14 protein-coding genes and 3 pseudogenes (2 of these 17 only partly in view) are annotated in these 115,343 nt (G+C 62.1%); 12 read left to right on the forward strand and 5 right to left on the reverse strand.

The genetic code is table 11. The annotated features are described in order from the left end of the window. The 4 genes from syrE to syrB1 all read right to left on the reverse strand — a co-directional run. Positions 1 to 27,085, reverse strand: partial view of a non-ribosomal peptide synthetase gene (syrE, locus tag KUIN1_RS13570; protein WP_172980055.1) — the 5' portion only. The gene continues 1,289 nt to the left of window position 1, outside the view; 27,085 of the gene's 28,374 nt are visible here — the first part of the coding sequence; it begins with the start codon at positions 27,083 to 27,085; its stop codon lies beyond the left edge, outside the window. A gap of 400 nt (positions 27,086 to 27,485) precedes the next feature. Then, positions 27,486 to 28,697, reverse strand: coding sequence for a syringomycin E biosynthesis aminoacyltransferase SyrC (syrC, locus tag KUIN1_RS13575; RefSeq protein ID WP_011267818.1), 1,212 nt, complete (start codon positions 28,695 to 28,697; stop codon positions 27,486 to 27,488). Between the two features lie 71 nt (positions 28,698 to 28,768). After that, positions 28,769 to 29,701 (reverse strand): syringomycin E biosynthesis L-threonyl-[L-threonyl-carrier protein] 4-chlorinase SyrB2, encoded by a 933-nt coding sequence (gene syrB2, locus KUIN1_RS13580; RefSeq protein WP_011267819.1) that lies wholly within the window; start codon positions 29,699 to 29,701, stop codon positions 28,769 to 28,771. Between the two features lie 17 nt (positions 29,702 to 29,718). After that, a complete protein-coding gene (gene syrB1, locus KUIN1_RS13585) occupies positions 29,719 to 31,563 on the reverse strand; it encodes a syringomycin E biosynthesis L-threonine--[L-threonyl-carrier protein] ligase SyrB1 (RefSeq protein ID WP_011267820.1) in 1,845 nt (614 codons plus the stop codon). 331 nt (positions 31,564 to 31,894) lie between these two features. On the opposite strand from syrB1, the gene KUIN1_RS13590 reads away from it, so the two are divergent. The 10 genes and pseudogenes from KUIN1_RS13590 to KUIN1_RS13620 all read left to right on the forward strand — a co-directional run bounded on the left by KUIN1_RS13590 (position 31,895) and on the right by KUIN1_RS13620 (position 111,541). Beyond that, positions 31,895 to 32,956, forward strand: a complete 1,062-nt coding sequence (locus KUIN1_RS13590) for a TauD/TfdA family dioxygenase (RefSeq protein WP_116831048.1) — start codon at positions 31,895 to 31,897, stop codon at positions 32,954 to 32,956. 80 nt (positions 32,957 to 33,036) lie between these two features. Beyond that, positions 33,037 to 34,737 (forward strand): cyclic peptide syringomycin export ABC transporter SyrD, encoded by a 1,701-nt coding sequence (gene syrD / locus KUIN1_RS13595; RefSeq protein WP_011267822.1) that lies wholly within the window; start codon positions 33,037 to 33,039, stop codon positions 34,735 to 34,737. A 138-nt stretch (positions 34,738 to 34,875) separates the two neighbouring features. Further along, a pseudogene (gene sypA, locus KUIN1_RS13600) lies at positions 34,876 to 50,912 on the forward strand (syringopeptin non-ribosomal peptide synthetase SypA). After that, entirely contained in the window at positions 50,909 to 67,318 is a 16,410-nt protein-coding gene (gene sypB, locus KUIN1_RS13605) for a syringopeptin non-ribosomal peptide synthetase SypB (protein WP_152092036.1), read from the forward strand. The pseudogene sypA and the gene sypB overlap by 4 nt, the downstream one beginning before the upstream one ends. A gap of 443 nt (positions 67,319 to 67,761) precedes the next feature. Next, positions 67,762 to 88,632, forward strand: coding sequence for an amino acid adenylation domain-containing protein (locus tag KUIN1_RS28350; protein ID WP_332107643.1), 20,871 nt, complete (start codon positions 67,762 to 67,764; stop codon positions 88,630 to 88,632). A gap of 308 nt (positions 88,633 to 88,940) precedes the next feature. Then, positions 88,941 to 93,325, forward strand: a pseudogene (locus tag KUIN1_RS28355) (amino acid adenylation domain-containing protein); the annotation flags it as partial. Positions 93,326 to 93,394: 69 nt separating this feature from the next. After that, a pseudogene (locus KUIN1_RS28360) lies at positions 93,395 to 94,570 on the forward strand (condensation domain-containing protein); the annotation flags it as partial. Next, positions 94,560 to 108,356 (forward strand): non-ribosomal peptide synthetase, encoded by a 13,797-nt coding sequence (locus tag KUIN1_RS28365; protein WP_332107644.1) that lies wholly within the window; start codon positions 94,560 to 94,562, stop codon positions 108,354 to 108,356. The pseudogene KUIN1_RS28360 and the gene KUIN1_RS28365, both read left to right, overlap by 11 nt. Positions 108,357 to 108,419: 63 nt before the next feature. Further along, the gene (gene macA / locus KUIN1_RS13615) at positions 108,420 to 109,577 is read left to right on the forward strand and encodes a macrolide transporter subunit MacA (protein WP_011267826.1); all 1,158 of its coding nucleotides are present in this window, start codon (positions 108,420 to 108,422) and stop codon (positions 109,575 to 109,577) included. Between the two features lie 2 nt (positions 109,578 to 109,579). Then, positions 109,580 to 111,541, forward strand: a complete 1,962-nt coding sequence (locus tag KUIN1_RS13620; protein ID WP_011267827.1) for a MacB family efflux pump subunit — start codon at positions 109,580 to 109,582, stop codon at positions 111,539 to 111,541. A gap of 214 nt (positions 111,542 to 111,755) precedes the next feature. Here KUIN1_RS13620 and KUIN1_RS13625 read toward each other — a convergent pair whose 3' ends face one another. Continuing rightward, the gene (locus KUIN1_RS13625; RefSeq protein WP_011267828.1) at positions 111,756 to 113,090 is read right to left on the reverse strand and encodes a diaminobutyrate--2-oxoglutarate transaminase family protein; all 1,335 of its coding nucleotides are present in this window, start codon (positions 113,088 to 113,090) and stop codon (positions 111,756 to 111,758) included. 276 nt (positions 113,091 to 113,366) lie between these two features. Between KUIN1_RS13625 and KUIN1_RS13630 the strand changes: the two genes are divergently transcribed. Then, on the forward strand, positions 113,367 to 114,797 hold the full coding sequence (locus tag KUIN1_RS13630) for an efflux transporter outer membrane subunit (RefSeq protein ID WP_011267829.1): 1,431 nt from the start codon (positions 113,367 to 113,369) through the stop codon (positions 114,795 to 114,797). Further along, positions 114,794 to 115,343, forward strand: the 5' portion of a protein-coding gene (locus KUIN1_RS13635) for an efflux RND transporter periplasmic adaptor subunit (RefSeq protein ID WP_011267830.1). The gene runs 554 nt beyond the window's last position; only the first 550 of its 1,104 coding nucleotides appear in the window; its start codon is at positions 114,794 to 114,796; its stop codon lies off the right edge, out of view. Before KUIN1_RS13630 ends, KUIN1_RS13635 begins: the two co-directional genes overlap by 4 nt.

Genomic DNA, 115,343 nt, shown 5'->3' on the forward strand with positions numbered 1-115,343 from the left:
CGCTGGAGTATTGCAGGCCGCCGCTCAGGCTTTCGCTGGAATCCACCAGTGACAACGACAGGTCGAACTGAGTGGTGTGATGCTCGCTGTCCAGCAACTCGACTTCCAGGTCAGGTAATTGCAACAGCGAAGGCGGCGTATTATCCAGGCTCAACATCACCTGGAACAACGGGCTGTGGCTCATGTTGCGGGTTGGCTGCAAGGCGCTCACCACTTGCTCGAACGGCAAGTCCTGATGATTGTAGGCAGCCAGCGTAAGGCTCTTGATCCGGTCGAGCATGTCGTTCAAACGCGTCTCTCGGTCGGTTGCCACACGCAATGCCAGCGTATTGGCAAAGAAGCCGATCATTGGCTCCAGCTCGGGATGCTGGCGGTTAGCGACAGGCGTACCTACCACCACATCGGTCTGCCCGCTCAGGTGGCTCATGAGCATCGACCATCCTGCCAGCAGAACCATGAACGGCGTGCTGCCTTGAGCCTGGCTGAAGGCACGCAAGTCGGCACTCAATGCTGGCGAAAACACATGCTCGACCATCCCGCCGGTATAGCTCTGGATGGCCGGGCGCGGACGGTCCAGTGGCAGATTCAACACACTTGGCGCACCTTCCAGATGCTTGCGCCAGAAGTCGATCTGGGCCTGCAGGGCGGGGCCGTCGAGGGATTGCCGTTGCCAGGCGGCGTAGTCCACGTATTGCAGTGGCAGCGCGGGCAGCGGGTCTTTCTGGCCTTGACTGAAGGCGGCGTAAAGCGCGCTCACTTCCTGAGCAAGGACGCTGTTGGACCAGCCGTCGGAGACGATGTGATGCAACGTGATCAACAGCACATGCTCAGCATCCGCAACCCGCAGCAAACGCCCGCGCAGCATCGGCCCCTTGGTCAGATCGAACAGTTGCGTGGCATTTTCCTGACCCAGACGGGCCAGGGTCGAAGTGCGCTCGTCACCGGACAGGTCGCGCAGATCCTGTTTCAACAACGGAAAGCGGCTATCGGCCGGGGCGATCTTCTGCACCGGTTCACCGTCCACCAGTTCAAAACGCGTGCGCAGGGTTTCGTGGCGGGCAACCAGGCGATCCAGCGTTGCCTCCAGGGCAGCGGTGTCAAGTGCCCCTGTAAGGCGCAACGCCATCGGCAAGTGATAGGCCGCACCCGCGGCGTGATCCAGGTGATCGAGGAACCACAAGCGCTGCTGGGAAAAGGACAGCGGCAGACGGCCAGAGCGATTGGCCCTCGGAATCGATTGTGCTTCACCTGGCGCTGCGGCGTTGACCAGTGAAGCCAGGCCACGCACGGTCGGGGCGTCGAAGAGTTCACGCAAGGTGATTCGTGTACCAAGTTTGCGCCGCAGTCGCGACAGCAACTGCACGGCGAGCAACGAATGACCACCCAGTTCAAGGAAGCCGTCGTTGCGACCTACCTGGTCCAGATGCAACAAGGCTTTCCATATCTCGGCGATGGCCTCTTCGGTTTCGCCTTGCGGCGCCTCGTAAACCTTGCTGGCCAACGCATCCTGACCGGGGGCCGGCAGCGCACGGCGGTCGAGTTTGCCGTTGGCGGTCAGCGGCAGGGCGTCCAGCTGGACGAAAGCGCTGGGCACCATGTACTCCGGCAGATGCCTGAGCAATTCGCTGCGCAAGTGTTCGGCTGCCACCGATTCACCACAGACATAAGCGACCAGGCGCTGGCTGTCCGAATCACCCTGGCTGTCGTTGCGGGCAATCACCACCACCTCGCGGATGCCTGGTACGGCCAGCAGAACGTTTTCGATTTCACCCAGCTCGATACGGAAACCGCGAACCTTCACCTGGAAGTCGTTGCGGCCCATGTATTCCAGCGTGCCGTCTGCCAGCCAGCGACCCAGGTCGCCGGTTTTGTAAAGCCGGGCGTTGGCGACATCGGAGAACGGGTCAACGATGAAACGCTCGGCACTCAGCTCGTCACGGTTGAGGTAGCCACGGGCCACACCGCTACCGCCGATATGAATTTCCCCGGCGACGCCCAGTGGTGCCGGCTCGCCACGCGCATCCAGAACATGCACCTGGACGTTGGCAATAGGCCGGCCGATGCTTGGTTTTTCACCCAGGTCGCGGATCAGATCGATGGTCGCGTCCACTGTGCACTCGGTCGGGCCATACATGTTGTAGAAGCGGATGGTCGGGCAGTTACGCAGTTTCTCCCAGGTGCTGGCGTTGATCGCCTCACCACCCAGCAGCACGCTGACCGGCTGATAGCTGCTGCGTTCCAGCAGACCGGCCGAGAGCAGGGTGTCGAGCTGCGACGGGGTGGAGTCGAAGGCATGAACCTGATGCGCTTCGAGGAAGTCCAGCAGTTCGCTGCCGTTGGCACGCAGCAGTTGCGGGATGATCACCAGCTTGTGGCCAGAGAACAATTGCGAGATGCCTTTGATCGACATGTCGAAGAAGAAGCCGGCATTCAGCGCCACGGTGGCCGGTGTCGGGCAATGCTGATGGGTCGTGCGGGTCAGCACGTTCCAGAAGTTGAACACCGAGCGGTGCTCGACCATGACACCTTTCGACTGGCCGGTGGAGCCTGAGGTGTAGATCACGTAGGCCAGGTTTTCCGCCGTCAGGCCGTCGACCACGGGATTGGCGTCGAACGCCTGATCATCCGCCGCGAGCAGCGATTCAGCGCTGTCCAGCAGCATCAACGGCGTGTCGCCGACCGGCAGGCTGAGCGCGCCCTGCGTCAGCAGCGCGCGCGGCTGACTGTCCTGCAGCATGAAGGCCATACGGTCAGCAGGGTGGGCAGGGTCAATCGGCACGTAGGCGGCACCGGACTTGAGCACGCCCAGCAGGCCGACAATCATGTCCAGGCTGCGTTCGGCGCAGATGGCCACGCGCTCGTCCGGCTGCACACCGAGTTGCAGCAACTGCCGGGCCACGTGGTTGGCGCGGCGGTTGAGCTGGCGATAGCTCAGTTGGCGGTCTTCATAGACCAGCGCTACGGCATCAGGATTGCGGCGGACCTGGTCTTCGAACAAGGCATGGATCGGTACGGCCGGTGCGAAGTCGCTGGCGGTGTCGTTGAAGTCGTTGAGCAGCAGCTGCCGCTCGGCTTGCGGAATCACTTCAAGACTGCTCGCCAGGCGTGCCGGATCCTGCTCAAGGGCGTTGACCAGCTCGGCAACCGCCTGACCGAGGTAGGCGGCAATCCGGTGCGGATCAATGCCATCTATAGACTGCGCGGTCAGCGAAAAGCCATTGGCCTCATTGGCTACGGCAATTTCGATCGGGTAGTTGGTACGGGTTTCGGAGCCCAGGAAATGAACACCTTCCTGCTCCTCGCCCATGTCCTCGATGTTTTCCCCGGCAGTGTTCACCAGATCACCGTGACGGCAATTGAGGATCACGGTGAACATCGGCAGCGATGCATCCACTGCGCTGCAGCGCTGCGCCAGGGCCAGAGGCGCCTGCTCGTGGGTCAGCAGCCCGCTCAGCTGTTGGTAGGCATCCTGAACGATATCGCGCACGCTGTTTTGTTGCAGGCGAATACGCATCGGCAAGGTATTGATGAACATCCCCAGCGCATGGTTGGCGCCGGAGGTGCCCTGGGAACGTCCCGAAAGCACGGTACCGAAAATCCCGTCGTCACAGCCGCTGGTGGCGGCCACCACCAACCCCCATGCCGCGTGGAACAGCACCGAGGTTGGTACGCCCTGGGCCCGTGCGGTGCTGTGGATCCGCGCGCTGAGATCGTCGCTCAGATCCTGCACCGAACGCAGGATTGTTGCATCGCCGCCACGCACATCGAGCACGCCGTAGGGCGCAGTGGTGGTATCGACATCGCCCAGCAGTTGACGGAAGTAGGCTTCATGTTCGGCCTGGGAAACACACGCGGCCCGGGCGATGAAGTTGCGGTACGGCTGGGATGGCGGCAGGGCGTCGGCGCGTCCGTCCATCACTGCCTGGATCTCGCCCATGATCAGGCGCAGGGTAACGTTGTCACTGATCAGGTGATGGTCCAGCAGTGCCATCAGCCACTTTTCCTGCCGGGTATCGTAAGTGATATACGCGGCTATCAGCGGTGCCTGTTGCAGGTCCAGGCGCATATGGTAGGTATTGGTGCGTTCGCGCAGCATCTGCAAGGCGTCTTCACCCGGCGCGGTGTCGAGCTGAATGACTGGCAACTGTGCCTGACGATGCACCACCTGCACCGGCTGCGGCAGACCCTGCCAGCGCAGGGAGCTGCGCATGATGTCGTGGCGGTTGATCACCACTTGCAGCGCGCCGAGGAATTTGTCGAGCAACGCACGGCTGTCGAACGTCGCTAGGGTGCGCATCAGGTAGGCGTCGCCTTCTGACTGCAACAGATGGTGAAACAGGATGCCTTCCTGCAGCGATGACAGTGGATAGATATCCTGAACATTGGCGACGCCGCCTGGCACATCGGCAACGATATGCTCCAGTTCCTGCCGGGTCAGTTTCACCAACGGCAGCATGTCCGGGGTCAGCGCCGTGCAATCGACGGGAATCAGGTTCGCCGGGGCGACCCGTTCCGCCGCAGTACCGCCCGCCAGGACCGCGGCCATGGCTTGCAGGGTTGGTGCCGAGAACACCGTACTCACGTCCAGCAACAAGCCGATCTGACGCAAGCGCTCGATCAGGCTGATGACGAGGAAGGAGTGACCACCCAGTTCGAAGAAGTGATCCTGACGACCGACACGTTCAACCCCGAGCAATTCCTGCCAGGCAGCGGCCAGGGTCGTTTCGATAGCGCCTAGCGGTGCTTCGTAGTCACGACTCACCGTCGCGAACTGGTCCGGCGCGGGCAGGGCGGCACGGTCCAGCTTGCCGTTGGTGGTCAATGGCCAGGTTTCAAGGGTCACAAAGGCACTGGGCAGCATGTGTTCGGCCAGCACGCTGGCCAGTTGGCTGCGCAGCAGCGCTGACTCGGGAGCAGCGCCGTCCTCGGCAATCAGGTAGGCGACCAGGCGTTTGTCGCCGGGGCGATCCTCACGCACGATGACCATCGCTTCACGAACGTCGGGGCAGGCGAGCAATTGCGCCTCGATTTCGCCCAATTCGATACGAAAGCCGCGAATCTTGATTTGCGAGTCATTACGGCCGACGTAGACCACGCCGCCGTCGCTGCGGTAGTGCGCAACGTCGCCGGTGCGGTAGAGCCGTGCGCCGCTTTGCAACGCATAGGGGTCGGCAATAAAACGTTCGGCATTCAGTTCCGTGCGGTTCAGGTAATGCCGGGCAACGCCGGCGCCGCCGATATAAATCTCGCCATTGACGCCCACCGGTACCGGCTGCTGATAGTCATCGAGGATACGCAGGCACAGGTCGTCCAGTGCCGGGCCGATCAGGCTTGGCATGGCGGTGTCGATTTCCGACTGGCTGATCGGGTAGTAGGTGGCATGCACGGTGATTTCCGTGATCCCGTACATGTTCACCAGACGGGTACGCGACAGCGGTGTGCGTGCGGTCCAGGGCTGCAGGCTGCGGAAGTCCAAAGCCTCACCACCGAACACCACTTCACGCAGCGCATGCTCCTGCGGGCTGCGTTCGCGGGCCTGGATGAACTGGCGGAAAGCGCTTGGCGTCTGGTTCAGAACGGTGACCTGCTGCTCGCAGACCAGCGCATAGAAGTCATCCGGCGAACGCGCCACCTCACTCGGGACGATTACCAGTTTGCCGCCGTAGCACAGCGCGCCCCAGATTTCCCAGACCGAGAAGTCGAAGGCGAAGGAGTGGAACAGCGTCCAGACATCCTCATGCCCGAAGTTGAATTGCCCGGCGGTGGCGTCGAACAGGCGGGCCACGTTGCCGTGCTCGACCAGCACACCTTTGGGCAGGCCTGTCGACCCTGAGGTGTAAATGACATACGCCAAATGCTCGCGAGACAGTCCCAGCGCAGCAGGCTCAGGGTTGCGGTCCAGTGATTCATCTGCCAAATCGGCACTGTCGTTGTCCGCGCCGAGGGTCAGTACCGGCACGCTGTGTGCCGGCAGCACGTCAAGGCAGGCCGACTGGGCCAGCAACGCCACCGGCGCACTGTCTGTCAGCAGGTAGCCGAGACGCTCGGTGGGGTAAGTCGGGTCCAGCGGTACGTAGGCCGCACCGGACTTGAGCACGGCCAGCACTGCGCAGATCATCTGCGTACCACGCTCTGCGAGGATCGCCACCCGGTCATCGGGGCGCACGCCTTGGGCGAGTAGTTCATGGGCCAGGCGGTTGGCTCGGCGATTGAGCGCCTGGTAGCTCACCTCATGCCGGCCAAAGACCAGCGCGATGTTCTGCGGATGGGCGGCGGCGAACTGTTCAAAGCGCTGATGCACCATCAGCCCCGAGGCGAATACCGCCTTGGGCTGCAGTAGCGCTGGCGAGGCCAGGCGCTGCGCCGGGCTGAGCAACGGCAGGCCGAGCACAGGTTGCGCGACATCCTCGACCATCGCTTCCAGCAGCGTATGGAAATGCTGGGCAAAACGCTCGACGGTGGAGCGATCGAAGAGATCGCTGGCGTATTCGATGACCCCGTTCAGGGCGCCGTTTTCGCTAGCCAGGGTCAGCATCAGGTCGAACTGCGCGGTTTCATGGGCTTGTAGCACGGGGTGCAGGCTAAGGCCCGGCAGCTTCAACTCGCCGCCGATGCTGGTGTTATCCAGCGACAGGGCGACCTGACACAGCGGGCTATGACTCATCGAGCGTGGCGGCTGCAAGGCTTCGATCACTTGCTCGAATGGAATGTCCTGATGCTCATTGGCCGCCAGCGTGGTCTGGCGGACCTGTTCCAGCAGTTGCGCCACGCTCGGGTTCTGCGTCAGATCAACGCGCAGGGCCAGGGTGTTGACGAAGAAACCGATCAGGTTCTCGGTTTCGGTGCGGCCACGGTTGGCGCTCGGCACACCTATCACCACATCGCGTTCGTTGCCCAGACGGGCCATAAGCACCGACCAGGCACTGAGCAGGCCCATGAACAAGGTGACGTTATGGGCCTGGCAGAAGCGCTCCAGACGCTGATGAAGCGCTGCGTCGATCGTCACGGGTACAGCGCCGCCGCGGTAGCTTTGCACCGCCGGACGTGGCCGGTCGGTGGGCAGCGACAGCAGCGTCGGCGCGCCACCCAGGTGCTCACGCCAGAAATCGGCCTGCTCGGCAAGGCGCTCGCCTGTAAAGGTGCGGCGTTGCCAGGCGGCGTAGTCGGCGTATTGGATTGACAGGGCCGGCAGCGGGTCCGACCGCTGCTCAGTGAAGGCCTGGTAGAGGGCGGTGAACTCGTTGATCAGCACCCCCACCGACCAGCCGTCGGAGATGATGTGGTGCTGGGTGATCAGCAACATGTGCTCATCATCCGCCAGGCGCAGCAGACGCCCGCGAATCAGCGGGCCCTGGCGCAGGTCAAACGGCGCAGCGGCCTCGCTGTCGGCGATGCGTGAAGCGTTGAGGCTGGCCTGTTCATAAGGCTGCGAGCGCAAGTCGTCTTCTGCCAGGGCGAAACCGCTGTCCGCCGCAGCGATGACCTGCACCGGCTGTTCACCGTGCAGCTCGAAGGTGGTGCGCAGGCTTTCATGACGTGCAACCAGACGGTCGAGCGCAGCCTTGAGCGCGCGGTGATCCAGCTCGCCGCGCAGCAGCAGCGACATCGGCATGTGGTAAGCACTGCTGGCACCAGGGTCGAGCCTGTCGAGGAACCATAGACGCTGCTGGGAAAAGGACAGTGCCAGCGGCGCGTTACGCTCGATGGGTTCGATGCTGTCGGAATCGACCGTTTGCAGGCCGTCGACCACCTTCGCCAGCTCGGCCACGGTCGGGTGATTGAACAGCTGGCGCAGCGCCATGTCACCGTTCAGTTGCTGACGCACACGGGAAACCAGTTGCGCAGCCAGCAGCGAATGACCGCCAAGCTCGAAGAAGCCGTCATGACGACCCACGCGTTCAAGGCCCAGCAGTTCCTGGAATATTTCCGCCAGGGCCTGTTCGGTGGCACCTTCCGGCGCAACGTAGGTTCGCTCGAACATCGCATTCAGGTCGGGGACCGGTAACGCCTTCTGATCAACCTTGCCATTGAGCGTCAGCGGCAAGGCATCCAGGCGTACGAACACACTCGGAACCATGTACTCCGCCAGATCGGCACTCAATTGCGCACGCAGATCCTCCGGATCAGGTGCATCAACGCCCGCATGCACGGTGTAGTAAGCCACCAGACGGGTGTCACCCGGGCTGGCTTCATGCGCCACCACCACGGAGTTGCGAACGCCGTCGCACAAATGCAGGACGCTTTCGATTTCGCCAAGCTCGACGCGGAAGCCGCGGACCTTGACCTGCCCATCGTTACGCGCCAGGTATTCAAGGTTACCGTCCGGCAACCAGCGCGCCAGGTCGCCGGTGCGATAGAGTCGCGCGCCGGCCTGCTGGCTGAACGGGTCTTCGCTGAAACGTTCAGCGGTCAGCTCCGGGCGGTTCAGGTAGCCGAGTGCGACGCCTGTGCCACCGATATAGATCTCGCCGACCACGCCCATCGGCACCGGCTCGCGGCGGGCGTCAAGCACATAGACCCGCACGTTGGCGTTGGGCTTGCCAATCGGCAGGCTGAGGGTGTCAGGCAGTACATCGAAGATTTCGTAGCTGGTGGCACAGGTGGTGCCCTCGGTCGGGCCATAGCCGTTGAACAGGCGTACCTGAGCGGAGTGCTCCCGGACCCGACGGAACGAGGCCGGATCAGCGCGCTCGCCGCCACACATGATCATACGCAGGCCTGCCAGGGCCTCGGGAATCAACCCGGCATACAGGTTGAACAGGGCGGTCGAGCTGATCATGGCTGTTACACCATGGCGCTTGAGCAGGGCGGCGAAGGCCACCGGCTCAAGCAGCACCTGCGGCTCGATAATCACCGACTGGCCGCCATTGAGCAATGCACCCCAGATTTCCGGAGTGCTGGCGTCGAACGCCGGGTTGGACGAAAACGCCACACGGTCCTCGGCGGAGAAGTCGTAGTAGCCGTTGTCCTGAACCAGCCGCACAATGCCGTTGTGGGTCACGATCACGCCCTTGGGCACACCGGTGGAGCCAGAGGTGTAGATGATGCACGCGGGGGTCTCGCCTGCGACTTCAGTTGCAGGCACGACTGGCTCTTGGTTCAGCGCTGACAGCTCCAGTGTGTCCAGATCCAGCCTTGGCGTCATGTCAGGTGCCGTCAGGTCGCTACGGCTCAGCAGCATGATGGCTTCGCTGTCCTCGAGCATGAAGCGCAGGCGCTCTTCAGGGGCCAGACGATCCAGCGCCAGATAAGCCGCGCCGCATTTGAGGGTGGCCAGCATGCTGGCCAGCAATTCCACCGAACGATCCAGCAGAATCGCCACCCGGGTTCCCGGTCCCACACCGTGTTTGCGCAGGTGCTGAGCCAGGGCATTGGCGCGGCTGTCGAGTTCAGCGTAGGTCAGTGTCTGCTCACCCTGGCGGACGGCAATTGCCTGCGGTGCAGCTTCGGCATGGGCCTCGAACAAGCGATGCATCAACTGACCGACAGGGTAGGTGCGCTCTGTGGCATTGATATCCTTCAGCAGGTACTCGCGCTCGGCAGTGTCGAGCAACGGTACCTGTTCCAGCACTTGCTGATCATCGGCCGCCATAGCCTCCAACAAGCGCAGGAAGTAGCCTCGATACCGACGCATGGTGCTTTCGTCGAACAGTGCCGTGGCGTACTCCAGCGTGCCGATCAGTTGCCCGTCCACCTCGCCGATGTCCAGCGCCAAGTCGAACTTTGCCGTATCACCGGCCACTGCGACGCCTTGCAGGGTCAGGTCGCCGAGCACCAGCGCGGTGTCCTCGTTGTTTTGCCATGACAGCATGGCCTGAAAAATCGGGCTGTGGGACAGGCTGCGTTGCGGTTGAACCACTTCAACCACTTGTTCGAACGGCAGGTCCTGATTTGCCTGGGCAGCCAGAGTTCGCTGTTTGACTTGTCGTACCAGCGCTTCGACGCTCGGCGTGCCTGAGAGGTCGACCCGTATAGCGAGGGTGTTGACGAAGAAGCCAATCAGGTTCTCCACCTCGGCGCTCATACGGTTGGCCACCGGTGTACCGATCACCACGTCATCCTGACCGGACAGCCGTCCCAACAGCGCGGCCCAGGCGCCCATGACGGTCATGAACAGACTGCTGCCGTGGCGTTGGCTCAAGGTCTTGAGGCCACGGGTCAATTGTGTATCGAGCACCAGTTCCAGCGTCTGCCCGCTGTAGTCCTGTTGCGCCGGACGTGGTCGGTCGGTCGGCAGGGTCAGCAAGGCCGGCGCACCAGCCAGGGCCTGCTGCCAGTACTGACGCTGTTGTTGCAGCACGTCGCCACTCAACCAGTCACGCTGCCACAGTGCGTAGTCGACGTATTGCACTGGCAAGGCCGGCAGTGGATCATCCGCACCCTGGCGGAAGGCGTCGTAAAGGGCACCCAGCTCGCGATTCAACACCCCGGTTGACCAGCCATCGGAGACGATGTGGTGCATGGTCACCAGCAACACGTGGTCGTCATCGGCCATGCGCACCAGACGCCCGCGCACCAGTGGTCCATTGACGAGGTCGAAGTGCTCGCTGGCCTCTTGTGCCGCGATGGCGAGCAGCTTGTCTTCGGCATCGGTCTGCCCGGCCAGTACCTGCAGTTGCAGTCTGAAACCTGTTTCTGCGGCAGAGATACGCTGCTCCGCAGGCTGTCCCTGCTCTTGGACAAAGGTCGTGCGCAGCGCCTCATGGCGGGCCACGATACGGTCCAGTGCGCGTTGCAGCGAAGCCTGATCAAGGTTGCCACGCAGACGCAGTCCCGCCGGAATATGGTAAGCGGCGCTGCCACCTTCCAGTTGCGCGAGGAACCATAGGCGCTGTTGGGCAAACGACAGCGGTAGCGCACCCGAACGTTGCACAGGCTTGATCGCCACGCGAGCGTTGTCCTGCGTGTTGCCCAGCCGCTCGGCGAACTGCCGCAGCACCGGTGCCGCGAAAAACACTGACGGTGAAACCTCCAGATTCAATTGCTGACGAACCTGAGCCAGTACGCGCATGACCAGCAATGAATGACCGCCGAGCGCGAAAAAGTCATCATGACGGCCGACTTGTGCGACGCCCAGCACATCGGCCCAGATTGCGGCGATTGCCGTCTCCAGCGGGCCATCGGCTGCTTCGAAATCATGCTGATCGAAGGCGTCGGCATCCGGCTCGGGCAACGCTCTTCGATCCAGTTTGCCGTTGGCGCTCAGCGGCAATGCGGCCATGCGCACGAACGCTGCCGGGATCATGTATTCCGGCAGGTTGAGTTGCAGTTGCTGGCGCAGCGCGCGCGGGGTCAGGGCAGGGCCAGACTCGTCGCGAGTGGCATATTCCACAAAATACGCGATCAGTTTCGGCGTGCCGCCGCTGTCCTCGCGAATCACGACCAGGCTTTCGCGCACACCTGCAACCTCGGCCAGGCGTGCTTCGATTTCGCCCAGCTCCAGACGCAGCCCGCGCAGCTTGGCCTGGGAGTCGTTGCGGCCGAGGAATTCGATATTGCCATCAGCCCGGTAGCGCGCCATGTCGCCGCTGCGGTACAGCCGTTCGCCCGCCACGAAGGGGTTGTCCATGAAGCGTTCGGCAGTCAGTTGCTGCAAATTCAGATAGCCGCGAGCAATACCCGCGCCGCCGATATACAGCTCGCCCGCGACACCCGGCGGAACCGCTTGGCCAAGCTCATCGAGCAGATAAATCCGCGTATTGGCCAATGCCCGACCAATCGGCAAGACCCCGTCGACCTGGCTGGTTGCCTCGAACTCGAAGCAGGTGCTGTCGATACTGGCTTCAGTGACACCGTAGGCCTGGACGATCTGCACGTGATCGCCACAAAGCTTGCGCAGTTGCCGGGCGCTGTGCGCGGTCCAGATATCCGAACCACAGACCACTGTGCGCATGAACGACAGGTCGTGCCCCGTCTCTTCCACCCAGCCCAGCAATGCGTTGAGTACGGCTGGCACGAAATCCGCAAATCCGATCGACTCCTCGCTCAACAGGCGGTAAAGCGCAGGCGGGTCCATCAATGTCTCGCGTGGGCACAGTACCAGTGTGCCGCCGAAAGCCAGAGAGCGGATCAGGTCGGCGCTGAACACATCGAAGGAAAACCCGGCCATCTGCAAGTGATTGAGTGGCGCGTGCAGTGCGTACAGTTGCTCCCACGCCGCGCTGACGGCGAACAATCCGCGATGCTCGACCATTACGCCTTTCGGCACGCCGGTGGAGCCCGAGGTGTAGATCACGTACGCCAGATTGTGCGCACCGAGTGTTTCCACCACCGGGTTGTCGCCACGCTCGGAGAGGGTGGTGCGCTGATCCTCATCGAGCAGCACCAGCGGCAAGTCCAGCGTCGGCAGATGCGCCTGCACATCACGCTGGGCCAACAGTGCCGACGGCGTACTGTCTTCAATCATGTAGGCCAGGCGCTCGGCGGGGTAAGCCGGATCCAGTGGCACATAAGCAGCACCGGCCTTGAGCACACCGAGCACGCCGATCAGCATTTCCACGCCACGCTCGACGCAGATCGCCACCCGATCATCCGGTTTGATTCCCAGGCTGATCAGATGGTGAGCCACACGGTTGGCCTGACGGTTCAATTCGGCATAGCTCAAGCGCTGCGCCCCGAAGGCCACGGCGATGGCGTCGGGCTGCGCCTGAACCCTTTCTTCGAACAACTGATGAATCGTGCGATCCTGAGGGAAGGGCGCCTCTGTTGCGTTGAGGCCTGCCAGCAAATGTTCACGTTCGTCGGCACCCAGCAAGGCTACGTGCTCCAGCACCTGCTGGTCGTCGGCGACCATGGCCTCCAGCACACGCTGGAAGTAGCCCAGATAGCGCCGCATGGTGCTCTCGTCGAACAACGCTGTGGCGTACTCCAGCGTGCCGACCAGTTGCTCATCCACCTCGGCCATGTCCAGCGTCAGGTCGAATTGGGCAGTATCAGCGGCCAATTCGATGCTTTTCAGAGTCATGTCGCCGAGCGTCAGATCAGACGCCTCGTTGTTTTCCCACGACAACATGGCCTGGAAAATCGGGCTGTGGGACAGGCTGCGTAGCGGATTGATGACTTCCACGACTTGTTCGAACGGCAAGTCCTGATGCGCCTGGGCATCGAGAGTCTGCTGCTTGACCCGCGCCAGCAGCGTCTCTGCCGTGGGCTTGTCACTGAGGTCGACGCGGATGGCCAGAGTGTTGACGAACAGGCCCACCAGCCCTTCGACTTCGCTGCGAGTACGGTTGGCTACTGGCGTACCGATGACCACATCATCCTGGCCAGCCAGGCGTCCCAGCAGGCCGGCCCACGCGGCCATGACCGTCATGAACAGGGTGCTGCCGCGGCGTTGGCTCAATGCCTTGAGACCTCGGGTAAGGTCTTTGTCGAACACGACGGGCAGTGCTGCACCGGCATAGTCCTGCAGCGCCGGACGCGCACGGTCGGTGGGCAACATCAACAACGCCGGAGCATCTGCCAGGGTTTGCTGCCAGAAATTGCTTTGCTGTTGCAGCACATCGCCACTCAGCCAGCGACGTTGCCACACGGCGTAGTCCAGGTATTGCAGCTCCAGCGGCGCCAGCGGGTCGTCCTGGTCCTGACTGAATGCGGCATAGAGCGCGGACAATTCGCGGGTCAGCACATCAACCGACCAGCCATCGGAAACGATATGGTGCAGGGTCAGCAACAATACGTGATGGTCCTCGGCCATACGAATCAGGCGGCCACGAATCAACGGGCCCTGTTGCAGATCGAAGCTTTGCAGCGACTCTTCGCTGGCCAGTGCCTGAAGTTTTTCCTCGGCATCCGCCAACCCTTGCAGATCGTGCATTTGCAGGTTGAAACCGGTGTCCGCCGGGCTGATGCGTTGCACCGGCTGTCCGTCATCGCCCTGCATGAACGTGGTGCGTAAACCTTCGTGGCGCGCCACGATACGCTCCAACGCCCGTTGCAATGCCTTGAGATTCAGGTTGCCATGCAGGCTCAGGCCGGCAGGTATGTGGTAGGCCGCGCTGGCGCCTTCCATCTGGGCGAGAAACCACAGACGTTGCTGGCCGAATGACAATGGCCACGCCTGATCGCGTGCCACCGGTACGATGTCCGGCAATTTGCTGCGTCCGGCCTGAGCGATGGCTACGGCCAGGGCACTCAGTTCGGGATGGGCGAACAGTGCAGCCAGACCAAGTTCGACGCCCAATTGATGACGCACCTGGGAAATCAGGCGCATCGCCAGCAAGGAGTGGCCGCCCAGTTCAAAGAACTGATCATGACGGCCCACCCGTTCCAGATCGAGCAGGTTTTGCCAGATCTGCGCCAGCGCAATCTCGGTAGCCCCTTGAGGCTCCACGTGCTCGCGGCTGGCAAAGGCATCGTCAGCCGGAGCCGGCAAGGCCTTGCGGTCGAGCTTGCGGTTCGGCGTCAACGGCAGTTCATCAAGCAGCACGAACGCGCTCGGCAGCATGTACTCGGCCAGTTGCGGTGCCAGTTCGGCGCGCAGTTCAGCGGCTGTGATCTGGGTTTGCGGCTGGGCAACCACATAGGCCACGAGACGTTTTTCACCGGGATTGTCCTCCCGAGCGATCACCACCGCTTCCTTGACCCCTTTGCAATTGCCGAGACGGGCTTCGATTTCGCCCAGTTCGATGCGGAAACCGCGCACCTTGACTTGGAAATCGTTACGGCCCAGGTACTCGATCCGGCCGTCAGCCATGTAGCGTGCCAGGTCACCGGTTTTGTACATCCTGGCATCAGGGCTTTCGCTGAACGGATCAGCGAGGAAGCGCTCGGCGTTGACCTCTTCAAGGTTCAGGTAACCGCGTGCCACGCCGTCGCCGCCAATGTAGATTTCACCGGCCACGCCATACGGCACTGGCTGCTGATGAGCGTCGAGCAGGTAAATGCGCGTGTTGGCCATCGGCTTGCCGATGGTCGCATTGCCGCTGCCTTCGCTGCCGGCCGCAGCGTCGTAGCTGACGTAGGCCGCAGTGCAGGACACCGTCGCTTCGGTCGGCCCATAGGTGTTGATCAGACGAGTGTGCGCCGGGCGCACCTCGTCCCAGAGCTTGAGCTTCTGCGCCGACAATGCGTCACCTGTGACGTTGATCAGACGCACATGCTGCAGACGTTGCTCAGCAGCCTGCGGCTGGTTGTGCCATTCGGCAACCAGCGTATGCCAGTGCGCAGTGGTCAGGTGCAGGACGGTGGGTTGAATGCCATGGGTTTCAGTCCCTTCGCTGCCGAAGATCTCGCGGCTTGGTGCCAGGGTCGCGCCGGCCAGGAGTGCCGGGAAGATCTCTTCCACCGACAGGTCGAAGTTCAGGGTGTTCTGCTGCAGCACCGTGTCGCTCTGAGACAGGTCGAACAGCCGCGCCGCATCGACGCTGTAGTTGACCAGGCCGCGATGCTCGATCATCACGCCCTTCGGATTACCGGTGGAGCCCGAGGTGTAGATCACATACGCCAGGTTGCGCACGCCGAGGGTCGGTACGACCGGGTTGTCATCACACTCGGCCAAGCCCTGGTATTGCTCGTCATCGAGCAATACCAGCGGCATGGACAATGCGGGCAAGCGCTCCTGCAAGCCGCGCTGAGTGAGCAACGCCGCTGGCTGGCTGTCGGTGATCATGTATGCCAGGCGCTCGGCCGGATAGGCCGGGTCAAGTGGTACATAAGCCGCCCCTGCCTTGAGCACACCGAGCAGGCCGATCATCATTTCCACGCCACGCTCGACACAGATCGCCACCCGATCATCCGGAACAATGCCCAGGCTGATCAGGTGATGAGCGAGACGGTTGGCCTGACGGTTCAAGTCGGCATAGCTCAGGCGCTGCCCCTGGACAGCCACGGCGATGGCATCAGGTTGTGTGCGGACCTGTGCTTCGAACAGGTGCTGAATGCACAGGTCCGTCGGGTAGTCCTGGCGCGTCTGGTTGAAGGTCTCCAGCAGCAGGTTGCGCTCGGCGGCAGGCAGCACATCCAGCTGCGTAACGGCCATCTGCGGTGTGTGCGCCAGCGCGTCGGTCAGTTGCTCCAGCGCGCACTGCATCATGGCGCACAGGCGTTGCGGATTTGCGGGCTGCATGCTGTGTATTATCAGGTCGAGCTCACTGCCGTAATCGTTGACCGACAAGCACAGCGGATAGTTGGTCCGCTCGGTGCCGTCGAGCAGGCGCATGCCCGGCCATTGCAACCGGCTGTCCTCGCCCTGGTGCCGGTAATTGAGCAGGCTGGAGAACAACGGCACCCCTGTGGCCACGCTACTGCAACGTTGGGCCAGGGCCAGTGACGCCTGCTCGTGGCTCAGTAATTCGCTGAGATCACGGTGTGTGGCCATGACCAGTTCCTGGGCGCCTTGTGTGGTCAGTTGCACGCGGACCGGCAGGGTGTTCATGAACATGCCCATGGCCCGCTCGGCGCCGGCCGTACCTTGCAGGCGGCCGGTGACCACGGTGCCGAACACCACGTCATCGCGACCGGTACAACGGGCCATCACCTGGGCCCAGGCGACATGGAACAGAACCGCCGGGGACATGCCGCGCTCCCGGGCCTGAGTCCGAATACGTATGCAAAGGTCACTGTTCAATGCCAGTTTGGCCTCTTCGACGTCATTGCCGTCGCCCTGAACTTCCAGCAGTTCGAAAGGAGCGGTGGGTGAATCAACATCAGCCAGGCGGCGTGTGAAGTAAGCTTCGTGGGCACTTGAAGGGCTGGCGAGGGTCTGTGCGACAAAATCCCGGTAAGGCTGCGGTGGCAGCAGGTCTGCGCTCTGGCCTCGCATCAACAGGCGAATTTCTTCGAGTATGAGTTCTACGGTGACGTGGTCGCTGATCATGTGATGATCAATCAGCGCCAGTAGCCAACGTTCCGAGTTTGGGTCGCGAGCAATGTAGGCCAGCAGCAGCGGGGCCTGTCGCAGATCCAGGCGCAGACGACCTGGATCACTTAGCCGGTCCAGCTGACTGAGTGCGTCTTCCTCCGGCGTCAGGGTGAGGGTATGGACAGGCAATTGCGCCTGGCGGTGCACCACTTGCACCGCTTGCGGCAGGCCGATCCAATGCACCGAGCTGCGCAGGATGTCATGGCGGTCGATAACCGTTTGCAGGCCCTCAAGAAAGGCGTCAAGGCGCGCACGGCTGTCGAACTCGATCATCGAGCGCATCAGGTAGGCGTCGCGCTCACGATTCAGCAGGTAATGGAACAGGATGCCGTCCTGAAGCGGTGCCAGCGGGTAGATGTCCTGGATATTGGCGGCTCCGCCGGCAACGGCGGAGGTGATCAATTCAATCTGAGCGACGCTCAGTTCCACCAGCGGCAACATGTCTGGCGTCAATTGCGTGCAATGGGCTGGAATGCGGTTGGCGGGTACCTGGAACAGAACGTGTTTGTCCTGACTGATAGCCAAGGCCATTTCACGCACGGTAGGCGCAGTGAATACAGTCTTTACGTTGAGATTCAGGCCCTGCTTGCGCAGACGCTCGATCAGAGAGACGGCCAGCAGTGAGTGGCCACCGAGCTCGAAAAAATGGTCGTGACGCCCGACCTGCTCAATGCCCAGCAGGTCTTGCCAGATAGCCACGATCTGCGTTTCGGTTTCGCCTTGTGGGGCTTCATAGCCACGGCTGATCAGCGCATCAGCATCCGGAGCCGGCAAGGCCTTGCGGTCGAGCTTGCGGTTCGGCGTCAGCGGCAGTTCATCAAGCAGCACGAACGCGCTTGGCAGCATGTACTCGGCCAGTTGCGGTGCCAGTTCGGCGCGCAGGTCAGCGGCTGTAAGCTGGCTTTGCGGCTGGGCAACCACATAGGCCACCAGGCGCTTGTCTCCCGGGTTATCTTCCCGAGCGATCACCACCGCTTCCTTGACCCCGGTGCAATTGCCCAGGCGGGCTTCGATTTCGCCCAGTTCGATGCGGAAACCGCGCACCTTGACCTGGAAATCGTTACGGCCCAGGTACTCGATCCGGCCGTCAGCCATGTAGCGCGCCAGATCGCCGGTTTTGTACATCCTGGCATCAGGGCTTTCGCTGAACGGATCAGCGAGGAAGCGCTCGGCGTTGACCTCTTCAAGGTTCAGGTAACCGCGTGCCACGCCGTCGCCGCCAATGTAGATTTCACCGGCCACGCCATACGGCACTGGCTGCTGATGAGCGTCGAGCAGGTAAATGCGCGTGTTGGCCATCGGCTTGCCGATGGTCGCATTGCCGCTGCCTTCGCTGCCGGCCGCAGCGTCGTGGCTGACGTAGGCCGCAGTGCAGGACACCGTCGCTTCGGTCGGCCCATAGGTGTTGATCAGACGAGTGTGCGCCGGGCGCACCTCGTCCCAGAGCTTGAGCTTCTGCGCCGACAATGCGTCACCTGTGACGTTGATCAGACGCACATGCTGCAGACGTTGCTCAGCGACCTGCGGTTGCTTGTGCCATTCGGCCACCAGCGTATGCCAGTGTGCGGCGGTCAAGTGCAGGACAGTCGGATCAATCCCGTGGTTTTCAGTCCCTTCGCTGCCGAAGATCTCGCGGCTCGGCGTCAGGGTGGCACCCGCCAGCAAGGCCGGGAAGATTTCTTCCACCGACAGGTCGAAGTTCAGGGTGTTCTGTTGCAGCACGGTGTCGCTCTGGGACAGGCCGAACAGGCGTGCAGCATCGACGCTGTAGTTGACCAGGCCGCGATGCTCGATCATCACGCCCTTCGGATTACCGGTGGAGCCCGAGGTGTAGATCACATACGCCAGGTTGCGCACGCCGAGGGCTTCCACCACAGGGTTATCGTCACGCTCGGTAAAGGTTTTGCGCTGATCATCGTCGAGCAACACCAGTGGCAAGGTCAGGGTCGGCAGATATTCCTGCAAGTGACGCTGGGTCAGTAACGCCGCTGGCTGGCTGTCTTCGATCATGTAGGCCAGGCGCTCGGCAGGGTAAGCCGGGTCCAGCGGCACATAAGCGGCACCGGCTTTGAGTACACCGAGCAGGCCGACCATCATTTCCACGCCGCGTTCGACGCAGATCGCCACCCGATCATCCGGGCCGATGCCCAGGCCGATCAGGTGATGAGCGAGACGGTTGGCCTGGCGGTTCAGTTCGGCATAGCTCAGGCGCTGCGCCTGGAAAGCCACGGCGATGGCATCCGGTTGCGTACGTACCTGTGCTTCGAACAGGTGTTGAATGCACAGGTCCGTCGGGTAGTCCTGGCGGGTCTGGTTGAAGGTCTCCAGCAGCAGGTTGCGCTCGGCGGCGGGCAGCACATCCAGCTGCGTAACTTCCTTCTGTGGTGTGTGCGCCAGCGCGTCGGTCAATTGCTCCAACGCACACTGCATCATGGCGCACAGGCGTTGCGGATCCGCAGGTTGCACACTGTGTATCAACAGGCCCAGGTCACTGCCGTAATCGTTGACCGACAAGCACAGCGGATAGTTGGTGCGCTCGGCGCTGTCGAGCAGGCGCAGGCCCGGCCATTGCAACTGGCTGTCCTCGTTCTGGTGCCGGTAGTTGAGCAGGCTGGAGAACAACGGCACACCCGTGGCCACGCTACTGCAACGTTGGGCCAGGGCCAATGATGCCTGCTCGTGGCTCAGTAACTCGCTGAGATCACGGTGGGTGGCCATGACCAGTTCCTGGACGCTTTGCGTGGCCAGTTGCACGCGAACCGGCAGGGTGTTCATGAACATGCCCATGGCCCGCTCGGCGCCTAACGTACCTTGCAGACGGCCGGTGACCGCGGTGCCGAACACCACATCATCGCGACCGGTACAACGTGCCAGCACCTGAGCCCAGGCGACATGGAACAGCACCGCCGGGGACATGCCGCGCTCCCGGGCCTGAGTCCGGATACGTGCGCAGAGGTCACTGCTCAATGCCAGTTCGGACTCTTCGACGTCATTGCCGTCGCCCTGAACTTCCAGCAGTTCGAACGGAGCGGTGGGTGAATCAACATCAGCCAGGCGGCGTGTGAAGTAAGCTTCGTGGGCACTTGAAGGGCTGGCGAGGGTCTGTGCGACAAACTCCCGATAAGGCTGCGGTGGCAGCAGGTCTGCGCTCTGGCCTCGCATCAACAGGCGAATTTCTTCGAGTATCAGTTCCAGGGTGACATGGTCGCTGATCATGTGGTGATCAATCAGCGCCAGTAGCCAGCGTTCCGAGTCTGGGTCGCGAGCAATGTAGGCCAGCAGCAGCGGGGCCTGTCGCAGATCAAGGCGCAGACGACCTGGATCACTTAGACGATCCAGTTGGCTGAGTGCGTCTTCATCCGGCCTCAGGGTGAGAGTATGGATCGGCAATTGCGCCTGGCGGTGCACCACTTGCACCGCTTGCGGCAGGCCGACCCAATGCACTGAACTGCGCAGGACATCATGGCGGTCGATAACCGTTTGCAGGCCCTCAAGAAAGGCGTCAAGGCGCGCACGGCTGTCGAACTCGATCGTCGAGCGCACCAGGTAGGCGTCGCGTTCAAGATTCAGCAGGTAATGGAACAGAATGCCTTCTTGCAGCGGTGCCAGCGGGTAGATGTCCTGGATATTGGCGGCTCCGCCGGGAACCGCGGAGGCGATCAGTTCAATCTGAGCGACGCTCAGTTCCACCAGCGGCAACATGTCTGGCGTCAACTGCGTGCAATGGGCCGGAATGCGGTTGGCCGGCGCCCGGAACAGGGCTTGTTTTTCCTGGCTGATGGCCAAGGCCATTTCACGCACGCTGGGCGCAGTGAATACGGTGTTTACGTTGAGATTCAGGTCCTGCTTGCGCAGACGGTCGATCAGAGAGACGGCCAGCAGTGAGTGGCCGCCGAGTTCGAAGAAGTGGTCATGACGCCCGACCTGCTCGACGCCCAGCAGGTCTTGCCAGATAATCGCGATCTGCTCCTCGATTTCGCCTTGTGGGGCTTCGTAGCCACGGCTGATCAGCGCGTCACCGTCCGGGGCTGGCAGCGCCTTGCGATCGAGCTTGCCGTTCGATGTCAGTGGCATGGCCTCGAGCAGCACATAAATGGCCGGAACCATGTACTCCGGCAACTGTTGCTGCAGGTGACTGCGCAGGATTTCAAGATCGACAGCAGTGTGCTCGGCAGACTGCGTGTAGTAAGCCACCAGACGTTTGTCGCCGGGTATGTCTTCGCGAGCAGTGACCACCGCTTCGTGGACCGCCGGGTGTTTGGCCAGCGCCGCCTCGATTTCGCCGATTTCGATACGCAAGCCGCGGATCTTCACCTGAAAGTCATTGCGGCCCAGGTATTCCAGTGCGCCATTGGCCAGCCAGCGACCGACGTCGCCGGTTTTGTACAGGCGTGCCTGCCGGTCTTCGGAAAACGGGTCGGCGATGAAACGCTCGGCACTCAGGTCCGGCTGATTCAGGTAACCCCGCGCCACGCCGATACCGCCAATGTGCAGCTCACCGGCCACACCCAATGGTTGCAGCTGGCCCAAGGCATCGAGTACGTGCATCTGAATGTTCGCAATCGGGCGGCCGATGGGCACGCTGTCGCCCGGATCCGTCGGACGGCATTCCCAGGCAGTAACGTCGATGGCCGCTTCGGTCGGGCCATACAGGTTGTGCAGTTCAACGCCCTTGAGCTGTTGCTCGAAACGGCGCTGCAACGCACGAGGCAAGGCCTCGCCACTGCACAGCACGCGGCGCAGTTGCGGGAAGTCGCGGGTTGAGCGATGTTCCAGAAACACATCGAGCATCGAGGGCACGAAGTGCAGCAGGGTAATGCCCGCGTCACTCATTACTTGCGCCAGATAGTCCGGATCCTGATGGCCACCGGGACGGGCCATGACCAGTTCGGCACCGGTCAGCAGTGGCAGGAAAAACTCCCACACCGACACGTCGAACCCGAACGGGGTCTTTTGCAGCACGCGATCCTGACTGTTCACCTGATAGGCGTCGCGCGCCCAGAGCAAGCGGTTGACCACGCCCAGGTGTTCGTTCATCACGCCTTTGGGCGTGCCGGTGGAACCGGAGGTGTAGAGCACGTAAGCCAGGTGATTCGGCTGCAGGCCCAGGGCCTTGGCATCCGGGTTGACGCTCTGCTGCCTGGCCAGTTGCGCACGGTCATCGTGGCCATCGAGCACCAGCACCGGAAGATCCGAGGCCGGCAGGTTGTCGCTCAGGTCCCGAGTAGTCAGCACTGCCTGCGGCGAGCTGTCCTCGAGCATATACGCCTGGCGGGCGCTGGGCAGGTCAGGGTCGATCGGTACATAGGCGCCACCGGCCTTGAGAATACCTAACAGCGCCACGACCATTTCCGGGCCGCGACGCAGGCTGACCGCGACCCGCGTATCAGGCTCCACGCCCAGCTCGATCAGGCGATGGGCGAGCTGGTTCGCCTGCTGGTTGAGTTCGGCGTAAGTGAGCAACGGCCCGCTGTCGCCACGTACGGCGCAGGCATCCGGACGCTGGGCGGCCTGTTGTTCGATCAGTTGGTGGATCAGTACATCACGCGGATAAGGGTGGGCTGTGTCGTTGAAGCCCGTCAGCAACAGCTCGCGCTCATCGTCCGGCAGTATCGACAGGCTGTTCAGCGCTGCCTGCGGCGTGTGTTCCAGTGCGTCCACCAGGCTGCGCAGTGCAACCTGCATGTACTCGCCGATGCGCGTGGCACTGATTTGCTGGACGGCCTGAATGGTGAGCGTAAAGGCATCGCCCAGATCATCGACATTCAGGGTCAACGGGTAGTTGGTATGGTCTTCGGTGCCGAAGGACTCGATCCCGCCCCAGGCGCTGGCAGCTTCTGCCGAAACATCGCTCACGACACTGTGTCGGTAGTTGAGCAATGCACTGAATAGCGGCGTCGGTGCGGCCACGCCGCTGCAACGCTGGGCGAGTACCAGCGGAGCATGCTCATGCCCCAGCAAAGCCGTCAGCCGCTCGTGGGTCGCCTTCAATCCCTCGGCCACTGTCGTTGCGCCGATATCGACGCGCAACGGCAAGGTGTTGATAAACATGCCCAACGCACGGTCGGCGCCATCACCGGCCTGCATACGGCCCAGCAGTACCGTGCCGAACACCACCTGTTCGCAGGCCGAGACATTGCCCAGCACCCGTGCCCAGGCCAAATGCATCAGGCTCGCGACGCTGACGCCTGCCTGTCGAGCCTGAGCCCGCAAACGCAGGTTCAGTTCGGCCGCCAGGGTCACGCTGGCCTCTTCGAGGTTGCGACCACGGTCCTGCACATCCTGCAAACCGAACGGCAGCGTCGGCTCGTCGATATCGCCGAGCATGTCGCGGAAGAACGCTTCGTGCTGTGCCTCGCTGACACCCAGGCGTGCCTGAGCGACATAGTTGCGATATGGCACTGCCTCACCCAACGCCTTGCCCTGACCGAGCAGGTGCGCCTGAATTTCCTGCAGTATCACGGACAGGGAAGTGGCGTCGCTGACCAGGTGGTGGCACAGCAGCATCGCCAGCCAGCGGTCGTTGACCGGGTCATGGCTAAAGACAATGCGCATCAATGGCGCAGTACGCACATCGAGGCGGTAATGCCGACGGTCGAAGCGTTGGTGTAATTGCTCGTCAACCGGGCCGTCTGCAGAGTCGAGGAACAACTCGGTGACGTGCAGTTCAGCTTGACGCAGCACGACTTGCACCGGCTCATCGAGATCTTCCCACAGCACCGCGGTGCGCAGGATATCGTGGCGGTTGATCACGCCTTGCAAAGCGCCACTGAAATCGTCCAGTCGCGCCCGGTCAGATAGCGCGAACAGTGCTTTCAGGGTGTAGGGGTCGCCCTGTTCGGCACTGATATGGTGGTAAAGAATCCCAGCCTGCAACGGTGCCAGCGGGTAGATGTCCTGCACGTTGGCCACGCCGCCCGGCATGTCCTTCACCACGTGGTCGATCTGCGCCTGAGAGAGGTTGATCAGCGCCAACATCTGCGGGGTGATACGGTCGCAATGCTCGGGAATAAGATTGGTCGGCACCACGACTTCCGAGCCTCCACCGGCAGCTGCCGCCAGTGCCGCCACGGTCGGTTGGCCGAACAGCACATGCACATCGGCACTCAGGCCAACCTGGCGCATGCGTTCGATCAATTTCACCGCCAGCAGTGAGTGGCCACCCAGTTCGAAGAAATGGTCATGGCGTCCCACCTGTTCAACCTTGAGCACATCGGCCCAGATCGATGCCAACAGGGTTTCCACTTCGCCTTGCGGCGCTTCGTAACCACGGCTGATCAGCGCATCACCGTCCGGGGCTGGCAGCGCCTTGCGATCGAGCTTGCCGTTCGATGTCAGTGGCATGGCCTCGAGCAGCACATAAATGGCCGGAACCATGTACTCCGGCAACTGTTGCTGCAGGTGACTGCGCAGGATTTCAAGATCGACAGCAGTGTGCTCGGCAGACTGCGTGTAGTAAGCCACCAGACGTTTGTCGCCGGGTATGTCTTCGCGAGCAGTGACCACCGCTTCGTGGACCGCCGGGTGTTTAGCCAGGGCGGCCTCGATTTCGCCGATTTCGATACGCAAGCCGCGGATCTTCACCTGAAAGTCATTACGGCCCAGGTATTCCAGCGCGCCATTGGCCAGCCAGCGACCGACGTCGCCGGTTTTGTACAGGCGTGCCTGCGGGTCGCTGGAGAACGGGTCAGCGATGAAACGCTCGGCACTCAGGTCCGGCTGATTCAGGTAACCCCGCGCCACGCCGATACCGCCAATGTGCAGCTCACCGGCCACACCCAATGGTTGCAACTGGCCCAAGGCATCGAGTACGTGCATCTGAATGTTGGCAATCGGGCGGCCGATGGGCACGCTGTCGCCCGGATCCGTCGGACGACATTCCCAGGCGGTAACGTCGATGGCCGCTTCGGTCGGGCCATACAGGTTGTGCAGTTCAACGCCCTTCAGGTGTTGCTCGAAGCGGCGCTGCAACGCACGAGGCAAGGCCTCGCCACTGCACAGCACGCGGCGCAGTTGCGGGAAGTCGCGGGTTGAGCGGTGTTCCAGAAACACATCGAGCATCGAGGGCACGAAGTGCAGCAGGGTAATGCCCGCGTCACTCATCACCTGCGCCAGGTAGTCCGGATCCTGATGGCCACCGGGACGGGCCATGACCAGTTCGGCACCGGTCAGCAGTGGCAGGAAAAACTCCCAGACCGAGACGTCGAAACCGAACGGGGTCTTTTGCAGTACGCGATCCTGACTGTTCACCTGATAGGCGTCGCGCGCCCAAAGCAGGCGGTTGACCACGCCCAGGTGCTCGTTCATCACGCCTTTGGGTGTACCGGTAGAGCCCGAGGTGTAAAGCACATAGGCCAGGTGATTCGGCTGCAGGCCCAGGGCCTTGGCATCCGGGTTGACGCTCGGCTGCCTGGCCAATTGCGCGCGGTCATCGCGGCCATCGAGCACCAGCACCGGAAGATCCGAGGCCGGCAGGTTGTCGCTCAGGTCCCGAGTGGTCAGCACTGCCTGCGGCGAGCTGTCCTCGAGCATATAGGCCTGGCGAGCGCTGGGCAGGTCAGGGTCGATCGGTACATAGGCGCCACCGGCCTTGAGAATACCCAACAGCGCCACGACCATTTCCGCGCCGCGACGCAGGCTGACCGCGACACGCGTATCCGGCTCCACGCCCAGTTCGATCAGGCGATGGGCGAGCTGGTTGGCCTGCTGGTTGAGTTCGGCGTAAGTGAGCAACGGCCCGCTGTCGCCACGTACGGCGCAGGCATCCGGACGCTGGGCGGCCTGTTGTTCGATCAGTTGGTGGATCAGGACATCGCGGGGATAGGCGAGGGCGGTTTCGTTGAAAGTTGCCAGTTGCTGATGCTCGCTTGTGCTCATCAACGGGAAGTGCGCCAAAGGCGTGTCGTGTTGATTCAGCACAGCTTCAAGCATGGCGAAAATGCGCTGTTGTACGCGCTGAGCTTCCTCGAAGGTGAAGTAAGCGGTGTTGAAGTTGAAATCCAGGTGGATGTCTTCAGAAGGATGGTAGTCGCGTACGAAGATCGCCATGGGCGTCTGCTCGTAACCGTTGTCCAGCATCAGCACCCGCGCCGGGTCCTCGCTGCCGAACGTGACGTCACCATCGAAGCTTTCGAATGACAGTGAAACATCGAACAACTGGTGGCGTCCGTTTTGCGCCAGCCGCAGGCTACGGTTGAGTTCGGCAATCGGGAAACGCTGGTGGCGATAAGTGCGACGTAGTTGCGTGCCGATGTTATTCATCAGATCGACCAGCGTTTCATGCGGATCGAAGCCCACGCGAATCGGGCTGACCGAGGAAAACATACCGATGGTGGCTTTCTGACGAGCATTGGTACGGTTATGCACCGGCATACCGACAACGATCTCATCGACGCCCACGGTGCGGCAGAAATAGGTGCTGATCACTCCGACCAGTACATGAGCAACGGACAGGTTGCATTCGCTGGCAAACTGCGTCAGCGCGTTGTAAAGCGCGCGAGGCAACATGGCTTGAACCTGGTCACTGGGGGCAGGGACGTTGGTAAGGCCTGCCTTGAAATCTGCCCTGCGTTGCAGCAGAACCGGCGGCAGTTGTGCGTAGGACTGCTCCCAGAACAGTCGATCACGCTCGTAGCGACAAGACGCCATGTAGGCCCTGTCTTCTTCAAGGAACGAGAGGTATGAAGGCCCCTCGGCAAGCGTTTCCTTGCCTTCCAGCAAGCCTGAGTAGGTATCGCCTACGGCGTGCGCGATCAGCACTGCACCGATGCCGTCGGCAACCAGGTGGTGCAAGCGATTGAACCAGTAATGAAGTTGCGGCCCGCAACGAACCAGACGCGATTCCCAGAGTTGTCCGGTCATTGACTCAAAGGGATGGCGGAACGACTCGCGCAGATGCGCAATGGCCTGCTCGGTGTCGCCGTCGACCTCAGGAAAATCGGTCACCTCAAGCTTGAACGGCGCCTTGGACAGAACCCGCTGGCCGCCCATCCCCCTTTCGTGGCTGAAACTCAGACGCAGCGCGTCATGGCTGTCGATGACCCTCTGGATGGCTTTTTCGAACAGTGCAATATCGATGTCGCCCTTGATCTCCAGAGTCATGCCGATGTTGTAATAAGGCAGGTGCGGATAGGCGAGCTGATCAAGCCAGATACCTTGCTGAACCGAAGCCAGCGGAAGGAGCTCTTGTCCTTGCGTGCACAGATTGTCGATCAACGAATTCATCTCAAAGCACCTGTTTGCGAAATCAATTGGCTCGTCTCCGGTCGATGGACGGCGCGGCATGGCGCTGGACGACTGCCAGTCGGCGGGAGGATTAAAAACATTGAAAAAAAAATAGAGCATCCACCTGGGGATGTCTGTCATGGGAAGCTGGGACAACTGAGCGTGGTGGTCTTCCGGGTAGGTTGATCAGTGATTCGGGACGGCGCCGCGCCTCGCCGGTATAGAGGCCTGGACCGATTCGATTGGCCTATGGAGCGGGGCGCTGAAGGGACGGTTGGTGATTGCTGCGCCAGTGTGCCGCTTTGAAGGTGAGTCGGTCGCCGCCGCGCTCAAGGTCGCAGAGCAGAGTAAAGCTGGGGGCCTAAGCCCCCTTTCCATTCGGCGAGGTATCGAATGCCTGTCAGGCGACAGCGGGCTGAAGAACTTCTTCGAGGAAGCTGAAGGCGGTTTGTTTCGATTGCTGGCTGGAGGCAAAGAACGCCAGGTGGCTGCCATTGCGCTCTACGTGCAGCGTGGCGTCCTTGATCGACGCGGCGATATGCCGTGAGCCGCCGATGTGCGTAGTCGAGTCGGCATCGCCAGCCACTACCAGGGTTGGCGCGGTGATGCGCGTCAGTCGTGGTGCCAGCTCGGTCTTGTTCAGCGCGTCATTCAAACGCGCATAGCGATAGAACAACTCGGGATTGACGTAGGGGTAAAGCACTACGTGGGCAATGGACTCAGGGGTGGTGGCCAGCGTTGCCTGATCGAGGAACATCGCTTGCAGGTCGGCAGCCTCGTCGCGATCCTGAGCAGCGCTTTCCATCAGCCACTCGAAGTTTTGCTGATGAGCGGTGCGCAAGTCACTGTCGCCCAGATTGTAATCCCCATGCCACAGGCTCAGGGAGTTGACCCGCTCGGCGTGGGCAGCAGCGGCGCTCAGGGCGATGACCGCGCCGCCGCAGATGCCCATTAGATGTGCGGTCGATAACCCGAAGTGATTCATCACGCTGATCATGTCGGCAACCTGGGCATCGGTGTCCACCGCGATCTGGTCGAACGCCTCGCAGGCACCGAACAGCCCTCGGGTTTCCCAGGTCACGACAAAAAAGCGCTCGCTCAAGGCGTCGAACCAGTTGCGGCAGAGATCGAACGGAATGCCGCAGGGCAGTGCCAAAACCACGGGAGGCAGCTCGCGGTTGGCACTGGCATGTACTAGCAACCGGGCATGGTCGTGGGTGGTCAGGAGCAGTGTCTCTATATGCGGCACTGCACCGTCGAATTCAAAATGCTTGAGCAGTCGATTGAATGCGGTCACGTCTCCGGCATCGTCGAAGTGCTCGTAGCTATAGTCGAGCGCTTCGCAGATTTTGCGGCTTATAAAATATTCGAACGACGACAGTTGTGCCTCGCCACCGTGCAAGTACTGCAGGGTGCGCACGCCGATGCGCGCAAACGCGGCATTGATCGCCCGCTCTGTGGCTCGCACGCTGGAGCACGCCGGCTCTGGCAGAGGGCCGTCGTCCCGGGCGAGAAAGCTCAGGCACACCGGATCGGGCAAATTGAGGGCAAGGTGCCTGAGCATCCTCACCGTCTCGCACAGACGCATCGCTGCATCGGAGGAAATAGTCATGGATCTTCACTCTTTGTCGGGCGCTTTTTCAGGCACATTGCGCGAGGCTATTGTCGTATGACGTGTGCGGGTCAGACCGCTTCGAATTTCTTGCCGCGGGTGGTGTGGGTCACAAGCCGGTTGTATTCCGGTGTTTCGTCACCGATCACTTGCACCGCGCCGTATTTCTCCAGACTGATGCGACCGCCGTATTCTTCGATATGATCCGAATCCGGGTAGACATGGACGAACGAGGGTACATAGCGTGACGCGAAGCCCATGCGCATTTCCTGTGATTCGCCACTGTGCGGATAGGACGCGTGCATCAGCGTCGACCAGAAAATAATGAACTGCCCGGCCTTCATCTGCATGGGCACAGCAGAGGCCTCATCGGGTTTCCAGTCCTTATCGATCTGCAACTGGCGATAGTCATAGCCGAAGAAACCGCGACGCACGCCATCCTTGACCACCGAGTTGTTGGCATCGGGCTCATAGGTCATGCGCTTGGTTTCGTCGTAATTCATGCTGTTCTGGGTGCCGGGAATGAACTGCAGGCAACCATTGGCAATGTTCGCGTCGGTAAATGCGGTCCAGACAGTAATGGTGCCGCCGAACTCTTCGTTTTCCGGCCAGATGATCTGTGGCTTGCCGGAGGCATTGGCGAAGGTGTCGGCCTGGTGCCAGTCGGTGCCTTCATCGCCCGGATATTTGGGAAAGAACTCGGTACGCCAGCAGAGCACGTTCGGGCCGAGGATGCTTTCGACGCGATCGCAGATTTCCGGGCGACAGATGTGGCTGGCCAGGAAATCATCGTCCAGATGGCGATCATAGTTGGCGATGTTGGTGCCACCGGAAATGGCGTCCAGATCCTGGTAGGCGGCAGCGCTACGGTCGAGCAGGCGCAGACGGGTGCGCTTCCAGGTTTCTTTCATTTCTTCTGGCGAGTAAGCGTCAAACGGCCCGATAAAACCGTTTTTCTCGAACGAGGCACGCTGTTCCGCAGTTAAGGCGAATTTTTTGCTCATGAGCTTTTCCTTTTCGGTCAATGGGCTTGAACAAGGCTACGGGTGATGTGGTCGGCCAGGACTTTGGCCGTTGCGCCATCCGCCAGGATCCCGGGGTCGAGGTTGATTTTGTAATGTGTCTTGAGCTTGCTCAGCGAGCGGATCAGTGCCAGTGAAGTGCCGCCGGAATCGAAGAAATCATCATTGACGCCGATGTTTTTCAGACCCAGGTCTTCGCTCCAGACCTTGAGCACGAAGTGCTCCTGTTCACTGAGGCCCTTGACGTCTGCCGCGCCTGAAAGCGCCGTGCCAGCGGCAGGCGAGGGCAGTTGTTGCTTGTCGATTTTGCCGTGATGAGTCACCGGCAGCTCTGCCAGCGGCACATACACCGAGGGACGCATGTACTCCGGCAAATTTTCGGCCATCAATGCGGCAACTTCGCTGCGAGCCTGTTCGGTCCAGGCGTCGACGCCCTGGCCTGGCACCACGTAAGCTACCAGGCGCAGGTCACCATCGCCGTAATCATGTACGCCGACATGGGCCGCGGCCACGCTCGGGCTGGTTTGCAGAGAGGCTTCGATCTCGCCGGGCTCGATGCGGAAACCGCTGATTTTCAATTGCTCGTCGCAGCGACCGGCATAACGGTATTCGCCATTACTCTCCAGGGTCATCAGGTCGCCAGTACGATAGGCGCGCACAGCACCGGGTAACTCGACGAAGCGCTCGACGTTGAGCGCCTCACGGTTCAGGTAGCCCTGAGCCACGCCCGCGCCTTCGATGTACAGCTCGCCGGTAGTGCCTGCCGCGACCGGCGCCTGGTTGGCGTCAAGCAGGTGCAGGCGCCAGCCGTGCAGCGGCTTGCCCAGCGACACCATGGCTGCTGTTTCCAGGTCCTGCGCCAACACTCGCTTGAAGGTGGTGTGAACGGTGGCCTCAGTGATGCCGTACATGTTGATCAGCGCGGGCTTCTGGTCACCGTGGCGCTCGACCCAGGGACGCAGCACGCTGGCGGGCAACGCTTCGCCACCGAGCACCACGTAGCGCAGCGCCAGCGGCGCGGTGTTGCCACGATCGGCCTCATCAAGACCACGGAAAGCCGATGGCGTCTGGCTGAGCACGGTGATGCGCTGATCGGCGAGCCATTGACGCAGGGCGGCAGGAGAGCGCGAGATGTCATACGGGACAACGGCCACCTGGCCGCCGTGGGCGAGGGCACCCCAGATTTCCCAGACCGAGAAGTCGAAACCGATGGAGTGGAACATCGACCAGACATCCTGGGCGTTGAAGCCATAGGCGCGTTGGGTACTTTCCAGCAGGCGACTGACGTTGCCATGGGAAACCTGTACGCCCTTGGGCTCACCGGTGGAGCCAGAGGTGTAGATGATGTAGGCAGTGGAATTATTCGGGTCGATACGGGTGTCTTGAGCGGCCGGTTGCAGCGCCGGCGCGGACAGTAACTCGTCGAGTGCCAATACGCGCAGAGACGATATTTTCGGCAGGTTGGCGGCATCGCCGATGATCAGGCTCAGCTCGCTGTCGCGCACGATGTGCTCGACGCGTTTGCCAGGGTATTGCGGGTCGACCGGCACATAGGTGCCGCCGGCTTTGAGAATACCCAGCAGGCTGGTGACCAGATCGACGCTGCGCGGCAGGTACATGCCCACACGCGTGCCGTAGGTCACGCCTTCATCGCGTAAACGTGCAGCCAGCTTTGTCGACAGCGCGTCGAGCTGTGCGTAGCTCAACGTCCGGGCTGCATCGCTCACCGCGGTGCGCTCAGGAAATTGACGCGCCCTGTCACTGAATATCTCGTGCAGGAAAGCACCGGGCTTGAGAGGGGCTGACGCGGCGCTAAGCGATTCGTCAGTGTTCGTAATCGGCATGACCAAAGCTCCTGTGTAATAACCAGATGCAGCGCTCAAATCCGCTGCAATCGAGACATCCCTGCGGCCTGACGAATCCGTCAATGGGCCGGCATGATCCGCAGTTGGCGCATTTCAGCACCGACTAACGGGCTGCGTCTGTCGAGGGAAATGGGGACAAAGCCTGCCGATTCAGATCAGTACGCATCGACACTCTTCGCGACCGATGTCCCGGATTGCGGTGACAGACGCCTTAGGCCATCAGTGTTTTGATTCTTGCGCGGTGCCGGAGCGTGCTGGTCTGGCGCCCTACAAAAGTGGATGTGAAGGGCTGAGGTCCAGGAGTTTGTTCATGAGTCTTCAAGCTAACACTGCGCCCGTTTTCGCTGATGAACAGCAAACGGATGCGCCAACCTGGCCCGACAGGGCCGCTGACCCGTCGGTACGGTTGTCCTTGCTGGCTACCGGTAACAGTTTGCCTGTGGTGATCGAGCCAACGGCTGACGGGCTGGACCCGGTGCAGTGGGGCAGCGCCCGGCGCGAAGCGATCGAGACGCTGCTGTGCCGTCACGGCGCGGTCTTGTTTCGGGGATTTGATCTGCCTTCGGTCGCGGCCTTCGAGGGCTTTGCCGAGGCGCTTTCGCCTGGCTTGCACGGCACGTACGGCGACCTTCCGAAGAAGGAAGGCGGGCGCAATGTCTATCGCTCAACGCCGTATCCCGAGCGCGAGATGATCCTCTATCACAACGAGAGTTCGCACCTGGAAAGCTGGCCACGCAAGCAATGGTTCTTCTGCGAGCAGCCATCGCGGGTGGGTGGGGCAACGCCGCTGGCGGATATCCGTCAAGTGCTCGCGTACCTGCCGAAAGAGGTGGTCGAGCGCTTCGAGAGCAAAGGTCTGCTTTACAGCCGCACCTTCACCGCCGGTGTCGAGCCGAGCTGGGAATCGTTCTTCGGTACGTCCGAACGCAGCGTTATTGAACAGCGTTGCCGCGAGCAAGGTACGGACTTCGAATGGCTTGACGGCGACACCCTGCAGCTGCGCACCCAGTGCCCGGCGGTGATCACCCATCCATTCACGGGCGAGCGTTGTTTCTTCAACCAGGTGCAATTGCATCACCCGTACTGCATGGGCGAGGAGCTGCGAGAGGACCTGCTCGACATGTTCGGCCCCGACCGCCTGCCACGGTTGGTCAGCTATGGCGACGGCTCAGCCATCGAGGACCCGGTAATGGCCTTGATCGGTGAAGCCTACGAGGCTTGCGCTGTGCGTTTCGAATGGCGCAAGGGCGATGTGGTGATGCTTGACAACATGCTTGCCGCCCACGCCCGTGATCCTTATGAAGAACCTCGGCTGATCGTTGTCGCCATGGGCGAAATGACCGCTCGGGGCGACGTTTGGCAACCGGCCTGAATGATCGACATCCCGTTATCAAGCCAGGACTTTTAACCACCGGCGCCCGCGCTGGCTAATGCATTCAAGGGCAGCAGCTAATGAAAACCAAGCAAGAGAAGAAGGCCAGACCAGGCTCGATCATGCGTCTGTTATGGAGCAGCCATCCCTGGCTGACGTTCTTTACGCTGCTGACAGGGCTCATCAGCGGCGTTGCGTCCATTGCCGTGGTCAATGTGATCAACCAGGCGATTCACGAGGAGACCTTTCAGCGTCAGTCGCTGTTCTGGTTTGTCGGCCTGAGCGTGGTGGCGCTCCTGTTCCGCAACGGTGCGTCGCTGTTTCCGGCTTACGCCAGCATGCGCATCATGACCCGTCTGCGCATTGCCCTGTGCCGCAAGATCCTCGGCACGCCGCTTGAGGAAGTCGACCGCCGCGGTGCGCCGAATGTGCTGACCCTGCTGACCAGCGATATTCCGCAACTCAACGCCACGCTGTTGATCATGCCGACGATCCTGGTGGAGTCGGCGGTGTTCCTGTTCGGTATTGCCTACCTGGCCTACCTGTCCTGGGTGGTGTTTGCGATAACCATCTCGCTGATGATCCTGGGCGTTGCAATGTACCTGCTGTTTTTCATGGGTGGCATGAAGTTCACCCACAAGGTGCGCGACGAATTCACGGCCTTCAACGAATACACACACGCGCTTGTGTTCGGCCTCAAGGAACTGAAACTCAACGGTATTCGCCGCCGCTGGTTCAGCCGCTCGGCGATCCAGGAGTCTTCGGTTCGGGTCGCGAAGTACAACTACATCGAACGGCTCTGGTTTACTGCCGCCGAAAACGTTGGCCAGTTGACCCTGTCGTTGCTGGTCGGCTGCCTGCTGTTCGCTGCGCCGATGTTCGCTGTTATCGACGCCAAGACCATGAGCGCCAGTGTGCTGGCGGTGCTGTACATCATGGGCCCGCTGGTGATGCTGGTCAGCGCCATGCCGATGCTGGCCCAGGGACGTATTGCCTGCACGCGACTGGCGGATTTCGGATTCTCCATCAACGAACCGCATCCGGAGCCGGAAACCAGCGATGCAGACAATGTGCTGCTTCTCGATCACAAGAAGTCCTGGGGCAGTATCCAGCTCAAGAACGTACACATGAACTACAAGGACCCGCAGATCAGTTCCGGTTTTGCCCTGGGACCTATCGACCTGACGATCCACTCTGGTGAGCTGGTCTACATCGTCGGCGGCAACGGTTGTGGCAAAAGCACCCTGGCCAAAGTGTTCTGCGGCCTGTACATCCCGCAAGAGGGTCAGCTACTGCTCGACGGTGCGGCGGTCACGGACGACTCGCGCGGCGACTATCGCGACCTGTTCTCGGCGGTGTTCTCTGACTTCCATCTGTTCAACCGATTGATAGGTCCTGACGAGAAAGAACATCCCAGCACCGATCAGGCGCAGACATACCTCTCGACTCTGGGCCTGGAAGACAAGGTCAAGATCGAGGGACTTGGTTACTCGACCACCACGGCCTTGTCATACGGCCAGCAGAAACGCCTGGCACTGGTGTGCGCCTACCTGGAGGACCGTCCGATTTACCTGCTGGACGAGTGGGCCGCCGACCAGGACCCGCCGTTCAAGCGCTTCTTTTACGAGGAACTGCTGCCGGACCTCAAGCGTCGCGGCAAGACGATCCTGATCATTACTCACGACGATCAGTACTTCCAGCTGGCCGACCGCATCATCAAGTTGGCGGACGGTTGCATCGTCTCCGACGTGAAGTGCGCGGTTGAGGGCAAACGCGCCTGATCTGAAGCGCTGTTCAACTTTCCAGGGACGATCCTTCATGAAGTTGCATGAAGCCGGTTGCTCCCTGGCCACGACCTGACTACCGGCTGCCGCCGCCTTTTGCGCGCGGCGAGGCCGCCCCTTTGCGAGAAGAAATGTATGGCACTTGCCCTGACCGCTGCCCAACGCAATATCTGGCTGGATCAGATGACCCAGGGCGACTCGCCGTTATACAACATCGGCGGCCATCTGGAGATCGACGGCGCCCTCGATTACGAACTGTTCCAGCGGGCCGTGGACCTGTTGATTGCAAAACACGACGCCCTGCGCATGGTCCTGCTCGACCAGCGTGACGAGGAGGGCGTGCCGCTGCAGACCTTCGCCACGAGCATGCCGATGCCGGTGACACCGATTGACCTGCAAAGGCAGGACGATCCGTTTCAGGCTGCCGAACACTGGATGCAGCGTCAGCTTGAGCGTGCGTTCCGGCTCGATGGCGAACCGCTGTTCCGTATACATTTGCTCAAGCTCGAAGCACAGCGCTTCTACTGCATGATTTACGCCCACCACATTGCACTCGACGGCTGGGGCATCGACGGGCTCTGCGCGTCGCTCAGTGAGCTTTACAACGCGCTGCACGATCAGCACACACCCGATCTGACGGCACCGTCCTATGTCGACTTCATCAAGGACGACAGCCAGTATCGCGGATCGCGACGTTTTGCCCTCGATCAAACCTATTGGCTGGACAAGTACCGCGACATTCCCGAGCCCTTGCTGGTGCCACGCCCGCGTCCGGCTCAGATTCAGAACGAAGCACCAAGCCGCAGCGGCCACCTCAGCTACGGTCTGGCCCGTGACCTGGAACAGCAGATCGACGACCTGGCCCTGAGCCTGAACGCCTCGTCGTTCCATGTTTTGCTGGCAGTGCTGTACGTGTACTTCACCCGCGCCTATCAGCGTGACGAACTGGTTATCGGCTTGCCGATCCTCAATCGCCCCAATGCCAGCTACAAAAAGACCCTCGGGCTCTTTACCCAGCTCAGCTCAGTGCGTCTGAAATTCAGTGTCGACCTGTCGTTCGCCGAGCTGGTCCAGGGCATCTGCCGCGCGGTCAAGCAGGATTACCGCAGCCAGCGCTTTCCGGTCAGCGACCTCAACCGCCTGCTTGAATTACGCCGTGCCGAGCGCACGCAACTGTTCGATCTGACGTTCTCCTATGAGCGCAACAATCACCTGCTGCGCTTCGGCCAGGCAACCGCCCACGCCGTCAAATCTTCGAACAATCACGAACAGACGCCGCTGGCCATCCATTTACGCACCAACGCTTATGAGGCTGAATCGCGACTGCACTACATCTACAACGAGGCGTATTTTCAGCACGACGAAATCGCCCCCCTTGCCGAACGCTTGCGGCACGTCCTTGAGCAGGGGCTGGCGAACCCGCACCTGCCTGTGCATGGCTTCTCGCTGACCGGCATGACCGACACTTTCAAGATGCAGACGTGGAATGCCGGTCAGCCACATTTTGCCAATGACCTGACGATTCACCAGCAGTTTGAAGCTCGCGCCGCAGAACGCCCGGACGCCGCTGCACTGGTGTTCGAAGAGCAGACCCTGAGCTACGGCGAGCTCAACGCGCGTGCCAATCAGGTTGCCCATCGTCTTTTGGCCTTGGGGGTACGCCCTGACGATCGCGTGGCCATCTGCGTCGAACGCGGCCCGGCAATGATTATCGGCTTGCTGGGCATCCTCAAATCCGGCGCAGGTTATGTGCCGCTGGACCCGGCTTACCCGCTTGAGCGTCTGGCCTACACCCTCGGCGACAGTGCGCCGGTAGCATTGTTGAGCCAGCAGTCAGTACAGCCGGCATTGCCGGTGTCGGATGTGCCGCTTATCTATCTCGATGATGTCGACCTGCAGGACGAGCGCGCCTGCAATCCGCAGGTATCGGTCAGGCCCAGCGACCTTGCCTACGTGATCTATACCTCCGGTTCCACCGGCCTGCCCAAGGGCGTGATGGTCGAGCATCGTAATGTTGCACGGCTGTTCTCGGCCACCCAGGACTGGTTCGGTTTCAATGAACAGGACGTGTGGGCGCTGTTCCATTCGTTTGCCTTCGACTTCTCGGTCTGGGAAATCTGGGGCGCGCTGCTGCACGGCGGGCGCCTGTTGATCGTCCCGCAACTAGTCAGTCGCTCGCCCGAAGACTTCTATAACCTGCTGTGCAGCGCCGGGGTCACGGTGCTCAACCAGACGCCGAGTGCGTTCCGCCAACTGATTGCGGCCCAGGACGACAAAGAGCAGGTGCATTCGCTGCGCCAGGTGATTTTCGGCGGTGAAGCGCTGGAAACAGCGATGCTCAAGCCGTGGTATGCCCGTAAAGTCAACGCCTCAACACAACTGGTTAACATGTACGGCATCACCGAAACCACGGTGCATGTGACCTATTACCCGTTGCAGCCCGAAGACGCCCGGCGCGTTGGCGCCAGCCCGATCGGCAAACGCATTCCTGACCTTCAGCTGTACCTTCTGGATGCCTATGGCCATCCGCTGCCGCCGGGCGCAGTGGGCGAGTTGTACGTCGGCGGGGCAGGTGTGGCGCGTGGCTACCTCAATCGCGACGAATTGAACACGACGCGCTTTCTCGACGATCCGTTTGCCTCGGCACCCGGTGCGCGGATGTACCGCTCTGGCGATCTGGGTCGCTGGTTGCCGGACGGCAGCCTGGAATACCTGGGCCGTAACGATGAACAGGTGAAAATTCGCGGTTTCCGTATCGAGCTGGGCGAGATCGAAGCCCGATTGAGTGCCTGCGAAGGCGTGCGTGATGCCGTGGTTGTGGTACGTGAAGACGAACCGGGCGACCAGCGTCTGGTGGCCTATGTCATCGGCACCGCCGGGCAGGAACCGGACGCTACCTGGTTGCGTGAACAGCTGCGTCTATCGCTGGCCGAGCACATGCTGCCGAGCGCTTTTGTCAGCCTGGAGGCTTTCCCGCTGACTGCCAACGGCAAGCTCGACCGCAAGGCACTGCCGGTGCCAACTGCCGACGCCTTTGCCCGGAGTCAATATGAGGCGCCGGAGGGCCTGGTGGAAACCAGGCTGGCCACATTGTGGGTAGAGCTGCTGGGCGTCGAGCAGGTAGGCCGACATGACCAGTTCTTCGAACTGGGTGGGCATTCGATGCTGGCGGTAAAACTGATCGAGCGCATGCGCGACATCGGTCTGAATGCCGACGTGCGCGTACTGTTCGGCCAGCCGACCCTGGCCTCGTTGGCGGCCGCCAGCGGCAAGACCACAGACGTGCAGGTGCCAGCCAGCAGGATTCCCGCCGATTGCCAGCGTATAACGCCGAACATGCTGCCCCTGGCCCGGCTCTCCCAGGCACAAATCGACCGTGTGGTCGCCGCAGTGCCGGGCGGGGTGAGCAACGTGCAGGATATCTATGGGCTGGTGCCGTTGCAGGAGGGCATCCTCTACCACCATTTGTCCAGTGGAGAGGGTGATCCGTACCTGTTGCAGGCGTTGTTGCGGTTCAATAGCTTCGAGCAGCTGCTGGACTTCACGGAGGCCTTGCAGCAAGTCATTGACCGTCACGACATTCTGCGCACGGCGGTAGCCTGGGAAGAGCTCGACGAGCCAGTGCAGGTGGTCTGGCGTCAGGCACGGCTGCGGGTCGAGGCGTTTTTGCCGCACCCGGACCAGGGTGATGTCGCGGCCCAGTTGCAGGCACAGTTCGATCCACGACGGATACGCATGGATCTGCATCAGGCCCCGATGATGCGCCTGCATTACGCGGAAGATCCCGCCGACCATAGCTGGGTTGCGGTGTTGCTGTTCCATCACCTGATCGATGACGCCACCTCGCTGGCCCTGTTGGGCGCAGAGATCGAGGCGTTCAGACAAGGGCGCGGCGAAGGTTTGCCAGCGTCGGTGCCGTATCGCAACCACGTGGCTCAGGCGCGATTGAGCGTGAGCCGCGAGGATCACGAGGCGTTTTTCCGCGAGATGCTCGCTGATGTTGACGAGCCGACCCTGCCGTTCGGCCTGCAAGACGTGCAAGGCGACGGCAGCGGAGTCGACGAAGCCCTGTTGCCGGTTGCCCTGGAGCTTGCCCAACGTTTACGCGCCCATGCCCGGCGATTGGGCGTCAGTAATGCCAGCCTGCATCACCTTGCGTGGGCGCAGGTGGTCGGGCGCCTGTCGGGGCGGCAGGATGTGGTCTTCGGTACAGTGCTGATGGGCCGCTTGCTCAGTGGTCAAGGCGCCGAACGGGCCTTGGGCATGTTTATCAATACCTTGCCGTTGCGGGTTGCTGCCGGAGAGCAGGGCATTCAGGCTGCAGTGCGCACCACCCACGCACGGTTGGCGGCGTTGGTCAGTCACGAGCATGCACCGTTGTCGCTGGCTCAGGGGTGCAGTGGCGTGGCGGCACCGACACCTTTATTCAGTGCGCTGATGAACTACCGCCATGTCGCGGTCGGCGCCCAGGCACCTCAAGATGCGGGGCAGACCAGGACCTGGGCCGGTGTCGAGGTGCTCGGCGGTGAGGAACGGACCAACTACCCGCTGTCGCTGTCGGTAGACGACCTCGGCGACTCCTTCGGCCTGACCGTTCAGGCCGTAACCGGAATCGGTGCCAGGCGCATCTGCGGTTACATGCACACCGTACTGGAGCAACTGGCCGATGCGCTGGACAGCCAGCCCGATGCGCCCTTGCATAGCCTCGACTGGTTGCCCGCGCACGAGCGCCGCCAGCTCCTGGAAGACTTCAACGCGCTCGATGGCGCGTACCCGAAAGATCTGTTGTTGCACCAGCTATTTGAGGCGCAGGCCGCGGCACAACCGGATTCGATGGCGGTCACTTACGAAGGCCAGCATCTGAGCTACGCCGAGCTCAATCAGTGGGCCAACCAGATTGCCCATCGATTGATCGCCGAAGGCATCGGCGCTGACGACCGGGTGGCGATCTGTGTGGAACGCGGTCTGGAAATGATTGCGGGCCTGGTGGGCATTCTTAAGGCCGGCGCAGGTTACGTGCCACTCGACCCTTCTTACCCTGAAGAACGCTTGGCCTACATGCTTGAGGACAGCGCACCGAAAATGCTGCTGACCCAACGCGATTTGCGCGAGCGCTTTGCGCAGGCCGCCATGCCGGTGTTGCTGCTGGAAGCAGACGCCCGCGCCGAAAACGCTATTGACAGAGCGCCGACGACCAATCCGCAGCTCGCAGGGCTTAACGCGCAGCACCTAGCGTATCTAATCTACACCTCGGGCTCTACCGGTCAACCCAAAGGCGTGGCCATGCCCCATGCGCCGCTGGTCAACCTGATGCATTGGCAGATCGCCCAGACTGTCGAGCACCGCCGCCCGAGGCAACGTACCTTGCAGTTCGCAGCGCTGGGTTTTGATGTGGCTTTTCAGGAAATCTTCAGCACCTTGTGCGCGGGCGGCGAACTGTCGCTCATCCACAGCGATATGCGTCTGGATTTCCGTCGCCTGTTCCAGCACATCTGCGAACAGCGCATCGAGCGCTTGTACATGCCGTGCATTGCCCTGCAGGCATTGGCCGAGGCCGTGGTCGCCGAACCCGAACAGCCTGAGTGCCTGTTGCAGGACGTGATCACTGCAGGTGAACAACTGCGAATCACCGAACCGATGCGGCATTTCTTCGCCCGTCTGAACGACGCCCGCCTGCACAACCATTACGGCCCGACCGAGTCCCACGTGGTCACGGCGATGACCCTTGAGGGCAACCCACAGGCCTGGCCAACCTTGCCGAGCATTGGTCAGCCGGTGGCCAATACCCGCATCTATCTGCTTGACGAACACATGCGCCCGGTGCCGGTGGGCGTGGCGGGTGAACTCTACATCGGCGGTGTGTGTGTCGCCCGTGGCTACCTGAATCGCGATGACCTGACTGCCGACCGCTTTATCGCTGATCCGTTTGCCACCCGCGAGGACGGCAACCCATGCGCGCGTCTGTATAAGACCGGCGATCTGGGTTGCTGGCAGGACGACGGCAACATCATCTATATGGGCCGTAACGACGACCAGATCAAGATCCGTGGTTTTCGTATTGAACTGGGGGAAATCGAAGCACGCCTCGGTCAATATCCAGGCCTGCGCGATGCGGCGGTGCTGGCCCGCGAAGACGTTCCCGGTGAAAAGCGCCTGGTGGCGTATTTCAGTGTGCAGGCCGGCCAGGCTTTGCCTGAGGCCGACCATATGCGCCTGCATTTACAGGCGGTGCTGCCTGATTACATGATCCCGGCAGCCTATGTACACCTGGAAAAACTGCCGGTGTCGCCCAATGGCAAGCTGGATCGTCGTGCGTTGCCGCAGCCATCTGCCGAGGCCTTCGTCAGTCGCGACTATCAGGCGCCGTTCGGCGACACCGAAACCATGCTGGCCGCACTCTGGTGCGAAGTGCTGAGTGTGGAACGGGTCGGTCGCCAGGACCATTTCTTTGAGCTGGGCGGTCATTCACTGCTGGCGGTGAAGCTGATCGAGCGCATGCGTCAGGTTGGCCTGAGTGCCGATGTGCGCGTGCTGTTCGGCCAGCCCACCCTTGCCGCACTGGCGGCGGCTGTGGGCGGCGGCATCGAGATCGACGTTCCGGCCAACGGTATTCCCGACGGCTGTACGCACATCATCCCGGACATGCTGACCCTCACCACGCTGGACCCGGCGAGTATCGAGCGCATTGTCGCTGGCGTTTCCGGTGGTGCGGCGAACGTGCAGGACATCTACCCGTTGGCGCCGTTGCAGGAAGGCATTCTTTATCACCATATCGCGGCTGAACAGGGCGACCCGTATCTGCTGCAAGCGACCTTCGCCCTGCATGATCCGACGCACGTACGACGCTTTGCCGAAGGCTTGCAGGCGATGATCGATCGCCATGACATCCTGCGCACGGCGCTGGTCTGGGAGGGTCTGGAACAACCGCTGCAAGTGGCTCTGCGCCGGGTCGAACTGTCGATGGAGCAGATCACCCTGGCCCAGGACGGCGGCGATATCGTCGCTCAGTTGCAACGCCGTTTTGATCCACGCGAGTACCGCCTCGATCTCAATCAGGCCCCGCTGATTCACCTGGCCTTTGCCGAGGACTCGGAGAACCAGCGCTGGGTGGCAATCCTGCTGTTCCACCACATTGCCCTTGACCACACCGCGCTGGACGTGATGAGCGTAGAAATGCTCGCCCACTTGCAAGGCACCGCAGCGCAACTGCCGGCGGCGATGCCTTACCGGAATTACGTGGGTCAGGCTCGTCTGGGCGTGAGTCGCAAGCAACACGAGGCGTTTTTCCGCGAGATGCTCGGTGATGTCGATGAACCGACCCTGCCGTTCGGCCTGCTTGAAGTGCAGGGTGACGGGCAGGGTATCAAGGAGGTTCGCCACGCTCTTCCGGCTAATCTGTGTCAGCGTCTGCGTACTCAGGCGCGGCAACTGGGAGTGAGTGCAGCCAGCCTGCATCACCTGGCCTGGGCGCGAGTGCTGGGCAGCGCCAGCGGACGTGAAGACGTGGTCTTCGGCACTGTGTTGCTGGGACGTATGCAAAGCGGCCTGGGTGCTGACCGCGCCCTGGGGATGTTCATCAACACCTTGCCGCTGCGGGTCGATGTCGGTAACTGCGCCGTGCGTCAGGCCGTGCGTCAGACCCACGCCCGATTGACCGCATTGCTCGGCCACGAACATGCGCCGTTGGTGTTGGCTCAACGTTGCAGCGCGGTGGCCGCAGCCTCGCCGCTGTTCAGCGCGCTACTCAACTACCGCCACAGCCCGGCACGCGAAGCCAGCGGTGGCGAGCGTTGGGCGGATACCCAGGTGCTCGGCGTACGCGAAAGGACCAACTACCCGTTGACCCTGTCGGTGGACGATCAGGGCGAAGGCTTCCTGTTGAGCGTACAGGTGGCTGCCGGATTCGATGGCCAGCGGATCTGCGGTTATATGCAGACCGCCTTGAGCCATCTGGTCGAGGCCCTTGAATCCGCGCCGGACTCAGCCGTGCGTGACCTGTCGGTGGTGCCGGAAACAGAACGCCGGCAACTGCTGGTGGCGTTCAACGACACCGCGCGGGATTACCCGCAGCAACAGACCGTGCATGGCCTGTTCGAAGCTCAGGTGCGTGCGCACCCAGAAGCTTGCGCGGCGATCCACGACGGTGTTGCCGTGAGCTACGCCGAACTTAACAACAGAGCCAACCGCCTGGCGCGGCATCTGCTGGGGCTCGGTGTGCAGCCGGGTGACAGCGTGGCGATCCTGCTGGAACGCAGCCATGATTTGCTCGCCAGTCAGCTGGCAGTGCTCAAGTGCGCGGCGGTGTACGTGCCGCTGGACGTCAACGCACCGGTCGAGCGCCAGAGTTTCATGATTGAAGACAGCCGGGCGCGTGTCCTGCTGACTCACAGTCAGGTATCGCTGACAACCGGCGCACAGCGTGTTGACCTCGATGGCCTGACGCTGGAGCGTCTGAAAGGCACCGATCTGGCATTGCCGCCGCAGTCCAGCGAAAGCGTTGCCTACATCATGTACACCTCCGGCTCCACCGGCACGCCGAAGGGGGTGCTGGTGCCGCACCGGGCCATCAGCCGTCTGGCGATCAACAACGGCTATGCCGATTTCAATGCACAGGATCGCGTCGCATTTGCCTCCAACCCGGCCTTTGACGCCAGTACCCTGGATGTCTGGGCGCCGCTGCTCAATGGCGGCTGTGTGGTGGTGATCGGGCAGCACGATTTGCTCTCGCCGCTGAATTTCCAGCGCCTGTTACTGGAACAATCGGTAAGCGTACTGTGGATGACCGCCGGATTGTTCCATCAATACGCTTCAGGTCTGGGCGAGGCCTTTTCGCGCCTGCGCTACCTGATTGTCGGCGGTGATGTGCTGGACCCTGCCGTTATTGGACGGGTACTGGCGAACAACCCCCACAGCATCTGCTCAACGGCTATGGCCCGACCGAAGCCACCACGTTCTCCGCTACCTACGAGATTGTGTCGGTCGGCAATGGCTCGATTCCTATCGGCAAACCCGTGGGCAACAGCCGTTTGTATGTGCTCGATAACCAAGGCCAACCAGCGCCGCTGGGCGTTGCCGGCGAGCTGTATATCGGTGGCCAGGGTGTCGCCAGGGGTTATTTGCACCGGGATGAGCTGACCCTTGAGAAATTCGTCGCCGACCCGTTCGACAGCGACCCGCAGGCACGCCTGTACCGCACTGGCGACCTGGTGCGCTGGCGTGCCGACGGCAACCTGGAATACCTCGGTCGCAATGACGAGCAGGTGAAGATTCGTGGTTTCCGTGTTGAACTGGGTGAAATCGAAGCACGTCTGGCCGAACACGCCGAGGTCCGCGAAGCCGTAGTGCTGTGCCGTCAGGATGCGCCCGGCGACAAGCGTCTGGTCGCTTATGTCACGGCGCAGCAGCCTGAAACTGCACTGGACATCGAACACCTGCGCAGCCATTTGCAAGGCTTGTTACCAGACTATATGGTGCCGGCAGCCTACGTGCAGCTCGATTCACTGCCGCTGACCGCCAACGGCAAGCTCGATCGCAAGGCCCTGCCAGTGCCGGATGCGCAGTCGCTGGTCAGCCGTGGTTACGAAGAACCGTTAGGCGAGGTCGAAGTGGCGCTGGCCGAGATCTGGGCCGAGGTGCTGCAGGTCGAGCGGGTTGGCCGCAACGATCACTTCTTCGATCTGGGCGGGCACTCCCTGCTGGCCATGCGCATGGTGTCTCAAGTACGCCAGCAACTGGGCGTGGAATTACCGCTGGGCGAGCTGTTTGCCCTCGGTGAACTGGCAGCGGTGGCAGCAGCGCTGAGTAGCGTGGCGCGCAGTGAGCTGACAGCGATCCTGCCGGTGAAGCGTGATCAGCCAATGCCATTGTCCTTCGCCCAGCAACGGTTGTGGTTCCTGGCACAGATGGACGGCGGTAACGAAGCCTATAACATCCCGATGGCGCTGAGCCTTGAGGGGATGCTCGACGTCACCGCCCTGACGCGTGCCCTGGCACGCATCGTCGAACGCCATGAAACCTTGCGCAGCCGGTTCGTGAGCCGCGAAGGCAGTGCACAAGTGCTGTTCGCGCCCACCTGCGCAGACGCCAGGCTGTCTGTCGAAGACATTCGTCATGCGCCCCATCGCCTGGAAGGGTGTATTCGGGTCGAGGCGGTCGCACCGTTCGATCTGGCTCTCGGCCCACTGATTCGCGCTCATCTGCTGCGCGTGACCGACGAGCGTCACGTGCTGCTGCTGACCGTGCACCACATCGTCGCCGACGGCTGGTCGATGGGCGTGCTGAGCCAGGAACTGCTGGCGCTGTACCCGGCGTTCTGCCAGGGACAGCCCGACCCACTGCCGCCTCTGGCGATCCAGTACACCGATTACGCAGTATGGCAACGTCGCTGGCTGTCCGGCGAGCGCCTGCAACACCAGGCGGCCTACTGGCGCCAGGCACTGGAGGGCGCGCCGACGCTGCTCACGTTGCCGACTGACCGGCCACGCCCGGCACAGCAGGACTTCGCCGGCGCCAGCCTTGCGGTGCAACTGAACGCAAGCCTGACGGCAGATCTGCGCAAACTGGCGCAACGTCAGGGCGTCACGTTGTACATGGCGCTGATGGCCGCCTGGGCGACGACACTCGCGCGTCTTTCCGGTCAGGCCGACGTAGTAATCGGCAGCCCGGTGGCGGGACGTGGCCGTACCGAACTGGAAGACCTGGTCGGCCTGTTCGTCAACACCCTGGCGGTACGCATCGACACCTCGGGCAGTCCGAGCGGAGAAGCACTGCTAACCCAGGTCAAGGCGCGCGTACTGGAAGCACAGGAACATCAGGACCTGCCGTTCGAGCAGGTCGTGGAAGTGGTTCGTCCGACGCGCAGCCTGGCCCATCCCCCTTTGTTCCAGAACACGTTGAACTGGATGCCCGGCAAACACGCCGCCGCGTCGCTGGGCGACCTGCGAGTGGAGCTGGTCGGGCAGATCAGTCAGGTGTCCAAATTCGACCTTTCGCTGAACCTGAGCGAGCATGGCGAGACGCTGGTCGGTACGCTGGACTACGCCACGGCGCTGTTCGACGAAGTGACCGTGCAACGGTATCTCGGCTATTTCGTGCAGGTCCTCGAAACCCTGGCGGCTGATGAGCAGGCGCATCTTGATCGCATCACGCTGGTCGGCGAAGAGGAACGCCGTTACCTGCTGGAAACGCTCAACACGGCGGCGCTGCAGGTTCATGACGAGCAGACGGTGCATGCCATGATCGAAGCCCGGGCAGCCAGCGCACCTGAAGGTGTAGCGGCTCAGGTGGGCGAACATTGCCTGCACTACGGCGAGATGAACCATCGTGCCAACGCACTGGCCCATCACCTTATCAGTCTCGGCGTAGGTGTTGATGATCGCGTGGCGGTCATGGCCCGTCGCGGCCTGGACACGCTGGTGGCCATGCTCGCCGTCCTCAAGGCAGGCGCAGGCTACGTCCCGGTCGATCCGTCGCACCCTGACGAGCGCATTGCCTATCTGCTGGCCGACAGCGCACCCAAAGTGGTACTGACCCAGCAGGCCCTGACGAGCCGTGTGCCGGAAACGGCTGCACCGGTCATCGCCTTCGACCGGCCTGAATGGCCGCAACGCCTGGAAAACCCGCAGGTGGCAGGGCTCAACGCCGCGCACCTGGCTTACGTGATCTACACCTCCGGCTCCACGGGTCAGCCAAAGGGCGTGATGGTCGAGCACCGCACTGTCGGCAACCTGATCGACTGGCATTGCCAGGCCTTTGGTCTGCAGGCTGGCAGCCATACTGCGAGCGTCGCAGGCTTCGGCTTCGACGCCATGGCCTGGGAAGTCTGGCCGGCGCTGTGTGCCGGGGCGACCCTGCACCTGCCGCCTGCGGACGTGGGTAATGAACAGATCGATGCACTGCTCGACTGGTGGATCGCCCAGCCGCTGCAGGTGGCCTTCCTGCCGACGCCGGTCGCCGAGTACGCCTTCAGCCGAAACCTGTCTCATCCCACCTTGCGCACGCTGTTGATCGGTGGTGACCGTCTGCGCCAGTTCCAGCGTGATCCGGGCTTCACCGTCATCAACAACTACGGCCCGACCGAGGCCACGGTGGTCGCCACGTCGGGGCGCTTGCTGCCCGACGGCAGCCTCGACATCGGCAAACCGATTACCAACACCCGCGTGTACCTGCTCGACGAGCATCAGCAACTGGTGCCGCTGGGTGTGGCGGGCGAGCTGTACGTCGCTGGTGAGGGGGTGGCGCGGGGTTACCTGAACCGGCCGGAGATGACCGCCGAGCGCTTTCTGCGTGATCCGTTCCACTGCGACGCCGACGCCCGGATGTACCGCACCGGCGACCTGGCACGCTGGAATGCCGATGGCACTCTTGACTACCTGGGGCGTAACGATGACCAGGTGAAAATCCGCGGCTTACGCGTAGAACTGGGTGAGATCGAAGCGCAGCTCAGCCAGTTGCCAGGCATCGAAGAAGCGCTGGTGCTGGCCCGTGAGGACGAACCGGGCCAGCCAAGGCTGGCGGCGTATTTCATCGAGCGCGACGGTTCGCTGTCGATGCCGGTGTCCGAACTGCGCGCTGCCTTGCTGGCAGTGCTGCCGGGCTACATGGTGCCCAGCGCCTTCGTGCGTCTGGCCGCCTGGCCGCTGACCGCCAATGGCAAGGTCGACCGTCGCGCCTTGCCATTGCCGGATCGCGAAGCGCTTCCGGGTCGGGACTACGAGGCACCTCAGGGGCCGGTGGAAACCGCCGTGGCCGAGATATGGAGTTCATTGCTGCAAGTCGAGCGCGTGGGGCGTCATGACCACTTCTTCGAGCTGGGCGGCCACTCGCTGCTCGCTGTCAACCTGATCGCACAGATGCGGCACCAGGGGCTCAATGCCGATATTCGCACCCTGTTCACACAGCCGACGCTGGCCGCGCTGGCCGCGGCGGTGGGTGGCGCAAGTGAAATAACAGTCCCGGAAAATGCCATCCCGGACGACTGCACGCGCATCACGCCGGAGATGCTGCCGCTAGCCGATCTCGATCAGGCCGCCATCGACCTCATTGTCGCCAGCGTGCCCGGCGGCGTGGCGAATGTGCAGGATATCTACTCGTTGGCGCCGTTGCAGGAGGGGATTCTCTATCACCATCTGGCGGCAGAAGCAGGCGACCCGTACGTCCTGCAATCGGTGTTTGAGATTGCTGACCGTGCGCGCCTGAACGCCTTTGTCGGCGCCTTGCAAAGTGTGATTGATCGCCACGACATCCTGCGTACTGCGGTGCAGTGGCAGGGCCTGGAAACACCGGTGCAGGTCGTCTGTCGTCAGGCTCAACTGCCTATGGAGCAGGTCGAACTCGATCCGCTTGAAGGGCCGATCATGGAGCAGCTGCAACAACGCTTCGACCCTCGCCATTCGCGGCTGGACATGAGTCAGGCACCACTGCTGCGGCTGGTTTTCGCCGAAGACCAGCCCAACCAGCGGTGGGCGGCGATCCTGCTGTTCCATCATATGGTCCTCGACCATACGGCGCTGGAGGTTGTGCTCCACGACATGCAGGCACATCTGCTGGGCCAGGCTGGCCAACTCGATGTCGCCATTCCGTATCGCAACTATGTGGCCCAGGCCCGCCTGGGTGTGAGCCGCGAGGACCATGAAGCGTTCTTCCGCGAACTGCTCGGTGATATCGACGAACCTACGCTGCCGTTCGGCCTGCTGGATGTGCAGGGCGATGGCCGCGACATGGGAGAGAGCAGCCTGACACTGGACCGTCAGTTGAACCTGCGCCTGCGCGCCCAGGCCCGGAAGCTTGGGGTAAGCGCCGCGAGTCTGTTCCATCTGGCGTGGGCTCAGGTATTGAGCAAGGTGTCGAGCAAGCGAACGGTGGTATTCGGGACCGTGTTGATAGGCCGCATGCAGAGTGGGGAAGGCGCCGACCGGGCGCTGGGAATGTTCATCAATACTTTGCCGTTGCGCGTCGACCTGGCAGGGCAGGATGCACGGGGCGGGGTGCGGGCGACTCATGCCCGGCTCACCGCGTTGCTCGGGCACGAACACGCGCCGTTGGTGCTGGCGCAGCGGTGCAGTGGCGTGGCGGCGCCGTTGCCACTGTTCAGTTCGCTGCTCAACTACCGCCACAGTGGCGTAGCTGAACCATCGGTCGAGTCGATTGAGGCCTGGCGCGGTATAGAGGTGCTCAGTGGCGAGGAACGCACTAATTATCCGTTGACCTTGAACGTCGACGACCTGGGCGACGCCTTCAGGTTATCGGTGCTAGTGACCGGCAAGGTCGGCGGCGAGCGAGTCTGCGGGTATATGCAGACCGCGCTGGGAAGTCTGGTCGATGCACTGGAACAGTCACCGGACACTGCCCTCGACAGTCTGCCGATCCTGCCTGCTGCCGAGCGTGAGCAACTGCTGGTGCAGTTCAACGATACGGCGCTGGAATATCCGCACGAACAGACCATTCATGGGATGTTCGAAGCGCAGGCCGAGCGCACGCCGGAGGCGCTGGCAGTGGTCCACGGCGAACAGCGTCTGAGCTATCGCCAACTCAACGAACGGGCCAACCGCTTGGCACATGCCTTGCGCAAACAGGGCGTCCAGCCGGATTCGCGGGTCGGGATCTGTGTTGAACGCGGGCCGGAAATGGTCGTCGGTTTGCTGGCGATTCTCAAGGCGGGCGGCGGTTATGTACCGCTCGACCCGGCGTATCCGGTAGACCGGATTGCTTACATGTTGCAGGACAGTGCTCCGGCAGCAGTGCTGGCCCAAACCGCTACCCAGAGTTTGCTGGCGGACGTTTCGGTGCCGGTGATCAATCTTGATCAGGACAGCTGGCAAGACGAATCCGTACAGAACCCGGAAGTGCCGGGGCTGACTTCGGTGCATCTGGCTTACCTGATCTACACCTCGGGCTCGACCGGTCTGCCCAAGGGCGTGATGATCGAACACCGCAATACCGTGAACTTTCTGACCTGGGCTCATAGCGCTTTTGCCGGTTCGGCGTTGGAGAAGACGCTGTTCTCCACCTCGTTGAACTTCGATCTTGCTGTGTACGAGTGCTTCGGACCGCTGACCTCGGGCGGCAGCATCAAGGTGGTTCAAAACGTCCTTGAACTGCAACACGGCGATCACGACATCGGCCTGATCAATACTGTGCCGTCGGCGCTGAAAGCGCTGCTGGAAATCAACAGCTTGCCAAAGTCGGTTCACACCGTGAACGTGGCGGGTGAAGCCCTCAAGCGCAGTCTGGTGGAAAACCTGTTCGAAAAAACAGGCGTGCAGCGCCTGTGCAACCTCTATGGCCCTTCGGAAACCACCACCTACTCAAGCTGGGTGGCGATGGATCGCGAACAGGGCTTCGCTCCGCACATCGGCAAACCGGTCGGCAATACGCAGTTCTATCTGCTGGACGAACAGCAACAGCTGGTTCCATTGGGTGTCGCCGGTGAAATCTACATCGGCGGTGCGGGTGTGGCGCGGGGCTACCTGAACCGTGATGACCTGACCGCCGAGCGCTTCCTCGCAGATACGTTCAGCCGGCACCCACAGGCCCGCATGTACCGCACCGGCGACCTGGGTCGCTACTTGCCAGACGGCAATATCGAATACCTGGGCCGTAACGACGATCAGGTGAAAATTCGTGGCTTCCGTATCGAGCTGGGCGAGATCGATGCGCGCCTGGCCAAACACCCGGCGGTTCACGAGGCGGTAGTCACCGCCCGTGAAGACGTCCCTGGCGACAAACGCCTGGTGGCTTATTACACAGTCTTGTCCGCACAAACGGAGCCGGCCATCGACAGTCTGCGCGGCTGGCTGCTAGGGCAGTTGCCGGCCTATATGGTCCCGGTGGCTTATGTGCGTCTCGATGCAATGCCCCTGACGCCCAACGGCAAGCTCGACCGCAAGGCGTTACCTGCGCCGGGTGAGGGCGCGTTGATCAGCCGGGGCTATGAAGCCCCGCAAGGCGAGAGAGAAATACTGATCGCCGCTATCTGGCAAGACCTGCTGGGTGTCACGCAGGTTGGACGGCATGACCACTTTTTCGAGATGGGTGGCCACTCGCTGCTCGCTGTCAGCCTGATGGAACGCATGCGTCAGGAAGGCCTGGAGGCCGAGGTCAAGTCGCTGTTCAAACACCCCACCCTCATGGAATACGCAGCAACAACGGAAAGAATGGAGATTGTTCTGTGAGCATGATTGAACTGTTGGCAGTACTGGAAGAGAAAGATGTGCAGCTTGCCGTCAAGGGCGACCAACTGGTCGTCAGCGGCAAGCGACAGTCCCTCATGGAGCCCGCCGTGCTGGCGCTGTTGCGCGAGAACAAGGCGGCGTTGATCGAGCTGATCAACGCCGGCGAGTATTACAGCGGCAAAGCCGATGAAGTGGAGGTTCCCGCCCAGGCGATTACGCCGGGCTGCGAGCACATCACTCCCGCCATGTTGCCGCTGATCAAACTCGACCAGGCGGCCATCGAAACCATCGTTGCCCGCGTCCCTGGCGGTGTGCGCAATGTGCAGGACATCTACTCGCTGGCGCCATTGCAAGAGGGCATTCTTTATCACCACATCGCCGCTGAGCAGGGCGACCCTTACGTACTGCAAGCACAGTTCACGATTGCTAGCCGGGAACGTTTCGACGAATTCACCACGGCCTTGCAGCAGGTCATCGACCGCCACGACATCCTGCGTACCAGCGTGGTATGGGAAGGCCTCGCCGAGCCGGTACAGGTTGTCTGGCGCAAGGCTGATCTGGTGCTCAGCGAAATCATCATTGACCCGGCCGCGGGCCCCGCCAGCGAGCAATTGCAACAACGCTTCGACCCACGGCATTACCGTCTCGATATCAGCCAGGCACCGTTGCTGCGTCTGGCCTTCACCCACGACGTGGCCAACCAGTGCTGGGTGGCGATGCTGCTGTTTCACCACATCGCCATCGACCATGCGGCGCTGGACCTGGTGCAGCATGAAATCCATGCGCACTTGTACGGTCAGGCTCATACCCTGGGCGAGCCGGTACCGTACCGCAACTATGTGGCACAGTCCCGGCTCGGTGTGACGAACAAGCAGCACGAAGGATTTTTTCGCGAGATGCTCGGCGACATCGATGAGCCAACGTTGCCGTTCGGCCTGCACGATGTGCGCGGCGACGGCCATGGCATCGAAGAAGCGCACCAGACTTTGCCTGCTGAGCTCAGCCAGCGTTTGCGGGCCCAGGCCCGACAGCAGGGGGTGAGTGCGGCGAGCCTGCATCACCTTGCCTGGGCTCAGGTGCTCGGGCGCCTGTGCGGGCGTAACGATGTGGTGTTCGGCACAGTACTGCTCGGGCGTATGCAAGGGGGCAACGGGGCTCGCCGGGCCCTGGGGATGTTTATCAACACCTTGCCGCTGCGCGTAGCCGTGGGTGAGCAGGAGGTGCGCGCCGGGGTCAAGGCGACCCATGCTCGCTTGACCACCTTGCTCGGTCACGAACACGCGTCCCTCGCGTTGGCCCAACGTTGCAGCGGCGTAGCTGCACCGACGCCACTGTTCAGCGCACTCCTCAACTACCGCCACAGTTCCGCTGAGGCGGTGACCGGTCAGGCGATTCAATTATGGGAAGGGATCGAGGTAAGAGGCGGCGAAGAACGCACCAACTACCCGTTGATTTTGTCCCTCGATGATCTTGGCGAAGGATTCAGCCTCAATGTTCAGGCTGTCGCCGGTATCGGCGCCCAGCGGGTTTGCGGCTATATGCAGACGGCGCTGGAAAGCCTGGTGCATGCGCTGGAACAGACGCCACACGCGTCCTTGAACAGCTTGCCGATCTTGCCTGCTGCCGAGCGCGAGCAGTTGCTGGTGGGGTTCAACGGTACGAAGCTGGATTATCCGTCGCAGCAGACCATTCATGGCTTGTTCGAAGCACAGGTCGAGCGCACGCCGCAGGCGGTGGCAGTGGTCTACGGCGAACAGCGCCTGACGTATCACGAGCTTAACCAACAGGCCAACCGTTTGGCGCATGCCTTGCTTAAGCAAGGCGTTCAGCCGGACTCACGGGTCGGGATCTGCGTTGAACGTGGGGCAGAGATGGTCGTCGGTTTGCTGGCGATCCTCAAGGCAGGCGGCGGTTATGTACCGCTCGACCCCGCTTATCCGGTAGAACGAATTGCCTACATGTTGCAGGACAGCGCTCCGGCAGCCGTGCTGGCCCAGACCGCTACCCAGCGTTTGCTGGCGGACGTTTCGGCGCCTGTGATCAACCTTGATCAGTGCAACTGGCAGGACGAATCCGTCCAGAATCCAAAGGTGGCGGGGCTGATCTCGGCGCATCTGGCGTACCTGATCTATACCTCGGGTTCGACCGGCCTGCCGAAGGGCGTGATGATCGAGCACCGCAACACCGTTAACTTCCTGACCTGGGCCCACAATGCTTTTGAGGGCTCGGTATTGGAGAAAACGCTGTTCTCCACCTCTTTGAATTTCGACCTTGCGGTCTACGAGTGCTTCGCGCCGCTCACCTCGGGCGGCAGCATCAAGGTCGTCAGGAACGTTCTTGAACTGCAACACGGCGAGCACGACATCGGCCTGATCAACACTGTCCCGTCGGCGCTGAAAGCGCTGCTGGACGTTAACGGGCTGCCGGATTCGGTCCACACCGTGAACGTGGCCGGTGAAGCGCTCAAGCGCAACCTGGTAGAAAACCTGTTCGAAAAAACCGGCGTCCAGCGTCTGTGCAACCTCTATGGCCCTTCGGAAACCACCACCTACTCAAGCTGGGTCGCGATGGACCGCGAAGACGGCTTCGCTCCACACATTGGCAAACCGGTCGGCAATACGCAGTTTTACCTGCTGGATGAGCAGCGGCAGCCCGTGCCATTGGGTGTTGCGGGTGAAATCTACATCGGCGGCGCCGGCGTGGCGCGGGGTTATCTGAACCGTGACGACCTCACGGCCGAGCGCTTCCTCACGGATCCGTTCAGCCAGCAGCCAGCGGCACGCATGTACCGCACCGGTGACCTTGGCCGTTATTTGCCAGACGGCAATATCGAATATCTGGGCCGTAACGACGATCAGGTCAAAATCCGTGGCTTCCGTATCGAACTGGGTGAGATCGATGCGCGCCTGACCAAACACCCGGAAGTCCATGAAGCGGTGGTCACTGCCCGCGAAGACATTCCCGGCGACAAGCGTCTGGTGGCTTATTACACCCTGATCCCAAGGCAGGCTTCGGTGGACATCGACAACCTGCGCGGCTGGCTGCAGGAACAACTCCCGGCCTACATGATCCCTGTGGCCTACGTGCGTCTCGACGCAATGCCGCTGACTCCGAACGGCAAGCTCCACCGCCAGGCGCTGCCAGCGCCGGAAAGTGACTTGCTGATCAGCCGTGGCTACGAAGCCCCTCAGGGCGAAATCGAAACGCAGATCGCGGTTATCTGGCAAGAATTGCTGGGCGTCGAGCAGGTCGGTCGTCACGACAACTTCTTCGAACTCGGTGGTCATTCGCTGCTGGCAGTCAGCCTGATCGGGCGCATGCGTCACATCGGTCTGAGTGCTGATGTAAAAGTGCTGTTCAGCCAACCGACCCTCGCCGCACTGGCCAGTGCCGTGGGCGGCAGCGATGAACCCGGCAGTGATGAAGTAACCGTAGCGACCAACCTGATCACCCCGGGTTGCCAACGCATCACTCCAGACCTCTTGCCGCTGATCAAACTGACCCAGGAGCAGATCGACCTGGTGGTGGCCTGTGTGCCCGGCGGCGCAGCGAACGTGCAGGACATCTACCCGCTGGCACCGTTGCAGGAAGGCATTCTCTATCATCATATCGCCGCAGAGCAGGGCGATCCTTACGTACTGCAGAGCCAGTTCGCCTTTGACAGCCGCGCTCACCTGGATTCCTTTGCTCAGGCCCTGCAAACGGTCATCAACCGCCATGACATCCTGCGCACTTCCATGCACTGGGAAAGCCTCGACGAGCCGTTGCAAGTGGTCTGGCGCCATGTTGAGCTCAGCGTCGAAGACGTTCAGCTCAACCCTGACCTCGGTGATATATCCCGTCAGTTGCAAGAGCGCCTCGACCCACGCCAGATGCGCCTGGACATCCGTCAGGCGCCCTTGATGCGCCTGGTATGTACCCTGGACACCGTCAATCAGCGCTGGCTGGCGACCTTGATGTTTCACCACATGATCCTTGACCACACCGCGCTGGATCAGGTGCGCCATGAAATGCAGGTCTGCCTGCTCGGTCAGGCCGATCAGCTGGGCGACTCCATTCCTTACCGCAATTATGTCGCGCAGGCCCGACTCGGCCTGAACGAACAGGACCATGAGCTGTTCTTCAAGGACATGCTGGGCGACATCGACGAGCCGACGCTGCCGTTCGGCCTGCACGATGTACAAGGCGACGGCAGTGCTATCGATCAGGCGCGTCTGATGCTGGACGGCGGTTTGAGCCAGCGTCTGAGAGTTCAGGCGCGCCAGCTCGGGGTCAGCGCGGCAAGCCTGATCCACCTGGCGTTCGCGCAAATGCTGGGTCGCCTCAGCGGACGCGAACAGGTGGTGTTCGGCACTGTATTGATGGGTCGGATGCAGAGCGGCGAGGGTGCCGAACGAGCCCTTGGCATGTTCATTAATACCTTGCCGCTGCGAGTCGACCTGGGCAAACAGGGCGTGCGTGACGGGGTCAAAGCCACGCATCAGCGGTTGACAGGGTTGCTCGGGCATGAGCATGCGTCGCTGGCACTGGCCCAACGTTGCAGTGGCGTGGTCGCACCGGCTCCGTTGTTCAGCGCCTTGCTCAATTACCGTCACAGCAGCGTTGCCGTGACCGATACGGCAATGGCGGCTTGGGATGGCATGCAGTCTTTGGGACTGGACGATGAAGAACGCACCAACTACCCGCTGACCTTGAACGTCGATGATCTGGGCGAAGGGTTCAGCCTGACGGCATTGGTGGCTTCGTCAATCGGCGCCAAACGTGTGTGCGGCTACATGCATACGGCGCTGGAAACCTTGTTGACGGCGCTGGAGCAGACGCCACAAGCGTCGTTACAAGGGTTGTCGATCCTGCCGGCTGTCGAGCGTGAGCAATTGCTGGCGGGATTCAACGACACCGCGCTGGATTACCCGCACGAACAGACCATTCACGGGATGTTTGAAGCGCAGGTCGAGCGCACGCCGGAGGCGGTGGCAGTGGTCCACGGCGAACGGCGTCTGACGTATCGCGAGCTTAACGAGCAGGCCAACCGCTTGGCGCATGCCTTGCGCAAACAGGGCGTTGAGCCGGATTCGCGGGTCGGGATCTGTGTCGAGCGTGGCGCGGAGATGGTCGTCGGCTTGCTGGCGATCCTCAAGGCAGGCGGCGGTTATGTACCGCTGGATCCGGCTTACCCGATAGAGCGGATCGCTTATATGCTGCAGGACAGCGCTCCGGCAGCAGTGCTGGCGCAAACCGCTACTCAAGGCTTGCTGGCTGACGTTTCGGTACCTGTCATCAATCTTGATCTGAGCGATTGGCAGGACGGATCCGTCCAGAACCCACAGGTGGCGGGGCTGACTTCTGCGCATCTGGCGTACCTGATCTACACCTCAGGTTCGACCGGCTTGCCGAAGGGCGTGATGATTGAGCACCGCAACACCGTTAACTTCCTGACTTGGGCGCACACGGCTTTCGACGCTTCTGCACTGGAAAAAACGCTGTTCTCCACCTCATTGAACTTCGACCTTGCGGTCTACGAGTGCTTTGCGCCGCTGACTTCGGGCGGCAGCATCAAAGTCGTCAAAAACGTTCTGGAACTGCAACACGGTGAACATGACATCGGCCTGATCAACACCGTGCCTTCGGCGCTCAAGGCGTTGCTGGAAGTCGACGGCCTGCCGACGTCGGTCCACACCGTGAACGTTGCCGGTGAAGCACTCAAACGCAGTCTGGTCGAATCGTTGTTCGAAAACACTGGCGTGCAGCGCCTGTGCAACCTCTACGGCCCTTCGGAAACCACCACCTACTCAAGCTGGGTAGCGATGGATCGCGAAGACGGTTTTGCTCCGCACATCGGCAAGCCGGTCGGCAATACGCAGTTCTATCTGCTGGACGAACAGCAACAGCTGGTTCCATTGGGTGTCGCCGGTGAAATCTACATCGGCGGTGCGGGTGTGGCGCGGGGCTACCTGAACCGTGATGACCTGACCGCCGAGCGCTTCCTCGCAGATCCGTTCAGCCAGCAGCCAGCGGCACGCATGTACCGCACCGGTGACCTGGGTCGCTACTCGGCGGATGGCAATATCGAATACCTGGGCCGTAACGACGATCAGGTCAAAATCCGTGGATTCCGTATCGAGTTGGGCGAGATCGATGCGCGCCTGGCCAAACACGCAGCGGTCCACGAAGCGGTGGTCACCGCTCGCGAAGATGTGCCGGGTGACCAGCGTCTGGTGGCTTATTACACCCTGATCGCCGGGCATGCGTCGGTAGACATCGACAGCCTGCGCGGCTGGCTGCAGGACCAACTCCCGGCCTACATGATTCCGGTGGCCTATGTGCAGCTCGACTCACTGCCGCTGACGCCGAACGGCAAGCTCGACCGCAAGGCCCTGCCAGCACCGGAAAGTGATGCACTGATCAGCCGTGGCTATGAAGCTCCACAAGGCGAAACCGAAACGCAGATCGCTGCGATCTGGCAAGACTTGTTGGGTGTTGCCCAGGTCAGTCGGCACGACAACTTCTTCGAGCTGGGTGGTCATTCACTGCTGGCAGTCAGCCTGATCGGGCGTATGCGTCAGTCGGGCTTGAGCTCGGACGTGCGCGTGCTGTTCGGTCAGCCGACGCTGGCTGCACTGGCCGCGGCAGTCGGCGGTGGCATGGAAGTCGTGGTGCCCGCCAATCTGATTCCTGAACACTGCGAACACATCACGCCTGACTTGCTGCCGCTGATCAGCCTGACCCAGGTGCAGATCGACCTGGTGGTTGCGGGGGTGCCGGATGGCGCGGCAAACGTGCAGGACATCTACCCGCTGGCCCCCTTGCAGGCGGGGATTCTCTACCACCACCTCAGTGCGGAACAGGGCGACCCCTATGTACTGCAATCGCAGTTTGCTTTTGCAAGTCAGGAGCGTCTGGAGGATTTCGTCGTGGCCCTGCGACGGGTTATCCAACGCCATGACATCCTGCGTACCGCGCTGGCCTGGGAAGGCCTCGACGAGCCGGTGCAGGTGGTCTGGCGTCACGCCAGCCTGATCCGCGAGCGTCTGCATCCGGACCCGCAAGGCCCCGATGTGTCTGCACAGCTTCATCAGCGTTTCGACGCCCGGCACTATCGTCTGGACATTCGTCAGGCACCGATGATGCGTTTGATTCATGCCTGGGATGAGCCCAACCAGCGCTGGCTGGCCTTGCTGCTGTTTCATCACCTGGCGCTGGACCACACGGCGCTGGATGTGCTGCGACACGAGATGCAGGCCTGCCTGCTGGGCCAGCAAGCGCAACTGGGCGCGCCGGTGCCGTATCGCAACTATGTGGCTCAGGCGTGTCTGGGCCTGAGCCGCGAGGAGCACAAGGCATTCTTCCGCGACATGCTGGGCGACGTCGACGAGCCGACGCTACCATTTGGCCTGCAGGATGTGCAGGGCGACGGTCACGCTATCGAAGAGGCGACGCGGGTCTTGTCTGCGGCGCTGAACCTGCGCCTGCGGGCTCAGGCCCGGCAACTGGGCGTGAGCGTTGCCAGCCTGGCGCACCTGGCGTGGGCGCAAGTACTGGGTAAGGTGTCGGGCAAGCAGGATGTGGTGTTCGGCACCGTACTGATGGGCCGGATGCAGGGTGGTGATGGCGCTGACCGGGCCCTGGGAATGTTTATCAACACCTTGCCGCTGCGGGTTGCCGTAGGTGAGCAGGGCGTGCGGGCCGGGGTGCAGGCGACGCATGCGCGACTCACGGCATTGCTGGGCCATGAACACGCGTTTCTGGCACTGGCCCAGCGTTGCAGTGGCATATCCGCGCCGACACCGTTGTTCAGCGCCTTGCTCAACTACCGGCACAGCGCCGAGGCCCGGGTGTCCGAGCAGGCCACACTGGCCTGGCAGGGTATCGAAACCCTCGGTGGAGAGGAGCGCACCAACTACCCGCTGGCCTTGAATGTCGACGACCTGGGCGATGGTTTCAGCCTGAATGTGCAGGTCAGCGGCAACGTAGGCGCCATGCGGGTGTGTGACTATATGGAAACCGCGCTTGAGCAGCTGCTTCTGGCGCTGGAGCAGAACCCCGAAGCGCCGCTGAACAGCATTGCGATTCTTTCGGCTGCCGAACGGGAGCAGCTACTGGTCGGGTTCAATAACACCGCGCTGGATTACCCGCACCAGCAGACCGTGCATGGCCTGTTCGAAGCACAGGTCCGTAACAACCCGGAAGCTTGCGCCGCAATCCACGACGGCGTTGCCTTGAGTTATACCGAACTCAACACCCGGGCCAACCGTCTGGCGCGGCATCTGCTGGGGCTTGGCGTGCAGCCGGGTGACAGCGTGGCGATCCTGCTGGAACGCAGCCATGATTTGCTCGCCAGCCAGCTGGCAGTACTCAAATGCGCAGCGGTGTATGTACCACTGGACGTCAACGCTCCGGTAGAGCGCCAGGCGTTCATGATCGAGGACAGTCAGGCGAGTGTCCTGCTGACCCTCAGTCAGATGTCGCTGACAACCAGCACTCAGCGCGTCGACCTTGACCGCCTGATGCTAAACGGCCTGGATAACGATGATCTGGCGCTTGCGCAGTCCAGCGAAAGCGTCGCCTACATCATGTACACCTCAGGCTCCACCGGCACGCCGAAGGGGGTGTTGGTGCCGCACCGGGCCATCAGCCGCTTGGTGATCAACAACGGTTATGCCGACTTCACTGCGCAGGATCGCGTGGCGTTCGCCTCCAATCCGGCCTTTGACGCCAGCACCCTGGACGTCTGGGCGCCACTGCTCAATGGTGGCTGTGTGGTGGTGATCGGGCAGCACGACTTGCTCTCGCCACTGAATTTCCAGCGCCTGCTGCTGGAACAATCGGTAACCGTACTGTGGATGACCGCCGGGCTGTTCCATCAATACGCCTCGGGGCTGGGCGAAGCCTTTTCACGCCTGCGCTACCTGATTGTCGGCGGCGATGTGCTGGACCCGGCAGTGATTGCACGCGTACTGGCGAACAATGCGCCGCAACATCTGCTCAACGGTTATGGCCCGACCGAAGCCACGACGTTCTCCGCCACCTACGAGATTGTGTCGGTCGACAATGGCTCGATCCCTATCGGCAAACCGGTGGGCAACACTCGCCTGTATGTGCTCGACAGCCAAGGCCAGCCAGTGCCGTTGGGCGTACCCGGCGAGCTGTATATCGGCGGGCAGGGCGTTGCCAAGGGCTATTTGAATCGGGATGAGTTGAGCACTACGCAGTTTGTCGTCGATCCGTTCAGTGAACAGATCGATGCGCTGATGTACCGCACGGGCGACCTGGTTCGCTGGCGCGCCGACGGCAATCTGGAGTACCTGGGTCGCAACGACGATCAGGTCAAAATCCGCGGTTTCCGCGTTGAACTGGGTGAAATCGAAGCGCGTCTGGCTGAACACGCCGATGTTCGTGAGGCCGTGGTGCTGTGCCGTCAGGATGTGCCCGGCGACAAGCGTCTGGTGGCTTATGTCACGGCGCAGCAGTCTGAAAACGCGCTGGACATCGAACACCTGCGCAATCATCTGCAGGGTACGTTGCCGGACTACATGGTGCCGGCAGCCTACGTGCAGCTCGATGCGCTGCCGCTGACTGCCAATGGCAAGCTTGATCGCAAGGCGCTGCCGGCGCCGGATGCGCAATCGCTGATCAATCGTGGTTATGAAGCCCCGCAAGGCGAAGTCGAGACCCTGCTGGCAGCGATCTGGGCGGACGTACTGACGGTCGAACGGGTCGGTCGGCATGATCACTTCTTCGAACTGGGCGGTCATTCGCTGCTGGCGGTGATGCTCATCGAACGTATGCGTCAGGTCGGCCTGAGTGCCGACGTGCGTGCGCTGTTCAGTCAGCCGACGCTGGCCGCGCTGGCGGCGGCGGTGGGTAGCGGTCGTGAAATTCACGTCCCGGCCAATGGCATTACAGCGGACTGTCAGCGGATTACACCGGACATGGTGCCGCTGGCAAACCTCGATCAGGTCGCCATCGACCGGATCGTTGCCACGGTACCCGGTGGCGTCGCCAACGTGCAGGACATCTACCCGCTGGCGCCGCTGCAGGAAGGTATCCTCTATCACCACCTCAGCGCTGAACGCGGTGATCCGTATTTACTGCAATCGCTGTTCAGCTTCGACAGCCAGGAGCATGTCGACGATTTTGCCCGCGCCTTGCAGTTCGTGATCCAGCGTCATGACATCCTGCGCACTGCGCTGATCTGGGAGGGCCTGGACGAACCGATTCAAGTGGTCTGGCGTCAGGCGTTGCTGATGCGCGAAAGCTTCGATGCCGACCCGCACGGTAGCGACATGGCAGCACAGTTGCACCAGCGTTTCGACGCCAGGCACCATCGCCTGGACATTCGTCAGGCGCCGATGATGCGTTTGATTCATGCCTGGGACGAGCCAAACCAGCGCTGGCTGGCGTTGCTGCAGTTCCATCACCTGGTCATGGACCACACCACGCTGGACGTGGTGCGCTACGAGATGCAGGCCAGCCTGCTGGGGCAGGAGGCGCAACTGGGCGCGGCGGTTCCGTATCGTAACTATGTCGCTCAGGCCCGACTGGGCGTGAGCCAGGACGAGCATGAAGTATTCTTCAGCGACATGCTGGGCGACGTCGACGAGCCGACGCTGCCGTTCGGTTTGCAGCAGGTGCACGGTGACGGCCATGGCATCGAAGAGGACCAACTGGCGGTAGGTGCAGACCTCAGCCGCCGCTTGCGGGTCCAGGCCCGTCAACTGGGAGTGAGTGCCGCGAGCCTGGTCCACCTGGCCTGGGCGCGATTGCTGGGTCAGGTCTCGGGCCGTGACGACGTGGTGTTTGGCACCGTGCTGCTGGGCCGGATGCAAGGTGGCAACGGCGCCGATCGGGCGCTGGGGATGTTTATCAACACCTTGCCGCTGCGTGTGACGCTGGGCAGTCGCAGTGTCTGTGAAAGTGTCAGGGAGGTGCATGACAAACTGACCGCGTTACTCGGCCATGAGCACGCCTCGCTGGCACTGGCCCAGCGTTGCAGCGGCGTGGTCGCACCGGCGCCGTTGTTCAGCGCCTTGCTCAACTATCGCCACAGCAGCGTTGCCGTGACCGATGAGGCGCTGACGGCCTGGAATGGCATGCAATCGCTGGGCGATGAAGAACGCACCAACTATCCGCTGACCCTGAACGTCGATGACCAGGGCGAAGACTTCCTGTTGACGGTCCAGACTGTGCCTCTGATCGAGGCCGCACGGATCTGCGCCTATATGCAGCAAACCCTGAACAGTCTGGTCGATGCACTGGAACAGGCGCCGCAAACTCCACTGCACGCCATTTCGATACTGCCGCGCAAAGAGCGTACCCAGTTGCTCGAACAGTGGAACGAGCCTGGCCAGCACTACGCGAATGAAACACCGATCCACCAGCAGTTCGAAGCCCATGCCGCAGAACGGCCGGACGCCGTGGCACTGGTGTTCGAAGCGCAGACCCTGAGCTACGGCGAGCTCAACGCACGTGCCAACCAGGTCGCTCATCGCTTGCTGGCGTTGGGTGTGCGCGCGGATGATCGCGTGGCGATCTGCGTGGAACGTGGCCCGGCGATGATTATCGGCTTGCTGGGCATCCTCAAATCCGGCGCTGGTTACGTGCCACTGGACCCGGCTTATCCCCCTGAGCGCCTGGCCTACACCCTCGGCGACAGCACACCGGTGGCATTATTGAGCCAGCAGTCAGTGCAGCAAGCGTTGCCGGTGTCGCAAGTGCCGGTGATCTATCTCGACGATGCCGGTTTGCAGGACGAATCCGTCGACAATCCGCAGATTTCGGTCAAGCCCGACGACCTGGCCTACGTGATCTACACCTCCGGCTCAACTGGCCTGCCCAAAGGCGTGATGGTCGAGCATCGCAACGTTGCAAGGCTGTTCTCGGCCACCGAAGACTGGTTCGGTTTCAATGAACAGGACGTGTGGGCGCTGTTCCACTCGTTCGCCTTCGACTTTTCGGTCTGGGAAATCTGGGGCGCGTTGCTGCATGGCGGGCGTCTGCTGATTGTGCCGCAGTTGGTCAGCCGTTCACCCGAAGACTTCTACACCCTGCTGTGCAGCACCGCAGTGACGGTGCTCAACCAGACACCGAGTGCGTTCCGTCAACTGATTACTGCCCAGGGCGAGAACGATCAGGCGCATTCACTGCGCCAGGTGATTTTCGGCGGTGAAGCGCTGGAAACAGCGATGCTCAAGCCGTGGTACGCCCGCAACGTGAATGCTGCTACACAGTTGGTAAACATGTACGGCATCACCGAAACGACCGTGCATGTGACCTATTACCCATTGCAGCCTGAAGATGCCCAGCGCGTCGGCGCCAGCCCGATCGGCACGCGTATCCCGGACCTGCAGCTTTATCTGCTCGATACCTGTGGCGAACCGGTACCGGTCGGCGTAGTCGGCGAGCTGTACGTGGGCGGGGCCGGTGTGGCGCGCGGCTACCTGAACCGTGAGGCACTGACGGCCGAGCGTTTTCTAGATAACCCGTTCAGTACGGTGCCGGGCACGCGCCTGTATCGCACCGGCGACCTGGGGCGCTGGCTGGCCGACGGCACCCTGGAGTACCTGGGGCGTAACGACGAACAGGTCAAGATTCGCGGCTTCCGCATCGAGCTGGGTGAAATCGAAGCGCGTCTGGCTGAATATCCTGACGTCCGCGATGCCGTTGTGTTGTGTCGTGAGGACGTGCCCGGAGACAAGCGTCTGGTGGCCTATGTCACGACGCTGCACCCGGAAAGCCTGCTGGACATCGAAACCCTGCGCGAGCATTTGCAAGAGACATTGCCGCAGTACATGGTGCCGGCAGCCTACGTGCAGCTCAATGCACTACCGCTGACCGCCAACGGCAAGCTCGACCGCAAAGCCCTGCCAGCGCCCGACCGCTCGGCGCTGGCCAGTCGTGGCTACGAAGCGCCCGAGGGCGACACCGAGATGGCCATTGCGCGGATCTGGCAAGACCTGCTGCAACTGGAGCAGGTCGGTCGGCATGATCACTTCTTTGAACTGGGCGGTCACTCGCTGCTGGCCGTGAAATTGATCGAGCGCATGCGCCAGATCGATCTGGTTGCCGACGTGCGCGTGCTGTTCAGCCAGCCGACCCTGTCTGCCCTGGCGGCAGCGGTGGGCGGCAAGGAGGCCGTCGAGGTACCCGCCAACCTTATTCCCGCCAACTGCGAGCGCATCACCCCCGACATGCTGCCACTGGTCTCACTGAGCCAGGAAGACATCGACCGTGTGGTGTCCAGCGTGCCCGGCGGTCTGGCCAACGTGCAGGACATCTACGCGCTGGCGCCGTTGCAGGAGGGGATTTTGTATCACCACCTTGCCGCGGCCGAGGGTGATCCATACCTGCAATACGCACTGTTTGCCTTTGACAGCCTCGAGCGTCTGCACAGTTTCGCCCAGGCGCTGCAAGGTGTCATAGCGCGGCACGATATCCTGCGCACCGCGGTGCTTTGGGAGCGCCTCGATGCAGCGGTGCAAGTGGTCTGGCGTGAAGCCCCACTGTGCCTGGATGAACAGCTGCTGGACCCGGCCGATGGCGACATCGCCGAACAGTTGCTCAAGCGCCTGGACCCGCGTAACACGCGGCTGGACATCCGTCAGGCGCCGATGCTGCGCATCGGCTATGCACAGGACACGGTGAACAACCGCTGGCTGGGCATGCTGTTGTTCCACCACCTGGTCGACGATGCCACGTCATTGCGCATACTGAGCAGCGAAATCGAGGCGCACATGCTCGGTCAGCAAGCCTCGCTGCCGCCGTCCGTGCCTTATCGCAACTACGTGGCCCAGGCCATGCTTGGTGTCAGCCGCGAGGAGCACGAGGCGTTTTTCCGCGACATGCTGGGTGACATCGATGAACCGACGCTGCCGTTCGGTCTGCAGGACGTGCAGGGCGATGGTCGCGGTATCGAGGAAGCGCGCCAGTCGCTCGATATCGACCTGAGCCGACGCCTGCGCGTGCAGGCCCGCCAACTCGGGGTCAGCTCCGCCAGCCTGTATCACCTGGCCTGGGCTCGTGTGCTGGGTGCGGTATCGGGCAAAGAGGACGTGGTGTTCGGCACCGTGTTGCTCGGTCGCCTGCAGGGCGGCGCCGGGTCCGACCGTGCACTGGGAATGTTCATCAATACCTTGCCGCTGCGTGTCACGCTGGGCGAGCAGGGCGTGCGCAGCGGTCTGAAAGCCACTCACGCACGACTCAGCGGGCTGCTGGCCCATGAACACGCCTCGCTGGTACTGGCCCAACGTTGCAGCGGTGTACCCGCTTCGACGCCACTGTTCAGTGCCTTGCTTAACTACCGGCATGTCGCCGCCGAGGTCAATCAGCAGACGTTCGATGCCTGGCAGGGCATCGACAACCTGCACGGCGAGGAACGCACCAACTATCCGCTGACCCTTTCAGTAAACGATGACAGTGTCGGCTTCAGCCTGACGGTCCAGGCCATTGCCTGCATCGACGCGCAACGCGTCTGCGCCTATGTGCAGACTGCGCTGGAAAAACTAGTCAGCGCACTGGAACAGTCGGGCGAAGTGCCGTTGGCCGGTTTGTCGGTTCTGCCGGCAGCAGAGCGTGAGCAGCTGGTGTTCGGGCTCAACGCTACCGAGCTGGATTATCCGCATGAGCAAACCATTCATGGGCTGTTCGAAGCGCAGGTGCAGCGTACTCCGCAAGCGCTGGCAGTGGTCCATGGCAAGCAGCGCATTACGTATCGCGAGCTTAACGAGCAGGCCAACCGCTTGGCGAATGCCTTGCGCAAGCAGGGCGTTCAGCCGGAGTCTCGCGTCGGGATCTGCGTTGAACGCGGCGCGCAAATGGTCGTCGGCTTGCTGGCGATCCTCAAGGCGGGGGGTGGTTATGTACCGCTGGATCCGGCCTATCCGGCGGAGCGGATTTCGTACATCCTGCAGGACAGCGCGCCAGCGGCGGTGCTGGTCCAGGCGGCGACCCGGCATTTGCTGGCAGGCGTTTCGGTGCAGGCCATCGACCTTGATGATCAGAGCGCCTGGCAAGACGAGCCGGTACAGAATCCAGACGTCGAGGGCCTGAACTCGGCACATCTGGCGTACCTGATCTACACCTCCGGTTCGACCGGCTTGCCGAAAGGCGTGATGATCGAGCACCGTAACACTGTTAACTTTCTGACCTGGGCCCACCATGCTTTCAACGGTTCGGCACTGGAAAGGACGTTGTTCTCCACCTCGCTGAACTTCGACCTCGCAGTCTACGAATGCTTCGCGCCGCTGACGTCGGGTGGCAGCATCAACGTGGTGAAAAACGTCCTTGAACTGCAACACGGCGAACACGATATCGGCCTGGTCAACACCGTGCCGTCAGCGCTGAAAGCGCTGCTGGAAATCGACGGTTTGCCAGAGTCGGTCCACACCGTAAACGTCGCCGGCGAAGCGCTCAAGCGCAGCCTGGTGGAAAACCTGTTCGAAAAAACCGGCGTGCAGCGGCTGTGCAACCTTTACGGACCGTCTGAAACCACCACCTACTCAAGCTGGGTCGCCATGGATCGCGAAGACGGCTTCGCTGCGCATATCGGCAGGCCGGTGGGCAACACCCGGTTCTACCTGCTGGACGAGCAGCAACAGCTCGTTCCACGCGGCGTGCCAGGTGAAATCTATATTGGCGGGGCCGGTGTAGCCCGCGGTTATCTGAACCGCGATGATCTGACCGCCGAACGCTTCCTCACGGACCCGTTCAGCCTCACACCGGGGGCGCGGATGTACCGCACCGGCGACCTGGGTCGCTACTTGCCGGATGGCAATATCGAATACCTGGGGCGCAACGACGATCAGGTGAAGATCCGAGGTTTTCGTATCGAACTGGGCGAGATCGATGCGTGTCTGGCCAAACACCCAGCGGTACACGAAGCGGTGGTCATGGCCCGTGAAGACGTGCCGGGCGAAATCCGTCTGGTGGCGTATTTCACACCGACCGACCCGGCAGTGATAACGGATAGCGGGAGTCTGCGCACGCACCTGCAAGGGCTGCTGCCGGACTACATGCTGCCGGCCGCGTATATGCCGCTTGATGCGTTGCCGTTGACGCCGAACGGCAAGCTCGACCGCAATGCCCTGCCGGCACCGGACAGCAGCGCATTTGCCTCGCGAGCCTACGAAGCCCCGGTGGGTGAGGTGGAGATCAAGCTGGCAGCGCTATGGGCGGAGCTGCTCAATGTCGAAAAGGTCGGGCGTCATGACCATTTCTTCGAACTGGGCGGGCATTCATTGTTGGCGGTGACCCTGATCGAACGCATGCGTCAGGCAGATCTGGAAGCCGACGTGCGAGTGCTGTTCGGTCATCCGACGCTTCTTCAGGTGGCGGCCTCGGTGGGGCAGGTCAAGCGGGTGGAGGTACCGCAGACGAAGATCCCGATGCTCAATCGCAAACGCCGTATCTGAAACCACGGCAACTGCCCGGCCGTTCGGTAATCGGTCGGCCGGTTGCCTTTCACCTTGAAGCCCTTCTCAAGACCTCCTTTCAAGGTCGGTTCGCAACCTTCCAGTCCGTATCCGTCTGACTGAACGCCCCTGTATCGCTGCGTCGACGTCACGCTCAAGTCTTGTCCCAGCTTCCCACGACAGACAGTCGCCCATGGATGCTCTAATTTTTGCGGCGTGTGGGAAGCACGGCGAACGGGAAGTTTCGTGTGTGTATCGAAGGACCGCAGCCCTTTGTTGCTGCGGCTCTCATCATACCTGCGCCCGGACCCCGCTCTGTCTTCGAGTTTCGAAGCCCCTCCGTTTTTATCGTGCGAAATACTGTTTGCGACTCCGTGCTCCAGAGTCGTCGACCCTCTCCGAAATGATAAACAGCAGGTTACTCGATGCACTTCAGCGAATTGATGGCAGTTCTTTCCACGCACGCTATCCGTCTTCAACAGGAAGAAGACGATCTGGTGATTCTCGGTGACGACGAGGGGCTCGACAGTGCCACTCTTGAAAGCCTGAGCGTGCACAAGGCGGAACTGCTTACGCTGGTGGCTCGAATGGGCGGTGACTGGCTCAGCCCGGCCTTTCGCATTACTGCAGACATGCTGCCGCTGGCCAATCTGAGCCAGGAAGCGATTGACAGAATCGTCGACGCGATACCGGGTGGGGCTGGCAATGTGCAGGACATCTACCCGCTGGCGCCCCTGCAGGAAGGCATTCTCTATCATCACCTGACGGCCGGGCAGGGCGACCCCTATGTGTTGCGGGCGTTGTTCGGGGCCGAAAGCCGCGAACGTCTCGACGACTTCGCCCAGGCACTGCAGGCGGTGATCGAACGCCATGACATCCTGCGCACGGCGATGGTCTGGGAAGGCCTCGAAGAACCGGTGCAAGTGGTATTGCGCGAAGCAACGCTGGCCGTGGATGAGCTGACGCTGGACGCGGCTGGCGGCGACATCGAAACCCAGTTGCACGAACGCTATGATCCCCGGCATTTCCGTCTCGATCTGCGCCAGGCCCCGTTGATGCGCATGGTGTGCGCTGAAGATCCGGCCAACGCGCGCTGGGTCGCTATCCTGCTGTTCCACCACATCGCCATTGACCACGCTGCGCTGGACCTGGTGAAGCACGAGATGCAGGCGTTTCTGCTCGGCGAAGGCCATGCCTTGCCCGAAGCAGTGCCTTATCGTAACTACGTGGCACAGGTCCGACTGGGTGTCGGGGCTGATGCTCATGAAGGTTTTTTCCGCGAGATGCTGGCCGACATCGATGAGCCGACGCTGCCGTTCGGCGTGCTCGAAACGCCGGGCAGCGACTCACTGATCGAAGATGTGCACCTGCCCGTCGATGACGCATTGAGCGCGCGTCTGCGGACCCAGGCCCGACAGCTTGGGGTCAGCGCCGCGAGTCTGCATCACCTCGCCTGGGCGCGGGTGGTGGGTGCGCTGGCGGGCAAATCGGATGTGGTTTTCGGCACGGTGCTGATGGGCCGGATGCAGGGCGGCGACGGCGCCGACCGGGCGTTGGGCATGTTCATCAACACCTTGCCGTTGCGGGTCAGGCTCGAAGGGCATGCGGTGCGTGAAGGGGTCAGAACCACCCATGCACGGCTGACGGCCTTGCTCGGTCATGAACATGCGTCGCTGGCCCAGGCCCAGCGTTGCAGCGGCGTTGCCGCACCGGCGCCGTTGTTCAATTCGCTGCTCAATTACCGTCACAGTGCCAGCGAATCGGTGGCTTCGGCCGAAGCGCTCCAGGCCTGGAAAGGCTTGCAGAGTCTGGGCAGCGAGGAGCAGAGCACATACCCGATCACGCTGTCGGTGGATGACCTGGGCCAGGGCTTCAGCCTGACGGTTCAAGCCCTGGCGCAGATCGGTGCACAGCGCATCGGCGAGTACATGTTGACGGCACTCGGCGCGCTGGTAGAGGCGCTGGAGCAGCAGCCGCAAACCCCGTTGCAGCGTCTGCAAGTCCTCTCTGCAGCCGAACGCCAGCAAGTGCTGCACGACTTCAATGACACGGCACGCGAATACCCACGCAACAGCAGCCTGCAGGAACTTTTCGAACAACAGGTGGCGACGCAGCCTGATGCACTGGCTGCTGTGCAGAATGACCAGTGCCTGACCTACCGGGAACTGAACGGTCGCGCCAACGCGCTGGCCCGTCACCTGGTCGACCTCGGTGTGCAACCGGGCGGGCGAGTGGCATTGCTGCTGGAGCGCTCCCTTGATCTGCTGGCCGGTCAGTTGGCGATTATCAAATGCGGGGCGGCGTATGTGCCGCTGGACAGCAACGCCCCCGCCGAACGTCAAGCGTTCATGCTGCAAGACTGCGGTGCGCGGCAGGTGCTGACGCTGTCTCGCCATGACCTGCCCGACGGCATTCAGCGGATTGACCTTGACCTGCTGGAACTGCAAAGCGATGCACCCAACCCGGTACATTCGGCGTCCGCCGAGTCGGTGGCCTACATCATGTACACCTCCGGTTCCACCGGCATGCCCAAAGGCGTGTTGGTGCCGCACCGTGCTGTCAGCCGTCTGGTGCTCAATAACGGTTATGCCGATTTCAATGCCGGGGATCGTGTAGCGTTCGCCTCCAACCCGGCGTTCGACGCCAGCACCCTGGATGTCTGGGCGCCGCTGCTCAATGGCGGCTGCGTGGTGGTGGTCGAGCAGTCGGTGCTGCTGTCACTTGACGAGTTCCGCGCGCTGCTGCTGTCTCAGTCGGTCAGCGTGCTGTGGATGACCGCGGGTCTGTTTCATCAATATGCCAGCGGCCTGATGGAGGCCTTCGCCAGGTTGCGCTACCTGATCGTCGGGGGGGACGTGCTGGACCCGGCAGTAATCGCCAGGGTACTGGCAGAAGGCGCACCGCAACACCTGCTCAACGGCTACGGCCCGACCGAAGCGACGACCTTTTCCACGACCCATGAGATCATCTCGGTCGGCAGCGGAGGTATACCCATCGGCCGGCCGATTGGCAACAGTCAGGTCTACGTGCTCGATACTTTGCGCCAACCGGTAGCGGTCGGAGTGGCGGGGGAGCTGTATATCGGCGGACAGGGCGTGGCCAAGGGTTACTTGAACCGCCCGGAGCTGAACGCCACCCAGTTTGTCGCCAACCCTTTCAGCGACGACGCTGGAGCCCTGCTGTACCGCACTGGCGACCTTGGTCGCTGGAACGCAGACGGGATTGTCGAGTATCTGGGCCGTAACGACGACCAGGTGAAAATCCGTGGTTTCCGTATCGAACTGGGTGAAATCGAAGCGCGTCTGGTCGAGTGCCATGGCGTCAGAGAAGCCGTGGTGCTGGCCCGCCAGGACGAATCTGCACACAAACGCCTGGTGGCGTACGTGGTCGGCGAAGAAAACAGCGCCTTGTCAGCGGTCGAACTGCGCCGCGAACTGGCGGCGTCTCTGGCCGAATACATGGTGCCAAGCGCCTTTATGGTGCTGGACTCTTTCCCGCTGACCGCCAACGGCAAGCTTGATCGCCGGGCCTTGCCGGTACCGGACGCCGACGCCTACGCCAGCCGCGAATTCGAAGCACCCGAGGGTGAAGTGGAAATCACCCTGGCGCGCTTGTGGTCCGAATTGCTCAACGTTGAGCGCGTCGGTCGTCACGATCACTTCTTTGAGCTGGGCGGGCACTCGCTGCTGGCCGTCAGCCTGATCGAGCGTATGCGCCTGGCGGGGCTGAGCGCCGATGTACGCGTGCTGTTCAGCCAGCCCACGTTGGCCGCACTGGCCGCCGCCGTCGGCGCAGGCCGTGAAATCAATGTACCGGCCAACCTGATTGGCCAAGGCTGCGAGCGCATCACTCCAGAGCTGTTGCCGCTGGCAAGTCTGACCCAGGTGCAGATCGACCAGGTGGTGGCCAGCGTGCCCGGCGGCGTGGCGAATGTTCAGGATATCTACGCGCTGGCGCCGTTGCAGGAAGGCATTCTTTATCACCACATGGCAGCCGAGGTCGGCGACCCCTATGTGTTGCAGAGCCAGTTCGCCTTTGATAACCGCGAGCGCCTGGAAGCCTTCGTTCAGGCTTTGCAGATGGTTATCGACCGTCATGACATTCTGCGTACCGGGGTGGTCTGGGATGGTCTGGACTCACCTGTGCAAGTGGTCTGGCGCGAAGCGCAGTTGCACCTTGAAGGGCTTGAGCTTGACCCGGCAGACGGTGAGATCGGCGCGCAACTGCATAGCCGCTTCGACCCGCGTCACTACTGCCTCGATATGACTCAGGCGCCACTGATGCGCCTGGTCTACGCCGAGGATCCGCTCAATCAGCGAATCACCGCGATGCTGCTGTTCCATCATATGGCCCTGGATCATATGGCCATGGAGGTGGTGCAGCATGAAATGCAAGCCTGGCTGCTCGGCGAGAGCGAAACCCTGTCGGCGCCAGTGCCATACCGCAACTACGTGGCTCAGGCGCGGCTGGGTGTCAGCCAGGCTGATCATGAAGTGTTTTTCCGCGACATGCTGGGTGATATCGACGAGCCGACGCTGCCGTTCGGCCTGCAGGATGTGCAGGGCGACGGGCGTGATATAGAAGAAGCCGTCCTTGCCGTGGATAGCCAGCTGAACCTGCGCCTGCGTGCTCAGGCCCGACAACAAGGGGTGAGTGCCGCCAGTCTGGTGCACCTGGCCTGGGCCCAGGTGCTGGGCAAGGTTTCCGATCGTCGCGATGTGGTGTTCGGCACCGTACTGCTGGGCCGTATGCAGGCCGGCGAAGGCGCCGACCGGGCACTGGGGATGTTCATCAACACCTTGCCGCTGCGGGTCGCCGTGGGCGGGCAGGGTGTACGCGCCGGGGTCAAGGCGACACACGCGCAACTCACTGCGTTGCTCGCTCACGAACATGCATCGCTGGCGCTGGCTCAGCGTTGCAGCGGGGTTGCCGCACCGACGCCACTGTTCAGCGCACTGCTCAACTACCGCCACAGTGCGGTTGGCAGCGTGTCCGAACGTGCCGTACAGGCCTGGCAGGGTATTCATGCCCTGAGCAGTGAAGAGCGCACCAACTATCCATTGACGTTGAACGTCGATGATTTGGGTGACGGCTTCAAACTGGCTGCGCTGGCGACGAACGCGATCGGTGCGCAGCGCGTGTGTGGTTACATGCACACGGCTCTGGAGCATCTGGTGGACGCTCTAGAGCTAATGCCACAAGCGTCGTTACAAGGCTTGTCGATCCTGCCGGCTGTCGAGCGTGAGCAGTTGCTGGTGGGTTTCAACGACACCGCGCTGGATTACCCGCAGCAGCAGACCATTCACGGTATGTTCGAAGCGCAGGTCGAGCGTACTCCGCAAGCGTTGGCAGTGGTCCACGGCGAACAGCACCTGACGTATCGCGAGCTTGACCAGCAGGCCAACCGCCTGGCCCATGCGTTGATCAAGCAGGGCGTGCAGCCGGATTCCCGCGTCGGTATCTGTGTCGAACGCGGCGCGGAAATGGTCGTCGGTTTGCTGGCGATTCTCAAGGCGGGCGGCGGGTATGTGCCGTTGGATCCGACCTATCCATTAGAACGTATTGCCTACATGCTGCAGGACAGTGCGCCTGCCGCCGTGCTGGCGCAGTCGGCGACTGAAGCGTTACTGGCCGACGCTTCGGTGCCAGTGATCAACCTTGATTTGGGCAACTGGCAGGACGAATCCGTCCAGAATCCGCAGGTGCCGGGGCTGACTTCGGCGCATCTGGCGTACCTGATCTATACCTCGGGCTCCACCGGGCTGCCGAAAGGCGTGATGATCGAACACCGCAACACCGTGAACTTCCTGACCTGGGCGCACACCGCTTTCGACGGCTCTGCACTGGAAAAAACGCTGTTCTCCACCTCATTGAATTTCGACCTGGCGGTCTACGAGTGTTTTGCGCCGCTGACCTCGGGCGGCAGCATCGAAGTCGTCAAAAACGTTCTTGAACTGCAGCACGGCGAACACGATATCGGCCTGATCAACACCGTACCGTCGGCGCTTAAAGCGCTGCTGGAAGTCAACGGCCTGCCGGAATCGGTGCACACCGTGAACGTGGCCGGTGAAGCGCTCAAGCGCAGCCTGGTGGAAGATCTATTCGAAAGAACCGGCGTGCAGCGCCTGTGCAACCTCTACGGTCCTTCGGAAACCACCACCTACTCGAGCTGGGTGGCGATGGATCGCGAAGACGGTTTTGCTGCGCACATCGGCAAACCGGTCGGCAACACCCGGTTCTACTTGCTGGATGAGCAGCAACAGCCCGTGCCACTGGGTGTTGCGGGTGAAATCTACATTGGCGGTGCCGGTGTGGCCCGTGGCTACCTGAACCGTGACGACCTGACCGCCGAACGCTTCCTGCTGGACCCGTTCAGCCAGCAGCCGGCGGCACGCATGTACCGCACCGGCGACCTGGGCCGCTACCTGCCAGACGGCAATATCGAATACCTCGGCCGTAACGACGATCAGGTGAAAATCCGCGGCTTCCGTATCGAGCTCGGCGAGATCGATGCGCGTCTGGCCAAACACCCGGCGGTCCACGAAGCCGTGGTCACTGCCCGCGAAGACATTCCCGGCGACAAGCGTCTGGTGGCTTATTACACCCTGGTGTCCGGGCACACCTCGGTGGACATCGACAACCTGCGCAGCCATTTGCAGGAAAAGCTGCCCGAGTACATGGTTCCGGCCATTTACGTGCTGCTGGAGGCCATGCCTCTGACACCGAATGGCAAGCTCGACCGCAAGGCCCTGCCGGCGCCGGACGTTGAGGCACTGAGCAGTCGTGGCTATGAAGCGCCACAAGGTGAGACCGAAACGCAGCTTGCTGCCATCTGGCAAGACTTGCTGGGCGTGGCCCGGATCGGTCGTCACGACAACTTCTTCGAACTGGGCGGTCACTCGCTGCTGGCGGTGAGCCTGATCGGGCGTATGCGCCAATTGGGCCTGAGCGCCGATGTGCGCGTGCTGTTCAGCCAGCCAACCCTGGCCGCACTGGCTGCTGCAGTTGGCGGTAGCACGGACATCGTGGTGCCGGCCAATCTGATCACCGAGGATTGCCAACGTATTACGCCCGATCTGCTGCCACTGGCCAGCCTGACCCAAACGCAGATCGATCAGGTGGTCGCCACAGTACCGGGCGGCGTGGCGAATGTGCAGGACATCTACCCACTGGCACCGTTGCAGGAAGGCATTCTCTATCACCACATCGCCGCCGAGCAGGGCGATCCCTATGTGCTGCAGGCGCATTTCGCCTTTGATGACCGCGCGTGCCTGGACGCCTTCGTCCAGGCTTTGCAGACGGTTATCGATCGTCACGACATTCTGCGCACCGGTGTCGTCTGGAAAGGTCTGGACTCACCCGTGCAGGTGGTCTGGCGCCACGCACAATTGCCTCTTGAGATGTTGCAACTCGACCCGGCAGCCGGTGATGTCAGCGCGCAACTGCACGACCGCTTCGACCCGCGTCACCACCGCCTTGATGTCACTCAGGCACCGCTGATGCGCCTGGCCTATGCCGAAGACCCGCTGAATCAGCGGATCTGCGCGATGTTGCTGTTCCATCACATGGTCCTCGATAACATGGCGATGGCCGTGGTACAGCATGAAATGCAGGCCTGGTTGCTGGGCGAAGCTCAAAATCTGTCGACACCGGTGCCATACCGCAATTATGTGGCCCAGGCACGCCTGGGCGTCAGCCAGGCCGATCACGAAGCGTTTTTCCGCGACATGCTCGGTGATGTAGACGAGCCGACGCTGCCGTTCGGTCTGATCAATGTGCAGGGCGATGGCCTTGATATCGAGGAAGCCAACCTTGCGCTGGCCCCTCGGTTGAACCTGAGACTGCGCGCTCAGGCCCGACAACAGGGGGTGAGCACCGCCAGTCTGCTGCACCTGGCCTGGGCTCAGGTATTGAGCTCGGTTTCAAACAGGCAGGACGTGGTGTTCGGCACCGTGCTGATGGGCCGGATGCAGGCCGGGGAAGGCGCCGAGCGTGCATTGGGGATGTTCATCAACACCTTGCCGCTGCGGGTTTCGGTGAGCGGGAAAAGCGTGCGGGACGGGGTCAAGGCCACTCATAAACGTCTGACTGCCTTGCTGGGTCATGAGCATGCTTCACTGGCGCTGGCTCAGCGTTGCAGCGGCATTCCCGCGCCAACGCCACTGTTCAGTTCGCTGCTCAACTATCGCCATAGTGCGCCTGGCAGCGTATCCGAGCGGGCGACCCAGGCCTGGCAGGGTATTCATACGCTGAACAGCGAAGAACGCACCAACTATCCATTGACCTTGAACGTCGATGACTCCGGTGAAGGCTTCAACCTGAACGTACTGGTCACCGGCGCCGTGGGTGCCAAACGGGTCTGCGCTTACATGCAGACCGTGCTGGAACATCTGGTGGATGCGCTTGAGCAGTCACCGTCTGCGGCCCTCGACAGCCTGTCGATCCTGCCTGCTGGCGAACGTGCGCAATTGCTGGTGGCGTTCAACGACACAGCAATGGCTTACCCGCAGCAGCAGACCATTCATGGCTTGTTCGAAGCACAGGTCGAGCGCACCCCGCAGGCGCTCGCAGTGGTTCACGGCGAACAGCGCCTGACGTATCGCGAACTCAACGAGCAGGCCAACCGCCTGGCCCATGCCTTGCGCAAGCAGGGCGTGCAGCCGGATTCCCGCGTCGGTATCTGTGTTGAACGCAGTGCCGAGATGGTCGTCGGTTTGCTGGCGATCCTCAAGGCGGGCGGTGGTTACGTGCCGCTGGATCCGGCTTATCCAGCGGAACGTATTGCCTACATGCTGCAGGACAGTGCGCCGGCAGCCGTGCTGGCGCAGTCGGCAACCGAGGCGCTGCTGGCCGACGTTTCGGTGCCAGTCATCAACCTTGATTTGGGCAACTGGCAGGACCAATCCGTCCAGAATCCGCAGGTGCCGGGGCTGACTTCTGCGCATCTGGCGTACCTGATCTACACCTCGGGTTCGACCGGGCTGCCGAAAGGCGTGATGATCGAACACCGCAACACCGTGAACTTCCTGACCTGGGCGCATAGCGCTTTCGACGCCGGGACCGCCACTTCGGCACTGGAAAAAACGCTGTTCTCCACCTCATTGAACTTCGACCTGGCGGTCTACGAGTGTTTTGCGCCGCTGACCTCGGGCGGCAGTATCGAAGTCGTCAAGAACGTGCTGGAACTGCAAAACGGCGAGCACGATATCGGCCTGATCAACACCGTACCGTCAGCGCTCAAGGCCTTGCTAGAAGTCGATGGCTTGCCGACGTCGGTCCATACCGTGAACGTGGCGGGTGAAGCGCTGAAACGCAGCCTGGTGGAATCGCTGTTCGAGAAAACCGGCGTCCGGCGCCTGTGCAACCTCTACGGGCCTTCGGAAACCACCACCTATTCAAGCTGGGTCGCGATGGATCGCGAAGACGGCTTCGCTGCGCACATCGGCAAACCGGTCGGCAATACGCAGTTCTACCTGCTGGATGAACAGCAACAGCCTGTTCCGCTGGGCGTCGCGGGTGAAATCTACATTGGCGGTGCCGGTGTGGCGCGCGGTTATCTGAACCGTGACGAACTCACTGCCGAACGCTTCCTTACGGATCCGTTCAGTCAGCAGCCAGCAGCACGTATGTACCGCACCGGCGACCTTGGCCGTTATTTGCCAGACGGCAATATCGAATACCTGGGTCGTAACGACGATCAGGTGAAAATCCGTGGCTTCCGCATCGAACTGGGCGAGATCGATGCACGTCTGGCCAAGCACCCGGCGGTCCACGAAGCGGTGGTCACTGCCCGTGAAGACATTCCCGGCGACAAGCGTCTGGTGGCTTATTACACCCTGAGCGCAGGGCATGCTTCGGTGGACAGCGACAGCCTGCGCGGCTGGCTGCAGGAACAACTGCCGGCCCACATGATCCCGGCGGCCTATGTGCTGCTCGATGCAATGCCGCTGACCCCGAACGGCAAACTCGACCGCAAGGCCCTTCCCGCACCGGACGGCGATGCACTGATCCGTGGCGGCTACGAGGCGCCACAAGGCACAGCCGAAATCACTCTGGCGAAGATCTGGAGCGACTTGCTCAACATCGAGCGTGTCGGTCGCCACGATCATTTCTTTGAACTGGGCGGCCATTCGCTGCTGGCGGTGAGCCTGATTGAACGTATGCGCCAGGCCGGCCTGAGTGCCAACGTGCGTACATTGTTCAGCCAGCCGACCCTCGCGGCACTGGCTGCGGCGGCAGGCGCGGTCGACGAGCTGGTGATCCCGGCTAACCGCATTCCAGCCGACTGCCAGAAAATCACCCCGGACATGCTGCCGCTGATCAACCTGACCCAGGTGCAGATCGATCAAATGGTCGCTGGCGTGCCTGGCGGCGCGGCGAACGTACAGGACATCTACCCGCTGGCCCCCTTGCAGGCGGGCATTCTCTATCACCACATCAGCGCCGAGCAGGGCGACCCCTATGTATTGCAGGCGCAGTTCGCCTTTGACAGCCGCACTCACCTGGATACCTTTGCTCAAACGCTGCAAACGGTCATCAACCGCCATGACATCCTGCGCACCTCCATGCACTGGGAAAGCCTCGACGAGCCGTTGCAGGTGGTCTGGCGCCATGTCGAGATCAGCGTAGAAGAAGTTCAGCTCAACCCTGGCCTTGGTGATATATCCCGTCAGTTGCAAGAGCGTCTGGACCCACGCCAGATACGCCTGGACATCCGTCAGGCCCCCTTGATGCGTCTGGTGTGTGCGTTGGACACCGTCAACCAGCGCTGGCTGGCGACCTTGATGTTTCACCACATGATCCTTGACCACACCGCGCTGGATCAGGTGCGCTATGAGATGCAGGTCTGCCTGCTCGGTCAGGCCGATCAGCTTGGCGACTCCATTCCTTACCGCAACTATGTCGCTCAGGCCCGACTGGGCCTTAACGAACGCGACCACGAGCTGTTCTTCAAGGACATGCTTGGCGACATCGACGAGCCGACGCTGCCGTTCGACCTGCACGATGTACAAGGCGACGGTAACGCTATCGATCAGGCCCGTCTGATGCTGGACAGCGGTTTGAGCCAGCGCCTGAGAGTTCAGGCGCGGCAGCTTGGGGTCAGCGCGGCGAGCCTGCTCCATCTGGCGTTCGCGCAAATGCTGGGTCGCCTCAGCGGACGTGAACACGTAGTGTTCGGCACCGTATTGATGGGCCGGATGCAGAGCGGCGAGGGCGCCGAACGAGCCCTTGGCATGTTCATTAACACCTTGCCGCTGCGGGTGGACCTGGGCGAACAGGCCGTGCGTGACGGGGTCAAGGCCACGCATCGGCGGTTGACCGGGCTACTCGGGCATGAGCACGCGTCGCTGGCGCTGGCCCAGCGTTGCAGCGGCGTAGTTGCACCGGCGCCGTTGTTCAGCGCCTTGCTCAACTATCGTCACAGCAGTGTTGCCGTGACCGATGAAGCGCTCACCGCCTGGAATGGCATGCAATCGCTGGCGCTGGACGATGAAGAACGCACCAACTACCCATTGACCGTCAATGTCGACGATATGGGCGAAGGCTTCCTGTTCACTGCGCTGGTGGCGGCGAGCATAGGCGCGCAGCGTCTTTGCGACTATCTGCAGTTGGCAGCAGAAGGGCTGGTCGATGCGCTGGAACAGGCGCCGCAAACTCCACTGCACGCCATTTCGATACTGCCGCTCAACGAACGTGCGCAGTTGCTCAAGCAGTGGAACGAGCCTGGCCAGCACTACGCGAATGGCACACCCATCCACCAGCAATTCGAAGCCCGTGCCGCAGAACGGCCCGACGCCGTAGCGCTGATGTTCGAAGCGCAGACCCTGAGCTACGGCCAGCTCAACGCACGTGCCAACCAGGTCGCTCATCGCTTGCTGGCATTGGGTGTGCGCCCGGATGATCGCGTGGCGATCTGCGTCGAGCGTGGCCCGGCGATGATTATCGGCTTGCTGGGTATCCTCAAATCCGGCGCCGGTTATGTGCCGCTTGATCCGGCTTACCCCCTTGAGCGCCTGGCCTACACCCTCGGCGACAGCACGCCGGTGGCGTTGTTGAGTCAACAGTCAGTGCAGCAAGCCTTGCCAGTGACGGAAGTCCCCATCATTAGCCTTGACGATGCCGACTTGCAGGACGAATCCGTCTGCAATCCAGAGGTGTCGGGGCTGACGGCTGCGAGCCTGGCCTACGTCATCTACACCTCCGGCTCGACCGGTCTGCCCAAAGGCGTGATGGTCGAGCATCGCAACGTTGCGCGGCTGTTCTCGGCCACTCAAGACTGGTTCGGATTCGGCGAGCAGGATGTGTGGGCGCTGTTCCACTCGTTCGCCTTCGACTTCTCGGTCTGGGAAATCTGGGGCGCGCTGCTGCACGGCGGACGTCTGCTGATCGTGCCGCAACTGGTCAGCCGTTCACCTCGATACTTCCACGACCTGCTGTGCAGTGCCGGGGTCACGGTGCTCAACCAGACACCGAGTGCGTTCCGCCAGCTGATTGCCGCACAGGGCGAGAACGAGCAGGCGCATTCGCTGCGCCAGGTGATTTTCGGTGGAGAAGCGCTGGAAACGGCGATGCTCAAGCCGTGGTATGCCCGGCAAGCGAACGCCGGTACACAACTGGTAAATATGTACGGCATCACCGAAACCACGGTGCATGTGACCTATTACCCGTTGCAGGCCGACGATGCACAGCGTATCGGTGCCAGCCCGATCGGCAGGCGCATTCCCGATTTGCAACTGTATGTCCTCGACACCCATGGCGAACCGGTGCCAGTCGGCGTGGTCGGCGAGTTGTATGTCGGCGGTGCCGGTGTGGCACGTGGCTACCTGAACCGTGAAGCACTGACGGCCGAGCGTTTCATCGATAACCCGTTCAACACGGCGCCGGGTGCGCGCCTGTACCGCACCGGTGACCTGGGCCGCTGGCTGGCCGATGGCAGCCTTGAGTACCTGGGCCGGAACGACGAACAGGTCAAGATTCGTGGCTTCCGCATCGAGTTGGGCGAGATCGAAGCGCAACTCGTCGCGTGTGACGGTGTACAGGATGCCATGGTGCTGGTCCGTGAGGACGAACCGGGCGACAAGCGTCTGGTGGCCTATGTCATCGGTACCGCGGGCGCCGAACTGGACGCCACCCACTTGCGCGAGCAACTGCGCCTGTCGCTGGCCGAGTACATGCTGCCGAGCGCCTTTGTCAGTCTGGAAAGCTTCCCGCTGACCGCCAATGGCAAGCTCGACCGCAAGGCTTTGCCTGCGCCTGACCGCTCGGCGGTGGCCAGTCGCGGCTACGAAGCGCCCGAGGGCGACACCGAGATGGCCATTGCACGGATCTGGCAAGACCTGCTGCAACTGGAGCAGGTCGGTCGGCATGACCATTTCTTCGAACTGGGCGGTCACTCGCTGCTGGCCGTGAAATTGATCGAGCGCATGCGCCAGATCGATCTGGTTGCCGACGTGCGCGTGCTGTTCAGCCAGCCGACCCTGTCTGCCCTGGCGGAGGCGGTGGGCGGCAAGGGGGCCGTCGAGGTACCCGCCAACCTTATTCCCGCCAACTGCGAACGCATCACCCCGGACATGCTGCCGCTGGTGTCACTGAGCCAGGACGACATAGATCGTGTAGTAGCCAGCGTGCCCGGCGGTCTGGCCAACGTGCAGGACATCTACGCGCTGGCGCCATTGCAGGAGGGGATTTTGTATCACCACCTTGCTGCGGCCGAAGGTGACCCCTATCTGCAATACGCACTGTTTGCCTTTGACAGCCTCGAGCGTCTGCACAGTTTCGCCCAGGCGCTGCAAGGTGTCATAGCGCGGCACGATATCCTGCGCACCGCGGTGCTTTGGGAGCGTCTCGACGCACCGGTGCAGGTAGTCTGGCGTGAAGCGACCCTGGGTCTGGATGAACAGGTGCTGGACCCGGCCGATGGCGATATCACCGAAAAATTGCTCAAGCGCCTGGACCCTCGTCATACGCGCCTGGACATCCGTCAGGCGCCGATGCTGCGCATCGGCTACGCACAGGACGCGGCGAACAACCGCTGGCTGGGCATGCTCCTGTTCCATCACCTGGTCGACGATGCCACCTCGCTGCGCATTCTGAGCAGCGAAATCGAAGCGCACATGCTCGGTCAGCAAGCCTCGCTGCCGCCGTCCGTGCCTTATCGCAACTACGTGGCCCAGGCCATGCTCGGCGTTAGCCGCGAGGAGCACGAGGCGTTTTTCCGCGACATGCTGGGTGACATCGATGAACCGACGCTGCCGTTCGGTCTGCAGGACGTGCAGGGCGACGGACGTGGTATCGAAGAAGTGCGCCAGTTGGTCGACGTCGACCTGAGCCGACGCCTGCGCGTGCAGGCCCGCCAACTCGGGGTCAGCTCAGCCAGCCTGTATCACCTGGCCTGGGCCCGTGTGCTGGGCGCTGTATCAGGCAAAGAGGACGTGGTGTTCGGCACCGTGTTGCTCGGTCGCCTGCAAGGCGGCGCCGGGTCCGACCGGGCGCTGGGAATGTTCATCAATACCTTGCCGCTGCGTGTCACGCTGGGCGAGCAGGGTGTGCGCAGCGGTCTGAAAGCCACTCACGCACGACTCAGCGGGCTGCTGGCCCATGAACACGCCTCGCTGGTACTGGCCCAGCGTTGCAGTGGCGTACCTGCTTCGACACCATTGTTCAGCTCGCTGCTCAACTTCCGCCATACCGGTGATCTCGACGCGAGCGACCAGGCGCTGGCCGCCTGGGAAGGTATTCAGGCGCTGCATGGCGAAGAACGCACCAACTACCCGCTGACCTTATGCGTGGATGACCTGGGCGAAGGTTTCAACCTGACCGTCATGGCCGAAGGGCAGATCGGTGCCAAGCGTGTGTGTACCTACATGCACTGTGTGCTGGAAAATCTGGTGCAAGCACTGGAGCAGACCCCGGACGCAGCGCTGGGAGCACTGAATATCCTGCCTGCCAGCGAGCGCCAGCAACTGCTGGAAAGCTGGAACACCCCGCATGCGCTGCAGGCCGACGACGCCTTGATTCACCGTACCTTCGAAGCCTGGGTGGTGGCGCAGCCGAATGCCGTGGCCCTGGACTATGAAGAGCGCACCCTGACCTATGCCGAGCTGAACACCCGCGCCAACCAGGTAGCCCACTACCTGCTGGGCCTTGGCGTGCAGCCGGATGACCGGGTGGCGATCTGTGTCGAGCGCAGCCTGGAAATGATTGTCGGCCTGCTCGGGGTGCTCAAGGCCGGTGCGGGTTACGTGCCGATTGACCCGGCCTATCCGGCCGAGCGTATCGCCTATCAGTTGCAGGACAGCGCGCCGATGGCGGTGCTGGCCGATGCTGCGGGGCTGGCATTGCTGGGCTCGTTCGATGGCCCACGCGTAGATCTGCACAGTCCGGCGTTGCAGGCACAACCGGGTCACAATCCACAACTGACCGGGCTCAGCCCGCGCCACCTGGCTTACGTTATCTACACCTCCGGTTCGACCGGCCTGCCCAAGGGCGTAATGGTCGAGCACCGCAACGTGGCCCGGCTGTTCTCGGCCACCCAGAGCTGGTTTGGCTTCAACGAGCAGGATGTCTGGGCCTTGTTCCATTCATTCGCTTTCGACTTCTCGGTCTGGGAAATCTGGGGCGCGCTGTTGCACGGTGGGCGTTTGTTGATAGTGCCGCAACTGGTCAGCCGCTCCCCGCAAGACTGCTACGCATTGTTGTGCAACGCCGGAGTGACGGTGCTCAACCAGACCCCGAGTGCATTCCGCCAGTTGCTCAATGCCCAGGGCGAGAGCGATCAGCGACACTCCTTGCGCCAGGTGATTTTTGGTGGCGAAGCGCTGGACACCGGGATGCTCAAGCCGTGGTACGCCAGGGTGATCAACGCGGGTACGCAGTTGGTGAACATGTATGGCATCACCGAAACCACGGTGCATGTGACCTATCACCCTCTGGTGGCGGCAGATGCTCAGCGTTCAGGCGTGAGCCCTATTGGTGTGCGCATTCCCGATTTGCAGTTGTATGTACTTGATGCACGCCGCGAGCCGGTGCCGGTGGGTGTGGTCGGCGAGCTGTATGTCGGCGGCGCCGGCGTTGCGCGGGGCTACTTGAACCGTGAAGCGCTGACGGCCGAGCGTTTCCTGGCGAATCCGTTCAGCAAGGAGCCTCAGGCGCGCCTGTACCGAACCGGCGACCTGGGTCGCTGGATGGCCGATGGCAGTCTCGACTACCTGGGCCGCAACGACGACCAGGTGAAGATCCGTGGTTTCCGTATCGAGCTGGGCGAAATTCAAGCCGTGCTGGCCGCCTGCAACACGGTCCGCGAAGCGCTGGTGCTGGTCCGCGAAGATCAACCGGGCGACAAGCGCCTGGTGGCCTATGTGATCGCTGCGCCCGGCCACGAAATCGTGGCGGCTGACTTGCGTGCGCAGTTGCTGCTGTCCCTGGCCGACTACATGGTGCCCAGTGCTTTTGTAGCCCTGGACAGCTTCCCGCTGACCGCCAACGGCAAGCTCGACCAAAAGGCGTTGCCTGCACCGGATGCTCAGGCGCTGGCAATGCGCGAATACGCGCCGCCAGAGGGCGACGTCGAGATCGCCATCGCACAGATCTGGCAGTCTCTGCTGCAAGTGCCGCAGGTTGGCCGCCACGATCATTTCTTCGAGCTGGGCGGGCATTCCTTGCTGGCCGTCAAACTGATCGAGCGCATGCGCCAGATCGACCTCTCGGCTGACGTGCGCGTGCTGTTCAGCCAGCCGACCCTGGCCGCACTCGCCGCGGCGGTGGGCGGGTACACAGAAGTACAGGTGCCGGATAACCTGATCGTACAGGGCTGCGAGCGTATTACCCCGGACATGCTGCCGCTGGCTGATCTGGATCAGGCAGGGATTGATCGCGTTGTGGCGAGCGTGCCGGGCGGCCTGGCCAACATCCAGGACATCTACGCTCTGGCCCCCTTGCAGGAAGGCATTCTCTATCACCACCTGGCCGCGGATGAAGGTGACCCCTACGTCTTGCAGATGCTCTTCGCCTTCGATGATCGCGAGTGCCTGGCCGGTTTCGCCGCGGCCTTGCAGAGCGTGGTAGAACGCCACGACATCCTGCGCACCAGTGTGGTCTGGGAAGGGCTTGAACAGCCGGTACAGGTGGTATGGCGCAACGCGAAACTGAGCCTGGAAGAAGTGACCATCGATCCGCTCGACGGTGACGTGCTGACACGACTGCGCGAGCGTTTTGACCCGCGTCACTATCGCCTGGACATCGGCCAGGCGCCGCTGATGCGCATCGCCTACGCCGAGGACAACACCCACCAGCGTCTGGTCGGCATGTTGCTGTTCCACCATCTGGCGCTGGATCACACCTCACTGGAAGTGGTGGTGGAGGAAATGCAGGCCAGCCTGCAGGGGCAGATCGAGCAATTGCCGACCCCGGTGCCTTATCGCAACCATGTGGCCCAGGCGCGTCTGGGTATCAGCCAGGCCGAGCACGAAGCGTTTTTCCGCGACATGCTCGGCGACATCGACGAACCGACCCTGGCTTACGGCATACAGGACGTGCAGGGCGATGGCAGTGGTATCGAGGAAGTGCATCAGGTGCTCGACAGCCAGCTGAGCAGCCGTATACGCAGTATTGCGCGGCAGTTGGGAGTTAGCGCTGCCAGTCTGGCGCACCTGGCATGGGCCCAGGTGGCAGGTCGGGTTTCGGGCCGTGAAGAAGTGGTGTTCGGTACCGTACTGATGGGCCGCATGCAGGGCGGCAACGGTGCCGACCGGGCGCTGGGAATGTTCATCAACACCTTGCCGCTGCGCATCAGCGTCGGCAGCCAGAGCGCTCTGGCGGCGGTCAAGGTCACTCACCAGCGCCTGTCGGCGCTGCTGGGGCATGAGCATGCCTCGCTGTCGCTGGCCCAGCGCTGCAGCGGCGTGCCCGGTTCGCTGCCGCTGTTCAGCACCTTGCTCAACTACCGCCACAGCAACGGCAGTGCGGCTTCGAGCGAAACATTGTCAGCCTGGCAGGGCATTCAGACCCTGAGCATGGAGGAACGCACCAACTATCCGTTGTGCCTGAACGTCGATGACCTGGGCGATGCTTTCATGCTCACCATTCAGGCTGTCCAGCAAATCAATGCCCAGCGCATCGGCGAGTACATGCAGGTTGCACTGCGCAACCTGGTGGACGCACTGGAACACACGCCGCAAGCAGCGCTGAACAGCCTGTCGATACTGCCGGACGATGAGCGCGAGCTGTTGCTGACGGGCTTCAACGACACAGCCCACCCTTATCCGCGTGATGTCCTGATTCACCAACTGATCGAACAACAGGCCGCCCAGCGTCCGGATGCCTGCGCCGTACGCGGCGACAGCGGGCCGTTGCTCACTTACGCCGAACTCAACCAGCAGGCGAACCAGCTCGCCCATCGCCTGATCGAGCTGGGCGTGGAGCCGGATACGCGGGTCGCGGTCAGCCTGCGTCGCGGCGCGGAAATGGTCGTGGCGCTCTTGGGTATTCTCAAGGCCGGTGGCGCCTATGTACCGATCGACCCTGACCTGCCCAGCGCTCGCCAGACTTATATGCTCGAGGACAGCTCGCCGCAGGCAGTGCTGACCACTCGGGACCTGAGCGACAACCTGCCGGCCTCGGATCTTCCGGTGCTGGTGCTCGATGGCCGCGATGACCGCGCGCAATTGGCCAGGCAGCCGAGCGTCAACCCGGATGCCAAGGCCCTGGGCCTGCAGCCGAATCACCTGGCCTATGTGCTTTACACCTCGGGCTCTACCGGTACACCCAAAGGCGTGATGAACGAGCACCTGGGCGTGGTCAACCGCCTGCTTTGGGCGCGCGACGCCTATCAGGTGAACAGTCAGGATCGCGTACTGCAAAAGACCCCGTTCGGTTTCGACGTCTCGGTCTGGGAGTTTTTCCTGCCACTGCTGACCGGTGCCGAACTGGTCATGGCCCGTCCCGGTGGCCATCAGGATCCGGACTACCTGGCGCAGGTGATGAGTGACGCGGGCATTACCCTGCTGCACTTCGTGCCCTCGATGCTCGATGTGTTTCTGGAACACCGCTCAACCCGCGACTTCCCGCAACTGCGCCGCGTGCTGTGCAGTGGCGAGGCCTTGCCTCGTGCGTTGCAGCGCCGCTTCGAGCAACACCTGAAGGGCGTTGAACTGCACAACCTGTATGGCCCGACCGAAGCGGCCATCGACGTTACCGCCTGGGAATGTCGTCCGACGGATCCGGGCGACAGCGTGCCCATCGGCCGCCCGATTGCCAACATTCAGATGCACGTACTCGATGCCTTGGGCCAGTTGCAACCATTGGGTGTGGCCGGTGAGCTGCACATTGGCGGTATCGGCGTGGCGCGGGGTTACCTGAATCAGCCGGACCTGAGTGCCGAGCGTTTCATCGCTGACCCGTTCTCCAGCGACCCGCAGGCACGCCTGTACAAAACCGGCGACGTCGGTCGCTGGCTGGCCAATGGCGCGCTGGAATACCTGGGCCGTAATGACTTTCAGGTGAAGATCCGCGGCTTGCGTATCGAAATCGGCGAAATCGAGGCCGCCCTGGCTAAACACCCGGCGGTCCATGAAGCGGTGGTCACTGCTCGCGAAGACATACCCGGCGACAAACGTCTGGTGGCTTACTACACGCAGTCTGCCGAGCACACTGCTGTCGATATCGAAACCCTGCGCGGTCACCTGCAGCAACAGTTGCCTGAATACATGGTTCCGGCCATTTATGTACTGCTCGAGGCCATGCCATTGACCTCGAACGGCAAGCTGGATCGCAAGGCGCTGCCGGCACCGGACGGTGATGCGCTGATCAGCCGTGGCTACGAAGCGCCGCAAGGCGAAATCGAGGAGCAGATCGCGATTATCTGGCAAGACCTGCTGGGCGTCGAGCAGGTCGGGCGTCACGACAACTTCTTCGAACTCGGCGGCCATTCGCTGCTGGCAGTGAGCCTGACCGGGCGCATGCGCCAGTTGGGCCTGAGCGCCGACGTGCGCGTGCTGTTCAGCCAACCCACCCTGGCTGCACTGGCCGCAGCCGTGGGCGGTGGGACCGAGGTCGTGGTGCCCGCCAACCTGATCACCGAGGACTGCCAACGCATTACGCCTGAGCTGCTGCCACTGGCCGACCTGACCCAGGCGCAGATCGATCAAGTCGTCGCAACCGTGCCGGGTGGCGTGACCAATGTGCAGGACATCTACCCGCTGGCGCCGTTGCAGGCAGGCATTCTTTATCACCATCTGGCCGCCGAAATCGGCGACCCCTATGTGCTACAGACGCAGTTCGCGTTCGCTGACAGCGAGCGTCTGAACGCCTTCGTTCAGGCCTTGCAGATGGTCATCGACCGTCACGACATTCTGCGCACCAGCGTGGTATGGGACAGTCTGGACTCGCCGGTGCAAGTGGTCTGGCGTCAGGCACAGTTGCACCTTGACGCACTTGAGCTTGATCCGGCAGACGGCGATATCGGTGCGCAACTGCACAGCCGCTTTGATCCGCGTCATTACCGACTGGACATCGGCCAGGCACCTTTGATGCGTGTGGCCTATGCCGAAGACTCGCTCAACCAGCGCATCTGCGCGATGCTGCTGTTCCATCACATGGCGCTGGACCACGTCGCGCTGGAAGTGGTGAAGCATGAAATGCAGGCATGGCTGGCGGGCGAGGCCGACACTTTGGCGGCGTCGGTACCCGTGCCGTATCGCAACTATGTGGCCCAGGCACGCCTGGGTGTCAGCCAGGCCGATCACGAAACATTTTTCCGCGACATGCTCGGCGACATCGACGAGCCGACGCTGCCGTTCGGTTTGCAGGATGTGCAGGGTGAAGGTCGCGACATCGAGGAAGCCAGCCTGGCGCTGGCCCCCCAAATGAGCCTGCGCCTGCGTGCTCAAGCCCGCCAGCAAGGGGTGAGTGCCGCGAGCCTGGTGCATCTGGCCTGGGCTCAGGTGCTGGGCAAGGTGTCAAACAGGCAGGATGTGGTGTTCGGCACTGTACTGATGGGCCGGATGCAGGGTGGCGAAGGTGCCGAGCGAGCCTTGGGGATGTTCATCAACACCTTGCCGCTGCGGGTTTCAGTGGGTGAGCAGGGTGTGCGTGACGGGGTCAAGGCCACTCATAAGCGCCTGACTGCATTGCTCGGTCACGAACATGCCTCACTGGCGTTGGCCCAGCGTTGCAGCGGTGTTGCCGCGCCGGCGCCCTTGTTCAGCGCACTGCTCAACTATCGCCACAGTGGGTCGGCAGTGTGTCCGACCAGGCCATGCAGGCCTGGCAGGGCATCGCGGTACTCAGCGGTGAAGAACGCACCAACTACCCACTGACCTTGAACGTCGACGATCTGGGCGAAGGGTTCAGCCTGACGGCGTTGGTGGTTTCGTCAATCGGCGCGCAACGTGTGTGCGGCTACATGCACACGGCACTGGAAAACCTGTTGACGGCGCTGGAGCAGACGCCAGAAACGTCATTGCAAGGTTTGTCGATCCTGCCAGTTGTCGAGCGCGAGCAGTTGCTGGTGGCGTTCAACGACACCGCACTGGATTACCCGCAGCAGCAGACCATTCACGGGATGTTCGAAGCCCAGGTCGAGCGCACGCCGGAAGGCGTGGCAGTGGTCCACGGCGAGCAGCGCCTGACGTATCGCGAGCTCAACCAGCAGGCCAACCGCCTGGCTCATGCGTTGATTAAGCAGGGCGTGCAGCCGGATTCCCGCGTCGGAATCTGTGTTGAACGTGGCGCCGCGATGGTCGTCGGTTTGCTGGCGATCCTCAAGGCGGGCGGCGGTTACGTGCCGCTCGACCCGGCTTATCCAGCGGAACGTATTGCCTACATGTTGCAGGACAGCGCTCCGGCGGCCGTGCTGGCTCAAACCGCGACTCAGGGCCTGTTGGCCGACGTTTCGGTGCCTGTGATCAATCTTGATCTGAGCAATTGGCAGGACGAATCCGTCCAGAATCCGCAGGTGCCAGGGCTGACTTCAGCGCATCTGGCGTACCTGATCTACACATCCGGCTCCACCGGCCTGCCGAAAGGCGTGATGATCGAACACCGCAACACCGTGAATTTCCTGACCTGGGCGCACACCGCTTTCGACGGCTCTGCACTGGAAAAAACGCTGTTCTCCACTTCGCTGAACTTTGACCTTGCGGTCTACGAGTGCTTCGCGCCGCTGACCTCGGGTGGCAGCATTGAGGTCGTCAAGAACGTGCTGGAACTGCAACACGGCGAGCACGATATCGGCCTGATCAACACCGTGCCGTCAGCGCTCAAGGCCTTGCTGGACGTTGATGGCTTGCCGAGGTCGGTACACACCGTGAACGTGGCCGGTGAAGCGCTCAAGCGCAGTCTGGTAGAAAACCTGTTCGAAAAAACAGGCGTGCAGCGCCTGTGCAACCTCTATGGCCCTCGGAAACCACTACCTACTCAAGCTGGGTGGCGATGGACCGCGAACAGGGCTTTGCTGCGCACATCGGCAAGCCGGTCGGTAATACGCAGTTTTACCTGCTGGACGAGCAACAGCAGCCAGTGCCACTGGGTGTCTCGGGTGAAATCTACATCGGCGGTGCCGGTGTGGCGCGGGGTTATCTGAACCGTGACGACCTGACTGCCGAACGCTTCCTCAAAGACCCGTTCAGCCAAAACCCGGCGGCACGCATGTACCGCACCGGCGATCTGGGTCGCTATCTGCCAGACGGCAATATCGAATACCTCGGTCGTAACGACGATCAGGTGAAAATCCGCGGCTTCCGCATCGAGCTCGGCGAGATCGATGCGCGTCTGGCCAAACACCCGGCGGTCCACGAAGCGGTGGTCACCGCCCGCGAAGATGTACCGGGCGACAAGCGTCTGGTGGCCTATTACACCCTGAGCGCAGGTCATGCTTCGGTAGACATCGACAGCCTGCGCGGCTGGTTGCAGGAGCAATTGCCGGCCTACATGATCCCGGTGGCCTATGTGCTGCTCGATGCACTGCCACTGACGCCAAACGGCAAGCTGGACCGCAAGGCCTTGCCGGCACCGGAAGCCGATGCACTGATCAGCCGTGGTTATGAAGCCCCACAAGGCGAAACCGAAACGCAGATCGCGGCTATCTGGCAAGACCTGCTGGGCGTTGCTCAGGTCGGTCGTCACGACAACTTCTTCGAGCTGGGCGGTCATTCGCTGCTGGCCGTCAGCCTGATCGGGCGTATGCGTCAGTCGGGCTTGAGCTCGGACGTACGCGTGCTGTTCGGTCAGCCGACGCTGGCGGCGCTGGCAGCAGCAGTTGGCGGCGGCGGCACGGAAATCGTGGTGCCCGCCAATCTGATTACCGAGCACTGCGAACACATCACCCCGGACCTGCTGCCGCTGGCCGACCTGACCCAGGCGCAGATCGATCAGGTGGTCGCCACAGTGCCGGGCGGCGTGGCGAATGTGCAGGACATCTACCCGCTGTCGCCGTTGCAGGAAGGCATCCTCTATCACCACCTCAGCGCTGAGCGTGGAGATCCGTATTTGCTGCAATCGCTGTTCGCCTTCGACAGCCAGGAACATGTCGACGACTTTGCCCGCGCCTTGCAGTTCGTGATCAAGCGCCATGACATTCTGCGCACCGCACTGGTCTGGGAGGGGCTGGACGAACCGATGCAAGTGGTCTGGCGTCAGGCGTTGCTGATGCGTGAAAGCTTTGACCCGGACCCGCAAGGCGGCGACGTCGCGACACAGTTGCACCAGCGTTTCGACTCCCGCCACCAGCGTCTGGACATTCGTCGGGCGCCGATGATGCGTCTTGTACATGCCTGGGATGAGCCAAACCAGCGCTGGCTGGGCTGGCTGCAGTTCCATCATCTGGTCATGGACCATACCACGCTGGAAGTAGTGCGCCATGAGATGCAGGCCTGCCTGCTGGGGCAGGGTGCTCAACTGGGCTTGACGGTGCCATATCGCAATTACATCGCTCAGGTTCGCCTGGGCATGAGTCAGGAGGAACATGAGGCGTTCTTCCGCGACATGTTGAGTGACGTTGACGAGGCGACGCTGCCGTTTGGTTTGCAAGAGGTGCAAGGTGACGGTCATGACATCGAAGAAGGCTGTCTGGCGGTGGATCTGGAGCTCAGCCGTCGTTTGCGCGCTCAGGCCCGTCAACTGGGCGTAAGTGCCGCGAGCCTGGTCCACCTGGCCTGGGCGCAGCTGTTGAGCAAGGCCTCGGGGCGTGACGACGTAGTGTTCGGCACCGTGCTGCTGGGCCGGATGCAAGGTGGTGAAGGCTCAGAACGGGCGCTGGGCGTGTTTATCAACACCTTGCCGCTGCGTGTGAGTCTGGGCGACCAAGGCGTGCGTGACGGGGTCAAGGCCACGCACCGACGGCTGACCGCATTGCTCGGGCATGAACACGCGTCTCTGGCGCTGGCCCAGCGTTGCAGCGGCGTGGTCGCACCGGCTCCGTTGTTCAGCGCGCTGCTCAACTATCGCCACACCAGCGTTGCTGTGACCGATGAGACGCTGACGGCCTGGAATGGCATGCACGCCCTGGCGCTGGGCGATGAAGAACGCACCAACTATCCATTGACCCTCAACGTCGATGACCGGGGCGAAGACTTCCTGTTGACCGTACAGACCGTACCGCTGATCGACGGCGCACGTATCTGCGCCTACATGCAGCAAACCTTGAGCAATCTGGTCAACGCGCTGGAGCAGGCACCGCAGACCCCATTGCACGCCATTGCGATACTGCCGGACAGCGAGCGCGAGCAGTTGCTTGAACAGTGGAAGCAGCCCGGCACTGCCTATACGAGCGAGACACCGATTCATCTGCAATTCGAAGCCCGCGCCGCGCAACAGCCAGACGCCGTGGCGCTGGTGTTCGAAGAGCAGACCCTGAGCTACGGCGAACTCAACGCCCGCGCCAACCAGGTTGCCCATCGCCTGCTGGCTCACGGCGTTCGTCCGGATGATCGGGTGGCGATCTGCGTCGAACGCGGCCCGGCGATGATCATCGGCTTGCTGGGCATTCTCAAATCCGGCGCTGGATACGTGCCACTGGACCCTGCATACCCCCTTGAACGGCTGGCCTACACCCTTGGTGACAGCGCGCCAGTAGCGTTGTTGAGTCAGCGCTCAGTGCAGGGCACCTTGCCAGTCTCGCAAGTGCCGGTTATCTGTCTCGACGACGACTTGCAGGACGAATCCGTCTGTAATCCGCAGGTGCCGGTAACGCCCGGCAACCTGGCTTATGTGATCTACACCTCCGGGTCTACCGGCAAGCCCAAAGGCGTGATGATCGAACATCGCAACGTTGCGCGGCTATTCTCGGCCACCGAAGAATGGTTCGGTTTCAACCAGCAGGATGTCTGGGCGCTGTTCCATTCGTTCGCCTTCGATTTCTCGGTCTGGGAAATCTGGGGCGCGCTGCTGCACGGCGGCCGTCTGTTGATCGTCCCGCAACTGGTCAGCCGCTCGCCCGAAGACTTCTATAACCTGCTGTGCAGTGCCGGGGTGACGGTGCTCAACCAGACGCCAAGTGCGTTCCGTCAACTGATTGCTGCCCAGGCTGAGAACACTCAGGCACATTCGCTGCGTCAGGTTATTTTCGGTGGTGAAGCGCTGGAAACGGCGATGCTCAAGCCGTGGTACGCCCGGCAAGCGAACGCCGGCACACAACTGGTGAACATGTACGGAATCACCGAAACCACGGTGCATGTGACCTATTACCCGTTGCAGCCCGAAGACGCCCAGCGTCTTGGCGCCAGCCCGATCGGCAGGCGCATTCCCGACTTGCAGCTGTATGTTCTCGATGCCCGCGGCGAGCCGGTGCCGGTGGGTGTGGTCGGCGAACTGTATGTCGGCGGTGCCGGTGTGGCTCGGGGCTACCTGAACCGTGAAGCACTGACGGCCGAACGTTTCCTCGACAATCCGTTCAGCCACACAGCGGATGCGCGGATGTACCGTACCGGCGACCTGGGACGCTGGCTGGCCGACGGTAGCCTTGAATACCTGGGGCGCAACGATGAGCAGGTGAAGATTCGTGGTTTCCGTATCGAACTGGGCGAGATCGAAGCGCGTCTGGCTGAATATCCTGACGTCCGCGATGCCGTTGTGTTGTGTCGTGAGGATGTGCCCGGCGACAAGCGTCTGGTGGCCTATGTCACGGCGCAGCAGCCGGAGAGCCTGCTGGACATCGAAAGCCTGCGCGAGCATCTGCAGGGTGCATTGCCGGAGCACATGGTGCCCGCAGCCTACGTGCAACTCGATGAGTTGCCACTGACGGCCAACGGCAAGCTCGACCGCAAGGCGTTGCCGGTGCCCGACCGCTCGGCGCTGGCCAGTCGTGGCTACGCAGCACCTGAAAACGACACCGAGATGGCCATTGCGCGGATCTGGCAAGACCTGCTGCAACTGGAGCAGGTCGGTCGGCATGACAACTTCTTCGAACTGGGCGGTCACTCACTGCTGGCCGTGAAACTGATCGAGCGCATGCGCCAGATTGATCTGGTTGCCGATGTGCGCGTGCTGTTCAGTCAGCCGACCCTGTCCGCCCTGGCGGCGGCGGTGGGCGGCAAGGGTGCCGTTGAAGTACCCGCCAACCTTATTCCCGCCGGCTGCGAGCGCATCACACCGGATATGCTGCCTCTGGCAGCGTTGAGCCAGGATGATATCGACCGCGTGGTGGCAAGTGTGCCCGGCGGTCTGGCCAACGTGCAGGATATTTACGCTCTGGCGCCGCTGCAGGAAGGGATTTTGTATCACCACCTTGCCGCGACCGAGGGTGACCCGTATCTGCAATACGCACTGTTTGCCTTTGACAGCCTCGAACGTCTGCACAGTTTCGCCCAGGCACTGCAAGGCGTGATAGACCGGCACGATATCCTGCGCACCGCCGTGCTTTGGGAGCGTCTCGATGCAGCGGTGCAAGTGATCTGGCGTGAAGCGCCTCTGGGTATGGATGAGTGGGTACTGAACCCGGCCGATGGCGACATCGCCGAACAACTGCTCAAGCGTCTGGACCCTCGTCACACGCGTCTGGACATTCGTCAGGCGCCGATGTTACGCATCGGCTATGCACATGACGCGGAAAACGACCGCTGGCTGGGCATGCTGCTGTTCCATCATTTGGTGGACGACGCCACGTCGCTGCGCACGCTCACCAGCGAAATCGAGTCGTACATGCTCGGGCAGCAGGCCTCCCTGCCACCGTCCGTGCCTTACCGCAATTACGTGGCGCAAGCCATGCTCGGCGTGAGCCGCGAGGAGCACGAAGCGTTTTTTCCGCGACATGCTCGGTGACATCGATGAGCCGACGCTGCCGTTCGGCCTGCTGGACGTGCAGGGCGACGGTCGCGGTATCGAGGAGGTGCACCAGCCGGTCGATATGGACCTGAGCCGCCGCCTGCGCTTGCAGGCCCGGCAGTTCGGGGTCAGCTCCGCCAGTCTGTATCACCTGGCATGGGCACGTGTTCTGGGCGCTGTGTCAGGCAAAGAGGAGGTGGTGTTCGGCACCGTGTTGCTCGGTCGCCTGCAGGGCGGCGCCGGGTCCGACCGTGCACTGGGAATGTTCATCAATACCTTGCCGCTGCGTGTCACGCTGGGCGAGCAGGGCGTGCGCAGCGGTCTTAAGGCTACCCACACCAGGCTCAGCGGGCTGCTTGCCCATGAACACGCCTCGCTGGTACTGGCACAGCGTTGCAGTGGCGTGGCCGCTTCAACGCCGCTGTTCAGCGCCTTGCTCAACTACCGGCATGTCGCCGGTCAGGCCAACCAGCAGACACTGGACGCCTGGCAAGGCATTGAAAGCCTGCGTGGCGAAGAACGCACCAACTATCCGCTGACCCTTTCAGTAAACGATGAGGGAACGGGCTTCAGTTTGACGATTCAAGCCAGTGCCTGCATCGATGCGCAACGCATCTGCGCGTATGTGCAGACCACTCTGGAGAATGTGGTCAGCGCACTGGAACAGTCCGGCGAAGTGCCGCTGGCAGGCTTGTCGGTTCTGTCGGCGGCGGAGCGTGAGCATCTGGTGTATGGCCTGAACGCTACCGCGCTGGATTACTCGCAGCAGCAGACCATCCATGGGATGTTCGAAGCCCAGGTCGAGCGCACGCCTCAGGCGCTGGCAGTAGTCCACGGCGAGCAGCGCCTGACGTATCGCGAGCTTAACGAGCAGTCCAACCGCCTGGCCCATGCGTTGATTAAGCAGGGCGTGCAGCCGGATTCTCGCGTCGGAATCTGTGTTGAACGTGGCGCCGCGATGGTCGTCGGTTTGCTGGCGGTCCTCAAGGCGGGCGGCGGTTACGTGCCGCTCGACCCGGCTTATCCAGCGGAACGTATTGCCTACATGTTGCAGGACAGTGCGCCTGCCGCAGTACTGGCTCAAACCGCGACTCAGGGCCTGTTGGCCGACGTTTCGGCACCTGTCATCAATCTTGATCTTAGCGATTGGCAGGACCAATCCGTCCAGAATCCGCAAGTGCCTGGTCTGACTTCTGCGCATCTGGCGTACCTGATCTACACCTCCGGTTCGACCGGTCTGCCGAAAGGCGTGATGATCGAACACCGCAACACCGTGAATTTCCTGACCTGGGCGCACACCGCTTTCGACGGCTCTGCACTGGAAAAAACGCTGTTCTCCACTTCGCTGAACTTTGACCTTGCGGTCTACGAGTGCTTCGCGCCGCTGACCTCGGGTGGCAGCATCGAGGTCGTCAAGAACGTGCTGGAACTGCAACACGGCGAGCACGATATCGGCCTGATCAACACCGTACCGTCGGCGCTGAAAGCGCTGCTGGAAGTCAACGGCCTGCCGGAATCGGTGCACACCGTGAACGTGGCCGGTGAAGCGCTCAAGCGCAGCCTGGTGGAAAATCTGTTCGAAAAAACCGGTGTGCAGCGCCTGTGCAACCTCTACGGCCCTTCGGAAACCACTACGTACTCAAGCTGGGTGGCGATGGACCGCGAACACGGCTTCGCTGCGCACATCGGCAAACCAGTGGGCAATACACAGTTTTACTTGCTGGACGAACAGCAACAGCCCGTGCCACTGGGTGTTGCCGGTGAAATCTACATCGGTGGTGCCGGTGTGGCACGGGGTTATCTGAACCGCGACGACCTCACTGCCGAGCGCTTTGTCAAAGATCCGTTCAGCCCGCAGCCAGCGGCACGCATGTACCGCACCGGCGATCTTGGCCGCTACCTGCCAGACGGCAATATCGAATACCTCGGTCGTAACGACGATCAGGTGAAGATCCGTGGCTTCCGTATCGAACTGGGCGAGATCGATGCACGCCTGGCCAAACACCCGGCCATTCATGAAGCCGTGGTGGCTGCACGCGAAGATGTACCGGGCGACAAGCGTCTGGTGGCCTATTACACCCTGAGCGCAGGCCATGCTTCGGTAGACATCGACAGCCTGCGCGGCTGGCTGCAGGAGCAATTGCCGGCCTACATGATCCCGGTGGCCTATGTACTGCTCGATGCACTGCCACTGACCCCGAATGGCAAGCTGGACCGCAAAGCCTTGCCGGCACCGGACGCCGATGCACTGATCCGTCGTGATTACGAAGCCCCACAGGGCGAAACCGAAACCCTGCTGGCGCAAATCTGGAGCGACTTGCTCCAGCTTGAACGCGTCAGCCGTCACGACCAGTTCTTCGAGCTGGGCGGCCATTCATTGCTGGCGATGCGCCTGATTTCGCAGATTCGCCAGCAGTTGGGCGTCGAACTGAGCCTGGCCGCGTTGTTTGCCCACCCCGAACTGAGTGCACTGGCGCTGGCCATCGCCCAGGCAGGACGCAGCATCCTGCCGGATATCGTGCCGGTGGCACGCGATCAGGCCTGGCCATTGTCGTTCGGCCAGCAACGTCTGTGGTTCCTCGCCAAGATGGAAGGCGCCAGCGCGGCCTACCACATGCCTGTCGGTCTGGGCCTGCGTGGCGAGCTGGATCGCGCGGCGATGCAACGGGCGCTGGAGCGCATCGTGGCGCGCCATGAGGGCTTGCGCACCACCTTCATTCAGGGCGATGACGAACAGCCATTGCAACGGATCAGCCCGGCGGATGCCGGCTTCAACCTGCAACTGCATGATCTGCAAGGGCTGGTGGATGCCAAGGAGAAGCTTCAGGCACTGGCCAGCGAAGAGTCGCTGCAAGGCTTCGATCTGGAACAGGGCCCGTTGATCCGTGGCCGCCTGATCCGTATGGCCGAGGACCATCACGTCCTGTTGCTGACCATGCACCACATCGTTTCCGACGGCTGGTCGATTGGCGTGCTGACCCGTGAACTGGCCGCGCTCTATGCGGCATTCAGCCAGGGCCAGGACGACCCGCTGGCGCCACTGCCGCTGCAATACCTGGACTACGCAGTGTGGCAGCGTCGCTGGCTGAGCGGCGATCTGCTGCAGCAACAAAGCGACTACTGGCAGCAAACCCTGGCAGACGCTCCGGCGCTGCTGATGTTGCCCACCGACCGGGTACGTCCGGCGCAGCAGGACTACGCCGGCGCGGTGCTGCCCATCGTTTTCGACGAGGATCTGACTCGCGGCCTCAAGGCCTTGAGCCAACGTCACGGCAGCACCCTGTTCATGACCATCATGGCCGCCTGGGCTGCGCTGCTGGGGCGTCTGTCCGGTCAGGACGACGTGGTCATCGGCACGCCAGTGGCCAACCGCACACGCAGTGAAGCCGAAGGGCTGGTGGGCCTGTTCGTCAATACCCTGGCGATCCGCGTCGACCTCAGCGACAAGCCCACGGCAGAGACTCTGCTGGCGCAGGTCAAGACCAACACCTTAGGCGCCCAGGACCATCAGGACCTGCCGTTCGAACAAGTGGTGGAAGTGATCAAGCCGGTGCGCAGCCTGTCGCACAGCCCGGTGTTCCAGGCCATGCTCAGCTGGCAGGACATGAGCGGCGGGGATTTGGTCCTCGGCGATCTGCAACTGGAAAGCCTGAGCGCAGGCCATACACTGTCCAAGTTCGATCTCTCGCTGGACATCGGCGAAGCGCAGGGTCAGTTGCTTGGTTCGCTGGAATACGCCACCGCGTTGTTCGATGAAAGCACCATCGCCCGTTATCTGGGCTACCTGAAGCGCTTGCTGCACGCCATGGTCGCCGATGACCGCCAGGCGCTGGAACATGTGCCACTGCTTGATGCGGTGGAGCGCAAGCATCTGCTGATCGACCTTAACGCTACCAACGTGCCTTACCCGCAAGACGCCACGATTCATCAGCTGTTCGAAGAAAAGGTCCGGGCACAGCCCGAGGCCATCGCCGTGGCTTTCCAGGCGCAGCGCTTGAGCTATGCCGACTTGAACCGTCAGGCCAACCGTCTGGCTCATCACCTGATCAGCCTCGGCATCGGCCCTGATGATCGGGTGGCGATCTGCGTCGAACGTGGGGTGAAAATGATAGTCGGCCTGCTCGGCGTGCTCAAAGCCGGTGCTGCCTATGTGCCGCTGGACCCGGCTTACCCGGCCGAGCGTCTGGCCTACATGATCAACGACAGTCAGCCAGCGGCGTTGCTCACCCAGCGCGGCTTGCAGGAGCGCTTGCCCGCACTGTCCATGCCGCTGGTATTGCTCGACGACGAGCATTGCCAAGGCTTCACCGAGTGTGATGACAACCCGGTCGTACCGACCCTCGGCGTGCGCAACCTGGCGTATGTGATCTACACCTCCGGTTCCACCGGCAACCCGAAGGGCGTGATGATCGAACACCGCGGCCTGGTCAACTACAGCGTCGATGCTGCACGCCTGTTCGGCCTGTCCCAGAGCGACACGGTGCTGCAACAAAACACCCTGAACTTCGACCTGTCGGTGGAGGAGATCTTCCCGGCGCTGCTGGCCGGAGCCACCCTGGCGCCAAGCCGCGAGATATTCGGCAGTGAAGGCACTGAAAATCACGGCATTTACCCGACCGTTCTGCACTTGACCGCTGCGCACTGGCACACGCTGGTGGCCGAATGGCACAACCAGCCGCAGGCTGCTGAACAACGCCTGGCCGAGGTGCGCCTGATCAACGTCACCGGTGACGCATTGTCGGCACAGAAACTCAAGCTCTGGGATGAGGTGCGCCCGGCACACACGCGCCTGATCAACACTTACGGGCCGACCGAAGCGACGGTGTCCTGCACTGCGGCCTACGTCAGCCATGACGCTGCGGCCGGCAGCGAAGGCAGTGGTAACGCGACCATCGGCAAGCCGATGGCCAACACCCGCATCTACCTGCTCGACGAACACCAGCAGCCAGTGCCATACGGCGTGGCCGGTGAGATTTTCATCGGTGGCGACGGCGTGGCACGAGGTTACCTGAACCTTGAAAAAGTCAACGCCGAGCGCTTCCTCGCTGATCCGTTCAGCGAAAGCCTTGATGCCAGAATGTACAAAACCGGTGACCTGGCACGCTACATGGCCGACGGTCGTATCGAGTACCTGGGGCGTAACGACTTCCAGGTCAAAGTGCGTGGTTTCCGTATCGAACTGGGCGAAATCGAAGCCCGTCTGGGCAATTGCACCGGGGTCAAGGAAGCGGTGGTGATCGCCCGGGAAGACAATCCCGGCGAAAAACGCCTCGTGGCCTACGTGATCGCCCAGCCACAAACAAACCTGGACGCCGCCAGACTGCGCGCCGAACTGGCGCCGCAACTGGCCGAGTACATGCTGCCAAGTGCGTTCGTGCTGCTTGATGCACTGCCGCTGACGCCGAATCGCAAGCTCGATCGCAAGGCCCTGCCGGCCCCGGCGGACGATGCCTTTGCCAGTCGTGAACATGTCGCCCCGCAAGGCACCAGCGAAAAAGCCCTGGCGCAGATCTGGCAGAACCTGCTCAACCTGGAAGCAGTAGGGCGTCATGACCACTTCTTCGAACTGGGCGGGCACTCGCTGCTGGCAATGCGCCTGATTTCCCAGGTGCGTCAGCGCATGGGCGTCGAGCTGAGTCTGGCGGACATCTTCGCCCAACCGGAACTGGCGGCGCTGGCTCAGGTAGTGGCGCACGCTGCCGGCAGCAGCCAGCAGCCCATCGTGCCGGTGTCCCGCGATCAGTCCTTGCCGCTGTCGTTTGCCCAGCAACGCCTGTGGTTCCTCGCGCAGCTGGACGGCGGCAGTGCGGCTTATCACATTCCAGCCGGTCTGCGTCTGCGCGGCAGCCTCGATCAAGTGGCCCTGAAGCGGGCGCTGGACCGTATCGTTGCGCGCCACGAGGCATTGCGTACGACCTTTGTCCAGGAGCAGGACCAGGATCCGCTGCAGTGCATCGCCCCGGCCGATATCGGCTTCAGCCTGCAACTGCAGGTGCTGAACGGGCAGGCGGATGCGGAACAACAACTGCTCGCCATCGCCGCCGAAGAGGCCGAAGAGGGCTTCGATCTGGTGAACGGGCCGCTGGTGCGCGGACGCCTGGTGCGCATGGCCGATGACGACCATGTGTTGCTGGTGACCATGCACCACATCGTCTCTGACGGCTGGTCCGCTGGCGTGTTGACCCGTGAACTGGGCATGCTCTATGCAGCGTTCAGCGAAGGCGCCGAGGATCCGTTGCCTGCGTTGCCGGTGCAATACGCCGATTATGCGCTGTGGCAGCGCAACTGGCTGAGCGGCGACGTGCTGCAGCAACAGCGCCAGTACTGGCAGCAGACTCTGGCCGGCGCGCCGGCCTTGCTGACCTTGCCGACCGACCGGCCACGCCCGGCACAACAGGACTACAGCGGTCAGTTGCTCGGGCTGGTACTCGACGCCGACCTGACCCGTGGCCTCAAGGCGCTGAGCCAGCGGCATGGCAGCAGCCTGTTCATGACGGTCATGGCCGCATGGGCTGCGCTGCTCGGACGCTTGGCGGGTCAGGACGACGTGGTGATCGGTACGCCGGTGGCCAACCGCATGCGCGCCGAGGTGGAGGACCTGATCGGGTTCTTCGTCAACACCCTGGCCGTGCGCGTCGACCTGTCGGGGACACCGAGCGTGCAAAGTCTGTTGCAGCAGGTCAAACAGCAGACCCTGGCCGCCCAGGCGAATCAGGACCTGCCGTTCGAACAGGTGGTTGAGGTGGTGCGCCCGCAGCGCAGCCTGTCCCACAGCCCGATTTTCCAGGCCATGTTGTCGTGGCAGAACAACGAAACGTCCGATCTGGCGCTTGGCGACATGAGCCTGCAGGGCGTCGCAGTGGCTGGCCATACCGCCAAGTTCGACCTGACGCTGGACATGACCGAGGTCGGCGATCAATTGATCGGCACCCTGGAATACGCCACGGCACTGTTCGACGAAAGCACCCTGCAGCGCTACATGGGCTACTTCCAGCGCTTGCTGGAAGCCATGGTCGCCGACGACCGCCAGTTGCTGGAACAGGTGCCGTTGCTCGATGCGGTGGAACGCCAGCATCTACTGGTCGACCTCAATGCTACCGACGTGCCTTACCCGCACGACTGCACGATTCATCAGCTGTTCGAAGCAAAGGTTCAGGCACAGCCCGACGCCATCGCCGTGGCCTTCCAGGCGCAGCGCTTGAGTTATGCCGAACTGAACCGTCAGGCCAACCGTCTGGCTCATCACCTGATCGGCCTGGGCATTGGCCCTGACGATCGGGTGGCGATCTGTGTCGAGCGTGGCGTGGAAATGATGATCGGCCTGCTCGGTGTGCTCAAGGCAGGGGCGGCTTATGTACCACTTGACCCCGCCTATCCGGCCGAGCGCCTGGCATACATGATCACCGACAGCCAGCCAGCGGCGTTGCTGACCCAGCGTGATCTGCAGAAGCGCTTGCCAACCCTGACCTTGCCGCTGGTGCTGCTCGACGATGATCAGCGCAACACCTTTACCGAGCGTGACGATAACCCGGTGGTGGAAGCCCTCGGCGTGCGCAACCTGGCGTATGTGATCTATACCTCGGGCTCGACTGGCAATCCGAAGGGGGTGATGATCGAACATCGCGGTCTGGTCAACTACAGCGTCGATGCCGCACGTCTGTTTGCCCTGTCCCAGAGCGACACCGTGCTGCAACAGAACACCTTGAACTTCGACCTGTCGGTGGAGGAAATCTTCCCGGCGCTGCTGGCCGGCGCCACCCTGGCGCCAAGTCGCGAGATCTTCGGCAGTGAGGGGACTGAAAATCACGGTATTTACCCGACCGTTCTGCACTTGACTGCTGCGCACTGGCACACGCTGGTGGCCGAATGGCACAACCAGCCGCAGGCTGCAGCGCAACGCCTGGCCGAGGTCCGTTTGATCAACGTCACCGGCGACGCATTGTCGGCACAGAAGCTCAAGCTCTGGGACGAGGTGCGCCCGGCGCACACCCGTCTGATCAACACCTATGGCCCGACCGAGGCGACGGTGTCCTGCACCGCCGCCTACGTCAGCCACGACGCTGCCGCTGGCAGCGAAGGCAGCGGTAACGCGACCATTGGCAAGCCGATGGCCAACACGCGTATCTACCTGCTTGATGCCCATCAACAACCGGTGCCGTATGGCGTGGCCGGTGAGATCTTCATTGGTGGCGACGGCGTGGCACGGGGTTACCTGAATCTTGAAGAGGTCAACGCCGAACGCTTCCTCGCGGACCCGTTCAGCAACAGCCCTGAGGCCAGGATGTACAAAACCGGCGATTTGGCACGCTACATGGCCGACGGCCGGATCGAGTACCTGGGTCGTAACGACTTCCAGGTCAAGGTGCGCGGTTTCCGTATCGAGCTGGGTGAAATCGAAGCCCGTCTCGGCAATTGCACCGGGGTCAAGGAAGCGGTGGTGATCGCCCGGGAAGACACTCCGGGAGACAAACGCCTGGTGGCTTATGTGGTCGGTCAGCCACAAGCGAGCCTGGATGCCGCCAGCCTGCGCGCTGAGCTGGCGCCTCAACTGGCCGAGTACATGCTGCCGAGTGCGTTCGTGATCCTCGACGCCTTGCCATTGACGCCGAACCGCAAGCTCGATCGCAAGGCGCTGCCGGCTCCGCAAGCCGAGGCCTTTGCCAGCCGTGAACATGTGGAACCGCAAGGCGACACCGAGATGGCGCTGGCGCAGATCTGGCAGAACCTGCTCAACCTTGAACAGGTGGGCCGTCATGACCAGTTCTTCGAGCTCGGCGGGCACTCGCTGCTGGCGATGCGTCTGATTTCCCAAGTGCGCCAGCACCTGGGTGTCGAGCTGGGCCTGGCGGATATCTTCGCCCAGCCGGAACTGGCCGCCATGGCACGCATTCTCGCCGACGCCAAAGGCAGCAGCCAGCCGCCTATCGTGCCGGTGTCCCGCGACCAGACCTTGCCGCTGTCGTTTGCCCAGCAGCGCCTGTGGTTCCTCGCACAGCTGGAGGGCGGCAGCGCGGCTTACCATATTCCGGCAGGGCTGCGTCTACGTGGCACTCTGGATAACCCTGCGCTGAAACGCGCGCTGGACCGTATCGTCGCCCGCCACGAAGTGCTGCGTACGACCTTCGTGCAAGTGCATGGCGAGGACGTTGCACAACACATAGCCTCGGCCGATATCGGTTTCAGCCTGCAACTGCAGGTGCTGACCGGGCAGGCGGATGCTGAAGAGCAGCTGCTCGCCATCACCGCTGAAGAAGCCAACGAAGGCTTCGATCTGCTCAACGGTCCGCTGGTACGCGGACGTCTGGTGCGCATGGCCGAGGACGATCACGTGTTGCTGGTGACCATGCACCATATCGTCTCCGACGGCTGGTCCGCGGATGTATTGACTCGTGAGCTGAGTGCGCTCTATGCCGCGTTCAGTGCCGGTGCCGAGGATCCGTTGCCCACCTTGCCGGTGCAATACGCCGACTATGCCGTGTGGCAGCGCAACTGGCTGAGCGGCGACGTGCTGCAGCAACAGCGTCAATACTGGCAGCAGACCCTGGGCGGTGCACCAGCCTTGCTGACCTTGCCGACCGACCGGCCGCGCCCGGCACAACAGGACTACAGCGGCAATATTCGCGGCCTGGTGCTCGATGCCGAGCTGACCAGCGGCCTCAAGGCCCTGAGCCAGCGGCATGGCAGCACGCTGTTCATGACCGTGATGGTCGCATGGGCCTCGCTGCTGGGGCGTCTGGCCGGTCAGGATGATGTGGTGATCGGTACACCGGTGGCCAACCGCCTGCGGGCCGAAGTGGAGGACCTGATCGGGTTCTTCGTCAACACCCTGGCGATACGCGTCGATCTGTCCGGCGCACCGAGCGTCGAAGCGTTGATGCAGCAGGTCAAGCGTCAGACGCTGGCAGCGCAGAGCCATCAGGACCTGCCGTTCGAACAGGTGGTCGAGGTGGTTCGTCCGCAACGCAGCATGTCCCACAGCCCGATCTTCCAGGCGATGTTGTCCTGGCAGAACAACGAAACGTCCGACCTGTCGCTCGGCGCCATGAACCTGCAAGGCGTGGCGGTAAACGACCACACGGCCAAGTTCGATCTGGTGCTGGACATGACCGAGGTTGGCGATCAATTGATCGGCACGCTGGAATACGCCACGGCGCTGTTCGACGAAAGCACCATGGACCGTTACCTGGGCTATTTCCAGCGACTGCTGGAAGCCATGGTCGCCAATGAGCACCGCATACTGGAACACGTGCCATTGGTGGATGCGGTCGAGCGCGAGCACCTGTTGAGCGGTCTCAATGCAACCGACCGCGCTTACCCTCAGGGTCCGTTGATGCATCGCCTTTTCGAGGCGCATGCAGCGTCTCGACCTCAAGCGATTGCGGCCCGCCAGGGCGAGCAGACGCTGACCTACGCCGAACTCGACAGCCGCGCCAACGCCCTGGCTCAGCACTTGCGCCAGCACGGCGTGAAAGCGGGAGCCCGAGTGGCGATCCTGCTGGATCGTTCGGTGGAGCTGCTGACCAGTATGCTGGCCACGCTCAAGTGCGGCGCGGCGTACCTGGCGCTGGATCGCCTGGCCCCCGAAGAACGTGTGCGCTTCATGCTCGAGGACAGCGAAGCACTCATGTTGCTGACCCGCAGCGAGCTGACAGCACCTGAAACGACGCCGCGACTCGATCTGGACACCCTGGATCTATCAGTGGCCGGCCAAGGGCCAGTCGCGCTTGCAGCTGAAGTCGCAGGCGAGACCCCGGCGTGCATCATCTACACCTCCGGCTCCACCGGCATACCCAAAGGCGTGATCGTGACCCACAACGGCATCGTGCGACTGGTGCGGGATAACTACGACTTCCGTGCCGATGACCGCGTGGCGTTTTCTTGCAACCCGGCGTTCGACGCCAGCAGCCCGGAGATCTGGGGTGCGTTGCTCAATGGCGGCCAGTCGATAATCGTCGAGCCTTCCGTGTTGCTTGAGCCGGCTGCCTTTGCCGCCCTGCTCAAACGCCACGCAGTCACGGTGATGTTCAGCTCGACCGCCTTGTTCAACCTGTATGCCGGGTTGATTCCCGAAGCCCTGGCCGGCTTGCGCATGCTGGAGTGCGGTGGCGAACGGGCGGATCCGGCGTCGTTCCGCCGGGTGCGTGAGCACTCGTCCCAAGTGCGCCTGTTCAACGGCTATGGCCCAACCGAGGCCACTACGTGCGCCACTCGTTACGAAGTGTTTGATGTGCAGCCAGGCACCCTGAGCCTGCCGATCGGCAAACCCAACGCCAACGTGCGCATCTATCTGCTCGACGTTTGCGGCGAGCCGGTGCCGATGGGCAGCGTCGGCGAGATCTACATCGGCGGTGTCGGGGTCGCGCTTGGCTACCTGAATCGCCCGGAACTGAGCGCCGAACGCTTCAGCGACGACCCGTTCAGTCAGCAGGCAGGCGCGCGGCTCTATCGCACTGGCGACCTGGCGCGCTGGTTGCCGGACGGCAACCTCGAATACCTGGCGCGTAACGATGGCCAGGTGAAGGTCCGCGGCTTCCGCGTCGAGCTTGGGGAAGTCGAAAGCAGCCTGCATGGGTGCGATGGCGTGCGTAACTCCGTGGTGGTGGCGCGCGAAGACAGCCCGGGCGACACGCGTCTGGTGGCGTATTACACCGTGCACGCTGACGTTGAAGCACCCGAGCCGGAGGCCCTGCGTGCGCAACTGAGCGCCAGCTTGCCGGAATACATGGTCCCGAGCGTCTTCATCTGCCTGCCAGACTTGCCGCTGACGCTCAATGGCAAGGTGGACGTCCAGGCATTGCCAGCGCCGACAGCGGATCAGTTCGCGAACCGCGCCTTTGAAGCCCCGGCAGGGGAGTTGGAGATTCGTCTGGCGAAAGCCTGGGCGGAGGTACTCGAATTACAGCAGGTGGGACGTCATGACAGCTTCTTCGATCTCGGCGGTCACTCGCTGATGGCCGTGCGACTGGTCAACCAACTGGTGCAGAGTGGCTTGGCGGTGTCCCTGGCCGATGTTTTCCAGCACGCCAGCGTGGCCGCCCTGGCCAGCCTGCTGGGCAGCCGCAGCGAAGAGGTTGCAGCGCAGCTTCATGAGCAACTGGTGCCGGTGCGCACCTCCGGCAACCAGCGTCCATTGTTCCTGGTCCACGAGTTCACCGGCCAGGATGTGCACTTCGCGGCACTGGCGGTACACATCGACAGCGATATTCCGGTCTACGGGTTGAGCGGCATCCCGCTCGGTCAGGAACAGTTGCTGACCATGGAATGCCTGGCGACGCGCTTGCTGGGTGCGATGCGCAGTGTTCAGCCGCACGGACCTTATCGCCTGGCGGGCTGGTCGTTCGGTGGGCTTCTGGCCTACGAAATCGCCATCCAGCTGGAGGGCATGGACGAGCAGGTAGAGTTTATCGGCATGCTCGACACCTACATGCCGCGCCTGGTGGATCAGGGTCGCGAGCGCTGGGACCTGAAGACCGCCCACCGTCAGCACCTGCTGGAACACTGCGAGCAGTTCTGGAAAGCCCGCGGCGAATGCGCGCAGGCTCTGGAGGCCCTGGAGCGAGTGCGTGCAAACCGCCAGGACTTTGATTTCGCCGGGCTCCTGCAGCACTGCCGTGAGCAGGGTGCACTGCCGCCGGAGCTGGACATCTACACGAACGAGGGTCTTTGCCAGTACCTCGACCGAGAGGTGGCTCACGGTCATGCACAGGCTAATTACACGGTTTACCCCAACAGCGTGGCGCTGCACCTGTTCACTGCCAGCGAGTGGCAACCCAACTCGCAGAAACACAGCGGTTACCTGGGTTGGGACAGCGTCCTGCCCGTCAGTCAGTTGCGCAGTATCAAGGTTGCGGGCGATCACATGAGCATGATGAAGCCGCCGCATATCGAGGGCCTGGGTCAGGCGATCAGCCAGGCGCTGGCTGATCTGCCCGATCGGCCACGGGAGGCTGACAGCGCCCACCGGCCGTTGCTGACGATTCAGGGCGGACGTCGCGACCACGCGCCAGTGTTCTGCGTACCGGGGGCAGGAGACAGTGTGACCGGCTTCATCGGTCTGGCCGAGGCATTAGGCCCGCACTGGCCGATCCACGGGCTGCAACCGCGCGGGCTGGATGGCCGCACGGTGCCTTACAGCCTGGTGGAAACCGCCGCCGAGGCGTATCTGCAAGCACTCGACAGCACTCACCCCGAAGGGCCGGTGCATCTGCTCGGTCATTCGTTCGGCGGCTGGGTAGCCTTTGAAATGGCCCAGCGCCTGACGGCACGCGGCCGCGAAGTGGCTTCGCTGACACTGATCGACAGCGAGTCGCCGGGCGGCAACGGGGTGGTGGGCAAACCTTACACCGCGATAGGCGTACTGGAGCGTTTGATCGAGACCATGGAACTGGCTGCGGGCAAGTCGCTGGGCATTGATCGTGCGGCCTTCCGGGCCCAAGACGATGTCGGCCAGATGCGCTTGTTGCATGCCGGGATGGTGCGCGCAGGGATGTTGCCGCAGCGTTCGTCGCCGGACGCAATGCGCGGGCCTGCGCGGGCATTCGGTACGGCGTTGCGTACACGTTATCAACCGTCGCAGATCTACACCGGGCCGGTGCGTCTGGTGCTGGCCGATGACCCGGTGCTGGATGCGGCGGGCAATCAGCGCGAACAACAGGCGATGGTCAGCGGCTGGCGCCAGTGTGCCCCGGATCTCACTGTCTGGCGTGGACCGGGCAACCATTTCACCATCCTCAAGGCGCAGCATGTACGGCATCTGGCGAACTGGTGGCTACCCCATGAATAACGTCGTTTCTTCAAGCCCGGCGGCTGATCGCCGGGTCAATCCTCAACACATTCGTGGCTTTCTATGAAAAAGTTGAAGTTTCGCAAAGTGCTCATCGTTGTCGTGTTGTTGGTTCTGGCAGCGGGTATTGCCTACAGCGTCCAGTCCCCGGAAAAGGCTCCGGAGTACCTGACTGCCAAGGTCGAACGCACCGATATCGAAAACTCGGTGCTGGCCAGCGGGGTGCTGCAGGGCATCAAGCAGGTTGACGTCGGCGCGCAGGTCTCGGGCCAGCTCAAGTCTTTGAAGGTCAATCTGGGCGACAAGGTCAAACAGGGTCAGTGGCTGGCGGAAATCGATCCCGTGGTGCTGCAGAACACGCTGCGCCAGTCGCAGGTCAACGAACAGAACCTGATCGCCCAGAAGGATGCGGCTGTCGCACAGCTCAAGGACGCCAAAGCCATTTACCAGCGCTACAAGCAACTGCGTGCGGATGATGCGATCTCGCAAAAGGACTTCGATACGGCGCAATCGGACTTCGAGGTCCGGAGTGCCAACCTGCGGTCGCTGGAAGCCCAGGTGCGCGACGCAAGAATCCAGATCGAGACCGCCAGGATCAACCTGGGCTACACCCGTATCGTCGCGCCGATCAGTGGTGATGTGGTGGGTATCGTGACGCAGGAAGGTCAGACTGTGATCGCCAGCCAACTGACACCGGTGATTCTCAAATTGGCGGATCTGGACACCATGACCGTCAAGGCTCAGGTCTCCGAGGCCGACGTGATTCATATCACCCCCGGGCAAGAGGTGTATTTCACCATCCTCGGCGATGCCGAAAAACGCTATTACGCCAAGCTGAAAGGCACGGAGCCAGCGCCGCAAAACTTCCTTGATGCGCAATCCAGCACCGCCAGCAAACCGAACAGTGCGGTGTTCTACAACGCATTGTTCGACGTCCCCAACCCTGATCACCGCCTGCGTATTTCGATGACCGCCCAAGTGCATATCGTGCGTGAAAAGGCCAAGGACGTGTTGACTGTCCCTGTTGCGGCCCTGGGCGACAAGAATGGCGACGGCAGCTTCCCGGTGCGTGTGGTGGACGCGCAGGGCCAGGCCCAGAGCCGCAATGTGCAGACCGGCATCAACAACAACGTGCGGGTCGAGATCAAGAGTGGCCTTGCCGAGGGTGACCAGGTGGTGATCGGTGAACCGTCGGCTACACCAGCAGCAGCGGGGGCCTGACCATGAGTCGAGCTCTTCTGGAACTCAACGGTGTCACCCGTCGTTTCGTCGCCGGCGAAAAGGACTTCATCGCGCTTAATGACATCAACCTCACGATCAATGCCGGCGAACTGGTTGCCATTACCGGGGCCTCGGGTTCCGGCAAGTCAACGCTGATGAACGTGCTGGGCTGTCTGGACCACCCCAACAGCGGCAGTTACAAGGTCGACGGGCGTGAAACCGGTACGCTTACCGATGATGAGCTGGCAGAGCTGCGTCGCGATCACTTCGGTTTCATTTTCCAGCGTTATCACCTGTTGCCGCACCTGGCGGCGATCCAGAATGTCGAAATGCCAGCTATCTACGCAGGCACCGGCAAGGGCATGCGCGTGGAGCGCGCGCAGAAGCTGCTCGAGCGTCTGGGCCTGTCCGGGCATCTGGAGCATCGGCCAAGCCAGTTGTCAGGCGGCCAGCAGCAGCGGGTGAGTATCGCCCGGGCCTTGATGAACGGCGGCGAGATCATTCTGGCCGACGAACCCACTGGCGCCCTCGACAGCGTGAGCGGCAAGGAGGTGATGAATATCCTCCTGGAGCTCAACAGCGCCGGACACACCGTGATTTTGGTGACTCACGACGAGAAGGTGGCAGCGCACGCCGAGCGCATCATCGAGATGCGTGACGGCGAGATCATCGCCGACCGGGTCAACACCGATCGCCCGATCATCAACGAAAAAACCACCGAGCGCCTGCCGACCAAACCCAGGCAGGGCAACCGGCTGATGGCTAACATCGGCCTGTTCCAGGAAGCTTTCGTCATGGCGTGGGTGGCGCTGATCTCGCATCGCATGCGCACGCTGCTGACCATGCTCGGGATCATCATCGGCATCACCTCGGTGGTGTCGATCGTAGCGATCGGCGAAGGGGCCAAGCGCTATGTGCTCAAGGACATCCAGGCCATCGGCAGCAATACCATCGAGGTGTTCCCAGGCAGTGACTTTGGCGACACCAAGTCCATGGATATCCAGACCCTGGCGCTGTCCGATGTGGCGGCGTTGAGCAGTGAGTACTACATCGACAGCGCCACACCGAATATCGGCCGCAACCTGCTGGTGCGCTACCGAAATATCGACGTATCGGCGACGGTGAGCGGGGTCAGCCCGAGCTACTTCCAGGTGCGTGGCACGAAGATGGGCCTGGGGGTGGGTTTCAACAAGGATGACGCCCGGCGGCAGGCACAGGTGGTGGTGATCGATCACAACACGCGGATTCGCCTGTTCGGTCCCAAGGTCGACCCGCTGGGCCAGGTGATCCTGGTGGGTAACCTGCCGTGTACGGTGATCGGCGTGACCGAGAACAAGAAAAACATCTTCGACACCAGCAAGAACCTGAATATCTGGATGCCCTACGAAACCGCCTCCGGACGCCTGCTGGGTCAGACCTACCTGGACGGCATCACCGTGCGGGTCAAGGACGGACAGCCAAGCAAGGTGGTCGAGGACAACGTCAACAAGCTGTTGCAAAAGCGGCACGGGACCAAGGACTTCTTCACCTACAACCTCGACAGCGTGATGCAAACGGTGCAGAAGACCAGTCAGTCGCTGGCCCTGTTGCTGTCGTTGATCGCGGTGATCTCGCTGGCGGTCGGCGGCATCGGGGTGATGAACATCATGCTGGTGTCGGTCACGGAACGGACGCGCGAGATCGGCATTCGCATGGCCGTCGGGGCACGCCAGTCGGATATCCGTCAGCAGTTTCTGGTGGAGGCGGTGATGGTCTGCCTGATTGGCGGGGTCATCGGCATCAGCCTGTCGTTCGTGATCGGCTATGTGTTTTCACTGCTGGTCAAGGAGTGGCAGATGGTGTTCTCCCTGGGCTCGATTGTCACTGCGTTCATCTGCTCGACATTGATCGGCATCGTGTTCGGCTTCGTACCGGCACGTAACGCGGCACAGCTCGATCCGATCGAGGCACTGGCACGGGATTGACAGGGGGATTGCAGGACAAGGATGTCCTGCCCAGTGGAGAAGGGCGCGTGCGTGCGACCGCGCACTGACAAGCGCTTGCTGCCGGTGGAGTCACAAAGATCGGCTTATTACATCCAGGCAGGAAGCCAAAGGGGGGAATGCTGCTCGCGAGACTGGCGCAGTCGACGGGTAGCTGTCGTCTGCGCCAGCCTCTCTGGCAAGCTGTTGCGAGGACTCAGCCTACCGCGCTGACACTGGAAACCCGAGCCGCGCTACTGCTCTTGAGGGACTGTTCGAAGCGGTCGAGGATCATGCCCACTTCCGACTCGGTAATGTTCAACGGTGGCAGGAAGCGCAGGACTGCACTGTTGCGTCCACCGGTCTCGATGATCATGCCGTTGTTGAAGCACTCCAGCTTGATCGCCCGCGCCCGCGCGCCATCGCCAGCCCCCGGACGTGACCCGTTGGTCGGCTTGACGATTTCCACACCGAGCATCAGGCCACGACCACGAACATCGCCGATAAACGGAAACTGCCGGGCGATGTCCTCCAGCCCGCTGTGCAACTGCTCACCCCGGCGCGTGGCATTGCCGACCAGATCGTGCTCCTTGATATGACGCATGGTCGCAGCCCCGGCCACCATTGCCACCTGGTTGCCACGGAAGGTACCTGCGTGCATGCCAGGGCCCCATGTATCCAGGTGCTCGGCATAGACGATCACTGATATCGGGTAACCGCCACCGATGGCCTTGGACAGCACCAGAATATCCGGCGTTATCCCGGAGTGTTCGATGGCAAACAGGTTGCCGGTACGTCCGAGGCCGGTTTGCACTTCGTCGATAATCAGCAAGATCCCGAGCTCATGGGTGATCTCCCGCACGGCGCGCAGCCACTCTGCCGATGCTGCGATGCAGCCGCCTTCGCCCTGGATCACTTCGACCACCACCGCAGCCGGTTTGGGCACACCGCTTTCCGGGTCACTGAGTACAGTGCGGATGTACTCGATGGAGAGGCGGTCAGTATGTTCACCATCGGTGCCGAACGGGCAGCGGAAGCGATAGGGGAAGGGCAGGAAGTGGGTGCCCTGGGCCAGCAGGCCTGCCTTGGGGTTGAGGTTGCCCATGGCCGACAACGCACCAGCGGTCATGCCGTGATAACCCCCGTGGAAAGACATCAGCGGCGAGCGCTGGGTGTAATGACGGGCCAGTTTGATTGCGGCTTCGACCGCGTCTGAGCCGCTGGGGCCGCAGAACAGGATTTTGCTGTTGTCACGCATGCTGGCAGGCAACGTTGCGAACAGTTCTTCGACGAAGGCGTGCTTGGCCGGTGTGGCCAGGTCAAGGGCCTGCTGCAGATGATCACTGTTCAGAAATTCGATCACCGCTTCACGGACCACCGGTGGGTTATGACCCAATGCAAGCGTGCCAGCGTTGGACAGGCAGTCAAGGTATTCCTGGCCGTTGGCGTCCTTGACTCGCATGCCTCTGCCGCTGACAAACAGCTGCTGGAAGGTCGCTGCGTAGGTGCGCGCATTCGACTCCAGTTTCTTGAGATTGCTTAACTCTTCCATAGTCGATCCCTTGGTGGCACAGGTACGGATTCATTGATACTCGCTTCGAGCAGAGCCCGATTCTGTAAGAACCTCAGGGTGATCGCCAACTTATCGCCGTGGGACTGTCCCCGTATTCCACGACAGACTTCCTGCGGTCTCAGGCGTTAAATGCATGCTACGAAAGGGATTTATGGCGCTGTAAGAAACCTTGCGACAACGCTCCTGATCGTCCGGATTCTTGCCCCGTTGCTTCCTTTCTCAAGACGCCACTGTTCCGGAATCTTCGAGAGCTTTATGTCTATTGGCAAACCTGCTGGCCACTTCCTGTTGTCGACGCTTCTGGTCTCATTGCTGAGTGGCTGTACATTAGGCCCGGACTACCAATTGCCTGCGGTGAAGGTTGCCAGCCAGTGGCATGCGCCGCTGCCCTATGGCGCGTCGATGGTCGGACTGCAGGATTGGTGGCAACAGTTCAATGACCCGGCACTGGCAACCCTGCTGCGTATGGCACAGGCAGACAGCCCGTCTCTCGATAAGGCTCTGGCACGCATTGCCCAGGCACGCGCGACGCTGGACGGCAGCGTTGCCGACCGGCTGCCGCAAGTGAGCGGCGGCGTGAGCAAGTCACGCGCCGGCATCAGGCAGAGCGGGGTGCGCCAGAGCGGTAAGACCTCCGGGGCAACCCTCGATGCATCCTGGGAACTGGACCTGTTCGGCAAACTGCGACGCACCGACGAGGCGTCGCGCAATCTGCTCGAAGCACGTGTCAATGACTGGCATGACGCTCGTGTATCGCTGGCCGCCGAGGTCGGTGATGACTTTGTGCAGTACCGCGGCTGCCAGATGCTGGTGAACGCTTACCGTGATCAGGCGCAATCCCAGGAACAGACCGCACGCCTGACTCGCGTGTCGTTTCAGGCCGGGTTTACCGCCGCCGCTGATTCATCGTTGAGCGACGCCAGTGCGGCATCCAGTAATGCGACCCTCATCAAACAGCAAGGCGAGTGCGATGTGCTGCTCAAGAGCCTGGTGGAGCTGACCGGCAGCAACGAGGATCAGGTACGGGAAGTGCTCAGCCATAATCCGGCGAGACTGCCGCAGCCTGCGTTGCTGGATGTTCGGGAAATACCTGCCAACCTGTTGCGCCAGCGCCCGGACCTGGCGTCCAGCGAACGCGAACTGGCCGCCGCGAATGCGAAGATCGGCGCTGCCCAGGCTGATCGTCTGCCCAGCCTGAGCCTGGTTGGCTCGTTCGAGGTGGGGACCACCACCGGAGTATTCAGCCGCGAATGGAGCCTCGGCCCGCAACTGACTGTTCCGCTGTTCGACGCAGGCAAGCGCCGGGCGGCAGTGGACTCGGCGCGGGCAGATTATGACTCGGCGCTGGCGACCTACCGGCAAACCCTGCGCACAGCGGTAATGGAGGTCGAGCAGGCGCTGGTGCGCCTGGACGCGGCGCGGCGTTCGCAAGCCAGTACGCAACGGGCCAGTGAGGGTTATGAAGCGTCGTTCCAGGCCACAGACCGCAACTGGCAGGCCGGCAATGCCAGCCTGCTGGACCGCGAAGAGGCTCGACGCTCGGCGCTGTCGGCAGAAATCGAATTGATCACCGTGCAACAAAATCAGGTTCGCTACTGGATTGCCCTGTACAAGGCCCTGGGCGGTGGATGGCAGGACAGTCGCGAAGGTTTGGCCGGTGAAACACCGAAGCGGGGCGGCGTATGAGGAAGATACACGTTTATGGGCTGCTGACGCTGGCGGTGTTGGGCGTTTCGGGCTGGCTATTGTCTGGCCGCGCAGAGCCGCCCCCGGCCGCTGCGGCGCCGCCGGCCACCAGCCTGACGGTAGAGGCAGTGCAACCGCGCCGCGAAGACTGGCCGCAGGAACGGGTGGCCAGTGGTGCGCTTGCGCCGTGGCAGGAAGCCGTGATCAGTGCAGAGACCGGAAGCTTGCGTATCGCCAGCCTGAAGGCTGATATCGGCGATCAGGTGAAGAAGGGCCAGGTTTTGGCGACCCTGGCCGATGACAGCGTGCTGGCTGAGGAAAACAAGCAGAAGTCGGCGGCCGCCCAGGCCACTGCGCAACTGCAGGAAGCCCGCTCCAATGCCAGGCGGGCGGCCTCGGTAGGTCAGAGCGGCGCCCTGTCCGAGCAGAAACTGGAAGAGTACCGGGTCAAGGTGCAGACCGCCGAAGCTGACCTGGCCTCGGCGAATGCCGATCTGCGCAGCATCCGGATCAAGCTTGCGCAGACGCGCATCGTCGCGGTGGATG

Source organism: Pseudomonas sp. KUIN-1 (genome assembly GCF_009176725.1).
Taxonomy (GTDB): Bacteria; Pseudomonadota; Gammaproteobacteria; order Pseudomonadales; family Pseudomonadaceae; genus Aquipseudomonas; species Aquipseudomonas fragariae.

Coding starts and splice junctions, on each gene's coding strand:
- syrB1 (WP_011267820.1), bottom strand. CDS start 31,563: ATGCCGATTACGAACACTGACGAATCGCTTAGCGCCGCGTCAGCCCCT.
- KUIN1_RS13590 (WP_116831048.1), top strand. CDS start 31,895: ATGAGTCTTCAAGCTAACACTGCGCCCGTTTTCGCTGATGAACAGCAA.
- KUIN1_RS13625 (WP_011267828.1), bottom strand. CDS start 113,090: ATGGAAGAGTTAAGCAATCTCAAGAAACTGGAGTCGAATGCGCGCACC.
- KUIN1_RS28365 (WP_332107644.1), top strand. CDS start 94,560: ATGCTCGGTGACATCGATGAGCCGACGCTGCCGTTCGGCCTGCTGGAC.
- syrD (WP_011267822.1), top strand. CDS start 33,037: ATGAAAACCAAGCAAGAGAAGAAGGCCAGACCAGGCTCGATCATGCGT.
- syrC (WP_011267818.1), bottom strand. CDS start 28,697: ATGACTATTTCCTCCGATGCAGCGATGCGTCTGTGCGAGACGGTGAGG.
- macA (WP_011267826.1), top strand. CDS start 108,420: ATGAAAAAGTTGAAGTTTCGCAAAGTGCTCATCGTTGTCGTGTTGTTG.
- KUIN1_RS28350 (WP_332107643.1), top strand. CDS start 67,762: ATGGCAGTTCTTTCCACGCACGCTATCCGTCTTCAACAGGAAGAAGAC.
- syrB2 (WP_011267819.1), bottom strand. CDS start 29,701: ATGAGCAAAAAATTCGCCTTAACTGCGGAACAGCGTGCCTCGTTCGAG.
- KUIN1_RS13630 (WP_011267829.1), top strand. CDS start 113,367: ATGTCTATTGGCAAACCTGCTGGCCACTTCCTGTTGTCGACGCTTCTG.
- KUIN1_RS13620 (WP_011267827.1), top strand. CDS start 109,580: ATGAGTCGAGCTCTTCTGGAACTCAACGGTGTCACCCGTCGTTTCGTC.